The sequence below is a fragment of the Cryobacterium tepidiphilum genome, assembly GCF_003716325.1.
GTDB lineage: Bacteria > Actinomycetota > Actinomycetes > Actinomycetales > Microbacteriaceae > Cryobacterium > Cryobacterium tepidiphilum.
Map to the genome: position 1 here is coordinate 1 of NZ_RDSR01000010.1, position 107,674 is coordinate 107,674.

The following is a 107,674-nucleotide window of genomic DNA, read 5'->3' on the forward strand; positions in this document are numbered from 1 at the left end:
AAGGTGCGTTCCTTGGTGCCGAGTTCGACGATCTTGCCGTTTTTCTTGAGGACGACTTTTTGGAGGCCGCCGGCGCAGATCATCTGCCGCACCGCGTCCATCGAGATGGGTGTCTCCACTCCGTCGATGTGACCCACACCCCGGTTCGCTGCCAGGTCTTCCTGGCGGACGCTGACCAGCACGGTGGGGGCGTCTCCGGCGATGGTGGGGGTGTCGGCGGCTTTCGCGGCGGTGGCGACGATGACGGCGAAGATGTCGTGCCGCTTCTGGTCGGGCGTGCGCGTGTCGCCCGGGTCGCGGGTCTCACCGCGTGCGGCGAGTTCTTCGTCGATGAACGCCACCGGCGCAGTGCGCGGGCTCATATACGCGTCGATGACGCGTTTCGCGGCAGCGGCGGTCTCAGGCATCAGCATTCCCGTCACCGGGATGAGCCCGCCCTGTTCCCGCCCGAACCGGAAGCCCCGGTTCTGCATGGCCTGTACTTCGCGGGGCTCCGCCCCGTCGGGGTTGAGGTGCGCCAGCCAGAGGCCCGCCTGGACGCGGGAGAGGTCCGCGGACACCGGCACCCCGCTGTCTTCCCCGCTGTCTTCCCCGCTGTCTTCCCCGCTGTCTTCGCTGGTGCCGGTCGCGGCGGCGACGAGGGCCGCCTCGGCCAGGCCGAGCTGGTCGGGGTGCACGCGCGGCAGTGCCGGGGTCAGCACGGTGATGATCGCGTCCGCCCCATCCAACCCCAGCGCCCCCGCCGCGACCGCCGCGCCGATGACGGGGAACGCGGCGGGGATCGGTTCCCCGGTCAGCGTCATCCCGGGCCGGAAGTTCTTGCCGAGCCGGAGCCTTCGCCGCACCGTCGCCCCCGAGACCAGGGTGACGCGCTCCAACAGTTCGACCTCGTTGCGGCAGCCCTTCCTCGTGGAGAGCTTCTTCTCCAGAAGCTCCGGCCGGGACCGGTGACTGATATCCGACGCCACCGCCACGCGGTGCGCGTCCACCAGCCGGCCCAGCTTCTCGACCGCCCCGGCAAAGCGCAGCGCCTGCTCGTCGTTCAACCCGCCGGCCGTCCCCACCGGCACCGTCTCCAGCAGCGTCGCGGTCGTGGCCTCCAACACCCGGATCGGATCAACCCCATCAGGCTGATCGACGTCGGGATCCGAGGCCAGGAGCGTCATCGCACCCGAAACCTATCCGAGAACAAACCTACGTTGGTGAACATGCCTCAAGTGTAGCAACGATAGAAGAAGAATGCGAGAGAAGTTCACACAAAGTTGAAGACGTTTTTCGTCGCATCCGTTGTCGACGGGGTTGTTCCCGCGCGCGTGGAACGATGCCCCGGCCCGCTCACGGCGATGCGCAGCGACGACGCCGCCGAACTGCTTCGCTTCCTCTTTCTTACGGCACCAACTCGGCCCGGTGCACCAGTGCAGCGGCGCCGATGAGCGGCGCTTCGTCGGACAGCGTCGACGGGGCAATTCGCACACGGGTCACGAAGGCGAATTCGGTGCGTTCGGCGAGCGACTCGCGGGCGAAGTCGAGCAGGTCGGGCGTTACCCGCGAGAATCCGCCGCCGATGACGACCAGGTCGAGGTCGACCAGGTTCGTCGCCGACGCGATCGCCTGTCCGATCGCACGGCCGCTCCGCTGCACCGCGCGCCGGGCGACGTCATCGCCGGCGGCATACGCCTCCGCCAGTTGCTCCCCGGTGGACCCGGTCCAGCCTTCGCCCTGCGCCCACGCCACCGTGCTGGGTCCGGATGCGATGGCCTCGAGGCAGCCGGTTCCACCACACCAGCACGCGTCGTCGAATCCGCCCACTTCGACATGGCCGATGTGGCCGGCGTTGCCGGTGGGACCGGTCACGGTACGGCTGCCGAGGATGAGGCCGCCACCGACGCCCGTGGACACGGTCATGCCCATGAGGTCGTCGACGCCCTGGCCTGCACCCACCCAGTGTTCGGCCAGGGCGATGCAGAGTCCGTCCATGCGCAGCCGAACCGGGGCATCCGGCACCAGACTTTCGATGTGCGACTGGAGCGGAAATTTGCGCCAAGCGGGGAGGTTGAGCGGGGACACCGTGCCGCCAGCGATGTCGATCGGTCCGGCTGTACCGACGCCGATTCCGATGACTTCGGCGTCGAGCGGCAGCGCGGCTCGAGCCTTGCCGACGACGTGCGTGACGCTGCCGGCCAACTGCTCGCTCGACGCGTCTCGGCCGGTCGGTTCCCGGAAGCGGCTGCCGTTCAGTATCCGGCCGGCGTCGTCGACCAGGGCGGCCTCAATCTTGGTGCCTCCGAGGTCGACGGCGAGGGCGAACGGGGTCGGTGACGACGTGATGAGGGTCGTCCCGCGGCGTCTCCTGTGCATTTTCTGAGCATAGGGCGTGAACGCGCAGCCGAGCATGGCCAACGGCGTTGCTCATATGAGCAAGACGACCAACAGGTGTTGATTCGGGACATCTGGACCCGTAGGGTGGGTGCATGACGGCGACAGGGGGAACGAAGTGATCGAAATCGATGAGATGCTCTCCATCCGCGCCGCCGAGCTGTATTACGAGGAGAACAAGACCCAGGACGAGATCGGGTCGATCCTCCGGCTGACCCGCTGGAAAGTGGGCCGTCTTCTCGCGCAGGCGAAGGCCAACGGCTTCATCCGCATCGAGATTGTGCACCCCCGCGCGCGTCGCCTCGGAATGGAGCGGCGCCTGGTCGAAGCCACGCGCCTCACCGACGCCATCGTCGTCTCCACCGCCGGCATCCAGGGCGACGACGAACTGCAGGCTCGAACCGCGCAAGCCGCCGCTGACTACCTCGCCGGACTTCGCCCGGTGCCGCGCACCCTCGGCATCAGCTGGGGTCGCACTCTGCACGAAGTGTCACTGCACCTTCGGGCCGGGTGGGCGTCCGGTGTCAACGTGGTGCAGATCAACGGGGGAGTGAGCCTCAATCGGCGCGCGGGCACGGCGGCCAACACCGCAGTGACCATCGCAGAGAAGGCCTCCGGCACCGCCACTCTGCTGCCGAGCCCGGCCATCCTGGAACGCCTCGAGACCAAGCAGGCCATCGCGGCCGACCGCGCCGTCGCCGCGGTGCTTGAAATGGCGGCCGGCGCATCCGCTTATCTGTTCAGCGCCGGCCAGGCCGATGAGAACTCCGCGCTCGTCGACAGCGGATACCTCACCGCCGGCCAGATCGCCGACTTGGTCGACAAGGGGGCGGTGGGCGACGTCGTCGGCCGGTACATCGACGCGACCGGCCGCATCGTCGACCCGGAACTCGACCAGCGCACCATCGGGATCGACCACGACCAGCTCCGCAAGGCGACCCGGGCCATCGCCGTGATCGCCGGTCCCAACAAGCACGCCATCGCGCGCGCTGTCGTCACGAGCGGCCTGTGCACCACCCTCGTGACCGACGAAGACACCGCCCGCGCCCTGCTCGGCCCGGGGGAATGACCACCACAATGCAAGGAAGACTGATGACGAGTACCGAGTTGGCCACCAGGGAGCGCACCCTGTCGCTCCTGGGCGGTGAAGCCACCGACAGCAACCTGCGCCGCTACCTGCACGGCATTCCCGGGGTCGACGCGGTCGGCCTCGAGCAACGAGCCGCCGCCCTCGGCACCCGCTCGATCAAAACCAGCTCCAAGAAGTGGGCGATCGACACCATCATCGGGCTGATCGACCTCACCACCCTCGAGGGCGCGGACACCCCGGGCAAGGTGCGCTCGCTCGTGGCGAAGGCGATCACGCCCGATCCCGCCGACCCGTCCTGCCCGCGCGTGGCCGCCGTCTGCGTGTACGGCGACATGGTCGGCGACGCCGTGCGCGCTCTCGGAGCCGCCCACACCACGCCGGCGCAGCCCGGCATCAACGTCGCCGCCGTCGCCACAGCCTTCCCGAGCGGCCGCGCCTCCCGCGCAGTGAAGCTCGCCGACACCGCGGACGCGATCGCCGCCGGTGCCGACGAGATCGACATGGTCATCGACCGGGGTGCCTTCCTCTCCGGCCGTTACGGCGAGGTGTTCGACGAGATCGTCGCGGTCAAGGCCGCCTGTGCGCGCCCCGACGGCACGACCGCGCACCTCAAGGTCATCCTCGAGACCGGCGAACTGAACACCTACGACAACGTGCGCCGCGCATCCTGGCTCGCCATCCTCGCTGGCGGCGACTTCATCAAGACCTCCACCGGCAAGGTCTCTCCGGCCGCCACGTTGCCCGTCACCCTGTCGATGCTCGAGGTCGTGCGCGACTGGCACCGCCTCACCGGCGAGAAGATCGGCGTCAAGCCGGCCGGCGGCATCCGCACGTCGAAAGACGCCATCAAATACCTCGTGACCGTCGCCGAGACGGTGGGCGAGGAGTGGCTCGTGCCCGAACTGTTCCGGTTCGGCGCCTCCAGCCTGCTCAACGACGTGCTGCTGCAGCGCCAGAAGCTCGCCACCGGGCACTACTCCGGTCCCGCCTACGTGACCATTGACTAAGGAACCGACCATGAACTTCCTCGACTACGCCCCGGCTCCCGAGTCGAAGGCGATCCTCAACCTCCGAAACGACTACGGACTGTTCATCGACGGCGAGTTCGTCGACGGCACCGGCACCCCGTTCGCCTCCATCTCGCCCGCCACCGAGCAGCAGATCGCCATGATCAGCAACGCCGGCGCAGCGGATGTCGACAAGGCCGTCGCCGCCGCCCGTCGCGCCTACGACACCACCTGGTCGCGCCTCTCCGGCAGCGACCGGGGCAAGTACCTCTTCCGCATCGCGCGTCTCGTGCAGGAGCGCGCCCGTGAGCTGGCCGTGGCCGAGAGCCTCGACAACGGCAAGCCGATCAAGGAGACCCGCGACGTCGACATCCCCCTCGTCGCCGCCTGGTTCTTCTACTACGCCGGCTGGGCCGACAAGCTCGAGCACGCGGGCCTCGGACCGAACCCCGCCTCGCTCGGCGTCGCCGCGCAGGTCATCCCGTGGAACTTCCCGCTGCTCATGCTCGCGTGGAAGATCGCCCCGGCGCTGGCCGCTGGCAACACCGTCGTGCTGAAGCCCGCCGAGACCACCCCGCTGACCGCCCTGTTGTTCGCTGAGATCTGCCAGCAGGCCGACCTGCCGCCGGGCGTGGTGAACATCATCACCGGCGCCGGCGACACCGGCGACCTGCTGGTCAAGCACGCCGATGTCAACAAGGTCGCCTTCACCGGCTCCACCGCGGTGGGTCGTGCCATCGCCCGCTCGGTGGCCGGAACGGACAAGAAGCTCACCCTCGAGCTCGGCGGCAAGGGCGCGAACATCGTCTTCGACGACGCCCCCATCGACCAGGCCATCGAGGGCATCGTGAACGGCGTGTTCTTCAACCAGGGCCAGGTCTGCTGCGCGGGCAGCCGACTGCTCGTGCAGGAGTCGGTCCACGACGACGTCGTCGACCGGCTCAAGCAGCGCCTCTCCACGCTCCGGCTCGGCGACCCGCTCGACAAGAACACCGACATCGGCGCCATCAACAGCGCTGCCCAGCTCAAGCGCATCAGTGCGCTCTCCGACATCGGCGAGCAGGAGGGCGCAGAACGCTGGAGCGCCGACTGTGCGATCCCCGAGAACGGGTTCTGGTTCGCGCCCACCATCTTCACCAACGTGTCGACGAGCCACCGAATCGCGCGTGACGAGATCTTCGGCCCGGTGCTCTCGGTGCTCACGTTCCGCACCCCCGCCGAGGCCATCGCCAAGGCCAACAACACGCCATACGGCCTCTCCGCGGGAATCTGGAGCGACAAGGGCAGCCGCATCCTCGCCGTCGCCGACAAGCTCCGGGCCGGCGTGGTGTGGGCCAACACCTTCAACCGGTTCGACCCGGCCAGCCCCTTCGGCGGCTACAAGGAGTCCGGCTTCGGTCGCGAGGGCGGCCGGCAGGGCCTGGCCGCCTACCTCGCCCCCGCGAGCACGAAAGCGGATGCCCGCACCGACACCCCGAAGATCAGCGCACGAAAGAAGGCAGCCCAGTGACCCGCCTCGCCGTTCCCAAGACCTACAAGCTCTACATCGGTGGGAAGTTCCCGCGCAGCGAATCAGGACGGGTGTATCCGGTGACCACGAAGCAGGGCGACTTCCTCGCCAACGCGGCGAAGGCATCCCGCAAAGACGCCCGTCACGCCGTGCTGGCCGCCCGCGCCGCCGTGTCGGGATGGGCGGGCACCACCGCCTACAACCGCGCGCAGGTGCTGTACCGCATCGCCGAACTGCTCGAAGGCCGCCGCGCGCAGTTCATCGACGAGATCACCGCCTCGGAGGGCTCAAGCCCACAGGCCGCCGCTGCGCAGGTGGACGAGGCCATCGACCGCTGGGTCTGGTACGCCGGCTGGGCCGACAAGTACGTGCAGGTCGCCGGCAACGCCAACCCCGTCTCGGGGCCGTTCTTCAACCTGTCGGTTCCCGAGCCCACAGGCGTCGTCGCCATCGTCGCGCCGCAGGCCGGGGGCTCCCTCCTCGGTTTGGTCAGTGCCGTCGCCCCGGCACTCGTCGCCGGCAACACCGTCGTGGTCATCGCCAACGAGGCCATGCCGCTCTCGGCGATCAGCCTGAGCGAGGTGCTGGCCACGAGCGACGTGCCCGGGGGAGTGCTGAACGTGCTCACCGGCTCGCCCGCCGAGATCGCGCCATGGCTCGCGAGCCACGCCGACGTCAACGCGCTCGACCTCGTCGGGGCCGGCGCCCTCGACTGGGTGGACCTGCAGATCCAGGCGGCCGAGACGCTGAAGCGCGTGCTGCCGCCCGAGAACGGGCCAGATGCCGCGGCCCCGTCCCTGCACCGCATCACCGCGTTCACCGAAACCAAGACTGTCTGGCACACCAAGGCGCTGATCTGAGCCGTTGAGAACATGGGTCGCATGAGCGCATCCGCTGTCCTTCGTCCCCCCGGTGAATCGACCGTCGTCGTCGCTCACCGGGGCGGGCTGCCGGGCCCGGAGAACACCCTGCCGGCGTTCGAACAGGCGCTGCTCACCCGCGCCGCCTTCGTCGAGACCGACGTGCGACTGACGCGCGATCAGGTGCCCGTCCTCATCCACGATGCCACGCTCGACCGCACCACGGATGGTCACGGCCCCGTCGCCGAGCACACGTTCTCCGAGCTGCGCACCCTCGACGCCGGGGCGTGGCACGACCCGCGCTACGCCGGCAGTCGCATCCCCACCCTCGACGAGCTGCTCGCGCTCCTCGCGCCGACTGACATGAACGCCCTCCTCGAACTCAAGGGCACCTGGTCGATCGAGCAGGCGTCGCTGCTGGTCGACCTGGTTCACCACCACGGGCTCACCGATCAGGTGGTGCTGCAGAGCTTCGACGCGGCGACGCTCCACGCGCTCGCGCAGTGCGCACCGCACCTGCCCCGCTTCCTGCTCGCCGAGGAGCTGGACGGCGACCCGGTCGAGGCGGTCCGTGCCAGCGGATGCGTCGGATTCGGCACCACGCCTGAGCTCCTCGCCGCGCATCCCCAGGCGCTCGCGGCGCTGCACGAGGCCGATTTCGTCGTCTTCTGCTTCACCGTGAACAGCCGCGAGGTGGCCGACCTGCTACGCGCCGCCGGCGTCGACGGCATCATCACCGACACTCCGGCCCTCATCGGGGGCTGAGCGTCGCTCCCTGCTCCAACCAGGTGACGCTTCACGAGGCGAGCATCTGAACAGCGGCGCCGGTTGCCATCCAATTTGTGGACCCTGTTTGGGGCGCTTACGGTTGCTTCACCGGCTTGCCGCCTGAGGTCGTTCTTCACCCATCGCGCGGTCTGGTCGTGGTGCCCCCGTCGACGAATGCGCAGCACCGTGTCCTCGATGCCGTCACGGGTCGTCCGGGAATCGACATCACCGGCTTCGAAGGCTGGGTGAAAACCTGCGAAGATCCCTCGTTCGGGGCATGATGGACTGCGGGAGGCGAACAAAGATGTCTGGACTGATCGCGTTTGTTGGCGACGGCCTCACAGCCGACGGCCGCTGGGGAGACTGGTTCCCGGAGTACGAGGTGCAGAACCTCGGGGTGAGCGGCGAGACGACCGACGACGTACTGGCTCGATTCGACTCGATCGTCGATCTGGCCCCCGATGCCATTGTCATCGAGATCGGCACCAACGACCTCGGCTGGCGCCGCTCCGCGGAGTACATTGTGCGCAACATCGAGAACCTCATGTACGAACTGCGGCGGCACCTGCCCGAGACCCGCATCCTCGTGCAGTCGGTGCTTCCGCGGGAGGGTGACTACGCCGACACCATCGCCGACGTGAACCGGCACCTCTGGCAGTTCGCGCCTACGCAGCGCGCCGCCTACCTCGACCTCTGGCCGGTGCTGGCCGACGACAACAACGAACTCGACCCCGGGTTCAGCGAAGACCACCTGCACCTCACCGACGCCGGCTATGAGGCCTGGGTCGATGCGCTGAAGCCCGCCATCCAGAACCTCTTCGAGCACCCGCCGGTGACCTCGGCCATTCCGATCCAGCAGGTCTGAGCCGTCCGCCCGTCCGTCGCCCTTCCGAGCTGTCGATAGGCTCGAGGCTATGGGTCGACGGATGCGCGCTGCGGTCGCGCTGGTCGCCGCACTCCTCGGCGTCGCCCTGGTGGCCCTTCCCGCAGCGGCCGCCGCGGCCCAGCCACTGCGCCCCGACGCCGGGCATTCCGCCTTCCGGCCGAGCAGCGTCGAGGACTTCAGCTTCGCCTCCTGGCACTCAGACTTCCGCCTCGGCCTCACCCCGGAGGGCCGGTCGCGGCTCACGACCACGGAGACGATCGTCGCGGACTTCCCGCAGATCGACCAGAACCACGGCATCCGGCGCGCCATCCCCACACACTACGACGGGCATCCGACGGCGCTCACCATCGAATCCGTCACCGACGGCGAGGGACACGCCCTCGACTTTGAGACCGACGACGACAGCACGAACGGCGGGGACGTCCTGGTGGTCACGATCGCGGCCGAGGGGTTCGTGCACGGGCGCCACACCTACGTCATCACCTACACGCAGCAGAACGTGACCCTGTACCCCGACGACAGCGACGACGAGGAGTTCTTCTGGCAGGTGAACGGCACGGGATGGGCGCAGCCCTTCGGATCGGTCACCGCGACTCTGCACGTTGACCCCGAGCTCGCGCCCCGCCTGACCGGCCGAATTGCCTGTATCCAGGGCGCCGCGGACTCCACGGACAGCTGCGACGACATTACGAGCCGCACGGTGGGCGGCGGTGTGGTCGTGGACGCCACCGCCGCCGACCTCGCCCCCCATGACGGCCTCGCGATCGTCGTGGGCTTCACGCCGGGCACGTTCGTTCCCCGTGACGACTCCTTCGCGGCGAACCCGGCCCCCGGCATTTCGCTCGCGGGCGCCATCGCCGCGCTGGTCGCCGCGGTCATCGCCGGCATCGCCCGCCTCACCCGGTGGAGGAATGCTCCCGGACGGGGCACAGTCATCCCGGAATACCTTCCACCGAAAGGCGTGAACCTGCTGACGGCCGGGAACATCTCCGGAACGAGCTCCCGGTCAATCCCGGCCCAGTTCCTGAGCTTCGCCGTGCGCGGGAACGTGCGGGTGCTCCAGGAGGGGGAGGACCGCTACCTTCTGGAGCTCCGGCACCTGGACGGTGTCGACGACACGGAGCGCTCGATCCTCACCCACCTGTTCCCCGACACCGAACCCGGGTCCCTCCGTGACCTGTCGGTGGCGAGCGAGGGCCTGACGACGTCCATGCAGGGGCAGCTCCGTCTGGTGCCACAGCAGATGCTCGAAGCGGGCCTTCGCGTACGCCGGGCGTCGCGGCTGCGCGCGGTCGTCATCGGGCTGGCCGTTGCCGGCGCGCTGGTCGGCCTGTTTGCCAGCCTGGTTGCATTTGCCACTCAGGTCGGGGGCACATGGCCGGCGCTCACCCTGTTCCTCGCCATCGGCGCCTGCGTCGTGACGTTTGTGTTCGCATCCGCTGTGCGACCGCTGACCGCAAGCGGCGCGGAACTGCGTGACTACCTGAAGGGCCTGAAGTGGTACATCGAGCTGGCGGAAGCGGATCGCCTGCGCGTGCTGCAGAGCCCCGCCGGCGCGCTGCGTTCTCCGTACCGGCCCGATGACGGCGCACCAGGCACCGGTCGCCTGCAGATCGTGAAGCTGTACGAACGCGTCCTTCCGTACGCCGTGTTGTTCGGCGAAGAGAAGAAGTGGGTGGACATGCTCGGTGAGTACTACGCCGAAACCGGCTCTGAACCGGACTGGTACCTGGGCAGCGGTGGTTTCAGTGCCGCATACTTCGCCGCCGGCATCAGCGCCTTCTCGAGCTCGACCACGAGCGCTTGGGCAGGCAGCACCGCGAGTTCCACGAGCTCCGGGTTCGGCGGGGGCGCGGTCGTCGGCGGTGGCGGCGGCGGTGGCGGCGGGGGAGGAGTGTGATGGCTAGACCAGCGAACCGGGGGCCACGGCCCCAAGGAACTCCGCGAGAACCATCGTGGACCCGGGCGGCGCTCGCGCCCGGCATCCTCGGCGCCATCGTGCTGCTGGCGGGACTGGCGCTGCTCGGCAACCCGGGCGGGTTCCTCATCATCCGGTACGTCACGAGCGTCCTCGCCATCATTCTCTGCATCTTCGTCGTGCAGGCGAGAGCGTGGTGGTGGCTCGCGGGGCTCGTCCCGATCGCCGTGCTGTGGAACCCGGTCGTGGTCATCGACCTGCACGGGCAGGGCTGGGTCTCGGCGCAATACATCGCCGCGTTGGTGTTCATCGCGGTCGGCGTGGTGACGAAGGTGCCCGCACGTCACAACTGAGTCGCGGCGCGTAGAAATGCGGGGTTCAGCCCGCTGCCGGGCGTAGACTTGGCGTGCGCCCGGAGAACCCGGTCACCGTTTCGACCGTATCGCTGCAGAATTCCGGCAGCTCCACGATGCTCGATTCAGGGTTTCGGCGCTACGACCACGCCAGGCATCGACGGATGCCCGGCCGCCTGTGAAGTGAGAAAAATGGCACACACCCGCCTCCACCCGTCAGCCTCCCACGGGCGCTCCGGCGCCGGCGGTGGCGGCAACCGCAGCCGCACACGCACCCGTTCCCACGACGAGGACGCCCCCATCATCCCGATCCTCGCGCGCAAGGTGCGCGAGGTGGAGGCGAAGGCACAGGGCAAAGGCAAGCTCGGGCCCACGAACCGCACCAAATTCCAGGTCATCGCCCTCCTGATGAGGGAGGAACGGGCGCGCGTGAAGACGAGCGCGGATGTCTCCGACGCCGACCGCGCCGAGCTGCTCAAGCGGCTCGACGGCATCGCGCAGATCCTCGCCAAGACCGCGGCACGTGACACCAGCCTCATCACGCTGCTCGAGCCTGACGCATCCGTCTCCAGTGTCGCCCAGCGATTCCGTCGCGACTGGCTGCTGGAGTCCGGGGCCGAACTCAGCCCCGATGAACTCATCATTACCCGCGAGGTCGAGGCCAAGCCGGAGCTGCCGGAGAACCAGGTCATCCCGCAGTCGGTCAAGGCGCGACAGCTCGCGAACCCCTTCCTCGCCCCCGATTTCAGCCAGGCGGCCCCGCAGCCGGTCGTGCCGGTGCGACGGTTGGCCAACTGGGAGCTGCTCGGGCCGCTGCTGAAGTCGTTCGAATACGGTTCCGGCGGGCAGTCGGCCTCGATGTCGCTTCCGGAAGTGCCGGCCATCGACCGGTTCTCGCCGAAGGGCACCGAGCTGATGCCGCACCAGGCGCGGTTCATCGAGAGCGCCCGGCTGGGTCACCGCACCTACCTGCTGGCCGACGAACCCGGCCTCGGCAAGACCGCGCAGAGTCTGCTCGCGGCATCCGTTGCCGGCGCCTACCCGCTGCTGGCCATCGTGCCGAACGTCGTGAAGATGAACTGGGCCCGTGAGGTCGAACTGTGGACGCCGCACCGGCGCGCCACCGTTATCCACGGCGACGGCAACACCCTCGACGCTTTCGCCGACGTGGTGATCGTGAACTACGACGTGCTCGACCGCCACCTGGCCTGGCTCGGCACGCTCGGCTTCCGTGGCATGGTCGTCGACGAGGCACACTTCATCAAGAACCTGCAGTCGCAGCGCTCGCGGCACGTTCTCACGCTCGCTGAGCAGATCCGCCGGCGGACGCCGGGTGGCAACCCGCTGCTCATGGCGCTCACGGGAACGCCGCTGATCAACGACGTGGACGACTTCAAGGCCATCTGGCAGTTCCTCGGCTGGCTCGACGGCGACAGGCCGGCGCCCGCGCTCATGCGCAAGCTCGAAGAGAGCGGGCTCACTCCCGCCGACCACGGGTTCTATCCCGAGGCGCGCGCATCCGTGATCGACATGGGCATCGTGCGCCGCCGCAAGGTCGACGTCGCGGCCGACCTGCCCGCCAAGCGCATCGCCGACCTCCCGGTCGAGCTCGACGACGACCTCGGCCGCTCTATCCAGAAGGCCGAACGCGAGCTCGCTGCCCGGCTGGTCACGCGGTACCGGGCGCTGGTCGCGGCGCGTTCGACCGGGCCGAAGCCGATGGTGCCCGACGAGGAACAGCGGGCCGCCTTCGTGCGCGCGGTCGCCCACGCCGAGCTCGAGGAGTCGAAGGGCGCAACCACCGGGGAGAACGTCTTCACCATGGTGCGGAAGATCGGCCAGGCCAAGGCCGGGCTTGCCGCGGACTACGCCGCCCAGCTCGTGCGCTCAGTGGGCAAGGTCGTTTTCTTCGCCAAGCACATCGACGTGATGGACACCGCGGAGGACGTCTTCGCCAAGCGCGAGCTGCGCACGGTGTCGCTGCGGGGCGACCAGACTGCGCTCGAGCGCCAGGCGGCCATCGACGCGTTCAACAACGACCCGGATGTGGCCGTCGCGGTGTGTTCGCTCACCGCTGCCGGTGTGGGCGTCAACCTGCAGGCATCCTCGAACGTCGTGCTCGCCGAGCTCAGCTGGACGGCCGCGGAGCAGACCCAGGCGATCGACCGGGTGCACCGTATCGGCCAGGATGAGCCGGTCACCGCGTGGCGCATCATCGCCGCGCACACCATCGACGCACGCATCGCCGAACTGATCGGCAGCAAGCAGGGCCTCGCCGCCCGCGCACTCGACGGCTCCGACGAGGAGATCGGCAGCGGCGAGTCGGTGCAGGAGAGCGCGCTGGTGTACCTCCTCAACCAGGCACTCGACGGCGGGCTGTAGCCGTCTCGCGGCACGCGTTCGAGAAGCCGGCCCACGTTGTAACGGGGGCCGGCTTCTCCAACCCGGGCCGCGACATCCGCCGCATCGTACGCGCCGTGTGATTTGAGTCGCGCCGCTCCACCCATCATGATGTGAGAACGGTAATGGCGCCGGCATGAGTTGTGTTCGCATGAAGGGGCGTGTGCAGTTTGAAGATCGGTATCCTCACCAGCGGCGGCGACTGCCCCGGCCTGAACGCCGTCATCCGCGGCGCGGTCCTGAAAGGTGTGCGCGTTCACGATGCGGAGTTCGTAGGCATCCGCAACGGCTGGAGGGGACTGGTCGAAGGCGAGTACGTGAAGCTCGACCGCCACAGCGTGCGCGGACTGTCCCGCCAGGGCGGCACCATCCTCGGCAGCTCCCGCACCAACCCCTTCGAGGGCGAGCACGGCGGCCCGGAGAACATCCAGAAGCACCTCGACGAACAGGGGATCGACGCCGTCATCGCCATCGGCGGCGAGGGCACGCTCACGGCCGCCCGCCGCCTGACGGATGCCGGACTCCACATCATCGGCGTTCCCAAGACGATCGACAACGACCTGGCCGCCACGGACTACTCGTTCGGCTTCGACACCGCCGTCGAGATCGCCACCGAGGCCATCGACCGGCTGCGCACCACCGCCGACTCGCACGGGCGATGCATGGTCGTCGAGGTAATGGGCCGGCACGTCGGCTGGATCGCCCTGCACTCCGGCATGGCAGGCGGCGCCCACGCCATCCTCATCCCCGAGCAGCCCGAGAGCATCGAGCAGATCTGCGAATGGGTCGAGAGCGTGCGCGACCGTGGACGCGCTCCGGTCATCGTGGTGTCCGAGGGGTTCCTGCTCTCGGGCATGGAAGAGGCCCACTCGCACAAAGGCCTCGACGCCTTCAACCGGCCGCGGCTCGGCGGGATCAGCGAACTGATCGCGCCGGAGATCGAGGCGCGCACGGGGATCGAATCGCGCGCCACCGTGCTCGGGCACACCCAGCGGGGCGGCGCCCCCTCCGCCTATGACCGCGTGCTGGCGACCCGCTTCGGGATGGCCGCGATCGACGCCATCTACGCGAAGGAGTGGGGTTCGATGGTCGCGCTCAACGGCACCGACCTCGAGATCGTCAGCATCGAGGAGGCGACCGGCGGCCTGAAGACCGTGCCGCGCGAGCGTTACGAGGAAGCCGCCGTTCTCTTCGGCTGATCCTGTGGCGCGCCCCCGCCCGCGGTGGCACCATGGGGGCATGGACAACGAGCGGATGAACAACGGCAGTCAGGACACCCCCGTGGAGGACGGTGCACTGGACGCCACGCCCGATGAGAAGAAGCGGGGAATCCTGCAGCAGGTCGCCGCCGACAGCAACGGCACCTCCGAGGAGGACACCGCACGTGCCCTCGAACAGCGGCTCACCGAAGCCGGCGTCGCCGTCGACGAGGCGGAACTCCGCGATCTCATGGCCTCGTTGCCGTCGCTCGGCTGGGAACGCGCGGCGCCCGCCATGGACGCCGTGGACCCGGCGATGGGCGTCGGATCGGACAGCGACGACCGGCCCAGCCACGACCGGCGCTGAGCGCCCAGGCGGGAGGCGCTAGGCGAGCTTCCGCTGCACCTCGGCGAGGGACGGGTTCGTGGCCGCCGAGCCGTCGGGGAAGAGGACGGTGGGAACCGTCTGGTTGCCGCCGTTCAGGCTCATGACCAGCTCTGCGGTGCCCGGGGTCTCCTCGATGTTCACCTCGGCATAGCCGATACCGCTCTTGTCGAGCTGCGACTTGAGGCGCGAGCAGTAGCCGCACCATCCGGTGGTGAACATCGTGATGGTTCCTGATTCGGGCACGTAATCCATGACCCAAGCGTAACCGCGCAATCTGAATGACCGCTTCGCGCAAGCATCCGGTGCGAGTTGACCTCGCCGAGCGGAAAGTGACAGTATCAGACGGGTCAGATAATCGGGCCAAGTACATCGACTGAACGTCCGGCCCTGAGGGCCGGTGACAAAAGAAAGACGCCGGTGGATTTCACCCTCATCGTTGTGCTGGTCATCGTGCTTGCACTCATCTTCGACTTCACCAACGGGTTCCATGACACGGCCAACGCGATGGCCACGCCTATCGCGACGGGCGCCATGCGGCCGAAGGTCGCCGTCACCGTCGCGGCCATCCTCAACCTCGTGGGAGCCTTCCTCTCGACCGAGGTGGCCCGAACCGTCTCATCCGGGATCATCCGTGAGGGACAGGATGGGATCCAGATCACCCCGGCGTTCATCTTCGCCGGGCTCATCGGTGCCATCGTCTGGAACCTCATCACCTGGCTGCTCGGGTTGCCGTCCAGTTCCAGCCACGCCCTCTTCGGCGGGCTCATCGGCGCGGCCATCGTCGGTATCGGCATCCACTCGGTCGACTTCAACGAGGTCGTCAACAAGGTCATCCTTCCCGCCATCATCGCCCCGCTGATCGCGGGCCTGGTGGCGTACGCGGCGACGAAACTCGCCTACGCCATCACGCGGCGGGAACTCGGCAAGCCCGACGGGCGCGGCGGCTTCCGGTACGCACAGATCTTCTCCTCCTCCCTCGTGGCGCTCTCCCACGGCACCAACGACGCACAGAAGACCATGGGCGTGATCACGCTCACGCTCATCGCGGCCGGCCTGCAGCCGGCGGGCAGCGGTCCCGAGCTGTGGGTCGTCGTCGCCTGCGCCCTCGCCATCGCGATCGGTACCTACACCGGCGGATGGCGCATCATCAGCACGCTCGGCAAGGGCCTCACCGAGGTGAAGCCCGCCCAGGGCTTCGCGGCCGAGACCAGCACGGCCGCCGCCATCCTCGCCTCCAGCCACCTGGGCTTCGCCCTGTCGACCACGCAGGTCGCCTCCGGCTCCGTGATCGGCTCCGGGCTCGGTCGACGCGGTTCCAAGGTGCGCTGGCGCACGGCGGGCCGCATCGCACTCGGCTGGGTGCTCACTCTTCCCGCCGCTGCCATCATGGGCGCCATCACCGCTGCCATCGCCCAGTTCGGCATCGTGGGCGTCGTGATCGACGCCGTCGCCGGTGCGCTCGTGATCGCCGGCATCTTCCTCTGGTCCCGGCGCAAGAGCAAGCCCGTCACCGTGGGCATCAACGAGATCGACGGAGCCGGCCGCGTGGTCAAGATTCGCAAGACGCCGCGCAAACCCCCGCGCAAGGACAGGAAGAAGGTAGCGCTGTGATCGACTGGGCCGCCTTCCTCATCGTCGCCGTCGTGTCGCTCGTCTCGGCCGGGCTGGTCGTGAGCCTGTACGCCTTCGGGCTGCGCCTGCTCACCACGGCCGGGCGCCCACCCGTCGTCGAGCCGCTGGAATTCACCGGCGCCATCACGGTGCTGACGCCCAAGCGCGCCGCCAAGGAGGCAAAGCGTGCCCGCAAGGCGGCCAAGGCGAACCCGTTGTCGCCGGCTCAGAAGCGCCTCGCGCTCATCGCCGGGTACGCCTGCTTCGTGGTGTGCGGCGTGGCCGTGCTGTTCGGCGTGTACCTGATCATCCCCGCACTGCACGGCTGACCGCCCCAGTACCCACCGAGACGCACAGTTCCGGTCACCACGGACAGGCGTGCCTGGCCGTCTCGACCGGAAGGCGCCATCTGGGCGGCGGGCGGCTAGAGACGGCGGGCCGCTGGCTAGTCGGTGCCGCGCACCCGCCCGATCCAGGTCATCACGTGGTAGATGACGATCGCCGCCACGGTGCCGAGCGCGATGCCGTTGAAGGTGAGGGTCCCGGCGCTGAACGTGTAGTCCGCGATGCCGACGATGAGTGCGGTGGCGGCGGTGAACTGGTTCGCCGGCTTGGAGAAGTCCACGCGGTTGTCCAGCCAGATCTTCACGCCGATGATGCCGATGAGGCCGTAGAGCGCGGTGGTGACGCCGCCGAGCACTCCCGCGGGGATGGTGTTGATGACCGCGCCAACCTTGGGGGAGAGGCCGAGCAGGATCGCCACGATGCCGGCGACCCAATAGGCGGCGGTCGAGTAGATGCGCGTCGCCGCCATGACGCCGATGTTCTCGCCGTACGTCGTGGTGCCCGACCCGCCGCCGAAGCCGGCCAGCATGGTGGCCAGTCCGTCGGAGAACAGCGCGGCGCCCGTGCGGCGGTTCACCGACTGGTCCTCGACCATCTGGGCGACGCCGCGGATGTGCCCCACGTTCTCGGCGATGAGCACGAGCACGACGGGCAGGAACGCCGGGAGCACGCCCCAGGCATCCGGGTGCTCGAACGGGTTGACCGGACCGGTGAAGGGCGGCAGGCCCAGCCAGGGGGCGTCGGCGACGGCCCCGAAGTCGACCTCGCCGAGCAGGACCGCCGCGAGGTAGCCGACCAGCACGCCGAGGAAGATCGACATGCGCCCGAGGATGCCGGTGAACAGGACGGTGCAGAGGATGACGGCTGCGAGCGTGATGAGGGCGCTCACCGGGGCGAGGGCGAAGTTGGCCTTCGCGACCGGGGCGAGGTTCAGGCCGATGAGGGCGACGATGGCGCCGGAAACGACCGGCGGCATCAGCGCGTCGATCCACCGGGTGCCGCTCAGCTGAACGACCACACCGATGATCGCCAGGAGAAGGCCGACGATGAGGATTCCGAACAGCGCGCTGCCCATGCCGGCCGTGGCGGTCGCGGCCGTGATCGGGGCGATGAAGGCGAACGACGACCCCAGGTAGCTGGGCAGGGTGTTGCGGGTGATCAGGAGGAACAACAGCGTTCCAACGCCGGAGAACAACAGCGTCGTGCTGGGCGGGAAATCGGTCAGAAGCGGCACCAGGAACGTCGCCCCGAACATGGCGACCACGTGCTGCGCTCCGATGCCGACGGTACGCGGCCAAGTCAGCCGCTCGGCGGGCCCGACGACCTCCCGCGCCGACACGCTCTTCCCGTCACCGTGCAGTTTCCATGGCAGTGCCATCGGTTCCCTCGTCTCGTCGCTGTGGCCCCTGCCGATGCTACTGTGCCGAAAGGAGCGGGCCTCCCGGGTCTCCTCGCGCCACTCCGAAGTCACTAGGATCAAACGGTGAGCCGATTCGCTGTGAGTGCCGAGCACGCCAGCGAGCTCGAAGTGCAGCTCGATTCCGGCATTATCCGAGGCGTCGCCGAGCGCGGCATCCGGGCCTGGCGCGGAATCCCCTACGCGGGCCCGGCGGGCGGCGAGAACCGGTTCCGGGCGCCCACACCGGTCGTGCCGTGGCAGGGCGTTCGCGATTGCACGACCTGGGGTCCCGTCGCCACGCAGCTGCACAAGGGGCAGTTCGTGGGCGCGCCCCCGCACATCCCGCAGGGCGAGGACTGCCTCAACCTCAACGTGCTCGCGCCCGACGAGCCGCGCGACCCGGACGTGCTGCGCCCGGTGATGGTCTTCATCCACGGCGGCGGCTACAGCGTCGGCTCGTCGCGGGAGGAGCCCCGGCGCGGTGAGGCGCTGGTCCGGTCCGGCGGCGTCGTCTACGTGAGCCTGAACTACCGGCTCGGCGGCCTCGGCTATCTCGACTTCACCCGCTACTCCACCCCGGGGCGTCCCTTCGACAGCAACCTCGGCCTCCGTGACCAGGTGGCGGCGCTTCGCTGGGTGCACGACAACATCCGCTCGTTCGGCGGCGATCCCGACGCCGTGACCCTGTTCGGGGAGTCCGCCGGCGGCAACGCCGTCACCACCCTGATGACGGTGCCCGCAGCGACCGGCCTCTTCCACCGGGCCATCGCCCAGAGCGCGTCTGCGAACGCCGTGTACGCGCCCGACATCACCGCCACCTGGGCGCGCGAATTCGTGGAGATCCTCCGCGGGCTCGTCGGCGACACCACAACGGATGCCGCGACACTGCTGGCGACGGCCAAGCCCGAGACCCTGGCTCTGGCCACCTCCCACCTGACCCTCCTCGCCCCCGACCGAGCGCCCGGCACGACGCCGCTCTGCCCGGTCATCGACGGGGACTTCCTTCCGGAACGGCCGCTGGACGCGTTCCGGGACGGCCGCGCCGAGCCGATCCCGTTGATCATCGGCACGAATGCCCGCGAGGGCTCGCTCTTCAGCGGCCGCATGGACATCCTGGCCACGACCCCGGAACGCATCCGGGCGATCTTCGCCAAGACCCCGCCGGAGGCGCGCCTGGCCATCTCCGCCCACTACCCGGGGATCCCCGATCGTCCGGCAGCCCTCGACTTCGGCGGGGACTACTCGTTCTGGTACCCGAGCGTCAAGGTCGCCGAGAAGCACTCGCGCCACGCCCCGGTCTGGTTCTACCGCTTCGATGCCGCGCCGCCGCTCGTGCGCCGCCTCGGCCTGGACGCCACGCACGGGCTGGAGATGTATCCGTTGTTCGACGGTCTCAACGGCTGGATGGGCCGGGGGATGACCCTTCTCGGCGGCCGACGGCTGTTCAAGTCGATCGGCGCCCGCATGCGCCGCTGGTGGCTCACCTTCGCCGAGACCGGGGAACCGGACCCGGAGTGGCCCCGGTACGACGAGAAGACCCGGGCGACTCTCATCATCGACAAGGCCGACCGCGTCGAACTCGACCCGTGGCGCGCGCGCAGGCGAGCATGGCGGGCGTTCGTCCCGCACATCTGAGCAGGTCCCGTAGACTATCTCCTTGGTAATCCGCTGAATTTCGCGCCCCGGGAGAACATCATTTCCAGCACTCAGACGCCTGCGTCGGCTCCGTCCACCGATTCCGGCACCGCCGGAAAGGTCGACCGCTTCTTCGAGATCACCCGTCGCGGGTCGACGTGGGGGCGTGAGGTGCGCGGCGGCCTGGTGACGTTCGTCACCATGGCCTACATCGTCATCCTGAACCCGCTGATCCTCGGCGGGTTCAGCGCCGACCAGGCCGCCGTCGACGTCACCGGAGGATGGCTCCCCAACGCGCAGGTGGCCGCGGTCACGGCGCTCACCGCCGGCGTCATGACCATCCTGTTCGGGCTCGTCGCCCGCCTGCCCTTCGGGTTCGCCGCGGGCCTCGGCATCAACTCCTTCCTCGCCGCGAGCGTCGTCGGCGAACTGACCTGGGCCGAGGCGATGGGGCTCGTCGTCATCAACGGCCTCATCATCGTGCTGCTGTCCTCGACGGGCCTCCGCGCCATGATCTTCACCGCGGTGCCGCAGCAGCTGAAGCTCGCGATCACCGTGGGAATCGGCCTGTTCATCGCGTTCATCGGCCTCGTCGACTCCGGTTTCGTGCGTTCCAGCGGCCACCCCTCACCGCCCGTGCAGCTGGGCGAAAACGGATCCGTCGTGAGCCTGCCGACCACCGTCTTCGTGATCGGGCTCATCCTCATCGGCATCCTCATGGCCCGCCGGGTCAAGGCGGCACTCCTGATCGGCATCGTGGCGACCACGATCATCGCCGTCATCCTCGAGGCGATCTTCAAGGTCGGCCCCTCGCTCGGCACCAATCCGAACGGCTGGAACCTGAACGCACCCGTGCTGCCGTCGTCGATCGTCGCCGTGCCCGACCTCAGCCTGCTGGGCCAGGTCAGCTTCGGCGCCTTCGACCGCATCGGCGTCCTCGCTGCGGTGATGCTCATCTTCACCCTCGTCTTCACCAACTTCTTCGACGCAATGGGCACCATGACGGGCCTCGCGAACGAGGCCGGCCTCACCGACCAGAACGGCAACTTCCCGCGGCTGAAGTCGGCGCTGATCGTCGAGGGTGTCGGCGCCGTCGCCGGCGGCGCGGCATCCGCGTCGTCGAACACCGTCTTCATCGAGTCCGGCGCCGGCATCGGCGAAGGGGCGCGAACGGGCCTGGCCAACATGGTCACGGGTGTGCTGTTCCTGGCCGCCATGTTCTTCACACCGCTGACGCAGATCGTCCCGCTCGAGGTGGCCGGCGCGGCCCTCGTGATCGTGGGTGCGCTCATGGTCACCCAGATCCGCTACATCGACTTCGGCGACTTCTCCGTCGTGCTCCCGGTGTTCCTGACGATCCTGATCATGCCGCTCACCTACTCCATCGCGAACGGCATCGGCGCGGGCTTCATCAGCTGGGTGCTGGTGCGGTCGTTCTCGGGCCGCGCGAAAGAAGTCAGTCCGCTGCTCTGGATCGTCGCCGTGGGCTTCCTGGTCTACTTCGTGCGCGGCCCCGTCCAGGCCCTGCTGGGCGGCTGATCACCGCCGACAACGGATGCGAAAACGCCCTCCCGCGTTGCGGGAGGGCGTTTTCGATGCCGTCCGTTACAGGTTCACGTCGCCGGCGAGGTGCACCTGCACGCCGAGCTCGTGGAACAGGGCGGCCTTGGCCCGGAGAGCCTTGTCGGCGGTCTCGGCGTCGGGTGCGTAGACCACCTGAACGTGGTTGGCCTTGTGGCGTGCCATCAGCTGGTCGCGGGAGACCCCGTCGAGCACGGCGTGCATGATGGGCCACTGCGGGTCGGTCGCGTTCAGGCGCCGTTGGGTCTCCTCGTCGGGCAGCTCGACGACATGGCCGCGCCCGAGGTCGACGTGGAGCACGCCGTCCATCACGAACACGCGCGACCAGACGATCTCGCCCGGCTTCGAGACGCCCGAGAGGGTGCCGCCGCCGCGGGGGAAGAAGTGCGGCACCTGTCGCATGCTGTAGCTCTTGTCGTAGCCGCCGTTGTGCGAGGCGGGCACGGCGCCGGAGATCTCGAAGACCCACACGAACTCGCCGTCGTACTCCTCGCCCCAGCGCACATCGTGCAGCGTGTTGGCCGGGTCGAGCCCCATGGCGGTCCAGATGCGGTTGGTCACCAGTGCGTCGACGGCCACGCCCTCGTCCACCTCGTTGAAGTGGGGGAGCGCCTGCCCGGCGTAGAGCTCCCGGCTGCCGTCGCGCGAGAGCACCGGCGGGCGCTGCACGTTGTTCAGGAGTCCCTCGGCGAGGTCGCTCGCCGGCACGAGGTCCTTGAGGCCCTGCTGGTACTGGATGCCGACCGCGTCGAGTCCGAAGTCGTCCGCGATGCGGAGCGCCGCGATGTACATCGCGAACTGGCTGTGCACCTGGGCGGGCGTGAGCTCGGTCGCGTCGTCGGCGCCGAAGTGGAAGGTGAAGCCGACGCCGTCGAGCCAGGCGCGCACGGCATCCGCTTCGTCGTCGGTCACCTTCAGCATCTCCGCGTACAGGGCGCTCTGCGACAGGCGCTCTTTGTAGATGCCGAGCGGGTTGAGCAGCTCGTCGTCGATGATGGCGTTGTACATGCCCATGCAACCCTCGTCGAACACGCCGATGATGGCCTTCTCACGCTTGAGCTGGCGGGCGAGGGCGACGCCGAGCTCGACCTCGGGGGCGGCCGGGTCGAGCGCCGGCAGGTCGCGCACGTGGCTCTGGTCGTGCTCGATGATGCCGGTCTCGAGCCACGATTTCAGCTTTCCGAGTGCCCAGTCGTCGCTGAAGTCCTTGCTCCAGAGCGCCGAATAGCGGATGCCGGCCTTGGTCAGGCTGCCGGTCAGGTTCAGGAGGCCCACGAGACCCGGGAAGTCGCCCGCCCAGTTGGCGACGACGAGGATCGGCCCCTCGTGGCTGCGCAGCCCGGCCAGCACGTGGTGACTGTACTGCCACACCGCTTCGACGACGACGAGGGGTGCGTCCAACGGGATGTCCTTGAACACCTCGATGCCCATGCGCTGGCTGTCGATGAAACCGTGGCCCTTCACGGCGTCGACGTCGTGACCCCGGCGCACCTCCCAGCCGAGGCTCCGGACCGCGGTGGAGAAGTCGGACTCGAGCTGCTGCTGGGTCGGCCAGCTGGTCTCGTTGGCGACGGGCCGCAGGTCGCCGCTGGCAACGGTGTAGACGGTCTTGTCCGGCGCCGGTGCCGGACGCTTCTCGGCGGGGAGGGCGTAGCTGGTCATGCGTGCTCTGCTTTCTGCTGGGTCGATAGCAGAAGCGTCGCAGAAATCGATTTCAGCGTCAAGCTCCCCGGGTGCCCTGCCTCGTGTGTTCAACGTTCGTTGCTGAGCACGACCGTGCGTGGTGGCTCCTCGTCGCCGTTGATGCGCTCGAGCAGCATGCGCGCGGCCGTCTCGCCGAGGCGCCGGGCCGGCAGCGGGACGATCGAGATCCCGATCGGTGCGAGGGTCGGGAACGGGAGGTCCCCGAAACTGGCGATGCCGATCCCGGCCGTGGCGCGGCCGTTCTCGAAGAGCACCTGCAGGGCCCCGACGCTCATCAGATTGTTCGCCACGAACACGGCGTCGGGTGGAACCGGAAGGGCCAGCAACTCCGACATGGCCCGGCGGCCGCCCCCCACCCGGAAGTCGGCGTGGCGAAGGTATGGCCCCGGAATGCCGCCGCGCGCCCGCACGGTCTCCTCCCAGCCGGCCGCGCGCTCCCGGGCGGTCGCCACATCCGCCGGCCCGGTGATGCAGGCGACGATGCTGTGGCCGCGCTCGTACAGGGCCGTGGTTGCGGCGCGTCCGCCGCCGATGTTGTCGACGAGCACGGTGTCGACCTCGACCCCGAGCGGTGCCCGGTCCACTGCCACCACCGGGCGGCCCCGCTCGGTGTGCCGATCCACGTCGGCCTGGTCGCCCGCGGTGGCGAGGATGATGCCTGCCATGTTCTCGGACGCCGCGATGTCGAGGTAGCGCGCCTCCTTCACCGGGTCGTCGTCGGTGTTGCAGAGGACCACCGAGTAGCCGGCCGCCTGCGCGACGTCTTCGACGCCGCGCGCCATGGCGGTGAAGAACGGGTTCTCGATGTCGGGGATGACCAGGGCGATCACCACCGAGCTCTGCATTCGGAGGGAGCGCGCGGTGCGGCTGGGCGTGAACGACAGCTGCTCGGCGGCGTCGCGCACCAGCCGGGCCTTCTCCGGCGACACGTTCACGCCGTTGAGCACGCGGGACACGGTGGCGGGGGAGACGCCGGCGAGCGCCGCAACCTCATAGATGGTCGGCATCGGGTCCTTGCGGTGATTAGGGGAACGGCAGGGCGGGGTCGCGGTCGGCCGCCACCTCGACGCTCACCTTACAGCGCCACAGATTAGGCTGGAGGGGTCCTACATCCCCCAGGCGACGGAGCCAGTGTGTCAACGAAAGCGTCAGATCTGTCCACTTCAAGCGACGGGGAAACCCCCGAGGTCTTCGACAAGCAGGAGGCGGTGGCCGTCACGCCGGGTTTCCGCGTCGAGAGCGACTCGCTCGGACCGCTGGAGGTTCCGGAGGACGCGTACTGGGGCGTGCACACCAAGCGGGCGATGGACAACTTCCCGATCGCCAAGCGGCCCATCTCCGTCTACCCGGACTTCATCACCGCGCTCGCATCGGTGAAGCAGGCGTGCGCGCGCGCCAACGAGGAGATCGGCGCTCTCTCGGCCGAGAAGGCCGGCTGGATCGACGCCGCCTGCCAGGAGATCATCGACGGGCAGCACCACGAGCAGTTCGTGGTCGGCGTCATCCAGGGCGGCGCTGGCACGTCGACGAACATGAACGCCAACGAGGTCATCTGCAACCTCGCGCTGGAGCGCGCCGGTTTCGCGAAGGGCCGGTACGACGTGCTCAGCCCGCTCGACCACGTAAACCGGAGCCAGTCCACCAACGACACGTACCCCACCTCGATCAAGATCGCGCTGTCGTTCTCGCTGCAGAACCTGCTCACCGAACTCAAGGCGCTGCAGGGCGCGTTCTCGGAGAAGGCCGTGCAGTTCGAGCACGTGCTGAAGGTCGGCCGCACCCAGCTGCAGGACGCGGTGCCGATGACGCTCGGCCAGGAGTTCCACGGGTTCGCGACGACGCTCGGTGAGGACTACGACCGTCTCACCGAGACCATCTGGCTGCTCGCCGAGATCAACCTCGGCGCTACGGCCATCGGCACGGGCATCACGACCGACCCCGGATACGCGGCTGCCGCCATCCGTCATCTCAACGAGATCACCGGGCTCAGCCTCGTGACCGCACCCGACCTCATCGAGTCGACGAGCGACGCCGGCAGCTTCATGTCGTTCAGCGCCAACCTCAAGCGCAGCGCCATCAAGCTCTCGAAGATCTGCAACGACCTGCGACTGCTGTCGTCGGGCCCGCAGGCGGGACTCGGCGAGATCAACCTCCCGCCCAAGCAGGCCGGATCGAGCATCATGCCCGGCAAGGTCAACCCCGTCATCCCCGAGGTCGTCAACCAGGTGGCGTTCGCCGTGGCCGGGTCGGATGTGACGGTCACGATGGCCGCCGAGGGCGGGCAGCTGCAGCTGAACGCCTTCGAGCCCGTCATCGCACACTCCCTGCTGCAGAGCCTCACCTGGATGACGCAGGCCATGTGGACCCTCAGGGTGAACTGCATCGAGGGGATCACGGCCAACGAGGACCGCCTGCAGTCGATGGTGGGCTCGAGTGTCGGCGTGATCACCGCCCTGATCCCGCACATCGGCTACTCCGCGGCCGCCGCCCTCGCCAAGACCGCACTCTTGACCGGCCGGAACGTCGCCGACCTCGTCGTCGAGGCGAGGCTGATGAGCCGGGAGGACGTCATGCGTGAGCTCGAGCCGGCGCGGCTTTCGGGTGTCGTGGCGAGCCCGGCGACGAGCTCGGTGCCCATCATCGAGTAGCGGATCGCGGCGGCGAGCCGGCGCCACGTGGATGGCACGGGGCGGGTCCGTCAGATCTCGCGGCAGTGGATCGTGAGCATGCCGATCTTGTCGATGGACACCGTGACCGTCGCGCCGTCGCGCAGGAAGACCGGGGGTTTCCGGCTGTAGCCGGCGCCGCCGGGGCTGCCCGTGGAGATCAGGGTGCCCGGGAGGAGCGTGGAGGTCGTCGACAGCAGGGCGATGATCTCGGCGACGGTGCGCACCATGTCGCCGCTGGAGGCATCCTGCAGCAGGCGCCCGTCGACGTGGGTGGTGAGCCACACGTCCTGCGGGTCCCCGATCTCATCCGCTGTGACGACGACGGGCCCGGTGGGCGTGAACCCGTCGAACGACTTGCACCGGGACCACTGCGCCTCGGAGAACTGCAGGTCGCGGGCCGTGATGTCGTTCACGACGGTGTAGCCGAAGACGTGGTCGAGCGCCCGCGAGACCGGCACGTTGCGCGCGGCCCGCCCGATGATCACCCCGAGCTCGGCCTCGTAGTCCACCTGCTTCGCCAGGTCGCTGGGCCAGGTCACCGTCGATTCGTGCCCGGTGAGCGAATTCGGCCAGAGCGAGAAGACGGTCATCGCCGTCTCTGAGCGGAGCTTCAGCTCGCTGGCGTGCGCCGCGTAGTTCGCCCCGACCGCGATGATGGCGGGCGGCCGGAGAACGGCAGAGGCGTGGCGCAGCCCCTCCAGCGGGCGGAGCGCCGCGGGCGCGAGGGTGCGCACGGCGACGAGGGCTTCCGGGCCGCGCTCGATGAGATCCTGCAGGTCACGCGGCGCATCGTGCATCACCTCGTCGAGGAAGAACGCCTCGTCGTCGGCGACGACGGCCAGGCGCGGTGTGGAGTCACCGTCGACCCTGAGGTGCGCAAGCTTCACGCCTCCACCCTAGCCTCGGGCCTGCCGGGCCGCCCGGCCGGTTACCCTTGCCGTGTGACTGAAACCGCCGACGTCGTCCGCCTCCTCACCGACGCGCTCCCGCACGCGACGAGCACCGACCCGGCCGATCTCGCCGCCAGCCGGGTGGACCAGTCCGGGTGGGTGGCCGACGGCACCCCGCTGGCCGTCGTGCACGCGACTGGCATCGACGACGTGCAGGCCACCCTGCGCATCGCCTCCCAGACCGGCACACCGGTGGTCACCCGCGGTGCGGGCACGGGGCTGGCCGGGGGAGGCTGCGGCAGCGCCGGGACCATCGTGCTGAGCGTGGCCGGCATGAACCGGATCCTCGAGATCCGGCCCGAGGACGAACTGGCCGTTGTGCAACCCGGCGTGGTCAACGGCGACCTGAATGATGCGCTCGCCGAATACGGCCTCTGGTTCACGCCCGACCCGGCCAGCCGCGCCATCTCATCCGTCGGCGGGAACATCGCCACGAATGCTGGCGGCCTGCTCTGCGCCAAGTACGGGGTGACCCGTGAGGCGGTGCTCGGGCTGAAGGTCGTGCTCGCCGACGGGCGGCTGCTGGAGACCGGTCACCGCACGGTGAAGGGCGTGACCGGCTACGACCTCACCGCCCTCCTCACCGGGTCGGAGGGCACCCTGGGCGTCATCGTGGAGGCGACCGTGCGCGCCCGGTCGCGGCCGGCCGGCGCCGTGTCGACCCTGGGCGCTGTGTTCCCGGATGCCGCGGCGGCGGCGCACGCGTCGGCCCGCGTCACCGCGGCGGGGCTCCGGCCCGCGGTCATGGAGATCATCGATGAGAAGGCGCTCGCGGCCATCGCGGCGCACCTCGGCTCCTCGGGTCTTGACGGCCTTCCGCTGGACGGCGGCGCGTACCTCCTGCTGCAGACCGACGGGCCGGCAGCCGCCGACGAGGCCGGGCAGGCGGCCGACGTGCTGCGGGCGGCCGGCAGCGACCCGCAGGTCTCGGCGGATGACGCATCCGCCGATCGGCTCCTGGCCATCCGGCGTTCCGTGCATCCGGCTCTCGCCGCCCAGGGGCAGGTGCTGATCGAGGACGTGTCGGTGCCTCGCTCACGGATGGCGGAGATGTTCCGGGTGATCGACGACATCAGCGCCCGCACCGGCATCCCCATCCCCACCGTCGCGCACGCTGGTGACGGCAACCTGCACCCGAACTTCGTGATACCGGTCGACCCGGACGCCCCGGTCGACGCCTCGTTCGTTCCCGACGAGGTCTGGGAGGCGGCGGGGGAGCTGTTCCGGGCGGCGCTCGAGCTCGGCGGCACGCTCACTGGGGAGCACGGTGTGGGCGTGCTCAAGCGGCGGTGGCTGGCTGACGAGCTCGGCGAGACCGGCTACGACCTGCAGCGGCAGCTGAAGGCCGTGTTCGATCCGCAGGGCATCCTGAACCCCGGCACGATGTTCCCGCCGGAGGCCGTGCGGCCCGCGTGACGCGAGCCGAAACCACCCGGGCGAGGGCGTCATCCGCTGTACTGCCGCCTGACAGGAAGAACTCGCTGCCCGGTGGTGTGACACTGTCGACAACGCTCCCGGTGCAGCGAGTTCATCTGTTAATAGGGTGCACCCCGGGGTGCCATCCGCGCAAGGAAAATCTTGCCCGGGGTGCATACGGCGCCGGAATCGGCTTGGATGGAGGAATGACCGACATGAACTCCAAGCCCGAACTCGACGCTCCCGAGGGCCCCGCGCCCGAAGACCTGGTGATCGAGGACATCGTCGTGGGAACCGGTGAGGACGCTGCTCCCGGATCGACCGTGGACGTGCACTACCTCGGCGTCGAGTACGACACCGGCGACGAGTTCGACTCGTCGTGGAGCCGCGGCCAGTCGATCAACTTCCCGCTCCGCTCCCTCATCGCCGGCTGGCAGGAGGGCATCCCCGGCATGAAGGTCGGCGGCCGCCGCAAGCTCGTCGTTCCCCCCCGCATGGCGTACGGTCCGGCCGGTTCCGGCCACCGGCTCGGCGGCAAGACCCTCATCTTCGTCATCGACCTGCTGGGCGTCAGCTAGACCCGATGATCTCCACCGGGCTGGCGCGCGCGCTGCAGGAGGCGGGACTGCACTGGCATCCCGCCTCCGGCGATGCCTTCCGCATCGAGCGCCCCGGTTTCGAAGCGGACGTCTTCACGGTCAGTGACATGACCATCGAGCCGCACGAGTTCGACACCGGCACCATCCTCGGGTTCAACGGCACCACCGAGTGGGCGCTCGACTCGCTCGCCCTCGAAGACGCGTTGTGGCTGCCGCGGGAGGACCAGCTCCGTGACCTCCTCGGCGGCACCTTCCGCCTGCTGCGGCGGCTGCCGCAGGGCGAGTACGCGGTGGAGGCCGAGCTCGGAGGCGACGTGACCGAGTACCGGGGACCGAACCCGGCCGACGCCTACGCGGAGGCGCTGCTGGCGCTCGTCGCGCATTCCGGGGGGAACCGGGCCGGATGACCTTGTCTGTCCCGGTCGGGGGGACTTCAATGAGGGCAGACCGCCCCCAAGGAAATCCAGAAGGGAACCACCGTGTCCGTTTCGAAACCGCACGTGCTCATCCTCGGCGGAGGCTATGTCGGCCTCTACACCGCGTGGGGGCTGCAGAAACAGCTCTCCGAGACCCCGATGAAGATCACGCTCGTGGAGCCGAACGCGTACATGACGTACCAGCCACTGCTTCCCGAGGTGGCGGGCGGCGAGATCGAGCCCCGCAATGTGACCGTCCAGCTGCGCCGGGCGCTTCGCAGAACGGATGTCGTGCGCGGCCGGCTCGACGCGCTGGACCGGCACGCGAAGACGGCGACCATCTCGTCGTTCGACGGTGAGACCCGGCAGATCGCCTACGACCAGGTAGTGTTCGCCCTGGGAGCGGTCACCCGCACGTTCCCCACGCCCGGCCTCGAGGAGAACGCCGTCGGCTTCAAGACCCTCGAGGAATCGCTGTACCTGCGCAACCGCGTTCTCGACAGCATCGCGCTCGCCGCGACCAGCACCGACCCGGCCGAACGTGCCCGGGCGCTCACCTTCGTCTTCATCGGCGGGGGATACACCGGCGTCGAGGCGGTCGCCGAGCTCAGCGACCTCTCGAAGATCGCCATCCGCCTGTACCCGCGCCTGGACGAGTCCGACCTGAACTGGGTGCTCCTCGAGGCGGCCGACCGGGTGGCCGCTGAGGTCGGGCCGGAGCTGTCGACCTGGACGCTGCAGCACCTGCGCAGCCGCGGGATCGACGTGCGCCTGAAGACCACGATGAAGTCGTGCATCGACGGGCAGGTAGTGCTGAGCGACGGCGACTCCTTCGCCTCCGACACCATCGTCTGGACCGCGGGCATGACCCCGAACCCGGTCCTGGACGACACCGACGTGCCACGCGGCCCCAAGGGGCACGTGAACGCGAACGCCAGACTCCAGGTGATCGAGGAAGACGGCACCGTCGTCGAGGGCGCGTGGGCCGCGGGCGACAACGCCCAGGTTCCCGACCTCACGGCCGACAAGCAACCGGCCTACTACCCGCCGAACGCGCAGAACGCGGTGCGGCAGGCGAAGCTGCTGGCCAAGAACATCGTCGCCTCGCTGCGCGGCGTAGAGGTCGAGGAGTACCGGCATGAGTCGCTCGGCACCCTCGCCAGCTACGGGGTGGGCAAGGGGGCGGCCGTCGTGCTGGGCGTCAAGCTCCGGGGCCTGCCGGCGTGGCTTGTCGACCGGGCGTACCACGGCATGGCCATGCCCACGCTCTCCAGAAAGTTCCGGATCTTCTCCGGCTGGGTGATCAACTGCTTCGTGCCGCGGGACGTGACCCCGATGACGGCCACGGAGACGCCCAGGAAGGCGTTCGTGCGCAGCATGCAGGAGACGCAGAAGCCCGACGACAACGGCGAGAAGCACGACCAGTAGCGCGGCCCCCGATGTCCCCCCCTCTCCCCGTGAGGGGTCACCTTTACCTAGTGCTGACGGGTGTGGACTAGGTAAAGGTGACCCCTCACCGCGCGGAAGCGGGCCGGCGGCCGGGCGAGACGTGTGGCAGCCGGGGGAGGGGGCGGGAATAGCGCCCTCCGGGAGCCGGTTGCTGCAGGGGTGACTTCCGAATTAGCCCTGTCGGTACTCGACCTCATTCCCGTTCGCAGCAACCAGTCGTCGGCCGACGCGGTCGCGGCATCCGTTGCCCTGGCCAGACGGGCCGACGAACTCGGCTACCGGCGGTACTGGGTGGCCGAGCACCACAACATGGTGTCGGTCGCGTCGACGAACCCGCCGGTGCTGATCGGCATCATCGCCGCGAACACGCGTGACATCCGGGTGGGCTCCGGCGGAGTCATGCTGCCGAACCACTCGCCGCTCGTCGTCGCCGAGCAGTTCGCCATCCTCGAGGCGGCGTTCCCTGGCCGCATCGACCTCGGCCTCGGGCGGGCACCGGGCAGCGACCCAGTCATCACGTCGTTCCTCCGTTCCTCTGGCGCGGTCAGCGACGTCGACGCCTTCCCGAACAACGTGCAGGACATTGCCGCCCTGCTCGACCCCGACGGCGCGGCGCTCCGCCTCACCTCCGGCCAGGAATACGGCCTGCGGGCGACACCACGCGCACGGTCGGCCGCGGCCCTGTGGCTGCTCGGCTCCAGTGACTACTCCGCCCGGCTCGCGGCACGGCTCGGCATGCCGTACGTCTTCGCGCACCACTTCGCCGGCGAGAACGCCGAGCGCATCATCGGGCTGTACCGCAGCGGGTTCGTCCCGGCGCAGCCCGGCGACGCCCCCCGCACCTTCCTCACCCTCAACGTCTCCGTCGCCGACACCGCCGACGAGGCGCTCGCACGTGCGCTCCCGCAGCTGCAGAGCATGGCCCGTCTGCGAAGCGGCGCTCCGATGCTCCCGCTGGCGACCGTGGAGGAGGCGCAGGCCTCGACGATGACTCCGCAGCAGGAGCAGCTGATGCAGGGCATGCGCGAGAAGTGGGTCATCGGCACGCCGACGGATGCCGCCGCCCGCATCCGCGAACTGGCCGCCGACTTCGGCGTCGACGAGGTCATGGTGGTGCCTGGCGCGTCAGCGCACGCCACCGACCCGGCGACGTCGTCGCCCGCCCGGGAACGGGCCCTGGAGCTGCTGGCAGGCGAGCTGCTCGGCCAGTCGGCGCGGAGTTAGCGGTCGCGGGATCCGGCGGACTTCACCCGGTCGACCAGTTCCCGCCACGGCCCTTGCACTTCGGGTTCGGCCAGCACCACCTCGTGCGGCGCACAGCGGATGCGGTAGAGGAACCGATCGGGCGCTGAGGGCCTCTCGCCGACCTCGTCCCACGGCAGCGAGGTGAGGAACGCGCGCCACTCCTGGGGGTCCGGCTGCTCGTCGACCTGCACTTCCCAGGTGAGACGGATGCCGGCGACACCGCCGCTGCGCGACACGACCACCTTCATGCCGTGATGCTACTCCGCCGCCCCACCCACGTCGACGCCGACGGTCGTCCACGCCTCCCGGGTGGCGGCGTGCTCCCGCGAACCGTCGCCGAAGCGGCGGGCGGCTGCGTCGAGGGTGGCGCGGGCGAACCCGGCGAAGTCCACGTCGACGGCGAGCGATCCGCCGGTGAGCGTGTCGTACCAGATCTGGCCCGGGGACTCCCAGGCGACGCCGCCGAGGGCGTCGGCGAGGAGGAAGAACGCCCGGTTCGGAATGCCGGAGTTGAGGTGCACGCCACCGTTGTCATCCGTCGTCTCGACGTAGCCGGCCATTGTCGCGGGCTGCGGGTCCTTACCCAGCACGTCGTCGTCGTACGCCGTGCCCGGCGCCTTCATGGAGCGCAGGGCCACGCCCTGCACCTGGTCGGTGAAGAGCCCCTCGCCGATCAGCCAGCTCGCCTCGCTCGCCGACTGCCCCTTGGCGTGCTGCTCGACGAGCGACCCGAAGACATCCGACACGGATTCGTTCAGCGCACCCGACTGCCCCTGGTAGGTGAGGTTGGCGGAGAACTGCGTGACGCCATGGGTGAGCTCGTGGCCGATGACGTTCATGGAGATCGTGAACCGGTTGAACACCTCGCCGTCACCGTCACCGAACACCATCCGGCTGCCGTCCCAGAAGGCGTTGTCATAGCGCTGCCCGTAGTGCACCGAGGCGTCGAGGGGGAGCCCCTCACCGTCGATGGAGTTGCGGCCGAAGCGTTCCCAGTAGAGCGCGTACGTCTGGCCGAGCCCGGTGTAGGCCTCGTTGACGGCCGGATCGCCGACATCGGGCTGCCCTTCCGAGCGGATCAGCCGGCCCGGAAGATTCTCGTCGCCGCCGCAGTCGGAGATGCTGCGACGCGGCGAACCGGGTTCGGTCGCTTCGTCCGGCAGGAGGTTCGTCCTCGGTGGACGATACGGCCCACGGCCCCGGTCGCGGAGGGGGATGTCGCTCATCAGCGAGCGTTTCGCCGCCCGTGAGGCGGCCTGGAAGCGCGGGTCGTCGAGCTGAGCGATGCGCTGCAGCAGGTACGGCGGCACGATGCCGCAGTGTGCGTGTGGCGGTGAAAAGTGCGTGGGGAGCGTTGCGCCTGACATGGCCCGAGTCTGCCACCGGGCACGGACATTGGCACCGGCTCCACGCCGCAATGTGTCTGCTTCCGTAGACTCGCGCCATGCGTTTCGGAATTGTCATCCTCCCGCAGGACCCGTGGTCGGTCGCCCGTCGCACCTGGCAGGCGGCCGAGACTCTGGGCTTCGACCATGCCTGGACCTACGACCACCTGTCGTGGCGCTCCCTCGCCGACCAGCCGTGGCGGGCGACGATGCCCACCCTGACGGCCGCGGCCACCGTCACGTCTCGCATCCGCCTCGGCACCTTCGTCGCGTCGCCCAATTTCCGGCATCCGGTTCCGTTCGCGAAGGAGATCGCGACGGTGGACGACATCGCCGGGGGCCGCTTCCTGCTCGGCGTCGGCTCGGGCGGAACCGGCTTCGACGCCTTCGTGCTGGGGCAGCCTGAGTACACGCCGCCCCAGCGGCACGAACGCTTCGCCGAGTTCGTCAGCGGCCTGGACCGGCTGCTGCGGCATGAGGAGCCGGGAAGCGGCGGCATCAGCTTCGACGGCGCCTGGTACAGCGCGGTGAACGCCCGCATGGTGGGCCGCCCCGCCCAGGAGCCGCGCGTGCCGTTCGTCATCGCCGCGAACGGGCCCAAAGGGCTCAGGCTGGTGACCGAGTTCGGGGCCGGCTGGGTGACCACGGGCAAGGACGGCGCCGAGGGGGAGGACTGGTGGACTGCGGTGGCGACGCTTGTCGCCCGACTCGAGGATGCCGCCGAGCGGTCCGGCCGCGACCCGGGCACCATCGAGCGCCACCTTTCCCTCGACAGCGGCGGTTCGTACTCGCTGGAGAGCGTCGGCGCCTTCGAGGACGCCGTCGGGCGCGCCGAGCAACTCGGGTTCACCGATGTCATCAGCCACTGGCCCCGGTCGGAGGGCGTCTACGCGGGCCGCGAGGCCGTGCTGGATGAGGTCGCCGCTCGGTTCCTCGCCCGCTGAGGCCGGCTACGCGCCGCCGGCGCCGGTGTCGACGTCGGGACCGGCGTTCAGGTCGGGCCCGTCGCTCTCGGTGATGTTGATGCTGTCGTCGTCCGGGTCATCGGTTCCGGTGCGGGGAAGCACGGTGTCGGGCAACTTGTCGGGGCCGCCGGTCGCCTGGTAGTCGCCGATGTTCCCCGGCTCGGCGGCCAGGGCATCCGTCTCGTCGTTGCCGGATGGAGCGGTGTCGCTCATGGTTCCTCCTCGTCATGCCGTCGCGGAGCGCGGCCGTGGGTACGCCTTGTTGCGATCCAACCCCACGGCACCACGGGGGACAAGGGGGGAGCGTTCAGCGCCCCTGCGCCAGGAGGGTGCGCGCCCGCTGGACGCCGCGGGCCATGGTGAGCCCGAGGACGGCCAGCCCGATCGTGATCGGGTAGGCCATGAGCCGTTCGACGGTCCCGGGTTCGAAGCCTGCACCGAACTGGAAGACGGCCGTGGCCGCCAGGGAGACCAGCCCGCACGCCAGGAGGGCCCAGCTCGCCCGGCTGACATGGCGCCAACTCCACGCCGCCGCGACGAGTGAGAGCCCGCCTGCGACGAAGAACATGACCGCCCCCACGTAGTGCAGCAGCGGATTCAGGTCCTCCGGCACGAACCCGACGACGACAATCCCGGTGCCCGCGATGACGATGAGCACGCGGGTGATGACCGTCCAGAGCGGATGCGCCGCCGCGGCCGGCAGGATCAGCTTCGCGGCCACCCGGAACACGGCAGCATTCAGGAACAGGGCGCCCACGATCATGGCCACGCCCTGGAGCACGAATGACACATTCATCACCAGGTGCAGGGGAGAACAGACATCCCGCCCGGCGTAGACGCCGCAGTGCAGGGCGCCGAGATCGCTGATGTAGTTGAGCCTGCGGCTGTACGGCGCTGGCCCGGCCCACGCCGCGATGACGATCGCCTCGGCGATGAAGAACTGAAGCACGCTGACCTTGGCCCACGCGCCCACGAGTGTGCGGCTCGTGGCGAGGCTGAAGGCGAAAGCGCGGAGGGCGGGCATGGCCAGCGCCGTCGCCGCCGACTGTTCCGCCCCCGTCTGCCTCACCCGGCCAGTCAACCATGACGGTCGTGCCCGGTGGCAACTCTGCTAGACTCTTGAGGTTGCCGTCGAACGGCCGCGGATAAAGAGAGTTCAGGCATCCGGCCCCGGACACCGCGCAGTGAGAGAAAGGGGATCCCATCTATGGCACTCGAAGCAAATGCTAAGAAGGCGATCATCGAAGAGTACGCTACCCACCCAGGTGACACCGGATCCCCCGAGGTCCAGATCGCGATGCTTTCGCAGCGCATCAAGGACCTCACCGAGCACCTCAAGATGCACAAGCACGACCACCACTCGCGTCGTGGACTGCTGCTTCTGGTGGGCCAGCGTCGCCGTCTGCTCGGCTACCTCGCCGACGTCGACATCAACCGCTACCGTGCGCTCATCGAGCGCCTGGGGCTGCGTCGCTAGGCACCTCTTCGTTCGACAACGCGAACTTCTTGCGAGACGGGCCGTCACCTTCGGGTGGCGGCCCGTTCTGCCGTTCCCGGGTGCACAGTAGGGGCATGAACCGCCATGTGAAACAACGAGCGGATGCCCCGGCCGGCTTCTTCGAGGCCGAAGCGGCGGGCCTCAGGTGGCTGGCCGACGCGCACGGGGCGAGGGTGGCATCCGTCATCGACGTCTCGCCCACCCGCCTGGTGGTGGAAGCGATCGAACCGGCCAGGCCCACGGCCGATGCCGCCGGGCGCTTCGGCCGGGCGCTCGCCGTCACCCACGCCGCCGGCGCCGCCGCGTTCGGCGCCCCGCCCACGGGCTACGACGGTCCGCTCTTCATCGGCAACCGGCCGCTCCCCGCTGCCCGCGAGTCAGCCTGGGGCATCTTCTACGCCCGCGACCGGGTGCTGCCCTACCTCGAGGTCGCGCTGCGCGTCGGCGGGGCGACGGATGCCGCGGCGCGGCTCGTGCGCGCAGCCTGCGACCGCATCGCCGCCGGCGACTTCGACGACGACGAGCCGCCCGCGCGCCTGCACGGCGACCTCTGGAGCGGGAACGTGCTGTGGTCGCCCGACGGGGTCGTGCTCATCGACCCGGCCGCGCACGGCGGACATCGTGAGACCGACCTCGCCATGCTCGCCTTGTTCGGGTGCCCGTACCTGGACGCCGTGCTCGACGGGTACGAGGCGGAGCACCCCCTGCGCGCCGGCTGGCGCGACCGCATCCCGCTGCACCAGTTGCATCCGCTCGCCGTGCACGCCGCCGGCCACGGCCCCGCCTACGGCCGGTCGCTCGAGGCCGCGGCCGATGCGGTGCTCGCCCTGCCCTGAGCCATCCGGTCGTCACGCGGGCTGAACGCCGCTGCGCGGGCTGAACTCAGCCCGCGCAGCGGCGTTCAGCCCGCGCAGCTCTACGCGGTCGGGCTATGCGGTCTGGCCCCGGTGCGGTCCCTCGGCGAACTCCTCGACCACCTTCTCGTTGAAGGCCGGGAGGTCGTCGGGGGTGCGACTTGTCACCAGGCCCTGGTCGACCACCACCTGCTCGTCGACCCAGGTCGCGCCGGCGTTCTTGAGGTCGGTGGTGAGGCTCGGGTACGACGTGAGGGTCCGGCCATCCGCGACGCCCGCCTCGACCAGCATCCACGGGGCGTGGCAGATCGCGCCCACGGGCTTGTGCGCTTCGAAGAACGCCTTCGTGAACGCGACGGCGTCCGTGTCCATGCGCAGGTGGTCGGCGTTGACGACGCCGCCGGGCAGCACGAGGGCGTCGAAGTCCGCCGCCGAGGCGCCCGAGACCGCCAGGTCGACGTCCTGCGCGTACCCGTTCTTGCCGGTCACCTGGCCGGAGGCCGGTGACACGAGAACGGCGGTCGCACCGGCATCCGTCACCGCCTGCCAGGGGCTCGTGAACTCGCTGTCCTCGAAGCCGTTCGTGAGCAGGAACGCCACGCGCTTGCCGGAGAGATCGTTGTTCGCCATCGTTGTACTCCTTTGCTCGGGGAGTGCCGCAGGTGCCCGCGGCACTCATTTCACGCTAGCCCGCAACGCCGAGACTGCCCAGAGTCCGTGAGCGGTCCTACCATGGAGCGCATGAGCCTCTGGAGAACGAAGAGCGTCGAGAACTCCCTGGCGGATTCGCTGGAACAGGGACACAACCTCACCCGGAGCCTCGGCGTGTGGGACCTCGCGGTCATGGGCGTCGCCGTCGCGGTCGGTGCGGGCATCTTCTCGGTCGGCGCCAAGGCGGCCGGCAGCTACGCCGGGCCGTCCGTCACGCTGTCGTTCGTGCTCGCCGCGGTCACCTGCGCGCTCGCGATCATGTGTTACGCGGAGTTCGCGGCCGCTGTGCCGGTTGCCGGTTCCGCCTACACCTTCACCTACGCCACGCTCGGCGAGCTGCTGGCCTGGATCATCGGCTGGGATCTCATCCTCGAGATGCTCACCGCCGCGGCCGTCATCGCGAAGTACTGGGGCATCTACCTCTCCAGCGTCTTCTCGCTCTGGCACTGGGACATCCCCGACACCCTCGACCTCGGCGGGCTGAAACTCAGCTGGGGCGCCTTCGTCATCGTGGCGATCTTCACCGTGCTGCTCGTGCTCGGCACCAAGCTCTCGGCGCGGGTCGCCGGCGTCATCACGGTCATCAAGGTCGGCATCGTCCTGTTCGTCATCGTCGTCGGCGCGTTCTTCATCAAGCCCGTCAACTTCACGCCGTTCATCCCGCCGGCCCAGCCCACCGCGGCGTCGGGAGGCGACGCCTGGTCCCAGTCGCTGTTCTCGTTCGCCACCGGCGCCGCACCCGCGCAATACGGCATCTTCGGCCTGCTCGCCGGCGCCTCACTGGTGTTCTTCGCCTTCATCGGCTTCGACGTGGTGGCGACATCCGCCGAGGAGGTCAAGAACCCGCAGAAGAACCTGCCGCGGGGCATTTTCCTCGGTCTCACCGTGGTCTCGGTGCTGTACATCGCGGTGAGCTTCGTGCTCACCGGAATGGTGCCATACACGGTGCTCGCGGAAGCCGAGGACCCGTCGCTCGCAACGGCGTTCGTCGCGGTCGGCGCGAACTGGGCCGCCCAGGTGATCTCCGTCGGAATCCTGATCGGCCTCACCACCGTGATCATGGTGCTGCTGCTCGGTCTCGCCCGCGTCGTGTTCGCGATGAGCCGCGACGGCCTGCTGCCGCGCTGGCTGAGCCAGACCTCAGCCACCCGGCACACCCCGGTGCGCATCCAGATCATCTGCGGTGCCGTCGTCGCTCTCATCGCCGGCCTGACGGATGTCGGGATCCTCGAGGAGATGATCAACATCGGCACCCTCTCGGCCTTCGTGCTGGTGAGCGTAGGCGTCGTCGTGCTGCGGCGCACGCGGCCCGAGCTGAAGCGTTCCTTCCAGGTGCCGTGGTCGCCGTTCATCCCCATCCTGTCGGCGGTCCTGTGCTTCTGGCTGATGCTGAACCTCACCACCCTCACCTGGGTGCGGTTCCTCGTCTGGCTCGTCGTCGGTTTCATCCTCTACTTCAGCTACGGGAGGCGGCATTCCGTGGTCGGCCTGCGCGCGAAGGGCGCCTTCGACGAGACGCTCCGAGAGGGCACCGGTATCCGGGAATAGTTCTGCGCCACCTCCCGTTGTGCCCTATGTACATGCAAACGCATAGAAAGGCGAGAGGCTGAAAATGCAGTTCGGAATCTTCACCGTCGGCGACGCCACCACCGACCCGACCACCGGCCAGACGCCCACCGACGCCGAGCGCATCAAGGCCATGCTCACCATCGGCAAGCACGCCGAAGAGGTCGGACTCGACGTCTTCGCCACCGGCGAGCACCACAACCCGCCGTTCGTGCCCTCCAGCCCGACCACGATGCTGGGCTATCTCGCCGCGCAGACCGAGAGGATCATTCTCTCCACCGCGACGACGCTCATCACCACGAGTGACCCGGTGAAGATCGCCGAAGACTTCGCGATGCTCCAGGTCATCGCCGACGGCCGCGTCGACCTCACCCTCGGCCGCGGGAACACCGGCCCGGTGTACCCGTGGTTCGGGCAGGACATCCGCCAGGGCATTCCACTTGCCCTGGAGAACTACGCGCTGCTGCGCCGTCTCTGGGACGAGGAGTTCGTGGACTGGAACGGGAAGTTCCGCACGCCGCTGCAGGGATTCCAGTCGACGCCGCGCCCGCTTGACGGTGTGCCGCCCTTCGTCTGGCACGGCAGCATCCGCAGCCCCGAGATCGCCGAACAGGCCGCCTTCTACGGCGACGGCTTCTTCTCCAACCACATCTTCTGGCCGCCCGAGCACACCGCGAAGATGGTCGCGTACTACCGCCAGCGGTTCGAGCACTACGGGCACGGCACCGCCGCGCAGGCGATCGTCGGCCTCGGCGGCCAGGTGTTCATGCGCAAGAATTCGCAGGATGCGGTCGCCGAGTTCCGCCCCTATTTCGACAACGCTCCCGTCTACGGCCACGGTCCGTCGCTGGAGGACTTCACCTCGCAGACCCCGCTCACCGTCGGCAGCCCGCAGGAGGTCATCGACCGCACCCTCGGTTTCCGTGACTACGTGGGCGACTACCAGCGCCAGCTCTGGCTGGTCGACCACGCCGGCCTGCCTCTGAAGACCGTTCTCGAGCAACTCGACATCCTCGGCGGCGAGGTCGTTCCCGTGCTTCGCAAGGAGTTCGCCATGAACCGCCCGGCCGATGTGCCGGACGCGCCCACCCACGCCTCGCTCGTCGCCGCCGCCGGTGCCCGCGAGGACGCCCAGCCTGCCGACCCGGCGACCGGGGCCGCCTTCGGCCTGGGCGCGGCATCCGCTGCCCGGAAGGGAGCCTGATCATGGCCGTTCGCAAGCTCGCCGTTCTCTCCGCCGGTCTCAGTCAGCCGTCTTCCACGCGGATGCTCGCCGACAAGCTCACCTCGGCCACCGTCTCCCGGCTTGAAGAAGCCGGCATCGAGACCGAGGTGACCACGATCGAGCTGCGCGACATCGCCCACGACATCATGAACAACATGCTCACCGGGTTCCCCAGCCCGAAGCTCGACGCAGCGATCGAGACGGTCACCGGCGCCGACGGCCTGATCGCAGTGACGCCGATCTTCACCACGAGCTACAGCGGCCTGTTCAAGTCGTTCTTCGACGTGATCGACAACCGCTCGCTCACCGACATGCCAGTGCTGATCGGCGCGACCGCCGGCACTGCGCGGCACTCGCTCGCGCTCGACTACTCGCTGCGCCCGATGTTCACCTACCTGCACGCCGTCGTCGTTCCCACCTCCGTCTTCGCCGCCAGCGAGGACTGGGGGAGCGGCGCCGACCAGATCAAGACGCTCCCCGAGCGCATCGAACGTGCGGCGGGCGAGCTCGCTGGTCTCGTCGCGGTCAGCGACCGCAGCAGTCGAGTCGACGACCCGTTCGCGCTCGACCCGTCGTTCAGCCCCACCGGCGGCTTCCAGGCGGACTGAGCGGCGGGCGGGGCGCTACATCTCCGGGGCGGGGAAGGCCTCGAAGATCTGGATGAAGCCCGACGCGAGGTGTGGATGGCCCTGGACGAGGTCGGTGGCCGCCTCGATGTCGTCGGCCTGGATGATCGAGTAGCCGGTGATGCCGGAATTCGCGGCCTTCGACCCGGAGGCGTGCACCGCACGGCCGCCGCCGAGGCGGTGACCGAAATCAACGAGCGCGTCGCCGACCCGCTCCGACCACGCGACCCACTCTCGCAGGCGCGTGTCGGCGGCGGCGTCGTCGTTCGCCTCCTCCTCGACGTGGTCGATGTCATCCGTCATGTCTTCCGACAGGACGTCGTCGGGGCCGAAGTCCGGCTCGTCGTGGGGGACGTCGGTGTAGAGAAGGACGAAGGTCGGCATGGCGTCTCCTTGGCTCCGGGACATGTGCCGCTCACCCTACGCCCGGGACTCGGGCGCTGCCATGTCGCATCCGTTGTTTTCAGGGGCCCTCTGTTAGAATGGCGGCGGTCGATCGTATGGTCGACCGAGCACCAATATGGAGCAGGCTGGCAGGAAGCTGGTCCTCGGTGGTGGTTTCCCAGGCGGCGAAGGCCCATGCCTGGTGAATTTCTACTGGTGGCCAGCACAAGTCCGGCGTGACGAAACGCGGCTTAGTTCTGCCTGTTCCCTGCTCCCGCGTACGACTCGCGTGCCATACGGGCGCGCGAGATTTCCCGCCGGACCGGCGCGGAAAGAACACGTAAGGAGATGACCTCTTGGAAGGTCCAGAAATCACGTTCGCCGAGACCGTTATCGACAACGGCAAATACGGCAAGCGCACCATCCGTTTTGAGACCGGGCGACTCGCCCAGCAGGCGCAGGGCTCTGCCGCCGCCTACATCGACGAAGAGACGATGCTGCTCTCGGCGACGTCCGTCAGCAAGCAGCCGAAGGACAACTTCGACTTCTTCCCGCTCACCATCGACGTGGAAGAGCGCATGTACGCCGCCGGGCGCATCCCGGGCAGCTTCTTCCGCCGCGAGGGCCGCCCCTCGACCGAGGCGATCCTCACCTGCCGCCTCATCGACCGTCCGCTGCGTCCGTCGTTCGTCGACGGCCTCCGCAACGAGATCCAGGTCGTCGTGACCGTGCTGGCGATCCAGCCGGAAGAGTTCTACGACGTGCTGGCGATCAACGCCGCATCCATGTCGACGCAGCTCGCGGGCCTGCCCTTCTCCGGCCCCATCGGCGGCGTGCGCGTTGCCCTCATGCCGGGCGAGAACGGCAGCAGCCAGTGGGTCGCCTTCCCGAAGTACTCGCAGATCGAAGAGGCCGTGTTCAGCATGGTCGTCGCCGGCCGGGTCGTGAAGGACGCCCAGGGTGGCGACGACGTCGCGATCATGATGATCGAGGCGGAGGCCACCGACAACGCGTGGGACCTGATCAAGGGCGGCGCCGTCAAGCCGAACGAGCAGGTCATCGCCGAGGGCATCGAGGCGTCGAAGCCGTTCATCAAGCAGCTCGTCGAGGCGCAGCAGAAGGTCGCCGCGGCGGCCGCGAAGCCGACCGCTGAGTTCCCGCTGTTCCCGCCGTACGAGCAGGCCACCTACGACGCCGTCGCCTCCCTCGCCGAGGACAAGCTCGGTGACATCTACCAGATCGCCGGCAAGATCGAGCGTCAGGACGCCGACGACGCCCTGAAGGCGCAGGTCAAGGAAGCCATCGCGGGCAAGATCGAGGCGGGCGAGCTGCCGACATCCGCTGGCAACCAGGTGTCGGCCGCGTACAAGTCCGTCACCAAGAAGGTCGTGCGCACCCGCGTGCTGAACGAGGGCATCCGCATGGACGGTCGCGGTCTGGCGGACATCCGCCCGCTCGACGCCGAGGTGCAGGTCATCCCGCGCGTGCACGGCTCTGCGATCTTCCAGCGCGGCGAGACCCAGATCCTGGGCGTCACCACGCTGAACATGCTCAAGATGGAGCAGACGATCGATAGCTTGAGCCCGGTCACCAAGAAGCGCTACATGCACAACTACAACTTCCCGCCCTACTCGACCGGTGAGACCGGCCGGGTCGGAACGCCGAAGCGCCGCGAGATCGGCCACGGCGCGCTCGCCGAGCGTGCCCTGGTTCCCGTGCTGCCCACGCGCGAGGAGTTCCCGTACGCGATCCGCCAGGTGTCCGAGGCGCTCGGGTCCAACGGGTCCACCTCCATGGGTTCCGTCTGCGCGTCGACCCTGTCGATGCTGAACGCCGGTGTGCCGCTGCGCGCGCCCGTCGCCGGCATCGCCATGGGCCTGATCTCCGACACCACGGATGGCGAGACCCGCTACGCGGCCCTCACCGACATCCTCGGCGCCGAAGACGCCCTCGGCGACATGGACTTCAAGGTCGCCGGCACGAGCGAGTTCGTCACGGCCATCCAGCTCGACACGAAGCTCGACGGCATCCCCGCCTCCGTGCTCGCCGGCGCGCTGAACCAGGCGAAGGATGCCCGCACCACGATCCTCGCCGTGCTGAACGCCGCGATCGACGCCCCCGACGAGATGGCGCCCACCGCGCCGCGCGTCATCAGCGTGCAGATCCCCGTCGACAAGATCGGCGAGCTGATCGGCCCGAAGGGCAAGACGATCAACGCGATCCAGGACGAGACCGGCGCCGACATCTCGATCGAGGAAGACGGCACCGTGTACATCGGCGCCGTCGACGGCCCGTCGGCCGAGGCCGCGCGCGCGCAGGTCAACGCCATCGCGAACCCCACCAACCCGGAGGTCGGCGAGCAGTTCCTCGGCACCGTCGTGAAGATCGCCGCGTTCGGCGCCTTCGTGTCGCTGCTGCCGGGCAAGGACGGCCTGCTGCACATCTCTGAGGTGCGCAAGCTCGCCGGTGGCAAGCGCGTCGAGAACGTCGAAGACGTGCTCGGCGTCGGCCAGAAGATCCTGGTGGAGATCACCAAGATCGACGACCGCGGCAAGCTCTCGCTCGCCCCCGTGGTCGACGAGTCCGCCGAGGCCGAGGCGTCGCCTGCCGAGGTCCCCGCCGAGAGCTAACCCCTCCCGCCGCCACACGCCGAAACCGGAGTTGTGGTCGTTATGACTCGATCATTCCGACCACAACTCCGGTTTCGCGTTAAGCGGATGCGGCGTGCAGCACGCGCTCGAAGGCGCGGTGCAGGGCGGCGTTGGCCGCCACCGGGTCGCCGAGGTTCGCGAAGGCGAACGCGCCGTCGCGGGCGAGGAAGAACTCGTCGGCCGCGTCGCCGGCACGTTCATGACCCAGGGTGCGGAACAGCGACTCCACCTTCATCAGGTACCACTCCCGATGGGACTGCACGGCGGCGCGCACCGGGTGGTTGGCCTCGGTGAACTGGGCGGCGGCGTTGATGAACGGGCAGCCGCGGAACGCAGGATCCATGAGCTCGGAGGAGATCTCGGCCACGACGCCGCGCAGCCGTTGTTCGGCACTGCTCTCGCGCTTCTCCAACGCCGACACGAAATCGCGGCTGCGCTTGTCGCGTCCTTGCAGGTAGGCGACGATGAGCGAGTCCTTCGACCGGTAGTACTTGTAGAAGGTGGCCTTGGTCACCTGCGCCTCGCTGATGATGCGGTCGACGCCGACGGTGTGCACGCCCTCGGAGTAGAAGAGCCGGTCGGCGACGCCGAGGATGCGCACCCGGGCGTGGACGCGCGGTGCGGCGGGAACCAGCACGGGAACCGCCGCAGGAGTTGGCCGGGTATCGGTCAGGACCATCCGGCCAACTCCTCCTGGGACTGACATCCCGCGGTGCGCGGGTGCTAGGGACACCCATTTTTCTTGTTCTGCGTCGAACAGGGGTGGAAGCGTGCTTCTTCCCCAACACCGAGCCCCCTGCCAAAAGTACGAGAAGCCCGTCAATGTGCGATGTTTTGGGGTGGTCACCGCACTTCGACAACCAGACTGTAGCACAGTGATAGACAGGTCGGTCTGTCCACGGCGAAATCACCCCCGAGCAGGGGTTCCGTTCCGTGGCGCTTCCCACCGTTCCCAGCCGGGCCGACGGATGCCGGGGTAGGGTGGGCGGATGACCGGCGCCGTCGAATTCCCCCTGTCCCAACCGGAACTGGCCTTTCACGCGGCGGGCGGATCGCTGGTGCGGCGCACCGTTCTGCCCGGTGGAACGCGCATCCTCAGCGAGCACGTCCCGGGATCCCGGAGCCTCACGATCGGCTTCTGGGTGGCCGTCGGGTCACGCGACGAGCTGCCGGGGCACTTCGGCTCCACCCACTTCCTCGAGCACCTGCTGTTCAAGGGCACGACGACGCGCTCCGCCCTCGACATCGCGGTCGCCTTCGACTCGGTCGGCGGCGAGCACAATGCCATGACGGCCAAGGAGTACACCTGCTACTACGCGAAGGTGCGCGACCGTGACCTGGCGATGGCGGTGGAGGTGCTCACCGACATGTTCACCTCCTCCCTGCTCGACCCGGCGGAGTTCGAGACCGAACGCGGCGTCATCCTCGAAGAACTCGCCATGGCCGACGACGACCCGGGTGATGTGGCGAACGAACGCCTGTTCTCGGCTGTGTTCGGGGAGCATCCGCTGGGGCGGCCCATCGGGGGAACACCCGACGCGATCCGCGGCGTCTCGCGCGACGCCGTCAACGAGCACTACGCCGCGAACTACCGGCCGCAGGACCTCGTGGTCACCGTCGCGGGCGCCGTCGACCACGACGTGCTCGTCTCGCAGGTGACGCGCTCGCTGGCCCTGGCCGGCTGGGACCTCGGCGAGCCGGCCATCCCGGTGGGCCGCCGGAGCGACGGCGCTGCGGACATCAGCCGCGGCACGGCGCTCAGCCTCGTGGAGCGTCCCCTCGAGCAGGCCAACCTGCTGATCGGCATGCCGGGCCTCGTCGCCGGCGATGACCGCCGCGTGACCATGAGCGTGCTGAACGCCGTGCTCGGCGGCGGCATGTCCTCCCGGCTGTTCCAAGAGGTGCGGGAGAAGCGCGGGCTGGCCTACTCGGTGTATTCCTTCGCGCCTGCCTATTCCGACGCCGGCCTGTTCGGCATGTACGCCGGCTGCAGCCCGTCGAAAGCGGGCCAGGTCGCGGAACTGATGCTCAGCGAGCTTCACCGGCTCGCCGACGGCGGCGTCACCGCGGAGGAGATGCGGCGCGCCAACGGGCAGCTCTCCGGCGCGTCGGCCCTCGCCCTGGAAGACTCCGACACGCGGATGTCGCGGCTCGGCCGGTCGGAGATCACCCTCGGCGAATTCGTGGACCTCGACGAGGCGCTGCGCCGGCTGGCGCTCGTGACGCGCGACGACGTGCGGGCGCTCGCCGCCGACCTGGCCGCAGCCCCGATGTCGATCTCGGCGGTCGGTGCCCTCCGGCCGGACGTGTTTGCGCCGCTTCTGCCGGCGGGCGTGGGAAGCTAGGGAGGGCGCCCGGCGCCCTCCATCTCCGTTCCGCCCGATCCACCCGAGGGTCAGCTACAACCGAAAGGGTCAGCGATGCCCCACTATCTTTACCTGGTGCGGCATGGAGAGCAGCAGGATGCCGAGCACGGCATGCCAGACGGCCCCCTGTCGGCGCGTGGCATCCGCCAGGCCCAGCTCCTGGCCGAACGGCTCGGCGGCGTGCCGTTCACCGGCGCGTGGCACTCCCCGTTGCAGCGCGCCGTCGAGACCGCGCGCATCGTCGCCGAGTGGATGCCGGCGCTCACCCCTGAGCCGTCCCCGCTCCTGTTCGACTGCATCCCGTCGGGGAAGTCGCCGGAGACGCCCGCCGCCTACGACCCCTTCTTCGGCTCCGTCACCGAGGCCGACATCGACGCCGGTCGCGCCCAGATGAGCGACGCGGCTGCCGAATTCCTGCAGTCGCGCCCCGGCGACCGCCACGACCTCTTGATCACGCACAACTTCGTGATCGCATGGTTCGTGCGCGAGGTACTCGGCGCCCCCGAATGGCGCTGGGTCAACATCAACCAGGCCAACTGCGGTCTGACCGTGCTGCTGCAGAAGCCCGGCCGCCCATGGAGCCTCGTCACCCACAACGACCTCGGGCACCTTCCGGTCGAGCTGCGCACCGGCCTGCCTGACCCGTTGCTCATCTAGCTCCTGGGCCGCCCGAGCCTCAGCTGAGCCGTTTCAGGTACCAGTTCGTGGCGTTGGGGTTGTCGTTGTACGGCGGCACGTCGACGTACCCCGACCTCGTGTACAGCGCCCCGGCCGCCTCCAGGCTCGAGTTCGTGTCGAGCACGACCTCCTCCGCCCCCATCTCACGGGCGCGGCGCTCGAGCTCCGCGAGCAGCACGCGCCCCCACCGCCGACCGCGCACGTGCGGCTGCAGGAACAGGTGCTTGATCTCGAAGCGCACCGGTTCGCCGGGGCCGGTCTCCAGCCGACGGATGCCGCCGCACCCGACGAAGACGGTGTCCCCGGCGTCCGTGCTGCCCGTCCCACGGTCCTCACTCACCAGCAGGAACAGGCCGGTCGGCGGCACGAACTGCTCCGGGTTGGGGAATGTGGTGCGGTAGGTGCCCTGCGTGCTCGGAAAGGAGGACTCCCGGTCGCTGAAGTACTGGGTGAGGAGGGCGAGGGCTCCGGCATCCGTCACCGAGACCGGGGTGAATTCTGGCATGCCCCTAGGGTACGGTGACTGCGCGCCCGTGTGACGACCCGGATCGGGCGGAGGGGTTGAAATTCCCCGGCGTCGGGCAACACTGGAGACCTCATGAGACTTCTCGGACTGGCGCTGGTCGTCGTGCTCGGTCTCTCCGGATGCGCGTCGGCACCTGGCTACCCGGCATCCGTTGCGGCCGGGCTGGAGCGACGGGTGATGGCCGTGGCGACGGACTGCGCCGACGGGCACTTCACCGACGCCCTGGCGAAGCTGGGCGACCTGCAGGCGGCCGCCGCGAGCGCCCAGGCTGACGGCGACATCAGCGCCGACCGGCAGGCGCGCATTTCCACGGCGATCGACCTCGTGCGTCAGGACCTGCAGGCGCGGATCGCCGAAGCACAGCGCACCGCCCTGGACGGCGCCATCAGCTCCCTCAAGGAGGAGCAGCAGAAACTCGCCGAGCAACAGAAGCAGGCCGAGCAACAGCAGGCCGAGCTCGAGAAGAAGGCGAAGGAGGCCGAGCAGCAGGCGGTCGACGAGCCGGCGCCCGCGCAGCCCGCCCCCGACGAGCAGAACCCGCCAAAGGACGACACGCACGGCAAGTCCGGCAAGTCCGACGAATCCGGGAAGCCCGGCAAGTCAGGCAAGTCAGGCAAGTCAGGCAAGTCGGGCAAGGACTGACAGCGAAAGGCGCCCGCGCCCGTCTTGGTAGATTGGCAGCATGACAACACGGGTGGCCGTCATCGGCGCAACGGGAAAGATGGGCCGCCTCGTCGCCGACCTCGTGGAGCAGTCCGACGACTTCGAACTCGTCGCGCGGCTGAGTTCGGCCAGCGAGCTCTCTGACATGCTGCCGGCCGAGATCGCCGTCGATGTGACGCGGCCCGGCGTCAGCCAGGACGTCGTGGAGTACGCCGTCGACCATGGCTTGAGAGTGCTGGTGGGCACGTCGGGGTGGTCGGAGGAGCGGATCGCCGCGCTGTCGCGCCGGGTGGAGGGGCATGACGACACGGGCGTCGTCATCATCCCCAACTTCTCGCTCGGGTCGGTCCTCGCCACCTTCTTCGCCACGCTTGCCGCGCCCTTCTTCGACTCGATCGAGATCATCGAGGCCCACCACGCCGGAAAGGTGGACTCGCCGTCGGGAACAGCCGTCCGCACGGCCGAGCTCGTCTCGGCCGCCCGGGCCGCGCAGGGGCCGGTCTCCGCGCCGCACACCGACCAGCGGGCCCGCGGCCAGGAGGTGGGTGGCATCCCCGTGCACAGCCTGCGCCTGGCCGGGGTGCAGGCCCGCCAAGACGTCATCTTCGGCGGCGGGGGAGAGACGCTCACGATCCGTCACGACACCACCTCCCCGTCGTCGTACGAGCGGGGCATCCTGCTGGCCCTGGCCGCCACGCGCGACGCGGTGGGCGTCACGGTCGGGCTCGACAAGCTGATCCCGCTCACGCCGGCGGCGGCCGGGCAGACCCCGTGAAGGGCCGCATCGCAGCCCTCCTGATGGCCGCGCTGCTGGCCTTCTACCTCGTCGTCGTCGGCTGGCGCGCGGTGCTCTTCGTGCAGAGCGGCAACCCGATCGGCATCGTCATCGGCATTGCCCTCCTCGTGCTTCCCCTCATCGGTGTCTGGGCGCTCGCCCGGGAACTCATGTTCGGCGTGCGCTCCGAACGCCTCGTGCACCGGCTCGACGCGGACGGCGGCCTGCCGGTGGAGCAGTTCCCCGTGCGACCGAGCGGCCGGCCCGAGCGGAGTGCAGCGGATGCCGACTTCCCGCGCTTCCAGGCGGACGTCGAGGCCCACCCCGAGGACTGGCAAGCCTGGTTCCGCCTCGGCCTCGCCTACGACGCGGCGGGCGACCGGCGGCGGGCGCGCGGCGCCATCCGCACCGCGATCAGCCTCGAGCGGGGCCGGCAGGCGGATTAGTCGCCGGGTGCAGCCACCGCGTCGGCGGGCGTGCGGTCGCGGAAGTGGAAACCGTCGTCGGCCAGGGTGCGGGAGCTGACGCGCTGGTCGGACAGGAGGAGGTCCTCCCCGGCGTCCTGCATCGCGAGCCGGATCAGCGGCGCCGGCACGGGCAGAAGGAACGGCCGGTGCATGGCGGAGGCCATGGCCCGCACCACGTCGTCGGCGGTGGCAGGGGTGGGACCGACGAGATTGACCGGGCCCGACAATGACGACGCCGCGAGCAGGTGCACGATCGCGGCCGCCTCATCGTGGTGCCCGATCCAGGCCCAGTGCTGGTCGCCACGTCCGAGCGGCCCGGCCAGGCCGAGCGACGCGATCAGGCGCAGGGGCTCGAGGGCCCCGCCGCGGCCGAGGACGAGTCCCGTGCGCACCACGACGACGCGGGTGTCGCCGGCTGCGCGGTTCGCCTCCCGCTCCCACGCCGCCGCCACGTGCGCGAGGAAGCCCGCGCCTGCCGGGGCGTCCTCGGTCAGCAGCTCGCCCGGTCGGTTGCCGTAGTAGCCCACCGCTGAGCCGTTCACCAGCACGCGCGGCGGCTGCGGCGCCCGGGCGATCGCATCCGTGAGGGTGCGCGTCGACAGCACCCGGGACTGCAGGATGGTGCGCCGGTAGCCCGGCGTCCAGGGCAGGCGCGACAGCGAGGCACCCGCGAGGTTGACCACCGCGTCGACGCCGTCGAGCGCGCCCGGCTCGATGCTGAGCGTGCGCGGCTCCCAGCGGAATTCGTCAGCCGACCGCGTCTCCCGGCGCACAAGCCGTAACGGCGTGTGCCCGGTGGCGCGGAGCTGCCGGCAGAGCTCGGTTCCGATGAAACCGGAGGCCCCGGAGACGAGAACGCGCATGGGCGCGGATCAGGCCAGTTCGGCTTCGAGGGTGATCGGGATGCCGGCCAGGGCCTGGGAGATGGGGCAGTTCTTCTTCGCATCCTCGGCGAAGGTGACGAACTCCTCCTCGCTGATCCCGGGAACGGTGGCGCTCACCAGGAGGTGGCTGCCGACGACCCCGGTGCCGGCGGCGAAGGTGACCGCCGCGGTGGTCTGGATGCTCGTCGGCGGGTGCCCCGCCTCGGCGAGGGCGAGCGACAGCGCCATCGAGAAGCAGGCGGAGTGCGCGGCCCCGAGGAGTTCCTCCGGGTTGGTCGTGTTCGCCTCCCCTTCGGCGCGCGCCTTCCAGTTCACGTCGAACTCGCCCGCCTTCGAGGAGTCCAGCGCGACCTTGCCGCTGCCGGACATGAGATCGCCGTTCCAAACGGTTGTTGCTTCACTCGTGAGTGCCATGCTGAACCCTCCTGAACTCGGATGCCCAGCCTACCGAGCTTTCACCGATTACAGCAGGGCCCGCACGCACGGGCGGATAGCGTTCGTCGCCTCACGACGCCGTTTCCCACGGCAGCGCCGTGCCCGCGTCCAGCGGGTGGACCGGCACGACCACCACGGGCCGGCGCTGCCGGTGGGCGAGGTTCGCGGCCATTGACCCGGTGAAGAACTCCTGCAGGCCGCCGCGCACGCCCGGCCGCCGGGTGCCGACGACGATGAGGGACGCGTCGAGGTCCTCGGCGAGCTGGCCGAGCGCGAGGGCCGGTTCTCCCGACACCTCGCGGGTGCTCCAGCGGATGCCGCTGCCGTCCAGCAGGCCGGCGAGGTGTTGCGCCAGGTCGGCGTCGAACTCGGGGGTGTCCATCGCGGGGAGGTCGGGGTCGAACGACAACGACGACACCGTCCCGTCCATCATGGCCTGCACCATGTATCCGCTGTCGTCGGCGTGCGCGCACACCAGGTCGGTGCCGAGGCGCGCCGCGAGCCGCGCCGCTTCCCGCACAACGGTGTCGGGCTGCCCGGGGAAGACCCCCACCAGGATGCAACCGCCTCGGTCGTTCGCGTCGTTGTTCATGGGATACCTCTTTCACCTCGTTCGCCGTTGAACGCGACGTGGTCGCTGTCTCCACGTCCTGCTCGTAGTCTGCCAGATCGCCCGGCTCACAGGAATTTCCAATCCGAATCTGCGATGGCGCCGAATAACGGTGTGAGCACGGGAAACCCGTGCACGTCACCTAGGAGGAACCTGAAATGAGCACATCCCCGAATCGCCTGCTGGCCACCATCTTCGGAGCGGTCTATCTTCTCGTCGGCCTGCTCGGCTTCACCGTCACCGGTGGCGTCGGCTTCGTCTCGACCGATGGCGGGCTGCTCCTCGGCATCTTCGCGGTCAACCCGCTGCACAACATGGCGCACCTGCTCATCGGCGCCGCACTGCTGATCGCCGGGCTGTCGACGGTCGCCGCGTCCAAGACGGTCAACACCACGATCGGCGCGGTGTACCTGCTTCTCGGCATCGTCGGATTCTTCATCGCGGACACCCCGCTGAACATCCTCGCGCTGAACACGCCGGACCACTTCCTGCACCTCGGCAGCGCGATCGTGCTGCTGGGCGCCGGACTCGGAGCGGACAAGTCGGTGCGCTCCACGCACGCCGCCGCCATCTGACACCCGTCCACGAGCAGGAGGAGCACACCGTGACAGCCACGACCCGGATCTGGTTCGCCTTCGCAGCAGTCGGTGCGGGCATGATCCATCTCGCCGTCGCAGCCGGTGCTCCTCTCCTGCTCACCATCGTCCTGGCCGGGTTCGGTATCGCCGAACTCGGCTGGGGCGTCGGCGTGCTCGTGCGCGGACGGTTGCTCGTGGCGCGGGTCGTGCTCGGCGCGGCCCTGGTGCCGGTGCTCTTCTGGGGCGCGATCGCCACGGTGGGCAGCGGATGGGGCCCGGTCGCCGGGGACGCACTGCCGCTGTTTCCGATGGCGGTGGCGTCGCTGTTCGACCTCTTCGTCGCCGCTACGCTGGCCGTCCACGGGCGCCGCCACGCGGCATCCGACACCCCGGCCCGTGCGCCTGCGGCCACGGCCCGGCAGGACTGGGGTTTCCTGGCGGCGCTCACCGTCGCCGGGGCGCTCTTCTCGGGGCTCGTGACCCCGGCGCTCGCCGCCACAGAGGCCGGCAGCAAGGCTGTGCCTCACGGCAGCCACGGGATCCCCGGACTGGAGTTCCTGGACGCCGGTCACGGGCATCACCACTGACCATCGCCGATGCGGCCGGCGGGAGATTCCTCCCGCCGGCCGCATCGCGCTCAGACGACCGGGGCGTCGGGCGTGGGCTTGACCCAGCGGTCATCGGCGGCGATCGCCGCCACCTTCGGGTCGTCCTCGTCGGCGCCGTAGTCGCTCTCGGTGGTCTTGTCGATTCCGTCGCGCACCTTCGCGGCCCGGAAGACGATCGTGAGCACAACCGAGACGATCGCATTGATCACGAAGGCGCTCACGGCGATGTACACCGGGACACTGGTGAACGGGAACGGTGAGATCGAGCCGCCGAAGTGGGCGTGCGTCACCGGGTTGACCACGTTGTACGCCGCGATCGTGCCGTAGACGATGCCCGCCGCCCAGCCGATCAGCAGGGCCAGGCGGTGGAACCACCGGGTGTACAGGCCGGCGACGATGGCGGGGAACGTCTGGAGGATCCAGATCCCGCCGAGCAGCTGCATGTTGATCGCCGCGGACTGGTCCATGAGCAGCACGAAGATCAGCGCACCGAACTTCACGATGAGCGACGTCAGCTTCGATACCTTCGCCTCCTGCTCCGGGGTGGCGCCCGGCTTGATCAGGTCCTTGTAGATGTTCCGTGTGAACAGGTTCGAGGCCGCGATCGACATGATGGCGGCGGGGACCAGGGCCCCGACCGCGATCGCCGCGAGGGCGACGCCGGCGAACCACGACGGGAAATTGTCGAGGAACAACTGCGGGACCACGAGCTGCGGGTTGACCTTCCCGTTCAGGTCCACCGGGTTCGTGCCGGCCTTGATCGCCATGTAGCCGAGCAGCGCGAGGAAGCCGAGCATGAGCGAGTACAGCGGCAGCACGACGGCGTTCCTGCGGATCGTGTTCCGGCTCTTCGTCGACAGCACGCCGGTGATCGAGTGCGGGTACATGAACAATGCCATGGCCGACCCGAGTGCCAGCGTCCAGTAGGCGTTGAAGCTGGCCGCCCCGGGAATGACCGATCCGACCGGGTTTCCGGTCGCCGGGTTGGTGCCGGCCATCTTCGTCTCCGCCGCGTCGAAGATCCCCGCCCAACCACCGAGGTGGGAGGGCAGCCACACGATGGCCACGATCACCGCGATGTAGATGAGAAGGTCCTTCACCACCGCGATCACCGCCGGGGCGCGCAGGCCCGCGGTGTAGGTGTACGCCGCCAGCACGACGAACGCGATGATCAGGGGAAGGTCCTGCAGGAAGACATTGCTGCCGCTGCCGAGACCGAGCACCGTGAGGACCGCCTTGATGCCCACCAGTTGCAGGGCGATGTACGGCATGGTGGCGACGATGCCGGTGACCGCGATCGCCGTCGACAACGACTTGCTGCCGTACCGGCCGCCCACGAAGTCCGCCGGGGTGACGTAACCGTGCCGGTGCGAGACCGACCAGAGCCGCGCCATCAGCAGGAACACGATCGGGTACAGCACGATCGTGTACGGCACGGCGAAGAATCCGCTCACCGCCCCGGTGCTGTACATGGCCGCCGGCACCGCGATGAAGGTGTACGCCGTGTAGAGGTCGCCGCCGAGCAGGAACCAGGTGACCCAGTTGCCGAAGCTCCGGCCGCCGAGGCCCCACTCGTCGAGTGTCTTGAGGCCGCGGTCGGCGGGCTTGACCCGCCACCTCACGGCCAGGAAGCCGAGGACGGCGACAGCGACGAAGATGACGATCACGACGGCGAGGGCGACACCGTCGATCGGGCGGGCGCCGGCGGCGGCCGCGAGGGGAACCATGGTGACGGCGCTCATCGCACGACCTCCGATCCATCGGTCGTCCGGTCGCCGCGCACGACTCCGCGCCGCCGCCGGTCCTCCCGGATGACGATCCCGTAGATGATCCAGAGCAGGAACGCCTCGAGGAACACCTCCAGGATCTGGAACCAGTAGAAGAACGGCATGCCGAACAGCTCGGGATCCTTGCGCGCGTAGAGCGGCACGATCAGCGGCACGATGATCCCGATGACCAGCAGCACGCCGGCGATCACATAGGGCGCCGGCTTCGCCGGTCCGCGGGTGGGTGTTGTCGTCGCAGACATCTTTGTCTCCCTTGCCTCCCGTGCCGGGCAGAACTTCTGCCTGACCGGGGTTTCAACAGCGCGGAATGCGCCGCCGAATGCCCCTCCGGGGGAATCTCGAACTGAGGATATACCCGTGTAGCCTGTGCACATGCAGCTCACCGGACCAGTGTTCGCGTAGGACACGCCCCTGTGGACATCCTGCACCTCGCACTCATCGCGCTCGCCGGGGCCTGCGCCGGGGCGGTGAACACCCTCGCCGGCGGTGGCACGCTCCTGGTGTACCCGGCGCTCCTGGCGTCCGGGCTCCCTCCGGTCGCGGCGAACATCACCTCCCTCATCGGGCTTACCCCCGGTTACGTCGGCGGCGCCTACGCCTACCGGCGGGAGATCCGCGCCGAGAGGCACCGACTGCCGGTCCTGATCCCCGTCGCCCTCGCCGGTGCGGTCGCCGGCGCCCTGATCCTGCTCGTCACACCGGGGGACACGTTCGAGGCCGTCATCCCCTTCCTCGTGCTGTTCTCGTCGCTGCTGCTGTTCGTGCAGCCGTGGCTGAAGAAGCGGCTGAGGCCGGCGGATGCCGCAACCCGGTCACGGGGTCTCGGTCTCGTCGGCGCCGTCGGGGTCTTCATCGCCTCCGCCTACGGGTCGTACTTCAGCGCCGGTGTCGGCGTGCTCATGCTGGCGCTGCTCGGCGCCACGATCCACGCCGACTTCCAGCGCATCAACGGGCTGAAGAACGTGCTGTCCCTGGTCATCGTGCTCGCCGGCGTGGCGGTGTACGCCTTCTCCGGGCACACCGACTGGTGGGCGGTCCTGGTGTTGCTTCCGTCCTCCGGCGTCGGCGGGTGGCTCGGCGGCCGCCTTGCCCGTCGCCTCAACGGCGACGTGCTGCGCTACGCCGTCACGGCCCTCGGCGTGGTGCTGGCGGTGGTGCTCTTCCTCGTCTGACCGGGGCTACAGCAGGCGGTCCGTCGCGGCATCCGCTGTGCCGTCGAAACGGGCGTCGAGCACGGCCTGGAACACGGTCCCTGCCGGGTCGGCCCGCAGGAACAACGTCATCGACGACCGGAGCTTCCGAGCGTCGACCGCGCCGAAGATCGCCTCCGCCGATGGTGCCGGCGCCTCGATGACGGCCGTCGCGCACACGACGAGGCGGGGCCCGAGCAGCGGATGCGCGAGGTAGGCCTGCGCCTCGGCGAGCGAGGCGATCGCGTAGCGCTGCGCCATGGCGCTGTGGCCCAGCCCGGCGAGCTGCGGGAAGACGAACCACATCCAGTGCGTGACCTTGCGGCCACGGCGCACCTCGGCCAGGGCCCGGTCGTACGTGCCGTCGTCGTCCTGGGCGCTCACGAAGCGCTCGAGGTCGTAGCGATCGTCCATGCAACGGATGCTACCCGCCGTCAACCCGGAGGAGCACGCCGGGCTCCTCGAACGCTTCGGTCTCGACCCGAAAGACCTCATGGGCACGTTCGGGGGCATGTTCAAGGGGTGAGCCTTCGCTCGTGGGCGCCTCCAGCCGGGAACCGATAGCCTGTAGGTCGTGTCTACGTCATCCAACCCCTTCGGCCAGGTCCTCGTCGCACTCGTGACCCCGTTCACCGCGGACGGGGAAGTGGACTGGCCGGCCGTCGAGAAGCACATGGACGACGTCATCAGCGCCGGCGCGGACGGCATCGTCGTCAGCGGCACGACGGGGGAGACGTCGACCCTGACCGACCCGGAGAAGATCCGGCTGGTCGAGGTCGGCAAGGATGTCTCGGCCGGGCGCGCGAAGATCATCACCGGCGGCGGCTCCAACGAGACCGCGCACGCCATCGAGCTGGCGCGCCAGAGCGAGCGGGCCGGCGCCGACGGCAACATGATCGTGACGCCGTATTACAACAAGCCAACGCAGGCCGGCGTGCTCACCCACTTCCGCATGATCGCCGACGCGACCGACCTCCCGGTCATCCTCTACGACATCCCGGGACGCACCGGCATCCCGATCGCGTACGAGACGATCCTCCGCGCGGCCAAGCATCCCAACATCCTCGCGATCAAAGACGCCAAGGGCGACTTCGCGCAGGCCAGCCGCGTGCTCAACCAGACCGACCTGCTCTACTTCTCCGGCGACGACGCGAACGTGCTGCCGCACCTCGCGATCGGCGCCACCGGCCTGGTGGGGGTGACCGCGAACATCGCGGCCCGGCCCTACCGGCAGATGATCGACGCCGTCAACGCCGGCGACCTGGCCACGGCCACCATGGCGCACCAGCGGCTCGAGCCCCTGGTGCGCGCCGTCATGACGCACGTGCCCGGCACGGTCGCGGCCAAGTACATCCTGCACGGGCTCGGCCGCATCGGCAGCCCGCGCGTCCGACTTCCCCTGGTCGGCCCCGAGGAATGGGAGGCAGCGAAGATCGAAGACGAGATCGACCTGGTCTCCGACATCCCGGGCGTCGACTTCTCCAACTTCCGCCCCGACCGCAACGCTGCCGCCGGCGGCGCCCTGCCGAAGGTCGCCGGCACAACCCGCTAGGAGGGCACATGCCCAACGACGTATACGACCCGCCCGCACTCGAACCGGGCACGCTGCGCGTCACCCCCATCGGTGGCATCGGCGAAATCGGCCGCAACATGACCACGTTCGAAATCGACGGCAAGATCCTCATCGTCGACTGCGGCGTGCTGTTCCCCGAAGAGCACCAGCCCGGCGTCGACCTGATCCTCCCCGACTTCACCCCGATCCGGGACCGCATGGACGACGTCCTCGGCGTGGTGCTCACCCACGGCCACGAGGACCACATCGGGGCGGTGCCGTACCTGCTGAAGCTCCGCCAGGACATCCCGCTGATCGGCTCGGCGCTCACCCTCGCCTTCGTCGAGGCGAAGCTCAAGGAACACCGCATCAAGCCGTACACCCTGCAGGTGAAGGAGGGGCAGGAGGAACGCCTCGGCCCGTTCGACCTGGAGTTCGTCGCGGTGAACCACTCCATCCCCGACGCGCTGGCCGTCGCCATCTTCACCGACGGCGGCTCGGTGCTGCACACCGGCGACTTCAAGATGGACCAGCTCCCGCTCGACGACCGGCTGACCGACCTCCGTGACTTCGCGCGGCTCGGCGAGGAGGGCATCGACCTGTTCCTGGTCGACTCCACCAACGCCGACGTCCCCGGCTTCACGCCCACCGAGCGGGCCATCGGCCCGGTGCTCGACGACGTCATCTCCCGCGCTCCTCGCCGCGTCATCGTCGCCAGCTTCTCCAGCCATGTGCACCGCGTGCAGCAGGTACTGGACGCCGCACACGCCAACGGGCGTCGCGTCGCACTCCTCGGCCGCTCCATGGTGCGCAACATGACCATCGCCGCCGAGCTCGGCTACCTCAAGGTGCCCGAGAACGTGCTCGTCGACTTCAAGAAGGCCAAGGACATCCCCGACGACAAGATCGTCTATATGTCGACCGGGTCGCAGGGCGAGCCGATGGCCGTGCTCAGCCGCATGGTCAACAAGGACCACCAGATCGACGTCGGCGAGGGCGACACCGTCATCCTCGCCTCCAGCCTCATCCCCGGCAACGAGAACGCCGTGTACCGCATCATCGACGGGCTCACGAAGCTCGGCGCCAACGTCGTGCACAAGGCCAACGCGAAGGTGCACGTTTCCGGGCACGCCGCCGCCGGCGAGCTGCTCTACGTCTACAACATCCTGAAGCCCAAGAACGTGCTGCCCGTGCACGGCGAATACCGCCACCTCGTCGCCAACCAGCGCATCGCGATGTCCTCCGGCGTGCCCGAGGAGAACACAATCCTCGCCGAGGACGGCACGGTCATCGACCTGCGTGACGGCGTCGCATCCGTCGTCGGCCAGCTCGACCTCGGCTTCGTCTACGTCGACGGGTCGACCGTCGGCTCCATCACGGATGCCGACCTCAAGGACCGCCGGATCCTGGCGGAAGAGGGGTTCATCTCGATCATCGTCGTCTTCGACTCGTCGACGGGCAAGATCGTCGTCGGCCCGGAGATCCACGCGAAGGGCTTCGCGGAGGACGAGAAGGTCTTCGACGCGCTGAAGCCCAAGATCGAACAGGCCCTCGCCGACGCGGCGCACAACGGCACGCGCGACACGCACGCGCTCGCGCAGGTCGTGCGCCGCGTTGTGGGCCGCTGGGTGAGCAGCGGCTACCGCCGCAAGCCCATGATCGTGCCGCTCGTCATCGAGGCGTAGCCGGCGCATCCGTTTCGCTGACCGGGATACGGCAACTCACTCGGTCAGGGCCGCTCGAGCTGCACCCGGGTCTCGGCGTCGACGAAGCCGAGTGAGCGGTACAACCGGATCGCGGAGTACTCCGGATCGGCCACCATCACGAGCGTCGTCGCGCCGAGGTCGTCGAGCGCGTACCGGCCTGGCGGCGTGCACGCATGGACGCCGCATAGCGCTGGAGGAACGCGCGGTACTCGGCGGCCGGGAACGTCGTGTTGTTGGGTTCCATCACGCGCACGGCAGCGTCCCAGTCACTGGCACTGTCCAGGATGCGGATGTCGGCATCGCGGTTCGGACGTGACGGCGGCGACACGGCATGCGCCGTCATCACCGTGTTCCTGTTCGGCGACAGGCCGGCGTTCCGGGCGTCCTCGGCGGACACCACCTCCTCAGCCGTGTCGTCGATCCCGATGGCGCTCCTCGACGGAGCTGCCCCGCAGCGTCAGCAGCATCAGGTCGGTGCGATAACCGAGCGAGACCGGGACGGGCATCGGCCCAGCCTAGAGTGTGCCCGCCTGCACCGCTGCCCCGGAGGGTCCCGCACCGGGTGCTGCCGTGTGCAGGACGGGAGCCGTGTCGCGCCCGTGCCGGCGGCAGTGGCGACCGCGACACGCCGGTGCGCTCCTGAATTACGCCCGTTGGCGCCGCAGACACTCGACCCGCCTGCGGCCCAATCGTGCGGCGGGGAAGTACCGTGGAAGCTATGGCTACGAGCACCAAGTCGACCGGCCGTGCTTCGGGCGCGTCGGCACGCGGCACCAGCACGCGGAAGCCTGCCGCCAAGAGCACCGCGAAGACGGCCACCCAGAAGACCGTCAAGTTCCCCGAGAGCGAGCCGAAGCCCGCGCTGTTCGTGCGCGCCTGGATGGGGCTCGCGCACCTCACCGGCGGTGCCGCCCGGGCGCTCGGCCCCGAAGAGCTCTCGAAGGAGGACCGGCGCGACGGGCTGCCGTTCTTTCTCGTGCTGCTGGCGATCGCCGGCGCCGTGATCGAATGGTTCCTGATCAACAACCCCGTCGCGCAGACCCTCGACGCCTGGACCTTCGGCGGCCTGTTCGGCCGCGTCGCCTTCGCGCTCCCGGTCATCATGCTCCTCTTCGCCGTGTGGCTGTTCCGCCGGCCGAGCTCCGTGCACGACAACGGCCGCATCGGCATCGGGCTCGCCCTGCTGCTGGTGACGGTCTCCGGCCTCTGCCACATCTTCGGCGGCCAGCCCGCACCGAGCGAGGGCATGGAGGTGCTCGCGGTCGCGGGAGGCGTCATCGGCTGGATGATCGCGGCGCCGCTCCTGGCGCTCATCACGACCATCGGCGCATCCATCGTCGTTATCGTGCTGCTGATCCTCAGCCTGTTCATCATCACCAAGACCCCGCCGAACAAGGTGGGGGAGCGGCTGCGGGAGTTGTACGCGTGGTTGTTCGGCGCACCGATGCCGGACCCGGAGGAACGGCAGGCGGCCAAGGAGGCGAAGCAGTCGAAGACCAGGCAGCTGGAACTCGACGGCCTCGAAGACGATGACGACCAGGCCGACACCGGCACGCTCCCGTGGTGGCGACGCAACCCCGGCAAGCGTGAGGAAGACCCCGACTTCCACGCCGGGGAGTCAGCCGACCCGCTCGCCGACCTCCTCGGCTTCGGCGCAGACACCGACGACGCGCCCTCCGCCGCGCACGGCGCCTTCGACACGCCCCTCGGCACCGCCGCTCCGGCGAGCCAGGACGACTACGGCACCGAGGTGCTCGGCGACCTGCGCCGCGCCGAGGAAGCCGTCAAGCGCTTCACCGGCGAGATCCCGCTGCCCGGCGGCGCCCGGGCGCAGGCATCAGCGGATGCCGCGGGCCCGGTGGACGGCTCCGACGACGACTTCGGCGGCAGCACCATCGAGATGCCGAGCGCAGCGCAGCCCACGGCGCCCTACGTACTCCCCGCCGCCTCCACCCTCACGGCCGGCCCGCCGGCCAAGGCCCGTTCGGCCGCCAACGACGAGGTCGTCCGCGCCATCACCGAGGTGCTCCGCCAGTTCAACGTGGATGCCAAGGTCACCGGCTTCTCCCGCGGGCCGACCGTCACGCAGTACGAGATCGAGCTGGGCCCCGGAGTCAAGGTCGAGCGGGTCACGGCGCTCAGCAAGAACCTCTCCTACGCGGTCGCTTCCAACGAGGTGCGCATTCTCTCGCCCATCCCCGGCAAGAGCGCGATCGGCATCGAGATCCCCAACTCCGACCGCGAGATCGTGACCCTCGGCGACGTGCTCCGCTCCGGCGCGGCGACGAGCAGCACGCACCCGATGACCATCGGCGTCGGCAAGGACGTCGGCGGCGGATACGTCGTGGCCAACCTCGCGAAGATGCCCCACCTGCTCGTTGCCGGGTCCACCGGCTCGGGCAAGTCGAGCTTCGTCAACTCCATGATCACGAGCCTGCTCATGCGGGCGAAGCCGAGCGACGTGCGCATGGTTCTGATCGACCCCAAGCGCGTCGAGCTCGCCCCGTACGCCGGTGTGCCGCACCTGATCACCCCCATCATCACGAACCCCAAGAAGGCGGCCGAAGCGCTGCAGTGGGTCGTGAAGGAGATGGACATGCGCTACGACGACCTGGCCAGCTTCGGGTTCCGTCACATCGACGACTTCAACAAGGCCGTCACGAACGACGAGATCGTGCTCCCCGCGGGCAGCGAGCGCAAGCTCAAGCCCTACCCGTACCTGCTCGTCGTCGTCGACGAGCTCGCCGACCTGATGATGGTCGCACCGCGCGACGTCGAGGACTCGATCGTTCGCATCACCCAGCTGGCCCGCGCCTCCGGCATCCACCTGGTGCTGGCCACGCAGCGCCCGAGCGTCGACGTGGTCACCGGCCTGATCAAGGCCAACGTGCCCTCCCGCCTCGCCTTCGCCGTCACGAGCGTCACCGACTCCCGGGTGATCCTCGACCAGCCCGGCGCCGACAAGCTCATCGGCCAGGGCGACGCGCTCTTCCTGCCCATGGGCGCCTCCAAGGCGCTGCGGGTGCAGGGCGCGTGGGTGAACGAGGCCGAGATCGAGAAGGTGGTGGGGCACGTCACCAGGCAGGCCCGGCCCGAGTACCGACCGGATGTCGCGATGGAGGCCCCGAAGAAGGAGATCGACTCCGACATCGGCGACGACCTCGAGGTGCTGCTCGCCGCGGCCGAACTCGTGGTCTCCACCCAGTTCGGCTCAACCTCGATGCTGCAGCGCAAGCTGCGGGTCGGCTTCGCCAAGGCCGGCCGGCTCATGGACCTCCTGGAATCCCGCGAGATCGTCGGCCCGTCGGAGGGCTCCAAGGCGCGCGACGTTCTCGTCACGGCGGAGCAGCTCCCGGCGGTGCTCGCGAAACTGCGCGGCTCCGACGCCGAACAGGCTGCCTACCAGGCGGCACCCCAGCCCGGCAGCGACACGCACTCCGTCGATCCCCGCTACGCCGACGACCCGGTCGCCCAGATGACGCGGGGCTATCCTGAGGTGGAGGCGGATTCGGACGAAGACGCCTGGCAGCTGACCGACCGGGACTAGGAACCGTCCGATGACACGCAACGCACCCATCGGTCCGGAGGTTTCGGTGCCGAGCAATTGGAACCTCCCCAACATCATCACGGTGGTGCGGATCCTGCTGGCGCCGATCTTCGTCTGGATGCTTCTGGCCGACGCCGGGCAGGACGGCGCCCTGCGCTGGTGGGCGGCGCTCCTCTTCGTCCTCGCCATTGCGACCGACGGCGTCGACGGGGCGATCGCGCGACGGCAGGGCCTGGTCACCGAACTCGGCAAGCTCCTCGATCCGATCGCCGACAAGGTGCTGACCGGCGGCGCCCTCGTGTCCCTGTCCATCCTCGGCGAGCTGTGGTGGTGGGTGACGATCGTCATCCTGCTGCGCGAGATCGGCATCACCGTGTTCCGGTTCGCGATGCTGCGTGACCACGTCATCCCCGCCTCCCGTGGCGGAAAGCTCAAGACCATCCTGCAGTCGGTGGCGATCGCGCTCTACCTCTTCCCGCTGTGGCTCGTCGTTGGCGAGTGGGTGCACATTCTCAATGCCGTCGTCATGGGAGCCGCCCTCGTGCTGACGGTGATCACCGGAATCGATTACCTGGTCAAGGCGGCCGGCGAGAGAAAGACGACGGATGCCTGAGCCCGCCGAGAACGACGAGTCCGCCCTGGCCGACGCCCCCGACGCTGACGAAGCCGAGGCCGCGGATCCGACCGCCGCCCTCATCGCGGAGCTCAGGTCCCGACGCCTGACCATCGCGGTGGCGGAGTCCCTCACCGGCGGACTGCTGACGGCCGAGCTGATCCGCATCCCCGGCGCATCCGCCTCGGTCACCGGCGGAATCGTCGCGTACAACACCGAACTGAAGAAGTCGCTGCTCGGTGTGGACAGCAGCGTGCTGAACGTGCACGGGGCGGTGCACCCGGATGTCGCGGTGCAGATGGCGGTCGGCGTACGCGGCGCCCTGGCCGTGCGCGGCGTGCGTGCCGGCGTCGGCGTCGCCACGACGGGAGCCGCCGGCCCCGACGCCCAGGACGGCCAGGAGCCGGGAACCGTGTTCATCGGCGTCTCGATCGGCAGCGCCGCCTGGTCGGTTCCGCTCAAGCTGGAGGGCGACCGCCAGTCCGTGCGGGAGCAGACGGTCGCGCAGGCGATCCAAGCTGTACGTGAGCTGTTAGCGCGGGACGACGCGGAATAGCCGCCCGCACCGCCCGGTTACATCCAGCAGATTAACAAGCACGGCCCGGAGGTCGACGGTAGTCTGTTGGTGATGGTGGTGACCGTCCCCGACACGACAGCGTCGTTGACAGGGCCCAGTCGGCTGGAAAGCCCGAGAAGGAGGTTCCGATGATTCTTGTACGTCAGGAAATCGGCGATGTGCTCAGGGACTTCCGCCTGCAGAAGGGGCGCACGCTCCGACAGGTTGCCAGCAAGGCCAGTGTGGCCCTCGGTTACCTGAGCGAAGTGGAACGCGGACAGAAGGAAGCGTCGTCAGAGATCCTTGCTTCGCTCGCGGATGCGCTGGAGACCCCGATCTCGGTCATCATGCGCGAGGTGGGCGACCGCCTCGCCGTCGTCGAGGGGATCGACAGGTTCCCCGACACTGTTCCCGAGGAACTCGTGGCCGGTTTCGACGCCGGCCTCGTGGTGCGGTAGTACATCGCGCGATGGGTGTTGTCGCACGCGGCCGAACCGGCCGGGCACGCGCGGGGGTGAGCTGTGCGGCTGAGTGAATTCCGCCAGGCCATCGTCGACGAGTTCGGTGACGGGTACGGCCGCGTGCTGACTCGCGACCTCGTGCTCACGGGTCTCGGCTGCACGGCCGACCAGGCATTGGCCCGCGGCGTTCCGGCACGTGAGGTTTGGCTGGCGCTGTGCGTCGAGGCGGACGTCCCGGAGAGTCGCTGGTACGGTGCCGGGCTGCCCGCGCCGAAGAAGTGATGCGCGCTCGACACGCCGTGTAACTCTCGAATCTGTCTTCGGTTGTTGGTATGCTCCTCAACAGCAGGAGTTGGCAGCGAGTTATCCACTCTCCGCTGCGCTTTCCGACGGATGTCGGAGGTGCTGCGTACAGTCGGACCCGTAGGCGACATACCGCAACACGCCTTGTCGAATGCGGCGCACCGGGGCCTCTCCCGCGCGGCGCGACGACAGCCTATAGGCGACCGACACGCACACGGAAAGAGACCGAGATGCCCTCACCAGCAGACCGCGAGAAATCACTCGAAACAGCACTGGCCCAGATCGACCGCCAGTTCGGCAAGGGCTCGGTCATGCGACTGGGCAGCGACGAGCGCGCCCCCGTCGAGACGATCTCGACCGGTTCCATCGCCCTCGACGTCGCGCTCGGCATCGGCGGGCTTCCCCGTGGCCGAATCGTAGAGATCTACGGGCCGGAGTCCTCGGGTAAGACCACCCTCACGCTCCACGCCATCGCCAATGCGCAGCGGAACGGCGGCATCGCCGCGTTCATCGACGCCGAGCACGCCCTCGACCCCGAATATGCACGCAAGCTCGGCGTCGACATCGACGCACTCCTCGTCTCCCAGCCCGACACCGGCGAGCAGGCTCTCGAGATCGCCGACATGCTGGTGCGCAGCGGGTCGATCGACCTCATCGTCGTCGACTCCGTCGCTGCGCTGGTTCCCCGCGCCGAGATCGAGGGCGAGATGGGCGATTCCCATGTCGGCCTCCAGGCCCGGCTGATGTCACAGGCGCTGCGCAAGCTCACCGGCGGACTGAGCCAGACGAACACGACGATGATCTTCATCAACCAGCTGCGCGAGAAGATCGGCGTTTTCTTCGGTAGCCCCGAAACCACCGCCGGCGGTAAGGCGCTGAAGTTCTACGCCTCGGTCCGGCTCGACATCCGCCGCATCGAAACGCTCAAAGACGGCACCGATGCGGTGGGCAACCGCACCCGCGTCAAGATCGTCAAGAACAAGATGGCGCCGCCCTTCAAGCAGGCCGAGTTCGACATCATCTACGGCGTCGGCATCTCCCGCGAGGGCAGCCTGATCGACTTCGGCGTCGAGCACGGCATCGTCAAGAAGTCCGGTGCCTGGTACACCTACGACGGCGACCAGCTCGGCCAGGGCAAGGAGAATTCGCGCAACTTCCTGCTGAAGAACGCCGACATCGCCGACGAGATCGAGCGGAAGATCCTGAACAAGCTCGGCATCGGGGCGGAAGGGGCCGCGGCGAAAGCGGCCGCTGACGCATCGGTCGAGACGGCAGCCGTCGAGCCCATCCAACCGAAGCTGGCTGCCCGCAAAGGCGCATAACCCGAAATCGAGCGGAAGACAGGTCACCGCATGGTCCGGTTCGAACCGGTAGACGACGCGGGGCGGGAGCCGGCACCGGTGGTGTACCTCCACGGTGCCGCTCCCGGCATGAAACGGCGGTCCCCGCTCGAGGGCCGGTCGCTCCCTCCGCGCGCCGACGACGAGCGCGAGCGCCACTCCGACCCGGTGTTCCAGGCGGACCCGGCAGGTCACGCGGACCAGGCGGAGCCGGTCGATCCGGCGGAACAGCTGGCGCAGGCCGAGAAGCTGCTGCTCACCCGGCTGCGCCGCCGATCGTTGTCGGTGGCCGAGGCGCGCACGCTCGTGGAGGAGACCGACCTCGACGCGGATGCCGCCGACGACCTCACCGCACGGTTCCGCGACCTCGGCTACCTCGACGACGCCAGGCTGGCCGAACAGGTGGTGCACAGCCACCTGGAGCGCAAGGGGCTCGGCCGCTCGGGCGTGGAGGCGGAGATGCGACGTCGGCGCATCCCGCCGGAGGTGATCCTGCAGGCGCTGGAGGAGGCCCCCGACGACGAGGAGGCACGCGCGATCGAGGCCGCCTGCAAGCGGGCCGCGCAGCTGACCAGATTCGACGACGAGACGATCGAGCGCCGTCTCACCGGGTTCCTCATGCGGAAGGGCTACGGCTCGGCCGTCGTCCGTGTCGCGGTGAAACAGGCGCTCGCGTCGGTTCCCCGCCCGAGTGCACGGACCACGAGCGTCCGGTTCCGGTGACGACCGAACGTAAACTGGTGCAACTATGAGCACCAGCGTCACCCGCCCCGCCTCCATCGACCTGTCGGCGCCCACCGTGATCAACGCGTCCACGGCCGCCGTCGACGAGCGCGGGCGCACCCGGACCTACGAGGTGCGCACGTTCGGCTGCCAGATGAACGTGCACGACTCCGAACGACTGAGCGGGTCGCTGGAGGCCGCGGGGTATGTTCCGGCGCAGGGGGCAGAGGCCGACATCGTGGTCATCAACACCTGCGCCGTTCGCGAGAACGCCGACAACAAGCTGTACGGCAACCTGGGCCACCTCGCCGCCGTGAAGAAGCGTCACCCGGGTATGCAGATCGCCGTCGGCGGATGCCTCGCCCAGAAAGACAAAAGCACGATCCTGGCCAAGGCGCCCTGGGTCGACGTCGTCTTCGGCACGCACAACATGGGCGCGCTGCCGAGCCTGCTGGAGCGCGCACGGCACAACGACGAAGCCCAGGTCGAGATCCTCGAGGCGCTCGAGACGTTCCCGTCGACCCTGCCCACCAAGCGGGACTCGAGCTACAGCGGCTGGGTGTCCATCTCCGTCGGCTGCAACAACACCTGCACGTTCTGCATCGTGCCGTCGCTCCGAGGCAAGGAGAAAGACCGCCGCCCCGGCGACATCCTCGCCGAGATCCAGGCACTCGTCGATGACGGCGCCGTCGAGGTCACCCTGCTCGGGCAGAACGTCAACTCCTACGGGGTGGAGTTCGGCGACCGGCTGGCCTTCGGGAAGCTGCTGCGAGCAGCAGGCACCATCCCGGGCCTGGAGCGCATCCGCTTCACCAGCCCGCACCCGGCCGCGTTCACCGACGACGTCATCGACGCCATGGCCGAGACGCCCGCCGTCATGCCGCAGCTGCACATGCCCCTGCAGTCGGGCTCCGACCGGATCCTGAAGGCCATGCGCCGCTCGTACCGCTCGGCGAAGTTCCTCGGCATCCTCGAGCGCGTGCGGGCCCAGATGCCGGACGCGGCGATCAGCACCGACATCATCGTGGGATTCCCGGGGGAAACCGAGGAGGACTTCCAGGAGACGCTCCGCGTCGTCGAGGCGGCCCGGTTCGCCACCGCCTTCACCTTCCAGTACTCCATCCGTCCGGGGACCCCGGCGGCCACGCTGCCCGACCAGGTGCCGAAGGCGGTGGTGCAGGAACGCTACGAGCGACTGCAGGCCCTCCAGGACCGCATCTCCTGGGAAGAGAACCAGAAGATCATCGGCCGAGAGGTCGAACTGCTCGTGGCCAACGGCGAGGGCCGCAAAGACGCAGACACGCACCGCATGAGCGGCCGCGCCGCAGACAGCAGGCTCGTGCACTTCGACGTTCCTGACGGTTCCCCGGTGCCCCGGCCCGGCGACATGGTCACGGTCACCGTGACGCAGGCGGCGCCCTTCCACCTGATCGCCGACTCCGTCGACGGCTCACCCCTCCGCATCCGTCGCACCAGCGCCGGCGACGCGTGGGACCGCGCCCAGGCCGAGTCCTGCGCGGTGCCGGCGGGCGGGACGCCGGTGTCCCTCGGCCTGCCGTCCCTGCGCCTGCGAAGCGGTGCCACGACCATCCCGATCTACGACGTGACCGACGGCCAGCGCTGAGTCCGTGCTCGTCGTCATCGTCGGCCCGACCGGAACGGGCAAGTCCGACCTGTCGCTGGACGTCGCCACCAGGCTCCGTGAGGCCGGGCGCGCGGCGGAGATCGTCAACGCCGACGCCATGCAGCTCTACCGCGGCATGGACATCGGCACGGCCAAGGTGCCCCTGCAGCACCGGCGCGGCGTTCCGCACCACATGCTCGACGTGCTGGAGGTGCAGGACGAGGCCACCGTCGCCCGGTACCAGCCCCAGGCGCGAGCGGCCATCGAGGACATCAGGGGCAGGGGAGCGGTCCCCATCCTCGTCGGCGGCTCAGGACTCTACGTCTCCTCGGTCATCTACGACTTCCGCTTCCCCGGCACCGACTCCGCCGTGCGGGCACGGCTCGAGGCGGACCTGAAGCGGCGGGGACCCGGCGAGCTGTACCGCACGCTGGCCTCGATCGATCCGGTCGCAGCGGACCGCATCGGCGCCAGCAACGGGCGACGACTCGTTCGCGCCCTCGAAGTCGTCGAGATCACCGGGGAACCGCACGCCGCCTCCCTGCCGGACACCCCCGTGCCCTGGACCGACACCCTGACGATCGGCCTTCGGGCCCCGCGCGACGAGCTCACCCCGCGGCTCGACGAGCGCGTGACGCGCATGTGGGCGGATGGCCTCGTCGACGAGGTGGCCCGGCTGGTGCCGCTCGGCATCGAATCCGGCGTCACCGCCAGCCGGGCGATCGGCTACGCCCAGGCCCTCGGTCAGCTGAGCGGCAGGCTCGCCGAGCCCGACGCGATCACGCAGACGCAGCAGCTCACGCGCCGGTACGCGAGGCGGCAAGTTAGTTGGTTCAAGCGGTATCCGGGCGCGCACTGGCTGGACTACCAGGACCCCGACCGAGTCGACCGGGCCCTCGCTCTCATGGGCGGATTGTAAGCTGACCCGGTGGGCATCCAGTTGAACTTCACCAAGGGACAGGGCACCGGGAACGACTTCGTGCTGTTCGCCGACCCGGACGGCCAACGGACGCTCTCACCCGAGCAGATCCGCGCGGTGTGCGACCGGCGCTTCGGCGTCGGGGCCGACGGCATCATCCGCGCCGTTCGCTCGGCCAACCTGCCCGACGGTGCATCCGCCCTCGCCGAGGACGCCGCCGCCGAATGGTTCATGGACTACTGGAACGCCGACGGCACCCCCTCCGAGATGTGCGGCAACGGCATCCGGGTGTACGCCCGGTTCCTCATCGAGCAGGGCCTTGCCGCGCTGGACCACGGCGACACCCTCGTCATCGGCACCCGCGGCGGCGTCCGCGACGTGCAGCGCACCGGAACCGGCTACCAGGTGGACCTCGGGCGTTGGCGGCTCGACGACGGTGAGACGCTGGTCCGGGCGAAGAACCTCCCCGTCGCCCGGCCCGGGCTCGGCATCAACGTCGGCAACCCGCACGTGGTCGTCGCGCTGGCCGATACCGACGAGCTCGACGCCGCCGACCTGACCTTCGTCCCGCAGCTCGAGCCCGCCCCGCCCGCAGGCGCGAACGTCGAGCTGGTCGTGCCCCACGATCCGCTGGTCGTCGACGGGGTGGGCCGGATCCGCATGCGCGTCCACGAACGCGGCAGCGGGGAGACGCTCTCCTGCGGCACGGGGGCCGCCGCGGCAGCGCTGGCCACGCGGCACTGGGCGGGCCCTGCGGCCCCGAACCAGTGGCGGGTCGAGGTCCCCGGCGGCAGCCTCGGGGTGCGGATGTTCCCCGCCGAGGACGGCGAGCATGTCGGCCTGTCCGGCCCGGCGGAACTCGTCTTCGACGGCGTGCTCAGTCTCGACTGAGGCCCGCGCCGGGCGCCTTCGGCTCGTGTCGCCGAACACGCAGCACCCGGAACCCCTTCTTGGTCGCGGCGCGGCTGACCCCGAACCCGTCGTCCAGAACCGACTCCAGCCAGCGCTGCAGCGAGTCGGCGCCCAGATTGCGCTGCACGACGAGCCACGCATCAGAGCCGGCGGACAACCGCGGCAGCCACGTGCGCATCAGGGAATGCAGCTCCTCCTTGCCGACCCGGATCGGCGGGTTGGACCAGATCCCACGGAACCGGACGTCGTCGGGAACATCCTTGGCCAGCACGGCGTTCACGTTGCCGAGGCCGAGCCGCGCGGCGTTCCGCCGAACGAGGTCGAGTGCACGCTCGTTGACGTCGACCGCCCAGACGGTGGCGTGGGGCGCGGCCAGCGCCAGGTGCAGGCTGATCGGTCCCCAGCCGCAGCCGAGGTCGAGGAAGTCTCCACTCGGCGGCGGCTCCGGGACGTTGTCCAGGAGCACCTGCGTGCCGGTGTCGATGTGGTCCGGGCTGAAGATGCCGTTCGCGGTCGTCAGCGCATAGGCGTGGCCCGCGATGGTGATGCTGATCTCCCGCAGCTTCAGTTCACTCTCGGGTGCCGCGGAGAAATAGTGATCGGAAGCCATAGAGGGAATTTATCCGAGTTGGAGGAACTAGGGTTAAAGCAATGATCGAACCAACCGCGCCCGAGGGCGACGACGTCGTGGCGCGGGTGTTGGCCAGCGCCGACTCCCGTGCGTCAGGGTATGCGCTCTTCGGCGGACCGGCCGCCGCACTGCAGCCCGCATCCGGCCCCGCACACCGCCGTCCGCCGGACGCCGGGCACGACGGTGAACAGTTCGACCTCGACGACCGCAACGCGCTTCGACGCGTCGCCGGCCTCTCCACCGAGCTGCAGGACGTCACCGAGGTCGAGTACCGGCAACTCCGGCTCGAGAACGTCATCCTGATCGGCGTGTATTCGCAGGGCACCGCGACGGATGCCGAGAACTCGCTCCGGGAGCTGGCCGCGCTGGCGGAGACCGCCGGCGCCACGGTGCTCGACGGACTCCTGCAGCGGCGCCCGCACCCCGACCCCAGCACGTACCTCGGCAAGGGCAAGGCCGCGGAGCTCGCCGGCCTGGTACAGGCGCTCGGCGCCGACACCGTCGTCGCCGACACGGAACTGGCCCCGAGCCAGCGGCGTGCCCTCGAAGACGTCGTGAAGGTGAAGGTCATCGACCGCACCGCCGTCATCCTCGACATCTTCAGCCAGCACGCCAAGAGCCGTGAGGGCAAGGCGCAGGTCGAACTCGCGCAGCTCGAATACCTTCTCCCACGCCTGCGCGGCTGGGGCGAATCCATGTCCCGCCAGGCCGGTGGCCAGGTCGGCGGGGCGGGAGCCGGCATGGGCTCCCGCGGCCCCGGTGAGACGAAGATCGAGCTGGACCGCCGCCGCATCCACACCCGCATGGCGAAGCTGCGCAAGCAGATCGCCGAGATGAAGCCGGCACGCGAGGCGAAGCGGGCCAACCGGCGGCGCAACGCCGTGCCGTCGGTCGCGATCGCCGGCTACACGAACGCCGGCAAGTCGAGCCTGCTCAACCGCATCACGAAGGCCGGCGTGCTGGTGGAGAACGCCCTGTTCGCCACCCTCGACGCCACGGTGCGGAAGTCGGCGACCGACGACGGCCGCCTGTACACGCTCACCGACACGGTCGGATTCGTCCGCAACCTGCCGCACCAGCTGGTCGAAGCCTTCCGGTCCACGCTGGAAGAGGTCGCGGACTCGGACGTCATCGTGCACGTCGTGGACGGATCGCACCCGGACCCGGGCAGCCAGCTCGCCACCGTGCGCGATGTCATCGGCGAGGTCGGCGCCCGCGGCATCCCCGAGATCGTGGTCTTCAACAAGAGCGACCTCATCGCCGACGACGACCGCCTGGTGTTGCGAGGACTCGAGCCCCGGGCCATCTTCGCCTCAGCGCGCACCGGGGAGGGCATCGATGAGCTGCTGGCGGTCATCGCCGAACTGCTGCCCAGCCCCCGCATCGAGCTGGACCTGCTGGTGCCCTACGAGCGCGGCGACCTCATCGCGGCGCTCCACGAGCAGGGGAAGGTCCTCTCCACCGAGTACGCCGAAACGGGCACGCTCGTGACCGCCCTCGTCACCGAGGCGATCGAGGCGCAGTTCGCCGACTTCGTGATCACCGGCGGCCGCGACTAGAAGCGCCGGCCGGGTCGACTACGGGGCCGGAACACCCGGGCGGGGACCGTGACGAGCGGACTTCGTGCCTTCGTTGCGCCGGGAAAGGTGCGTTCTCCGCGAGTCACCGGGGGAATGGGCGGATCTTCGCGTGAGTTGCGGAGAACGCGGCGCGGCCTGAACGGTGCCGGTCCCCGGGCTGTCGGTGTGGCGGCGCGGTGAGGCTACGAGCCCGCTGCGGAACGGGGTTCTTGTCCAGTGTCCCGTCCGGCCGGCCCGGCTACACCGCGCGCAGTACGGAGACGACCTTGCCGAGGATCTCCGCGTAGTCGCCGACGATCGGTTCGAAGTTGGTGTTGCGGGGGAGCAGCCAGGTGTGCCCGTCGCGCTGGCGGAACACCTTCACCGTCGCCTCATTGTCGAGCATGGCGGCCACGATCTCGCCGTTCTCCGCCGTCTTCTGCGCACGCACCACGACCCAGTCGCCGTCGAGGATCGCCGCGTCGATCATCGATTCCCCGACGACCTTGAGCATGAACAGCTCTCCCTTGCCCACGATTTGGCGGGGGAGAGGGAAGACCTCGTCGATCTGCTGCTCCGCGGTGATCGGGATGCCGGCGGCGATGCGCCCGACGAGGGGCACCATGGCGGCGTCACCGATCTGCGCGCCCGTCTGGAAGCGCTCCGGGTCGCTCTCGGCGTCGTCGGTCACCGTCGTCGGTAGTTCGATGAGCACCTCGAGGGCGCGCGGCCGGTTGGGGTCCCGGCGCAGGTAGCCGCTCAGCTGCAGCTGGTTGAGCTGGTGGGTGACGCTGGAGAGGGAGGCCAGGCCCACGGCGTCGCCGATCTCGCGCATGCTCGGCGGATAGCCGCGCTGGGAGACCGACCGCTGGATGAAATCGAGGATCTGGCGTTGCTTCTCGCTCAGGCTCTTGCGCCGCCTCGTGCGTCGCTTCTCGCCCCCGCGCGTGCCATCCGCTGATCCCGTGTCCGCCTGCGCCATCTCTCGCCCCTCTGCTCCCGCTCCGCGCCGGCCTGGCGCCGCACTGTTCCGCGGCGGCCGGGGGAATGTCGGTGGTGTCTGATTGTCTTCAACCGGACACTCGAAACTGTATCCCTCGCACCACGCGCAGGCAAACGTTTCTTCGAGCAAGTCGCAATCGGTTTTGCAGAAAAGCCGGTTCTGCTCTTGATTGTTCGAAAACTAGTAGGTATGTTCGGAACAGAAGTTCTAGCCGCTCGGAGGAGCGTTCGAGCTTCGTCGTTGATCAGGAGGTTCGACATGAACGCATCGACCCAGGCGCCCGCACAGGCAGCACCGGCCACCCGGCTGCGCCTGACCCGGCGTGGCCGCATCGTCTTCACCGCGATGGCCGCACTGCCGCTGGCTGCAGGCGCCCTCGCGCTCGCCGTGAACGGCGGCGTCGCCGCCGCAGGGGAGCGCGGGCCGGGGCAGTCCTTCGAGTACCTGACCATCGCTGCGGGCCAGTCCCTCTGGCAGGTCGCCGAAGACGTCGCTCCCACCGACGACCCCCGCGACGTCATCGCTGCGATCGTCGACCTGAACCGCCTCACGAGCGAGGCCGTGCAACCGGGGCAGCGCATCGCGCTCCCGGCGGGATTGGAGCAGCACGCCGGTACGATTGACGGGTGACCAGCCTCGACGACCTCCCCCTCCGCAGCGACCTCCGCGGATTGAGCCCCTACGGCGCTCCCCAGAAGCGAGTGCCGGTCGCGCTGAACGTCAACGAGAACTCCCACCCCATCCCGGAGCCGGTCGCCCACGACATCGTGGCGTCGCTCGCCCGGGCCGTGCTCTCCCTCAACCGCTACCCCGACCGGGAGTTCACCGGCCTGCGCGGTGCCCTCGCACAGTACCTCGGGCACGGCCTGCGCGCCGAGAACATCTGGGCGGCGAACGGCTCCAACGAAGTCCTCCAGCAGGTGCTGCAGGCCTTCGGCGGCCCCGGGCGTTCCCTCCTCGGGTTCGTCCCCACCTACTCGATGTACCCGATCCTCGCCTCCGGCACCGGCACGCGATGGATCGCCGGCACCCGCGACGCGGACTTCGAACTCTCGCCCGCCACCGCGGCGGAACAGGTCCGCCGGGCGAAGGCCGACATCGTCTTCCTCTGCGCTCCCAACAACCCCACGGGCACCCCGCTGTCGCTCGAGACCATCACGGCTGTGTACGACGCCACCGACGGGATCGTCATCGTCGACGAGGCCTACGCGGAGTTCGCCCCCGACGGCGCACCGACGGCGCTCACCCTGCTGCCGGGCCGACCCCGGCTCGCCGTCTCCCGCACGATGAGCAAGGCCTTCGCCTTCGCGGGCGCGCGCGTCGGCTACCTCGCGGCCGACCCCGTCTTCACCGACGCCCTGCGCCTGGTGCGGCTGCCGTATCACCTGTCCGCGCTGACGCAGGCGGCAGCGGTGGCGGCGCTCGCACACACCGCCGAGATGCTCGCGATGGTCGACGACATCCGCGGGCAGCGCGATCGCATCGAACAGGAGCTGCCGGGACTCGGCTACCGGCCTTACCGCAGCGGCAGCAACTTCGTGCTCTTCGGCGGCGTCGACGACCCGCAGGCCACATTCGAGGCCCTGCTGGCCGAGGGCGTGCTGATCCGTGACGTCGGCATCCCCGGCCACCTCCGGGTGAGCGCCGGAACGGAAGCCGAGACCAGTGCCTTCCTCGGCGCGCTCGCCCGGGTCGGCCGCGCCGGTTCTGTGGCCGCGCCGGGCGGCGCCGGCGAGGCGAATAAGCTGGTGCCATGAGCACTCCCGCAACGGATCCCGGCGCTCGCGTCGCCCACGTGAGGCGCGAGACCAGTGAGTCGAGCATCGACCTCAGCCTGAACCTCGACGGCTCCGGTGTCATCGACGTCGACACGTCCGTGCCGTTCTTCGACCACCTCCTGACCGCCTTCGCCAAGCACTCGCTCACCGACCTGACCGTGCGCGCGCGCGGCGACGTCGAGATCGACGTGCACCACACCGTCGAAGACGTCGGCATCGTCCTCGGCCAGGCGATCCGCAGCGCCCTCGGCGACAAGTCCGGCATCTCGCGCTACGGCGACGCGCTCGTGCCCCTCGATGAGGCGCTCGTGCAGGCGGTCGTCGACATTTCCGGGCGCCCGTACCTCGTGCACCGGGGCGAACCCGACGGCTTTGAGTTCCACCTCATCGGCGGCCACTTCACCGGGTCCATGGTGCGCCACCTGTTCGAGGCCATCGCCTACAACGCAGCACTCACCGTGCACGTGACCGTGGTCGGCGGCCGCGACCCGCACCACATCGCGGAGGCCGAGTTCAAGGCGTTCGCCCGGGCATTCCGGCAGGCCAAGGCCCTCGACCCGCTGGTCACCGGCGTGCCGTCCACCAAGGGCGCCCTGTGACCAACGTCGTCGTCCTCGACTACGGCACCGGCAACATCCACTCGGCCGTCAAGGCCCTCGAGCTCGCCGGCGCCGACGTCACGCTGACCGGCGACCGCCGGAAGGCGCTGGAGGCGGACGGACTCGTCGTGCCCGGCGTGGGCTCGTTCAGCGCCGTGATGCAGGCGCTCACCGCGGTTCACGGCGATGACGTCATCGACCGCCGCCTGGCCGGCGACCGCCCCGTGCTCGGCATCTGCGTGGGCATGCAGGTCATGTTCGAGCGCGGCGTTGAGCGCGGCACCGACGCGGCGGGGCTCGGGGAGTGGCCCGGCACCGTCACTGAGCTTCGCGCGCCGATCCTCCCGCACATGGGCTGGAACACGGTCGCACCGGATCCCCGCTCCGTGCTTTTCCGGGGGCTCGAGGATGAGCGCTTCTACTTCGTGCACTCCTACGCGGCGCAGGAGTGGACCCTCGACGTGATCCCGCCGTTCCCGGAGCCGCGCCTCACCTGGGCGGAACACGGTGTGCCCTTCCTCGCTGCCGTCGAGAACGGCCCGCTCTCGGCGACACAGTTCCACCCGGAGAAATCGGGCGAGGCCGGAATCCGGCTGCTGGCGAATTGGCTGGATTCGCTTCACGAGTAGTATCGAGTGTTTGTCACGGCCGGAAGGCCGGCGCCCTACCGATCAAGGACAATCATGAGCGAGTTCAACAACACCCCGCGGCTGGTACTGTTCCCGGCCGTCGACGTCGCCGGAGGCAAGGCCGTGCGCCTGACCCAGGGGGCTGTCGGCACCGAGACCAGCTATGGGGACCCGGTCGACGCCGCCGAGGACTGGGCGGCGCAGGGCGCCGAGTGGATCCACCTCGTCGACCTCGATGCGGCGTTCGGCCGGGGCAACAACACCGGTGTGCTCAAGAAGGTCATCCGGCAGGTGCGCGGGGTCAACGTCGAACTCTCCGGGGGCATCCGCGACGATGCCTCCCTGGAGGCGGCGCTCGGCACGGGCGTGAAGCGCATCAACCTCGGTACGGCTGCCCTGGAGAACCCGGAGTGGGCCGCGAGCGTCATCGCCCGCTACGGGGAGACCATCGCCGTGGGACTGGACGTACGCGGGACCACCCTCGCCGCCCGGGGCTGGACGCGCGACGGCGGGGACCTCTGGCAGGTGATGGACCGCCTGGAGGACGCCGGCTGCGCGCGGTACGTGGTGACCGACGTCACCAAGGACGGCACGCTGCAGGGACCGAACCTCGATCTGCTCCGCCAGGTGATGGAACGCACCCGCCGCCCGGTCGTCGCCTCGGGCGGCATCTCGAGCCTCGACGACCTCGTCGCGTTGCGGGAGCTCGTTCCGCTCGGCCTCGAAGGCGCGATCGTGGGCAAGGCCCTCTACACGGGCGCGTTCACGCTCGCCGAGGCGCTGGATGTCTCCGGCTCGTAACCTCGGCTCCAGCGGCGACAAGCCCGGGGGCGCGGCCGACTCGGCCGGGCAACCGTGGGCGGGGCGCGCGTTCGACCCCAACCCGAGCACCGACGACGACGGCGCCGCCTCGCCACAGCTGCGCGAGGCGCTCGACCGCTTCCGCAACCGTGACGCCGGAGAGGAGACGGTCGTCGACGCGGTGCGCACCGCCCGGCTGCTCATCCCCCTGGTCGCCGAACTGGGCGAGGGCGGAGAGGGTGACCACGGGCTCGCGATCGACAAGAGCCAGGAGCTCTCCATCATCACCGTCGCCGGGCCCGACGGGCGCCGCGTCCTTCCCGTGTTCTCCTCGGCCGAGGCGATGGCGTCCTGGGATGCCGCCGCGCGCCCGGTGCCCGCGGACGGCGTGCGGGTGGCATTGGCCGCCGCCCAGGACAACACCGACCTCGTCATCCTCGACCCGACCTCGGAGCGCGAGTTCCTCATCCGTCGCCCCGCACTCTGGGCCATCGCGCAATCGGCGCCCTGGACGCCGAGCTATGCGAGCCGAACGGTTGCGCGGGCGTTCGAGGAGTCGATCGGCACGGAATTGTCGGTTCTCGGCGTCTCCCTGGCGGCGGGGGACCCGGACGCGCGCATGGCGGGACCCGAACTCGTCGTGCGTCTCGAGCTCGTCACGGGCCTCACGCAGGCAGAACTGGACGCGACGCTGTCGCGGCTCGCCGCGCGCTGGTCGGCGAACGACGCCATCGCCACGGGGGTCGACTCGCTTCGGGTTCAGCTGGTCGGCTCCGCACCCGTTTAGCAGCACGACCGGCACGCGTCAACCAGTTGACAGAAATTGCTGCCTCACGAATGATAATAGAGAGAGAACGGTTACTCTCTTTCCTGATAGCCGCGTGACGACGAACTGCTGCGACTGCGGCGGGAAGACTGGTGCCATCCGTGACGGAGTCCCTCATGGCCGAACCCGAGCATGGCCTCCTTCAGGGTCGGTACCGGCTCGAGGATGCGATCGGCCACGGCGGAATGGCGACGGTGTACCGCGCCCGCGACGAACAACTCGGCCGCGACGTCGCGGTCAAGCTGTTCGAGACCAGCACGGCCGACCCCGCCGAGCTGAAACGACAGGAGAACGAGCTCACCGTGCTCGCCCGCCTGAGCCACCACAACGTGGTGACACTGCTCGATGCCGGCGTCGACCACACCCTCATGGATCAGCCGCACCTCTACCTGGTCATGGAGCTGCTCCACGGCGCCGACCTCAAGAAGACCCTGGCCGCCGGGCCGCTCTCGACCCGGCAGGCCGCCGAGATCGGATACGACCTCGCCCAGGGGCTTGAGTACATCCACGACCTCGGCGTGGTGCACCGGGACATCAAGCCCGCCAACATTCTGATCGCCGATTACAACAACTCGGATCACCGGCGCCATGCGAAGCTGAGCGACTTCGGCATCGCGGTCGGGGAGGACGACGCCCTGCTCACACAGGACGGCGCCACGACCGGCACGGCGGCGTACCTGAGCCCCGAGCAGGCGCTCGGGAAGTCCATCGGCGCACCGAGCGACGTGTACTCCCTCGGCCTCGTGCTCCTCGAATGCCTCACCGGCCAGCTCGCCTTCCCCGGCGAGCCCGTTCAGTCGGCGCTCGCGCGGCTGCAACACGACCCCGAGGTCCCCGAGTGGATCGCGCCCGGCATGCGCGAACTCCTGATCGCGATGACGAGCCGGAACGCGGATGAACGGCCGCACATCCGGGAGGTGATCCTCTCGTTGCGCCAGGTGATCATCGCCGACGCCGGACGGCACAAGGAGGTCGACCCCGACCTGCTGCCGCATAACGAGCTCGCCCGCATGGATGCCGTCGGCCGGTACGACCTGCTCGACACACCGCCGGATGGCGCCTTCGATCGCATCACCGCGCTGGCCGCACGCGTGTTCTCGGTGCCCATTGCGATCGTGAGCGTCGTCGACCACGACCGCATCTGGTTCAAGTCGCACCACGGCACCGAGGTGGGGCAGATCGGGAGGGACGGCGGGCTCTGCGCTTCCGCGATCCTGTCCAACGAGCCCTGGATCGTGGAACAGGCCAGGAACGATCCTCGCGCCCTGGCCAATCCGCTGGTCGCCGGAGAGCTCGGCCTGCAGTTCTACGCCGGCGTTCCGCTGCGCACGAGCGATGGTTTCAACCTCGGCACGCTGTGCGTGCTCGACGTCGAACCCCGCACAGTGAGCCAGGACGAGATCGAGACCCTCCGCGACCTGGCCGACATGGTCATGCGGGAACTCGAGATGCGACTCGAGTCCCGTCGCCTGCAGGCGTCCCCCGCGCTGGTCACCGAGGCGGTGCCCGCCCTGTCGTAGGGCTCACAGACCGGGCGCCGGTTCGGTCGATCCGCCGCCCGGGGTGAGGATGGTGGTATGAGCGCGGTGTTGCAACGGTTCTCGCCGGCGACCAGGACCTGGTTCGCCGAGGCCTTCGCCGCGCCCACCGCAGCGCAGCTCGGCGCGTGGGACGCCATCTCCCGGCGATCGCACGCTCTCGTGATCGCGCCCACCGGGTCGGGCAAGACCCTCGCCGCCTTCCTGTGGGCGATCGACCGACTCGCGACAGCGGATGCCGCGGCCGCCTCGCATCCACCGGCCCCCGGCACGCGGGTGCTCTACATCTCCCCGCTCAAGGCGCTCGGCGTCGACGTGGAGCGCAATCTCCGCACGCCCCTCGTGGGGATCACCCAGACCGCCCGGCGGCTGGGGGAGGAGCCGCCCGACGTCACGGTCGGCGTGCGCTCCGGGGACACGCCGGCGGCCGACCGCCGGGCGCTGGCCAAGGACCCACCCGACATCCTGATCACCACGCCGGAATCGCTGTTCCTCATGCTCACCTCCGCCGCGCGGGAGACGCTTCGCACGGTCGACACCGTCATCATCGACGAGATCCACTCCGTCGCGGCCACCAAGCGCGGCGCCCACCTCGCCCTGTCGCTCGAGCGGCTCGACGCACTCCTGCCCGCGCCCGCGCAGCGCATCGGGCTGTCCGCCACCGTGCGCCCGCACGAGGAGATCGCGCGGTTCCTCGGCGGGCAGGCCCCGGTCGAGGTGGTCGCCCCGCCGGCGCACAAACGCTTCGACCTGCGCGTCCTCGTGCCCGTCGAAGACATGAGCGACCTCGGCTCCCCGCCGCCCCGCGAGGGATCCGCGGCGGCCACCGCGCCGCAGGCCGGCTCGATCTGGCCACACGTCGAAGAGGCGATCGTCGACGAGGTGCTGGCGCGAACCTCCACGATCGTGTTTGCGAACTCGCGCCGGCTCGCCGAGCGGCTGACGGCGCGGATCAACGAGATCTACGCCGAACGGCAGGAGGCGCTCGCGACCGCCCCGCTGGTCGCCGCCGAGGTCGGGCGGCCCGGCATGCAGCCTCCCGCCCAGCTGATGGGGGCCTCCGGCCAGTCGAGCGGCGCCGGCCAGGACGGCGAGGGACCGATCCTCGCCCGCGCCCACCACGGCTCCGTCAGCAAGGACCAGCGGGCCATGATCGAGGACGACCTGAAGTCCGGGCGGCTGCGCTGCGTCGTCGCCACCTCCAGCCTGGAGCTGGGCATCGACATGGGCGACGTCGACCTGGTGGTGCAGGTGGAGTCGCCGCCGTCGGTCGCGAGCGGTCTGCAGCGGCTCGGCCGCGCCGGGCACCAGGTCGGCGAGGTCTCCCGCGGCGTGATCTTCCCCAAGCACCGTGCCGACCTCATCCACGCCACGGTCGCCGCCGAGCGGATGGTGGACGGGCTCATCGAGACGCTGTCGGTGCCCACCAACCCGCTCGACATCCTCGCCCAGCAGACCGTCGCCGCGGTGGCGCTGGAACCCATCGACGCGGAGGAGTGGCTCGCCCAGGTGCGCCGCAGCGCCCCGTTCGCCACCCTGCCCCGCTCGGCGTACGAGGCGACGCTCGACCTGCTCTCCGGCCGGTACCCGTCTGACCAGTTCGCCGAGCTCCGGCCGCGCATCGTCTGGGACCGCGACAGCGGCATCCTCACCGGGCGCCCGGGCGCGCAGCGCCTCGCCGTCACGAGCGGCGGCACGATCCCCGACCGCGGACTCTTCGGCGTGTTCATGGTCGGCGGCGAGTCCGCCACCGGCAAGCGGGTCGGCGAGCTCGACGAGGAGATGGTCTACGAGTCGCGCGTCGGCGACGTCTTCGCACTCGGCGCCACCAGCTGGCGCATCCAGGACATCACCCACGACCGCGTCCTCGTCGTGCCCGCCTTCGGCGAACCGGGCCGCCTGCCGTTCTGGAAGGGCGACGGCATCGGCCGGCCGGCCGAACTCGGCCGGGCGATCGGCGCCTTCCTGCGCGAGCTCTCGGCCGGGTCAGCGCCCGAGGCACTCCAGCGGCTGGAGGCCATCGGCCTTGACGAGCGAGCCGCCCGCAACCTCCTCGCCTTCCTCGCCGAGCAGCGCCAGGCCACCAAGTACCTGCCCACCGACCAGACGCTCGTCGTCGAACGGTTCCGCGACGAGCTGGGGGACTGGCGCGTGGTGCTGCATTCCCCGTTCGGCATGCGGGTGCATTCGCCGTGGGCCCTTGCCGTCGGCGCGCGGGTGCGCGAGCGCTTCGGCATCGACGGCGGCGCGGTCGCAAGCGACGACGGCATCGTGGTGCGGATCCCGGACATGGGCGCCGAACCGCCGGGTGCCGACCTCTTCCTGTTCGAGCCGGCCGAACTCGAACAGGTCGTCACCGACGAGGTCGGCGGCAGCGCACTGTTCGCGTCCCGCTTCCGCGAGTGCGCGGCGCGCGCCCTGCTTCTGCCCAAGTACAAGCCGGGCTCCCGGTCCCCGCTGTGGCAGCAACGGCAGAAGGCGGCGCAACTGCTCGACGTCGCCCGCACCTTCCCGACCTTCCCGATCATCCTCGAGACCATCCGCGAGTGCCTCCAGGACGTGTACGACCTGCCCGCGCTCACCGCCATCGCCACGCAGATCGCGGCCCGCGGCATCCGCGTGGTCGAGACGACGACGGATGCCGCCAGCCCGTTCGCGTCGACGCTGCTGTTCGGCTACGTGGCCGCGTTCATGTACGAGGGCGACTCGCCGCTCGCCGAGCGCCGGGCGAGCGCCCTGGCCATCGACTCCAGCCTGCTGGCCGAACTGCTCGGCCGGGTGGAGCTCCGCGAGCTCCTCGACCCGATGGTGCTCGAGCGCACCCACCGCGAGCTGCAGCGGTTGGACGACGACCGCAAGGCGCGGGGCGTCGAGGGAGTGGCCGACCTCATCCGGGGCCTCGGGCCCCTGGGCGCCGCGGAGGTCGCCGCCCGGCTCGTCCCGGAGCCCGCGGCGCCGGGTTCCGACCCGGCCGACGCAGCCGACGCAGCTGAGACGCACCTACGCGCCCTGGTCGGCGCGAAACGCGCCATCGAGGTCACCATCGCCGGCCAGCCGCGCTTCGCGGCCGTCGAGGACGCCGGCCGGCTCCGCGACGCGCTCGGCACGCCGCTGCCGCCCGGCGTTCCCGCCGCCTTCCGGGAATCGGTGCGTGACCCGCTCGGCGACCTCGTCAGCCGCTTCGCCCGCACCCGCGGCCCATTCACGGCCGCGGATGTCGCCGACCGCTTCGGCCTCGGCGTCTCCGTCGCGCAGTCGGCTCTTGGCCGCCTCGCCGACGCCCGCCGCGTCGTCGCCGGTGAATTCCGCCCGCACGCCAGCGGCCCGGAGTGGTGCGACGCCGATGTGCTGCGTCGCCTGCGCCGGCGCTCGCTCGCGGCGCTCCGCCACGAGGTCGAGCCGGTCGACCAGCAGACCGTGGCCCGGTTCCTGCCCGCCTGGCAGCATGTCGGCGGGGCGCTGCGCGGCGTCGACGGCGTCGCATCCGTCATCGAACAACTGGAAGGGTCACGCATCCCCGCCTCAGCGTGGGAGTCGCTCGTCCTGCCCGCCCGCGTGCGCGACTACTCACCGGCGATGCTCGACGAACTCACCGCCACCGGCGAGGTGGTCTGGGCCGGCTCCGGCGCGCTGCCCGGCAACGACGGCTGGATCAGCCTGCATCTGGCCGACACGGCGCCGCTCACGCTCCCGCCCCTGCCCGACCTCACCGCCACACTGTTGCAACAGGAGATCCTCGCCACCCTCGGCGGCGGGGGCGGCTACTTCTTCCGGCAGCTCTCCGACGCCGTCGGCAGCCAGGACGACGCTGCGCTCGCCACCGACCTCTGGGAACTCGTCTGGGCCGGCCTCGTCGGCAACGACACCTTCGCGCCCGTGCGGGCGCTCCTGTCCGGCGGCCGCACCGCCCACCAGACCGCGCGGTCGCCGCAACGCAGCAGGATGCACCGCGGCCGGTCCCTGCCGCGTCCGACGCTGCCCACCCGGGGCGGGGTTCCGACCGTGGCCGGGCGGTGGTCGGTGCTGCCGCTCCCGGACGCCTCGGCGACCCGCCGCGCCCACGCCCTCGGCGAGACGCTGCTGGAACGGTACGGCGTCGTCACCCGCGGCTCCGTCGTCGCCGAGGGCGTGGTGGGCGGTTTCGCCCTCGCCTACCGCACCCTGTCGGGCTTCGAGGAGACCGGCCGCTGCCGCCGCGGCTATTTCGTGGAGGGCCTCGGTGCCGCCCAGTTCGCGACGGGCGGCACCATCGACCGGCTGCGCTCGTTCACGAGCGACGACACCGACGACGCCGCAGCCCCGTCGGCGATCGCCCTCGCCGCCACGGACCCCGCGAACGCCTATGGGGCGGCGCTGGCCTGGCCCGCGCTCCCCGACGGCACCGCGCACCGGCCGGGCCGCAAGGCGGGAGCCCTGGTGGTGCTGGCCGACGGCGCACTCGTGCTCTACGTCGAACGCGGCGGCAAGTCGGTGATCGCCTTCACCGGCGACACCGCTCTGCTGGGCGCCGCTGCCCAGTCCGTCGGTGCGCTCATCCGGGGCGGGGCGTTGCGCAAACTCAGCGTCGAGACCGTCAACGGATCCTTCATCATCGGCACACTCCTCGGCGACGCCCTGCAGGCGGCCGGCTTCCAGGCGGTGCCGCAGGGCCTGCGGATGCGGAGCTGACCCGTGCCTGAAGGCGACACCGTCTACCTCACCGCCAGAAACCTCGACGCCGCGCTCGCCGGGCACGAGCTCACCCGATGCGACATCCGGGTGCCCGCCTTCGCGACGGTGGATCTGACCGGCGGGATCGTCGAGCGCGTGGACAGCCGCGGGAAGCACCTGCTGATGCGGATCGGGGCGGCGACCATCCACTCGCACCTCAAGATGGAGGGGGCGTGGCACCTGTACCGGCGGGGCTCCGCCTGGCGGCGCCCCGCCTTCCAGGCGCGGGCGGTGCTGGAGACCGCCGACTGGGCCGCCGTGGGGTTCTCGCTCGGGCTGCTGGAGGTGCTGCCGACCGCGACCGTCGACGATGAGCTGTCCTACCTCGGGCCCGACCTGCTCGGCGCCGATTGGGACGCCGCCGAAGCGGTGAGGCGGGTGGCCGCCGTCCCCGGTCGCCCCATCGCCGTCGCGCTCGCCGACCAGGGCAATCTCGCCGGGCTCGGCAACGAGTACGTCAACGAGCTGTGCTTCCTGCGCGGGCTCCTGCCGACCCGCCCGGTGGGGGAGGTGCCCGACCTGCCGGGCCTGATCGCGCTCGCCAAACGTCTCATCACCGCGAACCGCGAACGCGTGCGCACCACGACCGGCGACACGCGGCCGGGGCAGCGCAGCTGGGTGTTCTCGCGCGCCGAACTGCCCTGCCGGCGTTGCGGAACGGCCATTCGTCGTGGCCTGCTCGGCCGCAACGAACTCGAGCAGCGCATCACCTATTGGTGCCCGCACTGCCAGACCTGAACCCGCCCGAACGGGTTCAGGCCGCGTCGGCTACTGGCTCTCGGGGGAGATCAGCGGCACAGCGCTGTCGTCGCCCCCGTCGGTGCCATCGCCTTCGTCGTTGTCCTCGGCGAACCCGTTCGAGTTGCCCTGGAGGCCGTCGACCAGCCCGTTGGTCTGGTCGAACGTGTGACCTGCGTCGCCCAGGCTGCCGAGGTTCTGCTCGTCGGGCTCAGCCGCCTGGCCAGCGCCGCCCGACACGTCTTCGTTACCCGTTGCGTGACTCATACCGCCAGCCTACGCAGCACACGGAATTGGTCAACGGGTCAGGGAAAACGAGTCAGTTGACCGGACCGGTGAACTTCTCGCCCGGGCCCTTGCCGATGGGGTCGGGGATGGGGGAGGCCTCGCGGAACGCCAGCTGCAGGGAGCGCAGGCCGTCCCGGAGGCTCCGCGCGTGCATGTCCGAGATGTCAGGCGCGGATGCCGTCACCAGGCCGGCGAGGGCCGTGATCAGCTTGCGGGCCTCGTCGAGATCCATCTGCGCCTCGGGGTCGTCGGCCAGGCCGCACTTGACCGCCGCCGCGCTCATCAGGTGCACGCAGGCGGTCGTGATGATCTCCACGGCCTGCACGTCGGCGATGTCCCTGGCGGCCTGCGAAGACGCGTCCTCGGCACCCGGCGTTGTATTGTCGCTCACTGTCATCCTCTGCTAGACTTGGCCAGGCTCCGGGGCCCTGCCCCGGTACGAAAGTGGAGAATCTCCCACCCGCGTTTGACCGCTTCATCAAGGTTACCGGGTTGTTTACACTCCGCCGTCGCGACGCTGGAGACAGCAAAGCGAGGGTAGACAGGGTGTCGTGTTGTGTGGTCCGTGATGCATGTCGTGGGCCGCGACACACGTGGTTCTCCTCGCTTCGTCACCAGGCGGCATCCGTCACCTGGTTGGGCCAGCGAAGTTTGAGTAGAGGAGCCACGCATCAGCGAACCCCGTACCAATGACCGTATCCGCGTCCCCGAAGTACGTCTTGTCGGCCCCAGTGGCGAGCAGGTCGGGGTCGTGTCGATCGACGTCGCCCTGCGGCTGGCGCAGGAGGCGGACCTCGACCTGGTCGAAGTCGCCCCCAACTCCAAGCCGCCGGTCGCCAAGATCATGGACTACGGCAAGTTCAAGTACGAGGCTGCGCAGAAGGCCAAGGAGGCCCGGCGCAACCAGGCGAACACGATCCTCAAGGAGGTTCGTTTCCGCCTCAAGATCGACAAGCACGACTACGAGACCAAGCGCAAGCGCGCCGAGGGGTTCTTGAAGGGCGGCGACAAGGTCAAAGCGATGATCCTGTTCCGCGGTCGTGAGCAGTCCCGCCCCGACCAGGGCGTGCGCCTGCTGCAGAGATTTGCCGAGGATGTCGCGGAGTTCGGTTCTGTGGAATCGAACCCCACCATCGACGGTCGAAACATGGTCATGGTCATTGGCCCCCTGAAGAACAAATCAGAGGTCAAGGGCGAGGCCAACGCTCATCGTGCTGCCGACAAGGCAGCCAAACAGGAGGAAAAGAATGCCTAAGCAGAAGACCCACTCCGGGGCCAAGAAGCGCTTCAAAGTGACCGGCACCGGCAAGATCATGAAGCAGCAGGCCGGCATGCGCCACAACCTGGAGGTCAAGGCGTCCAAGCGCAAGGCTCGCCTGAACCAGGACCAGGTCCTGTCCGCGGCCGACAGCAAGGTCGCCAAGAAGCTTCTCGGTCGCTAGACCCCGTACCCCGTAAGGAACTAAGAAAATGGCAAGAGTAAAGAGGGCCGTCAACGCCCACAAGAAGCGTCGCGTCATCCTCGAACGCGCCGAGGGCTACCGCGGCCAGCGTTCGCGCCTGTACCGCAAGGCCAAGGAGCAGGTCACCCACTCGCTGGTCTACAGCTACCGTGACCGTCGTGCCCGCAAGGGTGACTTCCGCCGCCTGTGGATCCAGCGCATCAACGCCGCCTCGCGTGCGAACGGCCTCACCTACAACCGCCTGATCCAGGGCCTCGGCCTCGCCGGTGTCGGCGTCGACCGCCGCATCCTGGCCGACCTGGCCGTCAACGAGCCCGCCACCTTCGCGGCCCTCGTCGAGACCGCCCGGGCCGCGCTGCCCGCCGACACGTCCGCCCCCAAGGCGGCCGCGTAACCCTTCGCGCCTCGAACGGGAGCCCGTCGACCCCTGGTCGCCGGGCTCCCGTTCCGCCGTTAACCCCGCGGCAGTGCCCCCCCCGCCGCCCTTCCCGCCCTTCCCGCCGTGCTCACTCCGCCGGTGCGGGCAATGTGCCGTCTCCCGGCGCGCGAGGCGGCGGAAAGCCCGCACTCGCGCGGGCGAGCCCTCCGCGAGTGCGGGGAAAACGCCGCCGCCAGGCCCAATGGACGGCGGAAGCGCACACTCGCGAGAAGGCGGTGTGCGGCCTAAGTAGGCTAGGGCGCATGCTCGAGAACCCCCGCTCCGCCCAGGTCCGTGCCGTCGCCAACCTCGCGAAGCGGTCCGCCCGCGACGACTCGGGCGTCTTCCTCCTCGAGGGGCCGCAGGCCGTCCGGGAGGCGCTCACCTTCCGTCCGGAGCTCGTGCTCGAGCTGTTCGCGACACCGACCGCCCTCGAACGTCACCCGGGCATCGGCGAGCAGGCGGATGCCGCGGGCGTCGAGGTCGAGTTCGTCACCGAGCAGGTGCTGGACGCCATGGCCGACACGGTGACCCCGCAGGGCTTCGTCGCGGTCTGCCGGCAGTTCCCGGTGTCGGTGAAGGAGATCTTCGCCTCCGCTCCACGTCTCATCGCCATCCTCGAGGAGGTGCGGGACCCCGGCAACGCCGGCACCATCATCCGGGCAGCGGATGCCGCGGGCGCCGATGCGGTGATCCTGAGCGGCCGCAGCGTCGACCTGTACAACCCCAAGGTCGTGCGGTCATCGACCGGCTCGATCTTCCACGTTCCCGTCGCGGTGCAAGCGACCCTCGACGACGTTCAGGGCCGCGCCCGCCAGGCCGGCCTGCAGCTGCTCGCCGCCGACATCAAGGGCGACGACCTGCTTTCCGCGCGCACCCGGGGCGTGCTCGCCGGCCCGACCGCGTGGCTGTTCGGGAACGAGGCGCGGGGCCTCACCGACGAGCACCTCGCGCTGGCGGATGCCGCGATCAGCGTGCCCATCTACGGCAAGGCCGAATCGATGAACCTGGCGACCGCGGCATCCGTCTGCCTCTACGAAAGCGCCTTCGCCCAGCGCTCCTGACGAGCAGAAAAAATCGATCACGAAAAGATAAATGTGCCCGTTCCGGTGCAGAAAATGCCCGGCGGCTGCTCTAGGTTGGAAAGCATGCAGCCTACAGACCCGACACCGGCTACGTCGAACATCAACGTGCGCCGGGGCGAACCACTGGTCGTCGTCGATGACGTCAACAAGCACTACGGGGACCTGCACGTCCTGAAGGACATCAACGCCGTGGTGAACCGGGGCGAGGTCGTCGTGGTCATCGGCCCGTCCGGCTCGGGCAAGTCCACGCTCTGCCGCGCGATCAACCGGCTGGAGACCATCGACTCCGGTGTCATCAGCATCGACGGCAAGGAACTGCCCGCCGAGGGCAAGGCCCTCGCGAAGCTGCGCGCCGACGTGGGCATGGTGTTCCAGTCGTTCAACCTCTTCGCGCACAAGACCGTACTGGAGAACGTCACGCTCGGGCCGATCAAGGTGCGCGGCATGTCGCGCAAGGACGCCGAGACCAAGGCGATGGAGCTTCTCGAGCGCGTCGGTGTCGCGAACCAGGCGAAGAAACTGCCGGCCCAGCTCTCTGGCGGTCAGCAGCAGCGCGTAGCCATCGCGCGCGCCCTGGCCATGAACCCCAAGGTGATCCTGCTCGACGAGCCCACCAGCGCCCTCGACCCTGAGATGATCAACGAGGTGCTCGAGGCCATGATCGACCTCGCCAACGACGGCATGACCATGGTCGTCGTCACCCATGAGATGGGGTTCGCCCGCAAGGCAGCCGACCGGGTCATCTTCATGGCCGACGGCGAGATCATCGAGGAAGCCACCCCGGAGCAGTTCTTCACCAATCCGCAGAGCTCGCGGGCGAAGGACTTCCTCTCCAAGCTCATCACCCACTAGCTCAACGCGCTCGTAGTCCTGCGAGTCACAACCCGGGGTGCACACGCCCCGACCAAGAAAGGGAAATCACATGCGCAAGAGAATGAGCCTCCTCGGGGCGGCGGCGGTCATCGCGATCGCCCTCACCGGGTGCTCCGGTGCCAACCCAGGCGGCGACAGCGGTTCCAGCGGCGGCTCCGGTGACGGCTCGGGCAGCAACGCGCCGTACGAGGTCGCGAGCAGCGTCGACCTCGAGGGCAGCCCGACCTATGACGCGATGAAGAAGCGCGGCAACGTCATCATCGGCGTGAAGGAAGACCAGCCCGGACTCGGCTACATGGACGCGGCCACCGGTAAGCGCACCGGCTTCGACGTCGAGATCGCCAAGTGGATCGCAGCGTCGCTCGGATTCGGCGAGGACAAGATCGAGTTCAAGGCCATCCCGAGCGCCAACCGCGAGTCGGCCATCGTGAACGGCGACATCGACTACTACGTCGGCACCTACTCCATCACCGACAAGCGCAAGCAGCAGGTCGACTTCGCCGGCCCGTACTTCGTGACCGGCCAGGGCCTGCTCGTGAAGAAGGACAACACCGACATCACGAGCGAGAAGGACCTCGCCGGCAAGAAGGTCTGCTCCGCGACCGGCTCCACGCCGATCCAGAACATCAAGGAGAACTTCCCCGACACGAAGACGGTGGAGTTCGACACCTACTCGCAGTGCGTGGAGGCGCTCAAGGACGGCCAGGTCGACGCTGTCACGACGGATGCCGCCATCCTCATCGGCTACGCGGCGCAGGAGCCGGACGCACTCAAGGTGGTCGGCGAGCCGTTCACCGTCGAGAAGTACGGCGTCGGCCTGCCCAAGGGCGACGACGCGCTCCGTAAGTTCATCAACGACCTGTTCACCAACGGTGGCGACACCTGGCAGGCCATCTACGACGAGACGCTCGGACAGTCCGGCACCAAGGTCGAACAGCCCAAGGTCGAAGCGTACTGAACCGAATGAGGGTGGGGGCGTCCTGACGGGCGCCCCCAGCCTCGTTCCATCCCCTACCCGTGTCGACACAGAGAGGACCAGCAGGCCGTGGACACTCTGCTCAACAACCTTGACCTGTTCGTGGGCGGCTTCAAGACCACGCTGTTCCTCTTCGTGGTCTCAGCGTTCTTCGCGCTCATCATCGGTTCGGTCGTCGGCGCCATGCGCGTCTCGCCGGTGCCGGTGATGCGAGCGGTGGGCACCGTCTACGTCAACCTCATCCGCAACACCCCGCTGACGCTGTTGATGTTCTTCTTCGCGTTCGGATACCCGAAGCTCGACCTCGGCAACGTCTCCTACCCGACACTGGCCATCTTCGGGCTCAGCATCTACACGGCCACCTATGTCGCCGAGGTCGTGCGCTCGGGCTTCAACACGGTGCCGAAGGGACAGGCAGAGGCGGCGCGCGCAATCGGCCTGCCCTTCTCGCAGACGATGTCGCTCGTGATCATGCCGCAGGCCTTCCGGGCCGTGATCCCGCCCATGATGAGCGTCTTCATCGCCCTCCTGAAGAACACCACGATTGCCGCGGGCTTCTCGGTGGCCGAGGCCGGAGCCATCCGCGCGAACCTCTCCGAGCGCGGGGAGCCGGCACTGGTCGTGCTGCTGTGGGTCGCGCTCTTCTTCGTGATCCTCGTCGCCCTGCTCTCCCTGCTGCAGCGCTATCTCGAAAACAGATGGAGGGTGCTCCGATGAGCGACACACTCTACGACGTCCCGGGTCCCCGGGCGAAAGCCCGGAACCGCGTTCTGGGGATCATCACGATCCTCGTGGTCGCTGCGATCTTGGCCTTCATCATCTACCGCTTCGCCGAGAGCGGGCAGTTCAGCGCCGCCAAGTGGCAGATCTTCACCTTCCCGCTTGTGTGGCAGAACGTGGGCATCGCGACCCTCGCCACGCTGGGCGCGTTCGCCCTTGCCGGCCTGCTCAGTCTGGTGCTCGGCCTCATCCTCTCGGTGGGCCGCATGTCCGAGCACAAATGGGTGAGCATCCCGGTCACCCTGTTCATCGAGCTGTTCCGCGCCATTCCGGTGCTGATCCTCATGATGATCATGTACTACGGTCTTCCGCCGCTCGGGGTCGACTTCGTCACCCCGTTCGTCGCCGTCGTCACCGGGCTCACCCTCTACAACGGGTCGGTGCTCGCCGAGGTGTTCCGCAGCGGCGTCGAGTCGCTGCCCACCGGGCAGAAGGAAGCGGCGTATGCGATCGGGCTGCGCAAGAGCGGCGTCATGGCGCTCATCCTGTACCCGCAGGCCATCCGCGCCATGATGCCGGTGATCATCTCCCAGCTGGTCGTCGTGCTCAAGGACACCGCCCTCGGCTTCATCGTGACCTTCCACGAATTGCTGTACCTGGCCAAGTTCTACGGCAGCCAGTTCACCTACGACGCTCCGATCATCCCCACGACCCTCGTCTTCGGCACCATCTACATCATCCTCTGCCTCATCCTCTCCGGTGTCGCCAAGTGGGTCGAGGTGCGGAGCCGTCGCGGGCCAGGGTCTGCCATCTCGGCAGAGGTCGCTCGCACGCGCATCGTGGCCGCCGACGGCAGCGCGGCGTAGCGACTGCACAATATCCTCACCCGTCATCCTCACCCGTCGGGGCTCCGACACGGTGCAAGCAGCGGTTCGATAGGATTGGTCCTCGTGTCCGATCCCACCGAAATCACCGAACCCGTCGTGAATGCCGCCGTCGATGCGGCACTGGCTGCCATCGCCGCCGCCACGGATTCCACCGCCCTCAAGGTTGTGCGCTCCGAGCACGCGGGGGAGGGATCACCGCTCGCGACGCTCAACGCGCTCATGCGGAGCGTGCCCAAGGACCAGAAGGCCGTCGCCGGCAAGCTCATCGGCCAGGCGCGCGGCCGGGTCGCGCAGGCGCTGTCCGCGCGGGAGGACGAGATCGCGACGTCCGAGGCGCGCGCCCAGCTCGCCGCCGAAACCGTGGACGTCACCGCCGCGGCCTCCACCTGGCGGGCCGGGGCGCGGCATCCGATCGCCCTTCTGCAGGAGCGCATCGCCGACGTCTTCGTGGGCATGGGCTGGGAGATCGCCGAAGGCCCGGAACTCGAGAGCGAGTGGTTCAACTTCGACGCCCTCAACTTCGACGAGGACCACCCGGCCCGCGCCATGCAGGACACCTTCTTCATTGAGCCCACCAGCGCGCACCTGGTGCTGCGCACGCACACCTCACCGGTGCAGTTGCGCTCCCTGCTCAACAACGAGCTGCCGGTGTACCGCATCGCCCCCGGCCGGGTCTACCGCACCGACGAGCTCGACGCCACGCACACGCCCGTCTTCCACCAGACCGAGGGCATCGCCGTCGACAAGGGGCTGACCATGGCGCACCTGCGCGGCACGCTCGACCACTTCGTGAAGGCGATGTTCGGCGACGAGGCGAAGGTGCGCCTGCGGCCGAACTACTTCCCGTTCACCGAGCCGAGCGCCGAGCTCGACCTCTGGCACCCCACGTTCAAGGGCGGCGCGCGTTGGATCGAGTGGGGCGGATGCGGCATGGTCAACGCCAACGTGCTCCGCTCGGCCGGCATCGACCCCGACGTCTACTCCGGGTTCGCCTTCGGCGTCGGCATCGACCGCGCCGTGATGTTCCGCAACGATGTGAAGGATATGCACGACATGGTCGAAGGCGACGTGAGGTTCAGCCAGCAGTTCGGGATGGCCGTCTGATGCGCATCCCCCTGAGCTGGCTCGCCGAATACGTCGACCTCGAACCCGGCAGCACCCCCGAGGACGTGCACGCCGCGCTCGTGAGCGTCGGCTTCGAAGAAGAAGACATCCACCGCTTCGAACTGACCGGTCCCATCGTGGTCGGCCAGGTGCTGTCGGCGGAGCCCGAACCGCAGTCGAACGGCAAGACCATCAACTGGTGCCAGGTGCGGGTCGCCCCGGAGGGCACCGAGACCGCGGCAGACGGCGGGCCCGCCGTGCACGGCATCGTCTGCGGCGCGCACAATTTCGGCGCCGGCGACAAGGTCGTCGTGACCCTGCCCGGCGCTGTCCTGCCCGGCCCGTTCCCGATCGCCGCCCGCAAGACCTACGGCCACGTCTCCGACGGCATGATCGCGTCGGCCCGGGAACTCGGCCTCGGCGACGAGCACGACGGCATCCTGCGACTGGCCGACCTCGGCCTCGACCCCGAGATCGGCACGGATGCGATCCGCCTGCTGGGCCTGGACGACGCCGCCGTCGAGATCAACGTCACGCCCGACCGCGGCTACGCGTTCTCGATCCGCGGCGTCGCCCGGGAGTACGCGCACGCCACCGGCGCCGCCTTCCGCGACCCGGCGCTCGCGCTGCCGGAGACGGCGCCCGGCGCCGGCTTCCCGGTCGTCATCGACGACCGCGCGCCGGTGCGCGACCGCGCGGGCGTGAACGTGTTCGTCACCCGCGTCGTGCGGGGCGTCGACCCCGGCCGGCCGACCCCGGCGTGGATGATCGCGCGCCTGAAGCTCGCCGGCATCCGTTCGATCTCGCTCATCGTCGACATCACCAATTACGTCATGCTCGAGCTCGGGCAGCCGATCCACGCCTACGACCTCGACACGCTCTCCGGCGGCCTCACCGTGCGCCGCGCGGAGCCCGGCGAGAAGCTGACGACCCTCGACGACCAGGTGCGCACGCTCAGCCCGGAAGACCTGCTGATCACCGACGAGTCCGGCCCGATCGGCCTCGCCGGTGTCATGGGCGGCGCCACGACCGAGATCGGCGCCGAGACCCGCAACGTGCTGGTCGAGGCGGCGAACTTCGACCCGGTGTCGATCGCCCGCACCGCACGCCGGCACAAGCTGCCGAGCGAGGCGTCGAAGCGCTTCGAGCGCGGCGTGGACCCGGCCGTCGCCATGGTCGCCGCTGCCCGCGTGGTGCAGCTGCTCGTCGAGTTGGCCGGGGGAGAGGCCGACGACCTCGGCTCGCTGCACGACACCACCACGGATGCGTCGCCCATCGAGCTGCCCGCCGGCTTCATCTCCGGCCTGATCGGCTACGACTACTCGACCGACGAGGTGCGGTCGGCGCTCGCCGAGATCGGCGCCTCCATCGAGAAGACCTCCGAAGGGCTCTCGGTCACCCCGCCCAGCTGGCGGCCCGACCTCACCGACAAGTGGACCCTCGCCGAGGAAGTGGCCCGACTCATCGGGTACGAGCGCATCCCCTCGGTGCTGCCCGTGGCGCCCCCCGGCCGCGGACTCACCCGCACCCAGGCGCTCCGCCGCACGGTGGCCAACACGCTCGCGGCCGCCGGCCACACCGAGGTGCTCGCCTACCCGTTCGTGTCCGCGCACGCCAACGAGCTGTTCGGGGCCGTGACGGGTGGAAAAGCGGTGGCGCAGATCCGCGTCGCCAACCCCCTCGACGGTGAAGCGCCGTTCCTGCGCCGCTCGATCCTGCCCGGCCTGCTGCAGGTCGCGCACCGCAACCGCTCCCGGGGCCTGACGGACCTGGCGATCTTCGAGCTCGGCGTCGTGTTCCGCCCGGAGCCCGGCGTCAGCTACGGCAGCCCGATCGTGCCGCCCGGGGCCGTGCGCCCGAGTGAGCAGGTGCTCGCGAAGCTGAACGCGGGCATCCCGCCGCAGCCGCTGTTCCTCGGCGTCGTGCTCACCGGCAACATGGTGCGGCACCAGCCCGGGCAGGCCGCCGTCGCCGCCGGCTGGCGCGACGCCCTGAGCGCCGTGGCGCAGGTCGCACTCGCGGCCGGGGTCGAGATCCACGTGCGCCAGGGCGCGCACCAGGCCATGCACCCGGGCCGCACCGCCGAGCTGACGGTGACAACGGATGCCGGCGAGCAGGTCGTCGGATACGCCGGGGAGCTGCTGCCGGCCGTGGCCCGCGAGTTCGAGCTGCCCGGCGTCGTCGGCGTCGTCGAGATCGACCTCTCGGGCGTCCTCGCCCGGGCCGGCGCGACGCTCACCGCGAAGCCGATCGGCACGATGCCCGCCGCGACGCAGGACCTCTCGCTCGTCGTCGACGCCTCCGTGCCGGCGGCCGCCGTGCGCCAGGCCGTCATCGACGGCGCCGGCAAGCTCCTCGAGAGCGCCGACCTCGTCGACGACTACCGCGGCCACGGCGTGCCCGACGGCCGCAAGTCGCTCACGTTCGCGCTGCGCTTCCGCGCCGCCGATCGCACACTCACCGCCGCGGAGGCCAGTGAGGCCAAGCTCGCAGGCGTCGCCGTCGCCGCAGCCCGCTTCGACGCCACCCTCCGCGAGTAGGCGCCGCCCCGCACCTGCGCCGCCCCGCCCCACCACCCCACGCCGAAGGGGCGCCGCGGGCGGGTGTGGCGCGGGCGTGGGGGCGGGTGCGGTTTGACGCGGCCAGCGGCGCAGGGCAGCGACGAACTGAGGCAACGGATGCCGCGACGAGGCCGCCGCCGCGAGCTACTACATTTGACGTATGGGCTTTTCGGTGGCGGTGGCAGGGGCGAGCGGATACGCGGGCGGTGAGTTGCTCCGCCTGATCGCGGCGCATCCCGACCTTGAGGTGCGCACGGTCACGGCGCACAGCAACAGCGGACAGCGGCTCATCGACGTGCAGCCGCACCTGCGATCCCTCTCCCACCTCAGCCTCGTCGACACCACGGCCGAGAACCTCGCCGGGCATGACGTCGTCTTCCTCGCCCTGCCGCACGGCGCCTCCGGGGAGCTCGCCGCCCAGCTCTCCGACGACACCCTCGTCGTCGACTGCGGTGCCGACCACCGCATCGAGAGCGGCGACGACTGGGCCGCTTTCTACGGCGGCGAGCACCACGGCGCCTGGGTGTACGGCGTGCCGGAGCTGCCCGTGCTGGGCGGCCGGCAGCGCGAACGCATCGCGCACGTGCGCCGGATCGCGGCGCCGGGATGCAATGCCAGCACCGTCGCTCTCGCCCTGGCCCCCGGCATCCGTGGCAATGTCATCGAAGAACGCGACCTCGTCGCCGTGCTCGCCGTCGGGCCGTCCGGCGCCGGCAAGAGCCTCAAGCTGCCGAACCTCGCGAGCGAGGTGCTCGGCTCGGCGAACCCGTACGCGGTCGGCGGCGTGCACCGGCACATCCCCGAGATCCTGCAGAGCCTGCGCTGGGCCGGCGCCACCACTCCCAGCATCTCCTTCACCCCGGTGATCGTGCCCATGTCCCGCGGCATCCTCGCCACCGTCACCGCCCGCGCCGCCCCGGGTGTCAGCGCCGCCGACGTGCGCGCCGCCTGGGAGCGGGCGTACGCGAACGAGCCGTTCGTGCAGTTGCTGCCGGAGGGGCACTTCCCGCGGACAGCCGACGTTCTCGGCGCCAACACCTGCCTCATCGGCCTCGCCGTCGACGAGGCCGCCGGGCGCGTGGTGGTCATCGCCGCCGTGGACAACCTCGTCAAGGGCACGGCCGGCGCCGCCATCCAGTCCGCCAACCTCGCCCTCGGGCTGCCGGAGACCACCGGCCTCAGCATGAACGGAGTAGCGCCGTGAGCGTGACAGCACCCGCCGGTTTCGCGGCGGCCGGCACCGAGGCGGGGCTGAAGAAGTCCGGCGGCCTCGACCTGGCCATCGTGCAGAACCTCGGCCCGGCATCCGCTGCCGCCGCGGTCTTCACCAGCAACCGCTGCCTCGCGAACCCGGTGATCTGGAGCAAGCAGGTCATCGCCGACGGCGTGGTGAGCGCCATCGTGCTGAACTCCGGCGGCGCCAACTGCTACACCGGCAGCCAGGGCTTCCAGGCCACGCACGCCACCGCCGAGGCCGTTGCCGAACACCTCGGCGTCTCCTCCGGCGACGTGCTGGTCTGCTCCACGGGCCTCATCGGCGAGCAGCTCGACCTCGACGCGGTGACCGCGGGTGTCGCATCCGCTGCAGGCGAGCTCAGAGCGGATGCCGCGCGCACGCCCGACGCGGGCCTCGCCGCCGCGCGGGCCATCATGACCACCGACACGCGGCCCAAGGAGGCTCTGCACCGGGCACCCACCGGCTGGACGATCGGCGGCATGGCGAAGGGCGCCGGCATGCTCGCCCCGGGACTGGCCACCATGCTCGTCGTGCTCACCACGGACGCGCAGCTGTCTTCCGCGCAGCTCGACGTCGCGCTCCGCGAAGCCACCCGGCTCACCTTCGACCGGCTCGACTCCGACGGCTGCATGTCGACCAACGACACCGTGAGCCTGCTCGCCTCCGGCGCGAGCGGCATCGAGGCCGACCTCACCGAGTTCACCGAGGCACTCACCGCGGTCTGCCAGGACCTCACCCGGCAGCTGCAGGCAGATGCCGAGGGCGCCGCCCACGACGTCGCCATCGAGGTGCGCGGCGCCAAGACGGAGCACGACGCGGTCGACGTCGCCCGCGCCGTCTCGCGCAGCAACCTGTTCAAGACCGCCATCTACGGCAACGACCCCAACTGGGGCCGGGTGCTCGCCGCGGTCGGCACGACGGATGCCGCCTTCGACCCGTACAACATCGACGTCGCCATCAACGGGGTGCAGGTGTGCAGCGGGGGAGAGCCCGACCAACCGCGCGAGCGCGTCGACCTCACGCCCCGCGACGTGACCGTCATCATCGACCTGCACAAGGGCGGCGAGACCGCGACCATCTGGACGAACGACCTCACCCACGAGTACGTCGAAGAGAACAGCGCGTACTCGAGTTGACCGGCCACGACGATCTCCAGGCCGAGCGCGACGAGGCAGCCGTCAAGGCGGCGACGCTCATCGAGTCGCTGTCCTGGCTGAAACGGTTCCACGGGCAGATCATCGTGGTGAAGTTCGGCGGCAACGCCATGGTCAGCGAGGAACTGCAGCGCAGCTTCGCCGAGGACATGGTCTACCTGCGCTACGCCGGCATTCGCCCCGTCGTGGTGCACGGCGGCGGCCCGCAGATCTCGGCCATGCTCGAGCGGCTCGGCATCGAGAGCGAATTCCGCGGCGGATACCGCGTGACGACACCCGAAACCATGAACGTCGTGCGCATGGTGCTGACCGGGCAGGTGAACCGCGAGCTCGTCGGCCACATCAACGAGCACGGCCCGCTCGCTGCCGGCCTGTCGGGGGAGGACGCGGGCCTCTTCCAGGCCCGCAAGCAGGGCATCGTGGTCGACGGCGAACCGGTGGACCTCGGCCTGGTCGGTGAAGTCACCGGCGTCGACCCGCAGTCCGTGCACGCGCAGCTGGCGGCCGGGCGCATCCCGGTCATCTCCTCCATCGCGCCCGACACCGCGACGCCCGGCCAGAGCCTGAACGTCAACGCCGATGCAGCCGCCGCCGCGCTCGCCGTGGCGCTCGGGGCGGCCAAGCTCGTCATCCTCACCGATGTCGCCGGCCTCTACAGCGACTGGCCCAACCGGGAGTCGCTGGTCTCCGTCATCCGCTCGGATGCCTTGCGCGAGCTGCTCCCGTCGCTGGAGTCGGGCATGATCCCCAAGATGACCGCCTGCCTCGACGCCGTCGACGGCGGCGTGCCGAAGGCGGCCATCATCGACGGACGGGTGCCGCACTCGATCCTGCTCGAGGTCTTCACCCACAGCGGCATCGGCACGGAGGTGGTTTCGTAGTGACCAACTGGCAGGAGCGCTTCGGCGACTCGATGATGCGCACGCTGGCGGCGCCGCTCGCCGTGCTGGTGCGCGGCGACGGATGCTGGGTGTGGGACGACCAGGGGAACCGCTACCTCGACTTCCTGGCCGGCATCGCCGTGAACTCGCTCGGCCACGCGCACCCGGCCATGGTCGCGGCGGTGAGCGGGCAGGTCGCCACCCTCGCCCACGTCTCGAACTACTTCGCCACCCCGCCGGAGATCGAGCTCGCCGAACGCCTCAAGCACATCACGGGCGCGGGCGACCGCGGCCGCGTGTTCTTCTGCAACTCCGGAGCCGAAGCGAACGAGGCGGCCTTCAAGCTCGCGCGCCGCAACCGGGCCAACTCCCACGGCGACGGGTCCCGCACCCGCATCCTCGCCCTCCGCAATTCCTTCCACGGCCGCACGATGGGCTCGATGGCGCTCACCGGCAAACCGCAGATGCGGGAGCCGTTCGAGCCGATGCCCGGCGGCGTCGAGCACATCGACAGCACCATCGAGGCGCTGGAGAAGGAGCTCGACGAGACCGTGGCCGCCCTGTTCGTCGAGCCGGTCAAGGGCGAGGCGGGCGTCGTCGACCTGCCCTACGGCTACCTGGAGCGCGCCCGCGACCTCTGCACCCGTCACGGCGTGCTGCTCATCATCGACGAGGTGCAGACCGGCATCGGCCGCACGGGCGCGTGGTTCGCCTACCAGCACCACGGCATCCTGCCCGACGCCGTCGCCATCGCCAAGGGCCTCGGCGGCGGCGTGCCGATCGGCGCCCTCGTCACCTTCGGCACGGCATCCGATCTCTTCACCCGCGGCCAGCACGGCTCCACGTTCGGCGGCAACCCGCTGGTCACCGCCACGGCGAACACCGTGCTCGACGTGATCGAGGGCGACGACCTGATCGCCAACGCGGCGGCACGCGGGCAGCAGCTGCGCGAGATCGTCGCCCGGCTCGACTCGCCGCTCATCACCGAGGTGCGCGGCCGGGGTCTCCTGCTCGGAATCGGCCTCGCCGAACCGGTCGCCCTCGCGCTCTCAGCGGCGGCGCTCGAGGCCGGGCTGATCGTCAACGCCGCGAACGAGTCCAGCATCCGTCTCGCCCCGCCCCTCATCGTCGGCGACGCGGAGCTCGAGGAGTTCGAGCGACGCTTCGGGCGGGCCCTGGCCGCGCTGTAAGCGGCTCGAGTGGTTCACTAGACCGCGGTGTAGCCGCCGTCGACGAGCACATATGAGCCGGTCATGAAGCTCGCCTGGTCAGAGAGCAGGAACGAGACGAGATTCGCCACCTCGTCAGGCTGCCCGAGTCGTCCGAGCGGATGCTTCGCCTGCAGCGCGTTGTAGGCCTCCTTCGGCAGGTTGGCCAGCAGCGGCGTCTCGATGTAGCCCGGTCCGACGGCGTTGATCCGAAGGCCCTTCGGGCCGTATTCGGCCGCGGCGTTCTTGGTCAGGCCCACGACCCCGTGCTTGGCTGCCGTGTACGCGGCGTTGCCGAGCGCGGCGACGGTGCCGTGGATGGACGCCATGTTCACGATCGCGCCCTCCGCCGCGCCGGCGTCGAGGATGGCCGGGATCTGGTAGCGCATGCCGTAGAGCACGCCATTGAGGTTGATGTCGATCACCCGGTCCCAGTCGGCGAGGTCCACTTCGCCCACCGGCGCCTGCGCACCGCCGATCCCCGCGTTGTTCACGGCGTAGTTCAGCGCCCCGTAGGTCTGGACGGCGAAGTCCACCGCCTTCCTGCTGTCCTCGGCGACCGCCGTGTTGCCCTGGAACGGAACCGCCGTACCGCCCGCCGCCGTGATCTCATCGACGACGCGCTTCGCCCCGTCGAAATTCAGGTCGACCACGACGACGTTGACTCCCTGCCGCGCCAGGTCCTTGCTGATGGCCTCGCCGAGACCGGAGCCACCGCCGGTGACGAGCGCGGTCTTCCCTTCGAAATCCGACATTGTCTCTCCTCCTCTAGAGTTGACAGATACCCCCGTTCTAGCCCGGCACTCCTGAAAGCGATACCGTGACCCGCCACTTCCTGCGCGACGATGACCTCTCCCCGGCCGAACAGGCCGAGATCCTCGACCTGGCGCTGGAGCTGAAGCGAGACCGATTCGCGGTGAAGCCGCTGGCCGGCCCGCAGACCGTGGCCGTCATCTTCGACAAGTCCTCCACGCGCACCCGGCTGTCGTTCGCCGTGGGCATCGCCGACCTCGGCGGCAGCCCGCTCATCATCACCACCGCGAACAGCCAGCTCGGTGGCAAGGAGACCGCCTCCGACACCGCCCGCGTCATGGAACGCCAGGTCGCCGCCATCGTCTGGCGCACCTTCGCCCAGTCCGGGCTCGAGGAGATGGCCGAGGGCACCACCGTCCCCGTCATCAATGCGCTCTCCGACGACTTCCACCCCTGCCAGCTGCTCGCCGACCTCCTCACCATCCGCGAGCACCGCGGCGACCTGGCCGGCCTCACCCTCGCCTTCCTCGGCGACGGGGCGAGCAACATGGCCCAGTCCTACCTCCTCGCCGGGGCGACCGCCGGCATGAACATCCGCGTCGCCGCGCCCACCGGGTACCAGCCGCACGACGAGGTCGTGACGGATGCCGCCGCCATCGCCCGGCAGACCGGCGGCTCGGTCGCGCTCTTCGACGACGCCGAGGCCGCCGCCGCCGGCGCCGACATCGTGGTCACCGACACTTGGGTGTCGATGGGCAAGGAGGAGGAGAAGGCGGCACGCCTGGCCACCTTCGAACCGTTCCGCGTCGACGCCCGGCTGATGGGTCTCGCATCCGCTGACGCGCTGTTCATGCACTGCCTGCCCGCCGACCGGGGCTACGAGGTGACCGCCGATGTCATCGACGGCCCGCAGAGCATCATCTGGGACGAGGCGGAGAACCGCCTGCACGCGCAGAAGGCCCTGCTGGCGTGGCTGCTCGAGCAGAACGCCCGCTGAGGCCCGCGGCCCGCAAGCCCGTAAACTTATCGAAGACTTTCTGAAGGAGAACCATGGCTGAACGCATCGTCCTCGCCTACTCGGGCGGCCTCGACACCTCGGTGGGAATCGGTTGGCTGAAGGATGCGACGGGTAAAGACGTCGTCGCCCTCGCGGTCGACGTGGGACAGGGCGGCGAGGACATGGAGGACATCCGCCAGCGCGCCCTCGACTGCGGCGCCGTCGAGTCGATCGTCGTCGACGCCAAGGACGAGTTCGCGAACGACTACATCGTCCCAGCGCTGAAGGCCAACGCCCTCTACCAGAAGCGCTACCCGCTGGTCTCCGCGCTCAGCCGGCCGCTGATCGCCAAGTACCTCGCGTCCACCGCGCACGACCTCGGTGCCGACTCCGTCGCCCACGGCTGCACCGGCAAGGGCAACGACCAGGTGCGCTTCGAGGCCGCCGTGGCCGCCCTCGCCCCCGACCTCACCAGCATCGCCCCCGTGCGCGACCTCGCGCTCACCCGCGACAAGGCGATCGTGTACGCCGAAGAGCGCAGCCTCCCGATCAAGCAGTCGAAGAAGAGCCCGTACTCCATCGACAAGAACGTCTGGGGCCGCGCCGTCGAGACCGGCTTCCTCGAAGACCCGTGGAACGCGCCCATCGAGGACCTCTACGAGTACACGCAGGACCCGTCGGTCGACAAGGCAGCGGATGAGGTCGTCATCACGTTCGACCAGGGCGTCCCGGTGGCCATCGACGGCGTGGCGCACTCGCCGCTGCAGATGGTGGTGGCGATGAACGAGCTCGCCGGCAAGCACGGCGTTGGCCGCATCGACATCGTCGAGGACCGGCTGGTGGGCATCAAGAGCCGCGAGGTCTACGAGGCCCCCGCCGGCATCGCCCTGATCACCGCGCACGAGGAGCTGGAGAACCTCACCCTCGAACGCGACCAGAACCGCTACAAGCGCACCATCGAGTCGCAATGGTCCGAGCTCGTCTATGACGGGCTCTGGTTCTCGGGACTCAAGCGCTCCCTCGACGCGTTCATCGACCACACCCAGCGGTACGTATCGGGCGACGTGCGACTGCAGCTGCAGGGCGGCCGCGCCGTCGTCACCGGTCGCCGGTCGGAGCAGAGCCTCTACGACTTCAGCCTCGCCACCTACGACACCGGCGACACGTTCGACCAGTCGCTGGCCAAGGGCTTCATCGACCTGTGGTCGCTGCCGAGCAAGATCTCCGCCCGCCGCGACCTCGCCGGCGAGTAAGCGCCGATGTCCGGCGACGAGGTGGCCAACCGCACCGGCGGCGAGGCGGCGAACCGCGCCGGCGAGGCGGGGGCCCTGTGGGGCGGCCGCTTCGCCGGGGGTCCGGCCCCCGAGCTCGCCCGGCTGAGCAAGTCGACCCAGTTCGACTGGCAGCTGGCCGAGTACGACATCCGCGGGTCGCGCGCGCACGCCCGGGCGCTCGCGGCTGCCGGGTATCTCTCCGAGCACGAGTTGTCCGGCATGCTCGCCGCCCTCGACGCGTTGGAGGCCGCGGTGGTCGATGGCCGGTTCACGCCGGCCGAGACGGATGAGGACGTGCACTCGGCGCTGGAGCGCGGGCTCATCGAGATCGCCGGGCCCGAGCTCGGCGGCAAGCTGCGCGCCGGCCGGAGCCGGAACGACCAGATCGCCACGCTCATCCGCATGCTGCTGCGCGACCACGCCCAGCAGATCGGGGCCCTCGTCATCGACCTGATCGACGCCCTCGGCGCCCAGGCGGAGGCCCACGCCGACGCCATCATGCCCGGCCGCACCCACCTGCAGCACGCGCAGCCGGTGCTGCTGGCCCACCACCTGCTGGCGCACTGCTGGCCGCTCGTGCGCGACCTGGAGCGCCTCGTCGACTGGGGGCGCCGCGCCGACTTCTCCCCGTACGGTTCGGGCGCGCTGGCGGGCAACACGCTCGGCCTCGACGCGAGCCTGGTGGCGACGCACCTCGGGTTCGGCCACGTCGTCGAGAACTCCATCGACGGCACCGCGAGCCGCGACCTGACCGCGGAGTTCGCCTACATCACCGCACAGCTCGGCATCGACCTCTCCCGGCTCGCCGAGGAGATCATCCTGTGGAACACCCGCGAGTTCGGCTTCGTCACGCTCGACGACGCCTATTCCACCGGGTCGTCGATCATGCCGCAGAAGAAGAACCCCGACATCGCCGAGCTCGCCCGCGGCAAGTCGGGGCGGCTGATCGGCAACCTGGCCGGCCTCCTCACCACGCTGAAGGGCCTGCCGCTCGCCTACAACCGCGACCTGCAGGAGGACAAGGAGCCCGTCTTCGACTCGATCGAGACGCTCGAGGTGCTGCTGCCCGCCTTCACCGGCATGGTCGCGACGCTCACGTTCCACACCGACCGTATGGCCGAGCTCGCCCCGCAGGGGTTCTCGCTGGCAACGGATGTCGCGGAGTGGCTGGTCAAACGCCACGTCGCCTTCCGCGACGCCCACGAGATCACCGGCTCCCTGGTGAAGTACGCCGAGGACCACGATCTCGAGCTGCAGGATGTGCCCGACGCCGCACTCCACGCCATCTCCGCGCACCTCACCCCCGAGGTGCGCGAGGTGCTGACGATCACCGGGTCGGTGGCGAGCCGCGACGGGCACGGCGGGACGGCGCCGGTGCGCGTCGCCGAGCAGCGCGCCGCCCTGGTCGACCGGGTGCGCACCCTGGCGGCCGCCCTCATCCCGTGACTGTCTCTCACCCCGTGACTGTCTCTCACCCCGCCGGCCGCGCTTCCCACCTGACCCTCCTCTCGCTGAAACGGACAGTTCCGGTCGAGACCGCCAGGTGCGCTTGTACGTCTCGACCGGAACGGTCCGCTTCGGCGCGCGCAGGGGCCGCGTGAGTTTCGATCGCGCGGTGCTGGAGGGGCAGGCGCCCGAGGTGGCGCCGCTGCTGCTCGGCGCGATCCTCACCCACGACGGCGTCTCGGTTCGCATCACCGAGGTCGAGGCGTACGTCGGCGACGGCGTCGACCCGGGCTCGCACGCGTTCCGAGGCAAGACCCGCCGGAACGCGAGCATGTACGGGCCGCCCGGCCACCTCTACGCGTACTTCACCTACGGCATGCACACCTGCGCCAACATCGTCTGCTCGCCGGAGGGACGACCGGCCGGATGCCTGGTGCGCGCCGGCGAGGTGGTCGAGGGCCTCGAGCTCGCGCGCGCCCGCCGGCACACCTCCAAGCACGACCACGACCTGGCGCGTGGGCCCGCCCGGCTCACCGTGGCCCTCGGCATCCAGCTGGGCGACAACGGCGCCGACCTGAACGCGCCGCCGTTCGACCTGACGCTGCCCGACGCCCCCGGCGCCTATCTCACCGGCCCGCGCACCGGCCTCTCTGGTCCCGGCGGAGAGGATGCCTTCCCCTGGCGGTTCTGGCTCCCCGGCGAGCCGAGCGTGTCGCCCTACAAGCGGCACCCGAAGCTCGGCCGCTGACCACTCGCGGGTGCGCGCTTCCTGCCGCCTCCGTCGTGTGTGCACGGCGTGTCGAGCGCACCCGTGGGGGTGCAGGGTGGCACGAGGGCTCAGCCGTTCACGACGGTGACGAGCGCGGCACAGGCGCTGGCCCAGATGAGGCTCGCCAGGGTGCCGATGATGAACCGCTCCCGCGCCTCGGACGCGGCCAGTTCGGTGAAGCGACCGACGCCCTTGATGGCGACGACGACGGCGATGGCTTCGGGGAACCCGGCGAGGATCGCGCCGGCGACCGCGAGTCGCTCGAGAATCCCGATCGTGAGCCCACCACGCAGCACCTCGTGCACCTGCAGGGGCCGGGTGTCGCCGGCAGCCTCTCCGCCGTCGTTCTCGACCATGATGCCGCCGTAGTTGCCGGGGGAGACCGAGCCCCGGGTCGCCAACTGCAGGGTGAGCACGGCGACCGGGCCGCCGCCGATCACGGCCAGCGCCAGTGCGAGCATCCCGAGCAGCACGTCCAGGCCGGTGTCGTCCCTCGGTGCGGGGGCGGCCGCGATGAAGAGCGCGGCGGCGAGGGCGCCGGCGGAGATGATGGTGAACACCCGCTTGTGCAGCCGGAACGCCAGGACCGCGAACACCAGCGACCCGGCGGTCACGAGGAGCAGGAGGATCCAGTACAGGTAACCGAGGATGTGGAGGGCAGGGTAGGTCATGTCTGGTCCGTTTCGCTCGGGGTGCCGTCGAGGGCTGCGAGCAGTTTAACGAGCGCCGGCAGTGCGGACTCCTCGACTCTCCAGAGCGAGCTCTTCACGCGCTGGCTGACGGCGGCGGTGGAGATCCCGAGCTGCGCCGCCGCCTGCGCCTGGCTCCGGCCCCCGGTGAGGAGGTCGACGACTTCCCAGCCCTCGCCGGTACGCCGGCGACGCACGAGGAGCAGCATGGCGACCAGCGCCTCGACGTCGGTCGCCGTGAGCGCGCCCCCGGGCCCGGCCGCGTCCCCGTCCACGGCCAGGGCGAACCGCGCATCCGTGCGTTTCGCTCGCGTGACCGCGTCGCGGGCTGCGATGAAGGCCCCGCCGGAGGCGCGGCGGGTTGCCGCGGGCAGGGGAGTGCGCACGCTGCCGATGCCGAGGCCGATGCTCCAGTGGTTCGCCCGCTGGATGGCGAGCACGGCGTGCAGCGTGGCGGCGGCATCCGTCAGCAGCATCTGGATCTCGTCGCCGGAGGTCTGGTCGGGCGGGAGGACGAACGCGTCGGGAAAGCGGGTGGTCAGCTGCTTCACCAGCTCACCGGCGCGGTCGCGGTCGTTGCGACTGTCGACCTGGTCTGCGGTGATGACGAACATGCATTAAGTCTGCGCCCTGAACGTGTGTAAATCAAGGCCACAGCCTAAGTTCGCATGCGTTCATGATCCGGCCTTCACGAGGAGCCCGAGCCGAGACGGAGCACACGGTAATCTGGGCAGCGTGTCAGACCCCGAGATCCTCGCCCGCCAGGCCAACGACCCCAGCTTCCCCGACCTGTGGGACGAGCTCCGCTGGCGTGGACTCGTCCACGTCTCCACCGACGAGGACCAGCTGCGGGAACTCCTGGCCTCGGGGAGCATCACCTACTACTGCGGGTTCGATCCAACCGCCCCCAGCCTGCACCTCGGCAACCTCGTGCAGCTGCTGCTCATGCGGCGCCTGCAGCTGGCCGGCCACCGCCCCCTCGGGCTCGTCGGCGGCTCCACGGGGCTGATCGGAGACCCGCGCCCCACCGCCGAGCGCACCCTGAACACGAAGGACGTCGTGGCGGAGTGGGTCGGCTACCTCCAGGAACAGGTGTCGCGCTTCCTCTCGGCCGAGGGTCCGAACGGCGTGACCCTCGTCAACAACCTGGACTGGACCGCGCCGATGAGCGCCATCGACTTCCTGCGCGACATCGGCAAGTTCTACCGCGTGGGCACCATGCTCAAGAAGGATGCCGTCAGCGCCCGGCTCAACTCCGACGCCGGCATCAGCTACACCGAGTTCAGCTACCAGATCCTCCAGGGCATGGACTACCTCGAGCTTTACCGCAGCTACGGCTGCGTGCTGCAGACCGGCGGCAGCGACCAGTGGGGCAACCTCACGAGCGGCACCGACCTCATCCGTCGCGCCGAAGGGGTCGGCGTGCACGCCATCGGCACGCCGCTCATCACCAACAGCGACGGCACCAAGTTCGGCAAGAGCGAGGGCAACGCGGTCTGGCTGGACCCCCGGCTCACCAGCCCGTACGCGTTCTACCAATTCTGGCTGAACACCGACGACGGCGACGTCATCTCGCGGCTCAAGGTGTTCACCTTCCTGCCGCGTACCGAGATCGAGCGCCTCGCCGCGCTGGTGGCGACCGAGCCGTTCCGCCGCGAGGCGCAGCGCACCCTGGCGTGGGAGGTGACGAGTCTCGTGCACGGCGAGAGCGCAACGGATGCCGCCATCAGCGCCGCGCAGGCCCTGTTCGGGCAGGGGGAGCTGGCCGGTCTCGACCCGGCGACTCTCGAGTCCGCACTCCGGGAACTGCCCAACACCACGACGGCCCCGCATGCGCCGGTCGCGCAGCTGCTCGTCGACACCGGCCTCACGGCCAGCCTGGGGGAGGCCCGGCGTGCGATCAAGCAGGGCGGCGTCTACCTGAACAATGTCAAGGTCGACGACGAGACACAGACCATCGAGGGGTCCGTCCTGCCGAGTGGTGTCGCGGTGCTGCGGCGGGGCAAGAAGACTCTCGCCGGCGTCTTCGTCGAGTAGTCCCGGTTACCCGCCAGTCCGCTGCCACCTCCCTCGACGCGCTCCCGGCCCGGGTTTGAGAAGCCGGCCCATGTTCCAACGTGGGCCGGCTTCTCAAACCCGGGCCGGACGTGTGTCAGGCAGCTGCGTCACCCGCCGCGACGCGCAATCCACCGGGGCTGCAGGCGCGACACGCCCGGGGTGCAGGATGGTTTTGACGGCCCCCGGAACGGCCCGTAATGTATTCACACGTACCCCAAACGGTGCGGGAAAGCCGATGAGCTTCCCGGCCTCAAGTGGGACCGAATCCCTGGCTGAAAAGCACACAATTCCTCTTGTAGGAGTGTGTCCGGACAGCTTAGGATTAAACCCTTCCCCCGAACGGTTCGTCTGGTTCGAGCGGGCGTGGTTCGAGCGTGTGCAAATACGGTCGGATGGCGCGAAACGCTCGATTTGACAGGCGAAAAGCCGGTGGGTAAGGTAGAGAAGTTGCCCCGGAGCGACAGCCTGAATGGCTTGAAGTCGGGTGCGTCCGATCCTTGAGAACTCAACAGCGTGCACAATGTCAAATGCCAAAAACCTCGTGCGTGGTTTGGCCGGT

At 69.5% G+C, this 107,674-nt stretch carries 106 protein-coding genes; 77 read left to right on the forward strand and 29 right to left on the reverse strand.

Features of this window, described 5'->3' with window-relative positions:
- Both EEJ31_RS07420 and EEJ31_RS07425 read right to left on the reverse strand, forming a co-directional pair.
- A partial coding sequence (locus tag EEJ31_RS07420; RefSeq protein ID WP_123045672.1) for a DUF222 domain-containing protein occupies positions 1-1,166 on the reverse strand: 1,166 nt, incomplete at its 3' end.
- A gap of 220 nt (positions 1,167-1,386) precedes the next feature.
- Positions 1,387-2,358: an ROK family protein gene (locus tag EEJ31_RS07425; protein ID WP_123045673.1), complete on the reverse strand. Its 972-nt coding sequence runs from the start codon at positions 2,356-2,358 to the stop codon at positions 1,387-1,389.
- Positions 2,359-2,494: 136 nt separating this feature from the next.
- Between EEJ31_RS07425 and EEJ31_RS07430 the strand changes: the two genes are divergently transcribed.
- The 11 genes from EEJ31_RS07430 (at position 2,495) to EEJ31_RS07480 (ending at position 14,734) form a co-directional block, all read left to right on the forward strand.
- The gene (locus tag EEJ31_RS07430; protein ID WP_123045674.1) at positions 2,495-3,445 is read left to right on the forward strand and encodes a sugar-binding transcriptional regulator; all 951 of its coding nucleotides are present in this window, start codon (positions 2,495-2,497) and stop codon (positions 3,443-3,445) included.
- A gap of 23 nt (positions 3,446-3,468) precedes the next feature.
- Positions 3,469-4,473, forward strand: coding sequence for a deoxyribose-phosphate aldolase (deoC, locus tag EEJ31_RS07435; RefSeq protein WP_123045675.1), 1,005 nt, complete (start codon positions 3,469-3,471; stop codon positions 4,471-4,473).
- Positions 4,474-4,483: 10 nt separating this feature from the next.
- Positions 4,484-5,983, forward strand: coding sequence for an aldehyde dehydrogenase family protein (locus tag EEJ31_RS07440; RefSeq protein WP_123045676.1), 1,500 nt, complete (start codon positions 4,484-4,486; stop codon positions 5,981-5,983).
- Positions 5,980-6,843, forward strand: a complete 864-nt coding sequence (locus tag EEJ31_RS07445; RefSeq protein WP_123045677.1) for an aldehyde dehydrogenase family protein — start codon at positions 5,980-5,982, stop codon at positions 6,841-6,843. Before EEJ31_RS07440 ends, EEJ31_RS07445 begins: the two co-directional genes overlap by 4 nt.
- Positions 6,844-6,864: 21 nt before the next feature.
- Complete coding sequence (locus EEJ31_RS07450) at positions 6,865-7,608, forward strand: glycerophosphodiester phosphodiesterase (RefSeq protein ID WP_158603923.1); 744 nt, start codon at positions 6,865-6,867, stop codon at positions 7,606-7,608.
- A gap of 307 nt (positions 7,609-7,915) precedes the next feature.
- Positions 7,916-8,476 carry a GDSL-type esterase/lipase family protein gene (locus EEJ31_RS07455; RefSeq protein WP_233563791.1) on the forward strand — a complete coding sequence of 187 codons (561 nt, stop codon included), beginning with the start codon at positions 7,916-7,918 and terminating at the stop codon, positions 8,474-8,476.
- Between the two features lie 49 nt (positions 8,477-8,525).
- Positions 8,526-10,397 (forward strand): DUF2207 family protein, encoded by a 1,872-nt coding sequence (locus EEJ31_RS07460; RefSeq protein WP_123045680.1) that lies wholly within the window; start codon positions 8,526-8,528, stop codon positions 10,395-10,397.
- Positions 10,397-10,768: a DUF6804 family protein gene (locus EEJ31_RS07465; protein ID WP_123045681.1), complete on the forward strand. Its 372-nt coding sequence runs from the start codon at positions 10,397-10,399 to the stop codon at positions 10,766-10,768. Before EEJ31_RS07460 ends, EEJ31_RS07465 begins: the two co-directional genes overlap by 1 nt.
- A 192-nt stretch (positions 10,769-10,960) precedes the next feature.
- Positions 10,961-13,150 carry a DEAD/DEAH box helicase gene (locus tag EEJ31_RS07470; RefSeq protein ID WP_123045682.1) on the forward strand — a complete coding sequence of 730 codons (2,190 nt, stop codon included), beginning with the start codon at positions 10,961-10,963 and terminating at the stop codon, positions 13,148-13,150.
- A 188-nt stretch (positions 13,151-13,338) separates the two neighbouring features.
- Positions 13,339-14,367 carry a 6-phosphofructokinase gene (locus EEJ31_RS07475; RefSeq protein ID WP_123045683.1) on the forward strand — a complete coding sequence of 343 codons (1,029 nt, stop codon included), beginning with the start codon at positions 13,339-13,341 and terminating at the stop codon, positions 14,365-14,367.
- A gap of 40 nt (positions 14,368-14,407) precedes the next feature.
- Positions 14,408-14,734 (forward strand): hypothetical protein, encoded by a 327-nt coding sequence (locus tag EEJ31_RS07480; RefSeq protein ID WP_123045684.1) that lies wholly within the window; start codon positions 14,408-14,410, stop codon positions 14,732-14,734.
- Between the two features lie 18 nt (positions 14,735-14,752).
- Here EEJ31_RS07480 and EEJ31_RS07485 read toward each other — a convergent pair whose 3' ends face one another.
- Positions 14,753-15,007, reverse strand: a complete 255-nt coding sequence (locus EEJ31_RS07485; RefSeq protein WP_123045685.1) for a mycoredoxin — start codon at positions 15,005-15,007, stop codon at positions 14,753-14,755.
- A gap of 165 nt (positions 15,008-15,172) precedes the next feature.
- Here EEJ31_RS07485 and EEJ31_RS07490 point away from each other — a divergent pair, with 165 nt between their 5' ends.
- Positions 15,173-16,366, forward strand: a complete 1,194-nt coding sequence (locus EEJ31_RS07490) for an inorganic phosphate transporter (RefSeq protein WP_123045686.1) — start codon at positions 15,173-15,175, stop codon at positions 16,364-16,366.
- Entirely contained in the window at positions 16,363-16,695 is a 333-nt protein-coding gene (locus tag EEJ31_RS07495; RefSeq protein ID WP_123045687.1) for a peptidase, read from the forward strand. The genes EEJ31_RS07490 and EEJ31_RS07495 overlap by 4 nt, the downstream gene beginning before the upstream one ends.
- Positions 16,696-16,811: 116 nt before the next feature.
- On the opposite strand, the gene EEJ31_RS07500 is transcribed toward EEJ31_RS07495, so the two are convergent.
- Complete coding sequence (locus EEJ31_RS07500; RefSeq protein WP_123045688.1) at positions 16,812-18,089, reverse strand: uracil-xanthine permease family protein; 1,278 nt, start codon at positions 18,087-18,089, stop codon at positions 16,812-16,814.
- A 105-nt stretch (positions 18,090-18,194) separates the two neighbouring features.
- Here EEJ31_RS07500 and EEJ31_RS07505 point away from each other — a divergent pair, with 105 nt between their 5' ends.
- Together EEJ31_RS07505 and EEJ31_RS07510 are read left to right on the forward strand one after the other, a co-directional pair.
- Positions 18,195-19,745, forward strand: coding sequence for a carboxylesterase/lipase family protein (locus EEJ31_RS07505; RefSeq protein WP_123045689.1), 1,551 nt, complete (start codon positions 18,195-18,197; stop codon positions 19,743-19,745).
- Positions 19,746-19,805: 60 nt separating this feature from the next.
- Positions 19,806-21,284 carry an NCS2 family permease gene (locus EEJ31_RS07510; RefSeq protein ID WP_123045690.1) on the forward strand — a complete coding sequence of 493 codons (1,479 nt, stop codon included), beginning with the start codon at positions 19,806-19,808 and terminating at the stop codon, positions 21,282-21,284.
- A 66-nt stretch (positions 21,285-21,350) separates the two neighbouring features.
- Here EEJ31_RS07510 and EEJ31_RS07515 read toward each other — a convergent pair whose 3' ends face one another.
- Complete coding sequence (locus tag EEJ31_RS07515; protein WP_123045691.1) at positions 21,351-22,988, reverse strand: fucose isomerase; 1,638 nt, start codon at positions 22,986-22,988, stop codon at positions 21,351-21,353.
- A gap of 89 nt (positions 22,989-23,077) precedes the next feature.
- Entirely contained in the window at positions 23,078-24,037 is a 960-nt protein-coding gene (locus tag EEJ31_RS07520; RefSeq protein ID WP_123045692.1) for a LacI family DNA-binding transcriptional regulator, read from the reverse strand.
- A gap of 201 nt (positions 24,038-24,238) precedes the next feature.
- Here EEJ31_RS07520 and EEJ31_RS07525 point away from each other — a divergent pair, with 201 nt between their 5' ends.
- Positions 24,239-25,678 carry an aspartate ammonia-lyase gene (locus EEJ31_RS07525; protein ID WP_123045693.1) on the forward strand — a complete coding sequence of 480 codons (1,440 nt, stop codon included), beginning with the start codon at positions 24,239-24,241 and terminating at the stop codon, positions 25,676-25,678.
- Between the two features lie 50 nt (positions 25,679-25,728).
- Here EEJ31_RS07525 and EEJ31_RS07530 read toward each other — a convergent pair whose 3' ends face one another.
- On the reverse strand, positions 25,729-26,586 hold the full coding sequence (locus tag EEJ31_RS07530; RefSeq protein ID WP_233563792.1) for a fumarylacetoacetate hydrolase family protein: 858 nt from the start codon (positions 26,584-26,586) through the stop codon (positions 25,729-25,731).
- Positions 26,587-26,640: 54 nt separating this feature from the next.
- Between EEJ31_RS07530 and EEJ31_RS07535 the strand changes: the two genes are divergently transcribed.
- The 5 genes from EEJ31_RS07535 to EEJ31_RS07555 all read left to right on the forward strand — a co-directional run bounded on the left by EEJ31_RS07535 (position 26,641) and on the right by EEJ31_RS07555 (position 31,753).
- Entirely contained in the window at positions 26,641-28,065 is a 1,425-nt protein-coding gene (locus EEJ31_RS07535) for an FAD-binding oxidoreductase (protein WP_123045694.1), read from the forward strand.
- Positions 28,066-28,271: 206 nt separating this feature from the next.
- Positions 28,272-28,643, forward strand: coding sequence for an FKBP-type peptidyl-prolyl cis-trans isomerase (locus EEJ31_RS07540; protein ID WP_199727302.1), 372 nt, complete (start codon positions 28,272-28,274; stop codon positions 28,641-28,643).
- A gap of 5 nt (positions 28,644-28,648) precedes the next feature.
- Entirely contained in the window at positions 28,649-29,071 is a 423-nt protein-coding gene (locus EEJ31_RS07545) for a hypothetical protein (RefSeq protein WP_123045695.1), read from the forward strand.
- Between the two features lie 72 nt (positions 29,072-29,143).
- On the forward strand, positions 29,144-30,508 hold the full coding sequence (locus EEJ31_RS07550) for an NAD(P)/FAD-dependent oxidoreductase (protein ID WP_123045696.1): 1,365 nt from the start codon (positions 29,144-29,146) through the stop codon (positions 30,506-30,508).
- Between the two features lie 180 nt (positions 30,509-30,688).
- Positions 30,689-31,753, forward strand: a complete 1,065-nt coding sequence (locus EEJ31_RS07555; protein WP_123045697.1) for an LLM class flavin-dependent oxidoreductase — start codon at positions 30,689-30,691, stop codon at positions 31,751-31,753.
- Here the strand turns inward: EEJ31_RS07555 and EEJ31_RS07560 are convergent.
- Both EEJ31_RS07560 and EEJ31_RS07565 read right to left on the reverse strand, forming a co-directional pair.
- Entirely contained in the window at positions 31,750-32,022 is a 273-nt protein-coding gene (locus EEJ31_RS07560; RefSeq protein WP_123045698.1) for a protealysin inhibitor emfourin, read from the reverse strand. The two genes, EEJ31_RS07555 and EEJ31_RS07560, sit on opposite strands and share 4 nt — an antisense overlap.
- A 9-nt stretch (positions 32,023-32,031) precedes the next feature.
- Positions 32,032-33,141 carry a M4 family metallopeptidase gene (locus EEJ31_RS07565; RefSeq protein ID WP_123045699.1) on the reverse strand — a complete coding sequence of 370 codons (1,110 nt, stop codon included), beginning with the start codon at positions 33,139-33,141 and terminating at the stop codon, positions 32,032-32,034.
- A 77-nt stretch (positions 33,142-33,218) separates the two neighbouring features.
- On the opposite strand from EEJ31_RS07565, the gene EEJ31_RS07570 reads away from it, so the two are divergent.
- A complete protein-coding gene (locus EEJ31_RS07570; protein WP_123045700.1) occupies positions 33,219-34,103 on the forward strand; it encodes an LLM class flavin-dependent oxidoreductase in 885 nt (294 codons plus the stop codon).
- A 6-nt stretch (positions 34,104-34,109) separates the two neighbouring features.
- Here the strand turns inward: EEJ31_RS07570 and EEJ31_RS07575 are convergent, their stop codons facing one another.
- The gene (locus EEJ31_RS07575; protein WP_123045701.1) at positions 34,110-34,337 is read right to left on the reverse strand and encodes a hypothetical protein; all 228 of its coding nucleotides are present in this window, start codon (positions 34,335-34,337) and stop codon (positions 34,110-34,112) included.
- A 94-nt stretch (positions 34,338-34,431) separates the two neighbouring features.
- Positions 34,432-35,193 carry a DUF998 domain-containing protein gene (locus EEJ31_RS07580; RefSeq protein ID WP_233563793.1) on the reverse strand — a complete coding sequence of 254 codons (762 nt, stop codon included), beginning with the start codon at positions 35,191-35,193 and terminating at the stop codon, positions 34,432-34,434.
- Between the two features lie 138 nt (positions 35,194-35,331).
- On the opposite strand from EEJ31_RS07580, the gene rpsO reads away from it, so the two are divergent.
- Both rpsO and EEJ31_RS07590 read left to right on the forward strand, forming a co-directional pair.
- Positions 35,332-35,601: a 30S ribosomal protein S15 gene (rpsO, locus tag EEJ31_RS07585; protein WP_123045702.1), complete on the forward strand. Its 270-nt coding sequence runs from the start codon at positions 35,332-35,334 to the stop codon at positions 35,599-35,601.
- A gap of 95 nt (positions 35,602-35,696) precedes the next feature.
- Positions 35,697-36,458, forward strand: a complete 762-nt coding sequence (locus tag EEJ31_RS07590) for a fructosamine kinase family protein (RefSeq protein ID WP_123045703.1) — start codon at positions 35,697-35,699, stop codon at positions 36,456-36,458.
- A 93-nt stretch (positions 36,459-36,551) separates the two neighbouring features.
- On the opposite strand, the gene EEJ31_RS07595 is transcribed toward EEJ31_RS07590, so the two are convergent.
- Positions 36,552-37,106 (reverse strand): type 1 glutamine amidotransferase domain-containing protein, encoded by a 555-nt coding sequence (locus EEJ31_RS07595; protein ID WP_123045704.1) that lies wholly within the window; start codon positions 37,104-37,106, stop codon positions 36,552-36,554.
- Between the two features lie 111 nt (positions 37,107-37,217).
- Here EEJ31_RS07595 and EEJ31_RS07600 point away from each other — a divergent pair, with 111 nt between their 5' ends.
- The 3 genes from EEJ31_RS07600 to EEJ31_RS07610 all read left to right on the forward strand — a co-directional run bounded on the left by EEJ31_RS07600 (position 37,218) and on the right by EEJ31_RS07610 (position 40,586).
- Positions 37,218-38,735: an amino acid permease gene (locus EEJ31_RS07600; RefSeq protein ID WP_123045705.1), complete on the forward strand. Its 1,518-nt coding sequence runs from the start codon at positions 37,218-37,220 to the stop codon at positions 38,733-38,735.
- 64 nt (positions 38,736-38,799) lie between these two features.
- The gene (locus EEJ31_RS07605) at positions 38,800-39,957 is read left to right on the forward strand and encodes an LLM class flavin-dependent oxidoreductase (protein ID WP_123045706.1); all 1,158 of its coding nucleotides are present in this window, start codon (positions 38,800-38,802) and stop codon (positions 39,955-39,957) included.
- Between the two features lie 2 nt (positions 39,958-39,959).
- Positions 39,960-40,586 carry an FMN reductase gene (locus EEJ31_RS07610; RefSeq protein WP_123045707.1) on the forward strand — a complete coding sequence of 209 codons (627 nt, stop codon included), beginning with the start codon at positions 39,960-39,962 and terminating at the stop codon, positions 40,584-40,586.
- A gap of 15 nt (positions 40,587-40,601) precedes the next feature.
- On the opposite strand, the gene EEJ31_RS07615 is transcribed toward EEJ31_RS07610, so the two are convergent.
- A complete protein-coding gene (locus EEJ31_RS07615; RefSeq protein ID WP_158603924.1) occupies positions 40,602-40,988 on the reverse strand; it encodes a YciI family protein in 387 nt (128 codons plus the stop codon).
- A gap of 356 nt (positions 40,989-41,344) precedes the next feature.
- Here EEJ31_RS07615 and EEJ31_RS07620 point away from each other — a divergent pair, with 356 nt between their 5' ends.
- Entirely contained in the window at positions 41,345-43,618 is a 2,274-nt protein-coding gene (locus tag EEJ31_RS07620) for a polyribonucleotide nucleotidyltransferase (RefSeq protein WP_123045709.1), read from the forward strand.
- A gap of 79 nt (positions 43,619-43,697) precedes the next feature.
- Here the strand turns inward: EEJ31_RS07620 and EEJ31_RS07625 are convergent, their stop codons facing one another.
- The gene (locus tag EEJ31_RS07625) at positions 43,698-44,318 is read right to left on the reverse strand and encodes a TetR/AcrR family transcriptional regulator (RefSeq protein WP_123045710.1); all 621 of its coding nucleotides are present in this window, start codon (positions 44,316-44,318) and stop codon (positions 43,698-43,700) included.
- A gap of 310 nt (positions 44,319-44,628) precedes the next feature.
- Between EEJ31_RS07625 and EEJ31_RS07630 the strand changes: the two genes are divergently transcribed.
- Together EEJ31_RS07630 and EEJ31_RS07635 are read left to right on the forward strand one after the other, a co-directional pair.
- Positions 44,629-45,984, forward strand: coding sequence for a M16 family metallopeptidase (locus tag EEJ31_RS07630; protein WP_123045711.1), 1,356 nt, complete (start codon positions 44,629-44,631; stop codon positions 45,982-45,984).
- 75 nt (positions 45,985-46,059) lie between these two features.
- Positions 46,060-46,662, forward strand: a complete 603-nt coding sequence (locus EEJ31_RS07635) for a histidine phosphatase family protein (protein WP_123045712.1) — start codon at positions 46,060-46,062, stop codon at positions 46,660-46,662.
- 19 nt (positions 46,663-46,681) lie between these two features.
- Here the strand turns inward: EEJ31_RS07635 and EEJ31_RS07640 are convergent, their stop codons facing one another.
- Complete coding sequence (locus EEJ31_RS07640; protein WP_123045713.1) at positions 46,682-47,188, reverse strand: GNAT family N-acetyltransferase; 507 nt, start codon at positions 47,186-47,188, stop codon at positions 46,682-46,684.
- A 93-nt stretch (positions 47,189-47,281) separates the two neighbouring features.
- On the opposite strand from EEJ31_RS07640, the gene EEJ31_RS13880 reads away from it, so the two are divergent.
- The 3 genes from EEJ31_RS13880 to EEJ31_RS07655 are packed head-to-tail and all read left to right on the forward strand — an operon-like array spanning position 47,282 to position 49,093.
- Positions 47,282-47,851 carry a hypothetical protein gene (locus EEJ31_RS13880; RefSeq protein WP_158603925.1) on the forward strand — a complete coding sequence of 190 codons (570 nt, stop codon included), beginning with the start codon at positions 47,282-47,284 and terminating at the stop codon, positions 47,849-47,851.
- 40 nt (positions 47,852-47,891) lie between these two features.
- Positions 47,892-48,647 carry a 4-hydroxy-tetrahydrodipicolinate reductase gene (gene dapB, locus EEJ31_RS07650; protein ID WP_123045715.1) on the forward strand — a complete coding sequence of 252 codons (756 nt, stop codon included), beginning with the start codon at positions 47,892-47,894 and terminating at the stop codon, positions 48,645-48,647.
- Positions 48,644-49,093, forward strand: coding sequence for a hypothetical protein (locus tag EEJ31_RS07655; protein ID WP_407643216.1), 450 nt, complete (start codon positions 48,644-48,646; stop codon positions 49,091-49,093). Before dapB ends, EEJ31_RS07655 begins: the two co-directional genes overlap by 4 nt.
- On the opposite strand, the gene EEJ31_RS07660 is transcribed toward EEJ31_RS07655, so the two are convergent.
- From EEJ31_RS07660 to EEJ31_RS07670, 3 genes are all read right to left on the reverse strand, one after another.
- Positions 49,090-49,977 (reverse strand): TIGR01777 family oxidoreductase, encoded by an 888-nt coding sequence (locus EEJ31_RS07660; RefSeq protein WP_123045716.1) that lies wholly within the window; start codon positions 49,975-49,977, stop codon positions 49,090-49,092. The genes EEJ31_RS07655 and EEJ31_RS07660 overlap by 4 nt on opposite strands.
- A gap of 9 nt (positions 49,978-49,986) precedes the next feature.
- Entirely contained in the window at positions 49,987-50,412 is a 426-nt protein-coding gene (locus tag EEJ31_RS07665; RefSeq protein ID WP_123045717.1) for an OsmC family peroxiredoxin, read from the reverse strand.
- Positions 50,413-50,503: 91 nt separating this feature from the next.
- Positions 50,504-51,025, reverse strand: coding sequence for a universal stress protein (locus EEJ31_RS07670; protein ID WP_123045718.1), 522 nt, complete (start codon positions 51,023-51,025; stop codon positions 50,504-50,506).
- A gap of 176 nt (positions 51,026-51,201) precedes the next feature.
- Here EEJ31_RS07670 and EEJ31_RS07675 point away from each other — a divergent pair, with 176 nt between their 5' ends.
- Positions 51,202-51,618, forward strand: coding sequence for a DUF4383 domain-containing protein (locus tag EEJ31_RS07675; protein ID WP_123045719.1), 417 nt, complete (start codon positions 51,202-51,204; stop codon positions 51,616-51,618).
- Positions 51,619-51,647: 29 nt separating this feature from the next.
- Complete coding sequence (locus EEJ31_RS07680) at positions 51,648-52,208, forward strand: hypothetical protein (protein WP_123045720.1); 561 nt, start codon at positions 51,648-51,650, stop codon at positions 52,206-52,208.
- A gap of 50 nt (positions 52,209-52,258) precedes the next feature.
- On the opposite strand, the gene mctP is transcribed toward EEJ31_RS07680, so the two are convergent.
- Positions 52,259-53,971 (reverse strand): monocarboxylate uptake permease MctP, encoded by a 1,713-nt coding sequence (mctP, locus tag EEJ31_RS07685; protein ID WP_123045721.1) that lies wholly within the window; start codon positions 53,969-53,971, stop codon positions 52,259-52,261.
- On the reverse strand, positions 53,968-54,258 hold the full coding sequence (locus EEJ31_RS07690) for a DUF3311 domain-containing protein (RefSeq protein WP_123045722.1): 291 nt from the start codon (positions 54,256-54,258) through the stop codon (positions 53,968-53,970). Before EEJ31_RS07690 ends, mctP begins: the two co-directional genes overlap by 4 nt.
- Before the next feature lie 171 nt (positions 54,259-54,429).
- Between EEJ31_RS07690 and EEJ31_RS07695 the strand changes: the two genes are divergently transcribed.
- On the forward strand, positions 54,430-55,188 hold the full coding sequence (locus EEJ31_RS07695) for a sulfite exporter TauE/SafE family protein (protein ID WP_123045723.1): 759 nt from the start codon (positions 54,430-54,432) through the stop codon (positions 55,186-55,188).
- A 6-nt stretch (positions 55,189-55,194) separates the two neighbouring features.
- On the opposite strand, the gene EEJ31_RS07700 is transcribed toward EEJ31_RS07695, so the two are convergent.
- A complete protein-coding gene (locus EEJ31_RS07700) occupies positions 55,195-55,620 on the reverse strand; it encodes a DUF1810 domain-containing protein (RefSeq protein WP_123045724.1) in 426 nt (141 codons plus the stop codon).
- 160 nt (positions 55,621-55,780) lie between these two features.
- On the opposite strand from EEJ31_RS07700, the gene dapA reads away from it, so the two are divergent.
- Both dapA and EEJ31_RS07710 read left to right on the forward strand, forming a co-directional pair.
- A complete protein-coding gene (dapA, locus tag EEJ31_RS07705) occupies positions 55,781-56,758 on the forward strand; it encodes a 4-hydroxy-tetrahydrodipicolinate synthase (RefSeq protein ID WP_123045725.1) in 978 nt (325 codons plus the stop codon).
- Between the two features lie 8 nt (positions 56,759-56,766).
- The gene (locus EEJ31_RS07710; RefSeq protein WP_123045726.1) at positions 56,767-58,443 is read left to right on the forward strand and encodes a ribonuclease J; all 1,677 of its coding nucleotides are present in this window, start codon (positions 56,767-56,769) and stop codon (positions 58,441-58,443) included.
- 136 nt (positions 58,444-58,579) lie between these two features.
- Here the strand turns inward: EEJ31_RS07710 and EEJ31_RS07715 are convergent, their stop codons facing one another.
- A complete protein-coding gene (locus EEJ31_RS07715; RefSeq protein WP_148040146.1) occupies positions 58,580-58,861 on the reverse strand; it encodes a hypothetical protein in 282 nt (93 codons plus the stop codon).
- Between the two features lie 321 nt (positions 58,862-59,182).
- On the opposite strand from EEJ31_RS07715, the gene EEJ31_RS07720 reads away from it, so the two are divergent.
- The 10 genes from EEJ31_RS07720 (at position 59,183) to dapF (ending at position 69,441) form a co-directional block, all read left to right on the forward strand.
- A complete protein-coding gene (locus tag EEJ31_RS07720; RefSeq protein ID WP_123045728.1) occupies positions 59,183-62,011 on the forward strand; it encodes an FtsK/SpoIIIE family DNA translocase in 2,829 nt (942 codons plus the stop codon).
- 10 nt (positions 62,012-62,021) lie between these two features.
- On the forward strand, positions 62,022-62,624 hold the full coding sequence (gene pgsA / locus EEJ31_RS07725) for a CDP-diacylglycerol--glycerol-3-phosphate 3-phosphatidyltransferase (protein WP_123045729.1): 603 nt from the start codon (positions 62,022-62,024) through the stop codon (positions 62,622-62,624).
- Entirely contained in the window at positions 62,617-63,180 is a 564-nt protein-coding gene (locus EEJ31_RS07730) for a CinA family protein (RefSeq protein ID WP_123045730.1), read from the forward strand. Before pgsA ends, EEJ31_RS07730 begins: the two co-directional genes overlap by 8 nt.
- Before the next feature lie 149 nt (positions 63,181-63,329).
- Positions 63,330-63,638, forward strand: coding sequence for a helix-turn-helix domain-containing protein (locus EEJ31_RS07735; RefSeq protein WP_123045731.1), 309 nt, complete (start codon positions 63,330-63,332; stop codon positions 63,636-63,638).
- Positions 63,639-63,701: 63 nt separating this feature from the next.
- Positions 63,702-63,923, forward strand: a complete 222-nt coding sequence (locus tag EEJ31_RS07740; RefSeq protein WP_123045732.1) for a DUF3046 domain-containing protein — start codon at positions 63,702-63,704, stop codon at positions 63,921-63,923.
- Between the two features lie 251 nt (positions 63,924-64,174).
- Positions 64,175-65,266 carry a recombinase RecA gene (gene recA, locus EEJ31_RS07745; RefSeq protein ID WP_123045733.1) on the forward strand — a complete coding sequence of 364 codons (1,092 nt, stop codon included), beginning with the start codon at positions 64,175-64,177 and terminating at the stop codon, positions 65,264-65,266.
- 30 nt (positions 65,267-65,296) lie between these two features.
- The gene (locus EEJ31_RS07750) at positions 65,297-66,007 is read left to right on the forward strand and encodes a regulatory protein RecX (protein ID WP_123045734.1); all 711 of its coding nucleotides are present in this window, start codon (positions 65,297-65,299) and stop codon (positions 66,005-66,007) included.
- Between the two features lie 25 nt (positions 66,008-66,032).
- The gene (miaB, locus tag EEJ31_RS07755; protein WP_123045735.1) at positions 66,033-67,631 is read left to right on the forward strand and encodes a tRNA (N6-isopentenyl adenosine(37)-C2)-methylthiotransferase MiaB; all 1,599 of its coding nucleotides are present in this window, start codon (positions 66,033-66,035) and stop codon (positions 67,629-67,631) included.
- 4 nt (positions 67,632-67,635) lie between these two features.
- The gene (miaA, locus tag EEJ31_RS07760; RefSeq protein ID WP_123045736.1) at positions 67,636-68,550 is read left to right on the forward strand and encodes a tRNA (adenosine(37)-N6)-dimethylallyltransferase MiaA; all 915 of its coding nucleotides are present in this window, start codon (positions 67,636-67,638) and stop codon (positions 68,548-68,550) included.
- 15 nt (positions 68,551-68,565) lie between these two features.
- Positions 68,566-69,441 (forward strand): diaminopimelate epimerase, encoded by an 876-nt coding sequence (gene dapF / locus EEJ31_RS07765; protein WP_233563797.1) that lies wholly within the window; start codon positions 68,566-68,568, stop codon positions 69,439-69,441.
- Here dapF and EEJ31_RS07770 read toward each other — a convergent pair.
- Entirely contained in the window at positions 69,428-70,072 is a 645-nt protein-coding gene (locus tag EEJ31_RS07770; protein WP_123045738.1) for a class I SAM-dependent methyltransferase, read from the reverse strand. The two genes, dapF and EEJ31_RS07770, sit on opposite strands and share 14 nt — an antisense overlap.
- Positions 70,073-70,113: 41 nt before the next feature.
- Here EEJ31_RS07770 and hflX point away from each other — a divergent pair, with 41 nt between their 5' ends.
- Positions 70,114-71,652, forward strand: coding sequence for a GTPase HflX (gene hflX / locus EEJ31_RS07775; RefSeq protein ID WP_123045739.1), 1,539 nt, complete (start codon positions 70,114-70,116; stop codon positions 71,650-71,652).
- Positions 71,653-71,911: 259 nt separating this feature from the next.
- Here the strand turns inward: hflX and lexA are convergent, their stop codons facing one another.
- Positions 71,912-72,634: a transcriptional repressor LexA gene (lexA, locus tag EEJ31_RS07780; protein ID WP_123045740.1), complete on the reverse strand. Its 723-nt coding sequence runs from the start codon at positions 72,632-72,634 to the stop codon at positions 71,912-71,914.
- 279 nt (positions 72,635-72,913) lie between these two features.
- Between lexA and EEJ31_RS07785 the strand changes: the two genes are divergently transcribed.
- From EEJ31_RS07785 to EEJ31_RS07825, 9 genes are all read left to right on the forward strand, one after another.
- Entirely contained in the window at positions 72,914-73,285 is a 372-nt protein-coding gene (locus EEJ31_RS07785; protein ID WP_123045741.1) for a hypothetical protein, read from the forward strand.
- On the forward strand, positions 73,282-74,412 hold the full coding sequence (locus EEJ31_RS07790; protein WP_123045742.1) for a histidinol-phosphate transaminase: 1,131 nt from the start codon (positions 73,282-73,284) through the stop codon (positions 74,410-74,412). The genes EEJ31_RS07785 and EEJ31_RS07790 overlap by 4 nt, the downstream gene beginning before the upstream one ends.
- Positions 74,409-75,032, forward strand: coding sequence for an imidazoleglycerol-phosphate dehydratase HisB (gene hisB / locus EEJ31_RS07795; RefSeq protein WP_123045743.1), 624 nt, complete (start codon positions 74,409-74,411; stop codon positions 75,030-75,032). The genes EEJ31_RS07790 and hisB overlap by 4 nt, the downstream gene beginning before the upstream one ends.
- A complete protein-coding gene (hisH, locus tag EEJ31_RS07800; RefSeq protein WP_233563794.1) occupies positions 75,029-75,661 on the forward strand; it encodes an imidazole glycerol phosphate synthase subunit HisH in 633 nt (210 codons plus the stop codon). The genes hisB and hisH overlap by 4 nt, the downstream gene beginning before the upstream one ends.
- Before the next feature lie 54 nt (positions 75,662-75,715).
- The gene (gene priA / locus EEJ31_RS07805) at positions 75,716-76,462 is read left to right on the forward strand and encodes a bifunctional 1-(5-phosphoribosyl)-5-((5-phosphoribosylamino)methylideneamino)imidazole-4-carboxamide isomerase/phosphoribosylanthranilate isomerase PriA (RefSeq protein ID WP_123045745.1); all 747 of its coding nucleotides are present in this window, start codon (positions 75,716-75,718) and stop codon (positions 76,460-76,462) included.
- A complete protein-coding gene (locus EEJ31_RS07810) occupies positions 76,446-77,249 on the forward strand; it encodes an SseB family protein (RefSeq protein ID WP_123045746.1) in 804 nt (267 codons plus the stop codon). The genes priA and EEJ31_RS07810 overlap by 17 nt, the downstream gene beginning before the upstream one ends.
- A 140-nt stretch (positions 77,250-77,389) precedes the next feature.
- Entirely contained in the window at positions 77,390-78,808 is a 1,419-nt protein-coding gene (locus tag EEJ31_RS07815; RefSeq protein ID WP_233563795.1) for a protein kinase domain-containing protein, read from the forward strand.
- Positions 78,809-78,865: 57 nt separating this feature from the next.
- Entirely contained in the window at positions 78,866-83,494 is a 4,629-nt protein-coding gene (locus tag EEJ31_RS07820; RefSeq protein WP_123045748.1) for an ATP-dependent helicase, read from the forward strand.
- A gap of 3 nt (positions 83,495-83,497) precedes the next feature.
- Positions 83,498-84,274, forward strand: a complete 777-nt coding sequence (locus tag EEJ31_RS07825) for a DNA-formamidopyrimidine glycosylase family protein (protein ID WP_123045749.1) — start codon at positions 83,498-83,500, stop codon at positions 84,272-84,274.
- Positions 84,275-84,304: 30 nt separating this feature from the next.
- Here the strand turns inward: EEJ31_RS07825 and EEJ31_RS07830 are convergent, their stop codons facing one another.
- Together EEJ31_RS07830 and EEJ31_RS07835 are read right to left on the reverse strand one after the other, a co-directional pair.
- A complete protein-coding gene (locus EEJ31_RS07830; RefSeq protein WP_148040147.1) occupies positions 84,305-84,541 on the reverse strand; it encodes a hypothetical protein in 237 nt (78 codons plus the stop codon).
- Between the two features lie 52 nt (positions 84,542-84,593).
- The gene (locus tag EEJ31_RS07835; protein WP_233563796.1) at positions 84,594-84,953 is read right to left on the reverse strand and encodes a DUF1844 domain-containing protein; all 360 of its coding nucleotides are present in this window, start codon (positions 84,951-84,953) and stop codon (positions 84,594-84,596) included.
- Between the two features lie 279 nt (positions 84,954-85,232).
- Here EEJ31_RS07835 and infC point away from each other — a divergent pair, with 279 nt between their 5' ends.
- The 14 genes from infC to EEJ31_RS07905 all read left to right on the forward strand — a co-directional run bounded on the left by infC (position 85,233) and on the right by EEJ31_RS07905 (position 99,111).
- Positions 85,233-85,817, forward strand: coding sequence for a translation initiation factor IF-3 (gene infC, locus EEJ31_RS07840; protein ID WP_123045752.1), 585 nt, complete (start codon positions 85,233-85,235; stop codon positions 85,815-85,817).
- Entirely contained in the window at positions 85,810-86,004 is a 195-nt protein-coding gene (gene rpmI / locus EEJ31_RS07845; protein WP_123045753.1) for a 50S ribosomal protein L35, read from the forward strand. The genes infC and rpmI overlap by 8 nt, the downstream gene beginning before the upstream one ends.
- Positions 86,005-86,032: 28 nt before the next feature.
- On the forward strand, positions 86,033-86,419 hold the full coding sequence (gene rplT / locus EEJ31_RS07850; RefSeq protein WP_123045754.1) for a 50S ribosomal protein L20: 387 nt from the start codon (positions 86,033-86,035) through the stop codon (positions 86,417-86,419).
- Positions 86,420-86,706: 287 nt separating this feature from the next.
- Positions 86,707-87,507: a TrmH family RNA methyltransferase gene (locus EEJ31_RS07855; protein WP_123045755.1), complete on the forward strand. Its 801-nt coding sequence runs from the start codon at positions 86,707-86,709 to the stop codon at positions 87,505-87,507.
- Between the two features lie 84 nt (positions 87,508-87,591).
- Complete coding sequence (locus EEJ31_RS07860) at positions 87,592-88,380, forward strand: amino acid ABC transporter ATP-binding protein (protein WP_123045756.1); 789 nt, start codon at positions 87,592-87,594, stop codon at positions 88,378-88,380.
- Positions 88,381-88,450: 70 nt separating this feature from the next.
- Positions 88,451-89,359 carry a glutamate ABC transporter substrate-binding protein gene (locus EEJ31_RS07865; protein WP_123045757.1) on the forward strand — a complete coding sequence of 303 codons (909 nt, stop codon included), beginning with the start codon at positions 88,451-88,453 and terminating at the stop codon, positions 89,357-89,359.
- An 87-nt stretch (positions 89,360-89,446) separates the two neighbouring features.
- Positions 89,447-90,094: an amino acid ABC transporter permease gene (locus EEJ31_RS07870; protein ID WP_123045758.1), complete on the forward strand. Its 648-nt coding sequence runs from the start codon at positions 89,447-89,449 to the stop codon at positions 90,092-90,094.
- Complete coding sequence (locus EEJ31_RS07875; RefSeq protein WP_123045774.1) at positions 90,091-90,963, forward strand: amino acid ABC transporter permease; 873 nt, start codon at positions 90,091-90,093, stop codon at positions 90,961-90,963. The genes EEJ31_RS07870 and EEJ31_RS07875 overlap by 4 nt, the downstream gene beginning before the upstream one ends.
- Before the next feature lie 84 nt (positions 90,964-91,047).
- Positions 91,048-92,088, forward strand: coding sequence for a phenylalanine--tRNA ligase subunit alpha (pheS, locus tag EEJ31_RS07880; protein WP_123045759.1), 1,041 nt, complete (start codon positions 91,048-91,050; stop codon positions 92,086-92,088).
- A complete protein-coding gene (gene pheT, locus EEJ31_RS07885; protein ID WP_123045760.1) occupies positions 92,088-94,628 on the forward strand; it encodes a phenylalanine--tRNA ligase subunit beta in 2,541 nt (846 codons plus the stop codon). Before pheS ends, pheT begins: the two co-directional genes overlap by 1 nt.
- Before the next feature lie 181 nt (positions 94,629-94,809).
- Entirely contained in the window at positions 94,810-95,853 is a 1,044-nt protein-coding gene (argC, locus tag EEJ31_RS07890; protein ID WP_123045761.1) for an N-acetyl-gamma-glutamyl-phosphate reductase, read from the forward strand.
- Positions 95,850-97,022: a bifunctional glutamate N-acetyltransferase/amino-acid acetyltransferase ArgJ gene (argJ, locus tag EEJ31_RS07895; protein WP_123045762.1), complete on the forward strand. Its 1,173-nt coding sequence runs from the start codon at positions 95,850-95,852 to the stop codon at positions 97,020-97,022. The genes argC and argJ overlap by 4 nt, the downstream gene beginning before the upstream one ends.
- Positions 97,019-97,921 (forward strand): acetylglutamate kinase, encoded by a 903-nt coding sequence (gene argB / locus EEJ31_RS07900; RefSeq protein ID WP_123045763.1) that lies wholly within the window; start codon positions 97,019-97,021, stop codon positions 97,919-97,921. The genes argJ and argB overlap by 4 nt, the downstream gene beginning before the upstream one ends.
- Entirely contained in the window at positions 97,921-99,111 is a 1,191-nt protein-coding gene (locus EEJ31_RS07905) for an acetylornithine transaminase (RefSeq protein ID WP_267897613.1), read from the forward strand. The genes argB and EEJ31_RS07905 overlap by 1 nt, the downstream gene beginning before the upstream one ends.
- A gap of 17 nt (positions 99,112-99,128) precedes the next feature.
- Here EEJ31_RS07905 and EEJ31_RS07910 read toward each other — a convergent pair whose 3' ends face one another.
- Positions 99,129-99,884, reverse strand: coding sequence for an SDR family NAD(P)-dependent oxidoreductase (locus EEJ31_RS07910; protein ID WP_123045764.1), 756 nt, complete (start codon positions 99,882-99,884; stop codon positions 99,129-99,131).
- Positions 99,885-99,949: 65 nt separating this feature from the next.
- Here EEJ31_RS07910 and argF point away from each other — a divergent pair, with 65 nt between their 5' ends.
- The 4 genes from argF to EEJ31_RS07930 all read left to right on the forward strand — a co-directional run bounded on the left by argF (position 99,950) and on the right by EEJ31_RS07930 (position 104,347).
- On the forward strand, positions 99,950-100,879 hold the full coding sequence (gene argF, locus EEJ31_RS07915; protein WP_123045765.1) for an ornithine carbamoyltransferase: 930 nt from the start codon (positions 99,950-99,952) through the stop codon (positions 100,877-100,879).
- A gap of 53 nt (positions 100,880-100,932) precedes the next feature.
- Positions 100,933-102,132 carry an argininosuccinate synthase gene (locus tag EEJ31_RS07920; RefSeq protein ID WP_123045766.1) on the forward strand — a complete coding sequence of 400 codons (1,200 nt, stop codon included), beginning with the start codon at positions 100,933-100,935 and terminating at the stop codon, positions 102,130-102,132.
- 6 nt (positions 102,133-102,138) lie between these two features.
- Positions 102,139-103,599, forward strand: coding sequence for an argininosuccinate lyase (gene argH, locus EEJ31_RS07925; protein WP_123045767.1), 1,461 nt, complete (start codon positions 102,139-102,141; stop codon positions 103,597-103,599).
- A 151-nt stretch (positions 103,600-103,750) separates the two neighbouring features.
- Positions 103,751-104,347, forward strand: coding sequence for a DNA-3-methyladenine glycosylase (locus tag EEJ31_RS07930; protein WP_199727303.1), 597 nt, complete (start codon positions 103,751-103,753; stop codon positions 104,345-104,347).
- 89 nt (positions 104,348-104,436) lie between these two features.
- On the opposite strand, the gene EEJ31_RS07935 is transcribed toward EEJ31_RS07930, so the two are convergent.
- The gene (locus EEJ31_RS07935; protein ID WP_123045768.1) at positions 104,437-105,039 is read right to left on the reverse strand and encodes a hypothetical protein; all 603 of its coding nucleotides are present in this window, start codon (positions 105,037-105,039) and stop codon (positions 104,437-104,439) included.
- A complete protein-coding gene (locus EEJ31_RS07940) occupies positions 105,036-105,671 on the reverse strand; it encodes a DNA-binding protein (protein ID WP_123045769.1) in 636 nt (211 codons plus the stop codon). The genes EEJ31_RS07935 and EEJ31_RS07940 overlap by 4 nt, the downstream gene beginning before the upstream one ends.
- A gap of 112 nt (positions 105,672-105,783) precedes the next feature.
- On the opposite strand from EEJ31_RS07940, the gene tyrS reads away from it, so the two are divergent.
- Positions 105,784-107,094 (forward strand): tyrosine--tRNA ligase, encoded by a 1,311-nt coding sequence (gene tyrS, locus EEJ31_RS07945; RefSeq protein WP_123045777.1) that lies wholly within the window; start codon positions 105,784-105,786, stop codon positions 107,092-107,094.
- Positions 107,095-107,674: the final 580 nt, after the last annotated feature.

What these genes read in the sequence shown, in the direction of transcription:
- EEJ31_RS07425 (WP_123045673.1), bottom strand. Translation starts at nt 2,358, where the DNA reads ATGCACAGGAGACGCCGCGGGACGACCCTCATCACGTCGTCACCGACC.
- deoC (WP_123045675.1), top strand. Translation starts at nt 3,469, where the DNA reads ATGACGAGTACCGAGTTGGCCACCAGGGAGCGCACCCTGTCGCTCCTG.
- EEJ31_RS07440 (WP_123045676.1), top strand. Translation starts at nt 4,484, where the DNA reads ATGAACTTCCTCGACTACGCCCCGGCTCCCGAGTCGAAGGCGATCCTC.
- EEJ31_RS07450 (WP_158603923.1), top strand. Translation starts at nt 6,865, where the DNA reads ATGAGCGCATCCGCTGTCCTTCGTCCCCCCGGTGAATCGACCGTCGTC.
- EEJ31_RS07455 (WP_233563791.1), top strand. Translation starts at nt 7,916, where the DNA reads ATGTCTGGACTGATCGCGTTTGTTGGCGACGGCCTCACAGCCGACGGC.
- EEJ31_RS07460 (WP_123045680.1), top strand. Translation starts at nt 8,526, where the DNA reads ATGGGTCGACGGATGCGCGCTGCGGTCGCGCTGGTCGCCGCACTCCTC.
- EEJ31_RS07465 (WP_123045681.1), top strand. Translation starts at nt 10,397, where the DNA reads ATGGCTAGACCAGCGAACCGGGGGCCACGGCCCCAAGGAACTCCGCGA.
- EEJ31_RS07470 (WP_123045682.1), top strand. Translation starts at nt 10,961, where the DNA reads ATGGCACACACCCGCCTCCACCCGTCAGCCTCCCACGGGCGCTCCGGC.
- EEJ31_RS07480 (WP_123045684.1), top strand. Translation starts at nt 14,408, where the DNA reads ATGGACAACGAGCGGATGAACAACGGCAGTCAGGACACCCCCGTGGAG.
- EEJ31_RS07485 (WP_123045685.1), bottom strand. Translation starts at nt 15,007, where the DNA reads ATGGATTACGTGCCCGAATCAGGAACCATCACGATGTTCACCACCGGA.
- EEJ31_RS07500 (WP_123045688.1), bottom strand. Translation starts at nt 18,089, where the DNA reads ATGGCACTGCCATGGAAACTGCACGGTGACGGGAAGAGCGTGTCGGCG.
- EEJ31_RS07515 (WP_123045691.1), bottom strand. Translation starts at nt 22,988, where the DNA reads ATGACCAGCTACGCCCTCCCCGCCGAGAAGCGTCCGGCACCGGCGCCG.
- EEJ31_RS07520 (WP_123045692.1), bottom strand. Translation starts at nt 24,037, where the DNA reads ATGCCGACCATCTATGAGGTTGCGGCGCTCGCCGGCGTCTCCCCCGCC.
- EEJ31_RS07540 (WP_199727302.1), top strand. Translation starts at nt 28,272, where the DNA reads ATGACCGACATGAACTCCAAGCCCGAACTCGACGCTCCCGAGGGCCCC.
- EEJ31_RS07545 (WP_123045695.1), top strand. Translation starts at nt 28,649, where the DNA reads ATGATCTCCACCGGGCTGGCGCGCGCGCTGCAGGAGGCGGGACTGCAC.
- EEJ31_RS07560 (WP_123045698.1), bottom strand. Translation starts at nt 32,022, where the DNA reads ATGAAGGTGGTCGTGTCGCGCAGCGGCGGTGTCGCCGGCATCCGTCTC.
- EEJ31_RS07565 (WP_123045699.1), bottom strand. Translation starts at nt 33,141, where the DNA reads ATGTCAGGCGCAACGCTCCCCACGCACTTTTCACCGCCACACGCACAC.
- EEJ31_RS07570 (WP_123045700.1), top strand. Translation starts at nt 33,219, where the DNA reads ATGCGTTTCGGAATTGTCATCCTCCCGCAGGACCCGTGGTCGGTCGCC.
- EEJ31_RS07575 (WP_123045701.1), bottom strand. Translation starts at nt 34,337, where the DNA reads ATGAGCGACACCGCTCCATCCGGCAACGACGAGACGGATGCCCTGGCC.
- rpsO (WP_123045702.1), top strand. Translation starts at nt 35,332, where the DNA reads ATGGCACTCGAAGCAAATGCTAAGAAGGCGATCATCGAAGAGTACGCT.
- EEJ31_RS07590 (WP_123045703.1), top strand. Translation starts at nt 35,697, where the DNA reads ATGAACCGCCATGTGAAACAACGAGCGGATGCCCCGGCCGGCTTCTTC.
- EEJ31_RS07595 (WP_123045704.1), bottom strand. Translation starts at nt 37,106, where the DNA reads ATGGCGAACAACGATCTCTCCGGCAAGCGCGTGGCGTTCCTGCTCACG.
- EEJ31_RS07600 (WP_123045705.1), top strand. Translation starts at nt 37,218, where the DNA reads ATGAGCCTCTGGAGAACGAAGAGCGTCGAGAACTCCCTGGCGGATTCG.
- EEJ31_RS07605 (WP_123045706.1), top strand. Translation starts at nt 38,800, where the DNA reads ATGCAGTTCGGAATCTTCACCGTCGGCGACGCCACCACCGACCCGACC.
- EEJ31_RS07610 (WP_123045707.1), top strand. Translation starts at nt 39,960, where the DNA reads ATGGCCGTTCGCAAGCTCGCCGTTCTCTCCGCCGGTCTCAGTCAGCCG.
- EEJ31_RS07615 (WP_158603924.1), bottom strand. Translation starts at nt 40,988, where the DNA reads ATGCCGACCTTCGTCCTTCTCTACACCGACGTCCCCCACGACGAGCCG.
- EEJ31_RS07625 (WP_123045710.1), bottom strand. Translation starts at nt 44,318, where the DNA reads ATGGTCCTGACCGATACCCGGCCAACTCCTGCGGCGGTTCCCGTGCTG.
- EEJ31_RS07630 (WP_123045711.1), top strand. Translation starts at nt 44,629, where the DNA reads ATGACCGGCGCCGTCGAATTCCCCCTGTCCCAACCGGAACTGGCCTTT.
- EEJ31_RS07635 (WP_123045712.1), top strand. Translation starts at nt 46,060, where the DNA reads ATGCCCCACTATCTTTACCTGGTGCGGCATGGAGAGCAGCAGGATGCC.
- EEJ31_RS07640 (WP_123045713.1), bottom strand. Translation starts at nt 47,188, where the DNA reads ATGCCAGAATTCACCCCGGTCTCGGTGACGGATGCCGGAGCCCTCGCC.
- EEJ31_RS13880 (WP_158603925.1), top strand. Translation starts at nt 47,282, where the DNA reads ATGAGACTTCTCGGACTGGCGCTGGTCGTCGTGCTCGGTCTCTCCGGA.
- dapB (WP_123045715.1), top strand. Translation starts at nt 47,892, where the DNA reads ATGACAACACGGGTGGCCGTCATCGGCGCAACGGGAAAGATGGGCCGC.
- EEJ31_RS07660 (WP_123045716.1), bottom strand. Translation starts at nt 49,977, where the DNA reads ATGCGCGTTCTCGTCTCCGGGGCCTCCGGTTTCATCGGAACCGAGCTC.
- EEJ31_RS07665 (WP_123045717.1), bottom strand. Translation starts at nt 50,412, where the DNA reads ATGGCACTCACGAGTGAAGCAACAACCGTTTGGAACGGCGATCTCATG.
- EEJ31_RS07670 (WP_123045718.1), bottom strand. Translation starts at nt 51,025, where the DNA reads ATGAACAACGACGCGAACGACCGAGGCGGTTGCATCCTGGTGGGGGTC.
- EEJ31_RS07675 (WP_123045719.1), top strand. Translation starts at nt 51,202, where the DNA reads ATGAGCACATCCCCGAATCGCCTGCTGGCCACCATCTTCGGAGCGGTC.
- mctP (WP_123045721.1), bottom strand. Translation starts at nt 53,971, where the DNA reads ATGAGCGCCGTCACCATGGTTCCCCTCGCGGCCGCCGCCGGCGCCCGC.
- EEJ31_RS07690 (WP_123045722.1), bottom strand. Translation starts at nt 54,258, where the DNA reads ATGTCTGCGACGACAACACCCACCCGCGGACCGGCGAAGCCGGCGCCC.
- EEJ31_RS07700 (WP_123045724.1), bottom strand. Translation starts at nt 55,620, where the DNA reads ATGGACGATCGCTACGACCTCGAGCGCTTCGTGAGCGCCCAGGACGAC.
- EEJ31_RS07710 (WP_123045726.1), top strand. Translation starts at nt 56,767, where the DNA reads ATGCCCAACGACGTATACGACCCGCCCGCACTCGAACCGGGCACGCTG.
- EEJ31_RS07720 (WP_123045728.1), top strand. Translation starts at nt 59,183, where the DNA reads ATGGCTACGAGCACCAAGTCGACCGGCCGTGCTTCGGGCGCGTCGGCA.
- pgsA (WP_123045729.1), top strand. Translation starts at nt 62,022, where the DNA reads ATGACACGCAACGCACCCATCGGTCCGGAGGTTTCGGTGCCGAGCAAT.
- EEJ31_RS07730 (WP_123045730.1), top strand. Translation starts at nt 62,617, where the DNA reads ATGCCTGAGCCCGCCGAGAACGACGAGTCCGCCCTGGCCGACGCCCCC.
- EEJ31_RS07735 (WP_123045731.1), top strand. Translation starts at nt 63,330, where the DNA reads ATGATTCTTGTACGTCAGGAAATCGGCGATGTGCTCAGGGACTTCCGC.
- recA (WP_123045733.1), top strand. Translation starts at nt 64,175, where the DNA reads ATGCCCTCACCAGCAGACCGCGAGAAATCACTCGAAACAGCACTGGCC.
- EEJ31_RS07750 (WP_123045734.1), top strand. Translation starts at nt 65,297, where the DNA reads ATGGTCCGGTTCGAACCGGTAGACGACGCGGGGCGGGAGCCGGCACCG.
- miaB (WP_123045735.1), top strand. Translation starts at nt 66,033, where the DNA reads ATGAGCACCAGCGTCACCCGCCCCGCCTCCATCGACCTGTCGGCGCCC.
- EEJ31_RS07770 (WP_123045738.1), bottom strand. Translation starts at nt 70,072, where the DNA reads ATGGCTTCCGATCACTATTTCTCCGCGGCACCCGAGAGTGAACTGAAG.
- hflX (WP_123045739.1), top strand. Translation starts at nt 70,114, where the DNA reads ATGATCGAACCAACCGCGCCCGAGGGCGACGACGTCGTGGCGCGGGTG.
- lexA (WP_123045740.1), bottom strand. Translation starts at nt 72,634, where the DNA reads ATGGCGCAGGCGGACACGGGATCAGCGGATGGCACGCGCGGGGGCGAG.
- EEJ31_RS07785 (WP_123045741.1), top strand. Translation starts at nt 72,914, where the DNA reads ATGAACGCATCGACCCAGGCGCCCGCACAGGCAGCACCGGCCACCCGG.
- hisB (WP_123045743.1), top strand. Translation starts at nt 74,409, where the DNA reads ATGAGCACTCCCGCAACGGATCCCGGCGCTCGCGTCGCCCACGTGAGG.
- priA (WP_123045745.1), top strand. Translation starts at nt 75,716, where the DNA reads ATGAGCGAGTTCAACAACACCCCGCGGCTGGTACTGTTCCCGGCCGTC.
- EEJ31_RS07810 (WP_123045746.1), top strand. Translation starts at nt 76,446, where the DNA reads ATGTCTCCGGCTCGTAACCTCGGCTCCAGCGGCGACAAGCCCGGGGGC.
- EEJ31_RS07820 (WP_123045748.1), top strand. Translation starts at nt 78,866, where the DNA reads ATGAGCGCGGTGTTGCAACGGTTCTCGCCGGCGACCAGGACCTGGTTC.
- EEJ31_RS07830 (WP_148040147.1), bottom strand. Translation starts at nt 84,541, where the DNA reads ATGAGTCACGCAACGGGTAACGAAGACGTGTCGGGCGGCGCTGGCCAG.
- rpmI (WP_123045753.1), top strand. Translation starts at nt 85,810, where the DNA reads ATGCCTAAGCAGAAGACCCACTCCGGGGCCAAGAAGCGCTTCAAAGTG.
- rplT (WP_123045754.1), top strand. Translation starts at nt 86,033, where the DNA reads ATGGCAAGAGTAAAGAGGGCCGTCAACGCCCACAAGAAGCGTCGCGTC.
- EEJ31_RS07855 (WP_123045755.1), top strand. Translation starts at nt 86,707, where the DNA reads ATGCTCGAGAACCCCCGCTCCGCCCAGGTCCGTGCCGTCGCCAACCTC.
- EEJ31_RS07860 (WP_123045756.1), top strand. Translation starts at nt 87,592, where the DNA reads ATGCAGCCTACAGACCCGACACCGGCTACGTCGAACATCAACGTGCGC.
- EEJ31_RS07865 (WP_123045757.1), top strand. Translation starts at nt 88,451, where the DNA reads ATGCGCAAGAGAATGAGCCTCCTCGGGGCGGCGGCGGTCATCGCGATC.
- EEJ31_RS07875 (WP_123045774.1), top strand. Translation starts at nt 90,091, where the DNA reads ATGAGCGACACACTCTACGACGTCCCGGGTCCCCGGGCGAAAGCCCGG.
- pheT (WP_123045760.1), top strand. Translation starts at nt 92,088, where the DNA reads ATGCGCATCCCCCTGAGCTGGCTCGCCGAATACGTCGACCTCGAACCC.
- argC (WP_123045761.1), top strand. Translation starts at nt 94,810, where the DNA reads ATGGGCTTTTCGGTGGCGGTGGCAGGGGCGAGCGGATACGCGGGCGGT.
- EEJ31_RS07910 (WP_123045764.1), bottom strand. Translation starts at nt 99,884, where the DNA reads ATGTCGGATTTCGAAGGGAAGACCGCGCTCGTCACCGGCGGTGGCTCC.
- EEJ31_RS07920 (WP_123045766.1), top strand. Translation starts at nt 100,933, where the DNA reads ATGGCTGAACGCATCGTCCTCGCCTACTCGGGCGGCCTCGACACCTCG.
- argH (WP_123045767.1), top strand. Translation starts at nt 102,139, where the DNA reads ATGTCCGGCGACGAGGTGGCCAACCGCACCGGCGGCGAGGCGGCGAAC.
- EEJ31_RS07935 (WP_123045768.1), bottom strand. Translation starts at nt 105,039, where the DNA reads ATGACCTACCCTGCCCTCCACATCCTCGGTTACCTGTACTGGATCCTC.
- EEJ31_RS07940 (WP_123045769.1), bottom strand. Translation starts at nt 105,671, where the DNA reads ATGTTCGTCATCACCGCAGACCAGGTCGACAGTCGCAACGACCGCGAC.